At 71.6% G+C, this 114,201-nt stretch carries 104 protein-coding genes and 1 pseudogene (1 of these 105 only partly in view); 37 read left to right on the plus strand and 68 right to left on the minus strand.

Annotation, left to right across the window (positions count from 1 at the left end; all coding sequences use genetic code 11):
* Positions 1 to 195 precede the first annotated feature (195 nt).
* A complete protein-coding gene (locus ACTWPW_RS23880) occupies positions 196 to 546 on the plus strand; it encodes a nuclear transport factor 2 family protein (RefSeq protein ID WP_364116593.1) in 351 nt (116 codons plus the stop codon).
* A gap of 111 nt (positions 547 to 657) precedes the next feature.
* The gene (locus ACTWPW_RS23885; protein WP_375110150.1) at positions 658 to 1,944 is read left to right on the plus strand and encodes an MFS transporter; all 1,287 of its coding nucleotides are present in this window, start codon (positions 658 to 660) and stop codon (positions 1,942 to 1,944) included.
* Here the strand turns inward: ACTWPW_RS23885 and ACTWPW_RS23890 are convergent, their stop codons facing one another.
* Together ACTWPW_RS23890 and ACTWPW_RS23895 are read right to left on the minus strand one after the other, a co-directional pair.
* A complete protein-coding gene (locus ACTWPW_RS23890; RefSeq protein ID WP_443169950.1) occupies positions 1,945 to 2,586 on the minus strand; it encodes a metallophosphoesterase family protein in 642 nt (213 codons plus the stop codon).
* A complete protein-coding gene (locus tag ACTWPW_RS23895) occupies positions 2,583 to 2,816 on the minus strand; it encodes a hypothetical protein (RefSeq protein ID WP_364116587.1) in 234 nt (77 codons plus the stop codon). The genes ACTWPW_RS23890 and ACTWPW_RS23895 overlap by 4 nt, the downstream gene beginning before the upstream one ends.
* A gap of 75 nt (positions 2,817 to 2,891) precedes the next feature.
* Between ACTWPW_RS23895 and ACTWPW_RS23900 the strand changes: the two genes are divergently transcribed.
* The gene (locus ACTWPW_RS23900; protein WP_375110148.1) at positions 2,892 to 3,506 is read left to right on the plus strand and encodes a Uma2 family endonuclease; all 615 of its coding nucleotides are present in this window, start codon (positions 2,892 to 2,894) and stop codon (positions 3,504 to 3,506) included.
* A gap of 45 nt (positions 3,507 to 3,551) precedes the next feature.
* Here ACTWPW_RS23900 and ACTWPW_RS23905 read toward each other — a convergent pair whose 3' ends face one another.
* From ACTWPW_RS23905 to ACTWPW_RS23990, 18 genes are all read right to left on the minus strand, one after another.
* Complete coding sequence (locus ACTWPW_RS23905; protein WP_443169951.1) at positions 3,552 to 6,104, minus strand: phenylalanine--tRNA ligase subunit beta; 2,553 nt, start codon at positions 6,102 to 6,104, stop codon at positions 3,552 to 3,554.
* On the minus strand, positions 6,104 to 7,144 hold the full coding sequence (gene pheS / locus ACTWPW_RS23910) for a phenylalanine--tRNA ligase subunit alpha (RefSeq protein WP_375110222.1): 1,041 nt from the start codon (positions 7,142 to 7,144) through the stop codon (positions 6,104 to 6,106). The genes ACTWPW_RS23905 and pheS overlap by 1 nt, the downstream gene beginning before the upstream one ends.
* Before the next feature lie 129 nt (positions 7,145 to 7,273).
* Positions 7,274 to 8,365: an ATP-binding protein gene (locus ACTWPW_RS23915; protein ID WP_443169952.1), complete on the minus strand. Its 1,092-nt coding sequence runs from the start codon at positions 8,363 to 8,365 to the stop codon at positions 7,274 to 7,276.
* 50 nt (positions 8,366 to 8,415) lie between these two features.
* The gene (locus tag ACTWPW_RS23920) at positions 8,416 to 9,219 is read right to left on the minus strand and encodes a TrmH family RNA methyltransferase (RefSeq protein ID WP_375110146.1); all 804 of its coding nucleotides are present in this window, start codon (positions 9,217 to 9,219) and stop codon (positions 8,416 to 8,418) included.
* Between the two features lie 71 nt (positions 9,220 to 9,290).
* Entirely contained in the window at positions 9,291 to 9,674 is a 384-nt protein-coding gene (gene rplT, locus ACTWPW_RS23925; protein ID WP_364116579.1) for a 50S ribosomal protein L20, read from the minus strand.
* A gap of 24 nt (positions 9,675 to 9,698) precedes the next feature.
* Entirely contained in the window at positions 9,699 to 9,893 is a 195-nt protein-coding gene (rpmI, locus tag ACTWPW_RS23930; RefSeq protein ID WP_090761693.1) for a 50S ribosomal protein L35, read from the minus strand.
* Between the two features lie 120 nt (positions 9,894 to 10,013).
* Complete coding sequence (gene infC, locus ACTWPW_RS23935; RefSeq protein WP_443169998.1) at positions 10,014 to 10,622, minus strand: translation initiation factor IF-3; 609 nt, start codon at positions 10,620 to 10,622, stop codon at positions 10,014 to 10,016.
* Positions 10,623 to 10,930: 308 nt separating this feature from the next.
* The gene (locus ACTWPW_RS23940; protein WP_443169953.1) at positions 10,931 to 11,788 is read right to left on the minus strand and encodes a shikimate dehydrogenase; all 858 of its coding nucleotides are present in this window, start codon (positions 11,786 to 11,788) and stop codon (positions 10,931 to 10,933) included.
* 216 nt (positions 11,789 to 12,004) lie between these two features.
* A complete protein-coding gene (gene mltG, locus ACTWPW_RS23945; protein ID WP_375110144.1) occupies positions 12,005 to 13,033 on the minus strand; it encodes an endolytic transglycosylase MltG in 1,029 nt (342 codons plus the stop codon).
* A 346-nt stretch (positions 13,034 to 13,379) separates the two neighbouring features.
* Positions 13,380 to 14,804 carry an endolytic transglycosylase MltG gene (gene mltG, locus ACTWPW_RS23950; RefSeq protein WP_443169954.1) on the minus strand — a complete coding sequence of 475 codons (1,425 nt, stop codon included), beginning with the start codon at positions 14,802 to 14,804 and terminating at the stop codon, positions 13,380 to 13,382.
* Positions 14,805 to 14,850: 46 nt separating this feature from the next.
* On the minus strand, positions 14,851 to 15,330 hold the full coding sequence (ruvX, locus tag ACTWPW_RS23955; RefSeq protein WP_375110142.1) for a Holliday junction resolvase RuvX: 480 nt from the start codon (positions 15,328 to 15,330) through the stop codon (positions 14,851 to 14,853).
* A gap of 1 nt (position 15,331) precedes the next feature.
* Positions 15,332 to 18,004 (minus strand): alanine--tRNA ligase, encoded by a 2,673-nt coding sequence (gene alaS, locus ACTWPW_RS23960; protein ID WP_443169955.1) that lies wholly within the window; start codon positions 18,002 to 18,004, stop codon positions 15,332 to 15,334.
* Between the two features lie 148 nt (positions 18,005 to 18,152).
* Positions 18,153 to 18,371, minus strand: coding sequence for a hypothetical protein (locus tag ACTWPW_RS23965; protein WP_443169956.1), 219 nt, complete (start codon positions 18,369 to 18,371; stop codon positions 18,153 to 18,155).
* Entirely contained in the window at positions 18,368 to 18,760 is a 393-nt protein-coding gene (locus tag ACTWPW_RS23970; RefSeq protein WP_375110139.1) for a DUF948 domain-containing protein, read from the minus strand. Before ACTWPW_RS23970 ends, ACTWPW_RS23965 begins: the two co-directional genes overlap by 4 nt.
* An 85-nt stretch (positions 18,761 to 18,845) precedes the next feature.
* Positions 18,846 to 19,709: an oxygenase MpaB family protein gene (locus ACTWPW_RS23975; RefSeq protein ID WP_375110138.1), complete on the minus strand. Its 864-nt coding sequence runs from the start codon at positions 19,707 to 19,709 to the stop codon at positions 18,846 to 18,848.
* 80 nt (positions 19,710 to 19,789) lie between these two features.
* Positions 19,790 to 20,539 (minus strand): cyclase family protein, encoded by a 750-nt coding sequence (locus ACTWPW_RS23980; RefSeq protein ID WP_375110137.1) that lies wholly within the window; start codon positions 20,537 to 20,539, stop codon positions 19,790 to 19,792.
* A 51-nt stretch (positions 20,540 to 20,590) separates the two neighbouring features.
* Positions 20,591 to 21,892, minus strand: coding sequence for a replication-associated recombination protein A (locus ACTWPW_RS23985; protein WP_364116560.1), 1,302 nt, complete (start codon positions 21,890 to 21,892; stop codon positions 20,591 to 20,593).
* Positions 21,893 to 21,940: 48 nt separating this feature from the next.
* Positions 21,941 to 22,420 carry a DUF2231 domain-containing protein gene (locus ACTWPW_RS23990; protein ID WP_364116558.1) on the minus strand — a complete coding sequence of 160 codons (480 nt, stop codon included), beginning with the start codon at positions 22,418 to 22,420 and terminating at the stop codon, positions 21,941 to 21,943.
* 168 nt (positions 22,421 to 22,588) lie between these two features.
* Here ACTWPW_RS23990 and ACTWPW_RS23995 point away from each other — a divergent pair, with 168 nt between their 5' ends.
* The gene (locus tag ACTWPW_RS23995; RefSeq protein ID WP_443169957.1) at positions 22,589 to 23,506 is read left to right on the plus strand and encodes a peptidylprolyl isomerase; all 918 of its coding nucleotides are present in this window, start codon (positions 22,589 to 22,591) and stop codon (positions 23,504 to 23,506) included.
* Positions 23,507 to 23,568: 62 nt separating this feature from the next.
* Here the strand turns inward: ACTWPW_RS23995 and aspS are convergent, their stop codons facing one another.
* From aspS to ACTWPW_RS24010, 3 genes are all read right to left on the minus strand, one after another.
* Entirely contained in the window at positions 23,569 to 25,305 is a 1,737-nt protein-coding gene (gene aspS / locus ACTWPW_RS24000; protein WP_443169958.1) for an aspartate--tRNA ligase, read from the minus strand.
* A 67-nt stretch (positions 25,306 to 25,372) separates the two neighbouring features.
* Positions 25,373 to 26,629 (minus strand): histidine--tRNA ligase, encoded by a 1,257-nt coding sequence (hisS, locus tag ACTWPW_RS24005; protein ID WP_375110134.1) that lies wholly within the window; start codon positions 26,627 to 26,629, stop codon positions 25,373 to 25,375.
* Entirely contained in the window at positions 26,629 to 27,309 is a 681-nt protein-coding gene (locus ACTWPW_RS24010; RefSeq protein WP_364116551.1) for an MBL fold metallo-hydrolase, read from the minus strand. Before ACTWPW_RS24010 ends, hisS begins: the two co-directional genes overlap by 1 nt.
* A 138-nt stretch (positions 27,310 to 27,447) precedes the next feature.
* On the opposite strand from ACTWPW_RS24010, the gene ACTWPW_RS24015 reads away from it, so the two are divergent.
* The 3 genes from ACTWPW_RS24015 to ACTWPW_RS24025 all read left to right on the plus strand — a co-directional run bounded on the left by ACTWPW_RS24015 (position 27,448) and on the right by ACTWPW_RS24025 (position 30,865).
* Positions 27,448 to 28,329, plus strand: coding sequence for a peptidylprolyl isomerase (locus ACTWPW_RS24015; RefSeq protein ID WP_443169959.1), 882 nt, complete (start codon positions 27,448 to 27,450; stop codon positions 28,327 to 28,329).
* A gap of 62 nt (positions 28,330 to 28,391) precedes the next feature.
* Complete coding sequence (locus ACTWPW_RS24020) at positions 28,392 to 29,621, plus strand: DUF349 domain-containing protein (protein ID WP_375110132.1); 1,230 nt, start codon at positions 28,392 to 28,394, stop codon at positions 29,619 to 29,621.
* A 194-nt stretch (positions 29,622 to 29,815) separates the two neighbouring features.
* Entirely contained in the window at positions 29,816 to 30,865 is a 1,050-nt protein-coding gene (locus ACTWPW_RS24025; RefSeq protein ID WP_443169960.1) for a cupin domain-containing protein, read from the plus strand.
* Positions 30,866 to 30,950: 85 nt separating this feature from the next.
* Here the strand turns inward: ACTWPW_RS24025 and ACTWPW_RS24030 are convergent, their stop codons facing one another.
* The 24 genes and pseudogenes from ACTWPW_RS24030 to pgsA all read right to left on the minus strand — a co-directional run bounded on the left by ACTWPW_RS24030 (position 30,951) and on the right by pgsA (position 54,568).
* Positions 30,951 to 33,143: a RelA/SpoT family protein gene (locus tag ACTWPW_RS24030; protein ID WP_364116543.1), complete on the minus strand. Its 2,193-nt coding sequence runs from the start codon at positions 33,141 to 33,143 to the stop codon at positions 30,951 to 30,953.
* A gap of 188 nt (positions 33,144 to 33,331) precedes the next feature.
* Entirely contained in the window at positions 33,332 to 33,850 is a 519-nt protein-coding gene (locus tag ACTWPW_RS24035) for an adenine phosphoribosyltransferase (RefSeq protein ID WP_364116542.1), read from the minus strand.
* A 177-nt stretch (positions 33,851 to 34,027) separates the two neighbouring features.
* Positions 34,028 to 35,020, minus strand: a complete 993-nt coding sequence (gene secF / locus ACTWPW_RS24040; protein ID WP_364116540.1) for a protein translocase subunit SecF — start codon at positions 35,018 to 35,020, stop codon at positions 34,028 to 34,030.
* Between the two features lies 1 nt (position 35,021).
* Entirely contained in the window at positions 35,022 to 36,797 is a 1,776-nt protein-coding gene (secD, locus tag ACTWPW_RS24045) for a protein translocase subunit SecD (RefSeq protein WP_375110131.1), read from the minus strand.
* A gap of 92 nt (positions 36,798 to 36,889) precedes the next feature.
* Positions 36,890 to 37,276: a preprotein translocase subunit YajC gene (gene yajC / locus ACTWPW_RS24050; RefSeq protein WP_375110130.1), complete on the minus strand. Its 387-nt coding sequence runs from the start codon at positions 37,274 to 37,276 to the stop codon at positions 36,890 to 36,892.
* 217 nt (positions 37,277 to 37,493) lie between these two features.
* Positions 37,494 to 38,525, minus strand: coding sequence for a Holliday junction branch migration DNA helicase RuvB (ruvB, locus tag ACTWPW_RS24055; RefSeq protein WP_375110129.1), 1,032 nt, complete (start codon positions 38,523 to 38,525; stop codon positions 37,494 to 37,496).
* A 175-nt stretch (positions 38,526 to 38,700) separates the two neighbouring features.
* Complete coding sequence (gene ruvA, locus ACTWPW_RS24060) at positions 38,701 to 39,321, minus strand: Holliday junction branch migration protein RuvA (RefSeq protein ID WP_375110128.1); 621 nt, start codon at positions 39,319 to 39,321, stop codon at positions 38,701 to 38,703.
* A 526-nt stretch (positions 39,322 to 39,847) separates the two neighbouring features.
* On the minus strand, positions 39,848 to 40,378 hold the full coding sequence (ruvC, locus tag ACTWPW_RS24065) for a crossover junction endodeoxyribonuclease RuvC (protein WP_375110221.1): 531 nt from the start codon (positions 40,376 to 40,378) through the stop codon (positions 39,848 to 39,850).
* A gap of 84 nt (positions 40,379 to 40,462) precedes the next feature.
* Positions 40,463 to 41,605, minus strand: coding sequence for a GNAT family N-acetyltransferase (locus tag ACTWPW_RS24070; protein ID WP_443169961.1), 1,143 nt, complete (start codon positions 41,603 to 41,605; stop codon positions 40,463 to 40,465).
* 11 nt (positions 41,606 to 41,616) lie between these two features.
* Positions 41,617 to 43,266: a hypothetical protein gene (locus tag ACTWPW_RS24075; protein ID WP_443169962.1), complete on the minus strand. Its 1,650-nt coding sequence runs from the start codon at positions 43,264 to 43,266 to the stop codon at positions 41,617 to 41,619.
* 148 nt (positions 43,267 to 43,414) lie between these two features.
* Positions 43,415 to 44,164 carry a YebC/PmpR family DNA-binding transcriptional regulator gene (locus ACTWPW_RS24080; RefSeq protein ID WP_375110125.1) on the minus strand — a complete coding sequence of 250 codons (750 nt, stop codon included), beginning with the start codon at positions 44,162 to 44,164 and terminating at the stop codon, positions 43,415 to 43,417.
* 3 nt (positions 44,165 to 44,167) lie between these two features.
* A complete protein-coding gene (gene pdxT / locus ACTWPW_RS24085; protein WP_375110124.1) occupies positions 44,168 to 44,746 on the minus strand; it encodes a pyridoxal 5'-phosphate synthase glutaminase subunit PdxT in 579 nt (192 codons plus the stop codon).
* 97 nt (positions 44,747 to 44,843) lie between these two features.
* The gene (locus ACTWPW_RS24090; protein WP_443169963.1) at positions 44,844 to 45,698 is read right to left on the minus strand and encodes an endonuclease/exonuclease/phosphatase family protein; all 855 of its coding nucleotides are present in this window, start codon (positions 45,696 to 45,698) and stop codon (positions 44,844 to 44,846) included.
* Between the two features lie 9 nt (positions 45,699 to 45,707).
* Positions 45,708 to 45,902, minus strand: coding sequence for a hypothetical protein (locus ACTWPW_RS24095; protein ID WP_443169964.1), 195 nt, complete (start codon positions 45,900 to 45,902; stop codon positions 45,708 to 45,710).
* A gap of 24 nt (positions 45,903 to 45,926) precedes the next feature.
* Complete coding sequence (locus ACTWPW_RS24100; RefSeq protein WP_443169965.1) at positions 45,927 to 46,208, minus strand: hypothetical protein; 282 nt, start codon at positions 46,206 to 46,208, stop codon at positions 45,927 to 45,929.
* Positions 46,209 to 46,373: 165 nt separating this feature from the next.
* Positions 46,374 to 46,790, minus strand: coding sequence for an MFS transporter (locus ACTWPW_RS24105; protein ID WP_443169999.1), 417 nt, complete (start codon positions 46,788 to 46,790; stop codon positions 46,374 to 46,376).
* A gap of 19 nt (positions 46,791 to 46,809) precedes the next feature.
* Positions 46,810 to 47,232 carry a MarR family winged helix-turn-helix transcriptional regulator gene (locus ACTWPW_RS24110; protein WP_364116518.1) on the minus strand — a complete coding sequence of 141 codons (423 nt, stop codon included), beginning with the start codon at positions 47,230 to 47,232 and terminating at the stop codon, positions 46,810 to 46,812.
* A 93-nt stretch (positions 47,233 to 47,325) separates the two neighbouring features.
* A complete protein-coding gene (locus ACTWPW_RS24115) occupies positions 47,326 to 49,005 on the minus strand; it encodes an alkaline phosphatase D family protein (RefSeq protein ID WP_375110120.1) in 1,680 nt (559 codons plus the stop codon).
* Between the two features lie 227 nt (positions 49,006 to 49,232).
* Positions 49,233 to 50,147 (minus strand): pyridoxal 5'-phosphate synthase lyase subunit PdxS, encoded by a 915-nt coding sequence (pdxS, locus tag ACTWPW_RS24120; protein WP_375110219.1) that lies wholly within the window; start codon positions 50,145 to 50,147, stop codon positions 49,233 to 49,235.
* A gap of 118 nt (positions 50,148 to 50,265) precedes the next feature.
* Positions 50,266 to 51,279 carry a DUF3048 domain-containing protein gene (locus ACTWPW_RS24125; RefSeq protein ID WP_375110119.1) on the minus strand — a complete coding sequence of 338 codons (1,014 nt, stop codon included), beginning with the start codon at positions 51,277 to 51,279 and terminating at the stop codon, positions 50,266 to 50,268.
* A gap of 62 nt (positions 51,280 to 51,341) precedes the next feature.
* Positions 51,342 to 51,871 (minus strand): annotated as a pseudogene (locus ACTWPW_RS24130) (hypothetical protein).
* Between the two features lie 26 nt (positions 51,872 to 51,897).
* Entirely contained in the window at positions 51,898 to 53,028 is a 1,131-nt protein-coding gene (locus ACTWPW_RS24135; protein ID WP_364116510.1) for a glycosyltransferase family 4 protein, read from the minus strand.
* Complete coding sequence (locus ACTWPW_RS24140) at positions 53,025 to 53,948, minus strand: phosphatidylinositol mannoside acyltransferase (protein ID WP_375110118.1); 924 nt, start codon at positions 53,946 to 53,948, stop codon at positions 53,025 to 53,027. The genes ACTWPW_RS24135 and ACTWPW_RS24140 overlap by 4 nt, the downstream gene beginning before the upstream one ends.
* Complete coding sequence (pgsA, locus tag ACTWPW_RS24145) at positions 53,945 to 54,568, minus strand: phosphatidylinositol phosphate synthase (RefSeq protein WP_364116506.1); 624 nt, start codon at positions 54,566 to 54,568, stop codon at positions 53,945 to 53,947. The genes ACTWPW_RS24140 and pgsA overlap by 4 nt, the downstream gene beginning before the upstream one ends.
* A 145-nt stretch (positions 54,569 to 54,713) precedes the next feature.
* Between pgsA and ACTWPW_RS24150 the strand changes: the two genes are divergently transcribed.
* Together ACTWPW_RS24150 and ACTWPW_RS24155 are read left to right on the plus strand one after the other, a co-directional pair.
* Positions 54,714 to 56,852 carry an elongation factor G-like protein EF-G2 gene (locus tag ACTWPW_RS24150; protein ID WP_443169966.1) on the plus strand — a complete coding sequence of 713 codons (2,139 nt, stop codon included), beginning with the start codon at positions 54,714 to 54,716 and terminating at the stop codon, positions 56,850 to 56,852.
* Positions 56,853 to 57,027: 175 nt separating this feature from the next.
* Positions 57,028 to 58,542 (plus strand): glycoside hydrolase family 10 protein, encoded by a 1,515-nt coding sequence (locus ACTWPW_RS24155; RefSeq protein WP_375110116.1) that lies wholly within the window; start codon positions 57,028 to 57,030, stop codon positions 58,540 to 58,542.
* Between the two features lie 301 nt (positions 58,543 to 58,843).
* Here the strand turns inward: ACTWPW_RS24155 and ACTWPW_RS24160 are convergent, their stop codons facing one another.
* Positions 58,844 to 60,253 carry an aminotransferase-like domain-containing protein gene (locus tag ACTWPW_RS24160; RefSeq protein ID WP_443169967.1) on the minus strand — a complete coding sequence of 470 codons (1,410 nt, stop codon included), beginning with the start codon at positions 60,251 to 60,253 and terminating at the stop codon, positions 58,844 to 58,846.
* Positions 60,254 to 60,340: 87 nt separating this feature from the next.
* On the opposite strand from ACTWPW_RS24160, the gene ACTWPW_RS24165 reads away from it, so the two are divergent.
* Together ACTWPW_RS24165 and ACTWPW_RS24170 are read left to right on the plus strand one after the other, a co-directional pair.
* Positions 60,341 to 61,243, plus strand: a complete 903-nt coding sequence (locus ACTWPW_RS24165; protein WP_443169968.1) for a branched-chain amino acid transaminase — start codon at positions 60,341 to 60,343, stop codon at positions 61,241 to 61,243.
* 121 nt (positions 61,244 to 61,364) lie between these two features.
* Positions 61,365 to 63,470 carry a hypothetical protein gene (locus tag ACTWPW_RS24170; RefSeq protein WP_443169969.1) on the plus strand — a complete coding sequence of 702 codons (2,106 nt, stop codon included), beginning with the start codon at positions 61,365 to 61,367 and terminating at the stop codon, positions 63,468 to 63,470.
* Here the strand turns inward: ACTWPW_RS24170 and ACTWPW_RS24175 are convergent.
* Positions 63,426 to 63,956 carry an HIT family protein gene (locus ACTWPW_RS24175; protein WP_364116494.1) on the minus strand — a complete coding sequence of 177 codons (531 nt, stop codon included), beginning with the start codon at positions 63,954 to 63,956 and terminating at the stop codon, positions 63,426 to 63,428. The genes ACTWPW_RS24170 and ACTWPW_RS24175 overlap by 45 nt on opposite strands.
* A 76-nt stretch (positions 63,957 to 64,032) precedes the next feature.
* Here ACTWPW_RS24175 and ACTWPW_RS24180 point away from each other — a divergent pair, with 76 nt between their 5' ends.
* The gene (locus ACTWPW_RS24180; RefSeq protein WP_375110112.1) at positions 64,033 to 64,542 is read left to right on the plus strand and encodes an Asp23/Gls24 family envelope stress response protein; all 510 of its coding nucleotides are present in this window, start codon (positions 64,033 to 64,035) and stop codon (positions 64,540 to 64,542) included.
* A 2-nt stretch (positions 64,543 to 64,544) separates the two neighbouring features.
* On the opposite strand, the gene ACTWPW_RS24185 is transcribed toward ACTWPW_RS24180, so the two are convergent.
* Complete coding sequence (locus ACTWPW_RS24185) at positions 64,545 to 64,970, minus strand: hypothetical protein (protein ID WP_364116490.1); 426 nt, start codon at positions 64,968 to 64,970, stop codon at positions 64,545 to 64,547.
* An 86-nt stretch (positions 64,971 to 65,056) separates the two neighbouring features.
* The gene (locus ACTWPW_RS24190) at positions 65,057 to 66,157 is read right to left on the minus strand and encodes an RNA polymerase subunit sigma-70 (RefSeq protein WP_443169970.1); all 1,101 of its coding nucleotides are present in this window, start codon (positions 66,155 to 66,157) and stop codon (positions 65,057 to 65,059) included.
* A gap of 46 nt (positions 66,158 to 66,203) precedes the next feature.
* Here ACTWPW_RS24190 and ACTWPW_RS24195 point away from each other — a divergent pair, with 46 nt between their 5' ends.
* Complete coding sequence (locus tag ACTWPW_RS24195; RefSeq protein ID WP_443169971.1) at positions 66,204 to 66,926, plus strand: PIG-L deacetylase family protein; 723 nt, start codon at positions 66,204 to 66,206, stop codon at positions 66,924 to 66,926.
* A gap of 194 nt (positions 66,927 to 67,120) precedes the next feature.
* Complete coding sequence (locus ACTWPW_RS24200) at positions 67,121 to 67,324, plus strand: TM2 domain-containing protein (protein ID WP_375110109.1); 204 nt, start codon at positions 67,121 to 67,123, stop codon at positions 67,322 to 67,324.
* 188 nt (positions 67,325 to 67,512) lie between these two features.
* On the opposite strand, the gene thrS is transcribed toward ACTWPW_RS24200, so the two are convergent.
* The 3 genes from thrS to ACTWPW_RS24215 form a co-directional block, all read right to left on the minus strand.
* A complete protein-coding gene (thrS, locus tag ACTWPW_RS24205; protein WP_443169972.1) occupies positions 67,513 to 69,477 on the minus strand; it encodes a threonine--tRNA ligase in 1,965 nt (654 codons plus the stop codon).
* A gap of 66 nt (positions 69,478 to 69,543) precedes the next feature.
* Positions 69,544 to 70,149 carry a glycoside hydrolase family 25 protein gene (locus ACTWPW_RS24210; protein WP_375110107.1) on the minus strand — a complete coding sequence of 202 codons (606 nt, stop codon included), beginning with the start codon at positions 70,147 to 70,149 and terminating at the stop codon, positions 69,544 to 69,546.
* A gap of 30 nt (positions 70,150 to 70,179) precedes the next feature.
* Positions 70,180 to 71,079 carry a TIGR03564 family F420-dependent LLM class oxidoreductase gene (locus ACTWPW_RS24215; protein WP_375110106.1) on the minus strand — a complete coding sequence of 300 codons (900 nt, stop codon included), beginning with the start codon at positions 71,077 to 71,079 and terminating at the stop codon, positions 70,180 to 70,182.
* A gap of 97 nt (positions 71,080 to 71,176) precedes the next feature.
* Between ACTWPW_RS24215 and pgm the strand changes: the two genes are divergently transcribed.
* Positions 71,177 to 72,808 (plus strand): phosphoglucomutase (alpha-D-glucose-1,6-bisphosphate-dependent), encoded by a 1,632-nt coding sequence (pgm, locus tag ACTWPW_RS24220; RefSeq protein WP_443169973.1) that lies wholly within the window; start codon positions 71,177 to 71,179, stop codon positions 72,806 to 72,808.
* A 28-nt stretch (positions 72,809 to 72,836) separates the two neighbouring features.
* On the opposite strand, the gene ACTWPW_RS24225 is transcribed toward pgm, so the two are convergent.
* The 5 genes from ACTWPW_RS24225 to ACTWPW_RS24245 all read right to left on the minus strand — a co-directional run bounded on the left by ACTWPW_RS24225 (position 72,837) and on the right by ACTWPW_RS24245 (position 77,971).
* Positions 72,837 to 73,601, minus strand: a complete 765-nt coding sequence (locus tag ACTWPW_RS24225; RefSeq protein ID WP_443169974.1) for an SDR family NAD(P)-dependent oxidoreductase — start codon at positions 73,599 to 73,601, stop codon at positions 72,837 to 72,839.
* Positions 73,602 to 73,605: 4 nt separating this feature from the next.
* Positions 73,606 to 74,901: an MFS transporter gene (locus ACTWPW_RS24230; RefSeq protein ID WP_375110103.1), complete on the minus strand. Its 1,296-nt coding sequence runs from the start codon at positions 74,899 to 74,901 to the stop codon at positions 73,606 to 73,608.
* A complete protein-coding gene (locus ACTWPW_RS24235; protein ID WP_443169975.1) occupies positions 74,902 to 75,936 on the minus strand; it encodes an Ldh family oxidoreductase in 1,035 nt (344 codons plus the stop codon).
* Positions 75,937 to 76,024: 88 nt separating this feature from the next.
* Positions 76,025 to 76,717: a DUF2786 domain-containing protein gene (locus ACTWPW_RS24240; protein ID WP_375110101.1), complete on the minus strand. Its 693-nt coding sequence runs from the start codon at positions 76,715 to 76,717 to the stop codon at positions 76,025 to 76,027.
* A gap of 12 nt (positions 76,718 to 76,729) precedes the next feature.
* Positions 76,730 to 77,971: a hypothetical protein gene (locus tag ACTWPW_RS24245; RefSeq protein WP_375110100.1), complete on the minus strand. Its 1,242-nt coding sequence runs from the start codon at positions 77,969 to 77,971 to the stop codon at positions 76,730 to 76,732.
* Positions 77,972 to 78,170: 199 nt separating this feature from the next.
* Here ACTWPW_RS24245 and ACTWPW_RS24250 point away from each other — a divergent pair, with 199 nt between their 5' ends.
* The 5 genes from ACTWPW_RS24250 to ACTWPW_RS24270 all read left to right on the plus strand — a co-directional run bounded on the left by ACTWPW_RS24250 (position 78,171) and on the right by ACTWPW_RS24270 (position 81,411).
* Complete coding sequence (locus ACTWPW_RS24250; protein ID WP_443169976.1) at positions 78,171 to 78,602, plus strand: hypothetical protein; 432 nt, start codon at positions 78,171 to 78,173, stop codon at positions 78,600 to 78,602.
* A gap of 161 nt (positions 78,603 to 78,763) precedes the next feature.
* Positions 78,764 to 79,039: a hypothetical protein gene (locus tag ACTWPW_RS24255; RefSeq protein ID WP_375110098.1), complete on the plus strand. Its 276-nt coding sequence runs from the start codon at positions 78,764 to 78,766 to the stop codon at positions 79,037 to 79,039.
* 165 nt (positions 79,040 to 79,204) lie between these two features.
* Positions 79,205 to 80,386: a cytochrome P450 gene (locus tag ACTWPW_RS24260; protein WP_375110097.1), complete on the plus strand. Its 1,182-nt coding sequence runs from the start codon at positions 79,205 to 79,207 to the stop codon at positions 80,384 to 80,386.
* An 18-nt stretch (positions 80,387 to 80,404) separates the two neighbouring features.
* Positions 80,405 to 81,142, plus strand: coding sequence for an HAD family hydrolase (locus tag ACTWPW_RS24265; RefSeq protein WP_375110096.1), 738 nt, complete (start codon positions 80,405 to 80,407; stop codon positions 81,140 to 81,142).
* A complete protein-coding gene (locus ACTWPW_RS24270; protein ID WP_375110095.1) occupies positions 81,139 to 81,411 on the plus strand; it encodes a DUF4031 domain-containing protein in 273 nt (90 codons plus the stop codon). Before ACTWPW_RS24265 ends, ACTWPW_RS24270 begins: the two co-directional genes overlap by 4 nt.
* Positions 81,412 to 81,520: 109 nt before the next feature.
* Here the strand turns inward: ACTWPW_RS24270 and ACTWPW_RS24275 are convergent, their stop codons facing one another.
* A complete protein-coding gene (locus ACTWPW_RS24275; RefSeq protein WP_443169977.1) occupies positions 81,521 to 82,261 on the minus strand; it encodes an HD domain-containing protein in 741 nt (246 codons plus the stop codon).
* An 88-nt stretch (positions 82,262 to 82,349) separates the two neighbouring features.
* On the opposite strand from ACTWPW_RS24275, the gene ACTWPW_RS24280 reads away from it, so the two are divergent.
* A complete protein-coding gene (locus ACTWPW_RS24280) occupies positions 82,350 to 83,516 on the plus strand; it encodes an alpha-hydroxy acid oxidase (RefSeq protein ID WP_375110093.1) in 1,167 nt (388 codons plus the stop codon).
* Here ACTWPW_RS24280 and ACTWPW_RS24285 read toward each other — a convergent pair.
* Together ACTWPW_RS24285 and ACTWPW_RS24290 are read right to left on the minus strand one after the other, a co-directional pair.
* On the minus strand, positions 83,503 to 86,007 hold the full coding sequence (locus ACTWPW_RS24285) for a discoidin domain-containing protein (protein WP_443169978.1): 2,505 nt from the start codon (positions 86,005 to 86,007) through the stop codon (positions 83,503 to 83,505). The genes ACTWPW_RS24280 and ACTWPW_RS24285 overlap by 14 nt on opposite strands.
* 125 nt (positions 86,008 to 86,132) lie before the next feature.
* Entirely contained in the window at positions 86,133 to 87,323 is a 1,191-nt protein-coding gene (locus ACTWPW_RS24290; RefSeq protein WP_375110091.1) for an ROK family protein, read from the minus strand.
* 170 nt (positions 87,324 to 87,493) lie between these two features.
* Between ACTWPW_RS24290 and ACTWPW_RS24295 the strand changes: the two genes are divergently transcribed.
* From ACTWPW_RS24295 to ACTWPW_RS24320, 6 genes are all read left to right on the plus strand, one after another.
* The gene (locus ACTWPW_RS24295; RefSeq protein ID WP_375110090.1) at positions 87,494 to 88,711 is read left to right on the plus strand and encodes a sugar ABC transporter substrate-binding protein; all 1,218 of its coding nucleotides are present in this window, start codon (positions 87,494 to 87,496) and stop codon (positions 88,709 to 88,711) included.
* A gap of 1 nt (position 88,712) precedes the next feature.
* Positions 88,713 to 89,675 (plus strand): carbohydrate ABC transporter permease, encoded by a 963-nt coding sequence (locus ACTWPW_RS24300; protein WP_364116446.1) that lies wholly within the window; start codon positions 88,713 to 88,715, stop codon positions 89,673 to 89,675.
* The gene (locus tag ACTWPW_RS24305) at positions 89,672 to 90,505 is read left to right on the plus strand and encodes a carbohydrate ABC transporter permease (RefSeq protein ID WP_375110089.1); all 834 of its coding nucleotides are present in this window, start codon (positions 89,672 to 89,674) and stop codon (positions 90,503 to 90,505) included. The genes ACTWPW_RS24300 and ACTWPW_RS24305 overlap by 4 nt, the downstream gene beginning before the upstream one ends.
* A 10-nt stretch (positions 90,506 to 90,515) precedes the next feature.
* Entirely contained in the window at positions 90,516 to 92,477 is a 1,962-nt protein-coding gene (locus ACTWPW_RS24310) for a beta-galactosidase (RefSeq protein WP_443169979.1), read from the plus strand.
* Between the two features lie 102 nt (positions 92,478 to 92,579).
* A complete protein-coding gene (locus ACTWPW_RS24315; protein WP_375110087.1) occupies positions 92,580 to 92,999 on the plus strand; it encodes a hypothetical protein in 420 nt (139 codons plus the stop codon).
* A gap of 184 nt (positions 93,000 to 93,183) precedes the next feature.
* Positions 93,184 to 94,452 carry a flagellar basal body-associated FliL family protein gene (locus ACTWPW_RS24320; RefSeq protein ID WP_375110086.1) on the plus strand — a complete coding sequence of 423 codons (1,269 nt, stop codon included), beginning with the start codon at positions 93,184 to 93,186 and terminating at the stop codon, positions 94,450 to 94,452.
* A gap of 1 nt (position 94,453) precedes the next feature.
* Here the strand turns inward: ACTWPW_RS24320 and ACTWPW_RS24325 are convergent, their stop codons facing one another.
* Positions 94,454 to 95,026, minus strand: coding sequence for an RNA polymerase sigma factor (locus ACTWPW_RS24325; RefSeq protein ID WP_364116436.1), 573 nt, complete (start codon positions 95,024 to 95,026; stop codon positions 94,454 to 94,456).
* Positions 95,027 to 95,205: 179 nt separating this feature from the next.
* Here ACTWPW_RS24325 and ACTWPW_RS24330 point away from each other — a divergent pair, with 179 nt between their 5' ends.
* Genes ACTWPW_RS24330 through ACTWPW_RS24340 form a run of 3 tightly spaced genes read left to right on the plus strand, consistent with a single transcriptional unit; the run spans position 95,206 to position 100,450 of the window.
* Complete coding sequence (locus ACTWPW_RS24330) at positions 95,206 to 95,916, plus strand: Crp/Fnr family transcriptional regulator (RefSeq protein ID WP_364116435.1); 711 nt, start codon at positions 95,206 to 95,208, stop codon at positions 95,914 to 95,916.
* Positions 95,917 to 95,939: 23 nt separating this feature from the next.
* Positions 95,940 to 97,226, plus strand: a complete 1,287-nt coding sequence (locus ACTWPW_RS24335) for an oxygenase MpaB family protein (protein WP_443169980.1) — start codon at positions 95,940 to 95,942, stop codon at positions 97,224 to 97,226.
* On the plus strand, positions 97,223 to 100,450 hold the full coding sequence (locus tag ACTWPW_RS24340) for an ATP-binding protein (protein WP_443169981.1): 3,228 nt from the start codon (positions 97,223 to 97,225) through the stop codon (positions 100,448 to 100,450). Before ACTWPW_RS24335 ends, ACTWPW_RS24340 begins: the two co-directional genes overlap by 4 nt.
* 100 nt (positions 100,451 to 100,550) lie before the next feature.
* On the opposite strand, the gene ACTWPW_RS24345 is transcribed toward ACTWPW_RS24340, so the two are convergent.
* From ACTWPW_RS24345 to ACTWPW_RS24355, 3 genes are all read right to left on the minus strand, one after another.
* Positions 100,551 to 101,420, minus strand: coding sequence for a hypothetical protein (locus ACTWPW_RS24345; RefSeq protein WP_443169982.1), 870 nt, complete (start codon positions 101,418 to 101,420; stop codon positions 100,551 to 100,553).
* 73 nt (positions 101,421 to 101,493) lie between these two features.
* Positions 101,494 to 102,240, minus strand: a complete 747-nt coding sequence (locus ACTWPW_RS24350) for an SDR family NAD(P)-dependent oxidoreductase (RefSeq protein WP_443169983.1) — start codon at positions 102,238 to 102,240, stop codon at positions 101,494 to 101,496.
* A gap of 10 nt (positions 102,241 to 102,250) precedes the next feature.
* Positions 102,251 to 103,942: an amidase family protein gene (locus ACTWPW_RS24355; protein ID WP_443169984.1), complete on the minus strand. Its 1,692-nt coding sequence runs from the start codon at positions 103,940 to 103,942 to the stop codon at positions 102,251 to 102,253.
* A 71-nt stretch (positions 103,943 to 104,013) separates the two neighbouring features.
* On the opposite strand from ACTWPW_RS24355, the gene ACTWPW_RS24360 reads away from it, so the two are divergent.
* Entirely contained in the window at positions 104,014 to 105,000 is a 987-nt protein-coding gene (locus tag ACTWPW_RS24360; RefSeq protein ID WP_375110080.1) for a phosphotransferase enzyme family protein, read from the plus strand.
* 98 nt (positions 105,001 to 105,098) lie between these two features.
* Here ACTWPW_RS24360 and ACTWPW_RS24365 read toward each other — a convergent pair whose 3' ends face one another.
* Positions 105,099 to 106,157 (minus strand): aldo/keto reductase, encoded by a 1,059-nt coding sequence (locus ACTWPW_RS24365; protein WP_375110079.1) that lies wholly within the window; start codon positions 106,155 to 106,157, stop codon positions 105,099 to 105,101.
* Between the two features lie 584 nt (positions 106,158 to 106,741).
* Between ACTWPW_RS24365 and ACTWPW_RS24370 the strand changes: the two genes are divergently transcribed.
* Together ACTWPW_RS24370 and ACTWPW_RS24375 are read left to right on the plus strand one after the other, a co-directional pair.
* Positions 106,742 to 107,218, plus strand: a complete 477-nt coding sequence (locus ACTWPW_RS24370) for a hypothetical protein (RefSeq protein WP_443169985.1) — start codon at positions 106,742 to 106,744, stop codon at positions 107,216 to 107,218.
* Positions 107,219 to 107,531: 313 nt separating this feature from the next.
* Positions 107,532 to 108,458: a LysR substrate-binding domain-containing protein gene (locus ACTWPW_RS24375; protein WP_443169986.1), complete on the plus strand. Its 927-nt coding sequence runs from the start codon at positions 107,532 to 107,534 to the stop codon at positions 108,456 to 108,458.
* A gap of 41 nt (positions 108,459 to 108,499) precedes the next feature.
* Here the strand turns inward: ACTWPW_RS24375 and ACTWPW_RS24380 are convergent, their stop codons facing one another.
* Positions 108,500 to 109,189: a sulfotransferase family protein gene (locus ACTWPW_RS24380; RefSeq protein ID WP_443169987.1), complete on the minus strand. Its 690-nt coding sequence runs from the start codon at positions 109,187 to 109,189 to the stop codon at positions 108,500 to 108,502.
* A gap of 95 nt (positions 109,190 to 109,284) precedes the next feature.
* Here ACTWPW_RS24380 and ACTWPW_RS24385 point away from each other — a divergent pair, with 95 nt between their 5' ends.
* The 4 genes from ACTWPW_RS24385 to ACTWPW_RS24400 all read left to right on the plus strand — a co-directional run.
* Positions 109,285 to 110,787, plus strand: a complete 1,503-nt coding sequence (locus ACTWPW_RS24385; protein ID WP_443169988.1) for a class I adenylate-forming enzyme family protein — start codon at positions 109,285 to 109,287, stop codon at positions 110,785 to 110,787.
* Positions 110,788 to 110,857: 70 nt separating this feature from the next.
* On the plus strand, positions 110,858 to 112,426 hold the full coding sequence (locus tag ACTWPW_RS24390) for an NAD(P)-binding domain-containing protein (RefSeq protein ID WP_443169989.1): 1,569 nt from the start codon (positions 110,858 to 110,860) through the stop codon (positions 112,424 to 112,426).
* Positions 112,426 to 113,478, plus strand: coding sequence for an alpha-hydroxy acid oxidase (locus tag ACTWPW_RS24395; RefSeq protein WP_443169990.1), 1,053 nt, complete (start codon positions 112,426 to 112,428; stop codon positions 113,476 to 113,478). Before ACTWPW_RS24390 ends, ACTWPW_RS24395 begins: the two co-directional genes overlap by 1 nt.
* Positions 113,472 to 114,201: the 5' portion of a cytochrome P450 gene (locus ACTWPW_RS24400; RefSeq protein WP_443169991.1), read on the plus strand. It continues 662 nt past the right edge of the window; only the first 730 of its 1,392 coding nucleotides appear in the window; it begins with the start codon at positions 113,472 to 113,474; its stop codon lies off the right edge, out of view. The genes ACTWPW_RS24395 and ACTWPW_RS24400 overlap by 7 nt, the downstream gene beginning before the upstream one ends.

Below are 114,201 nucleotides of genomic sequence, written 5' to 3' on the forward strand. Positions count from 1 at the left end.
GCCCTGAACATCATCTGGACCCTGGGCAGCGTCGCCGCCGTCGTCACCGGAGCCGCGGAGTTCACCACGATCGGCGCCATCTGGGCCATCGCCCAGGCCCTGGTGGTGGCCGGCTTCGCCGAGCTGCAGATCACCGGCCTGCGCAAGAGCCGCGTCAAGTAACCCGCCGAACCACGTACCGAGAAGGAAACCACCGTGAACCTCATCGACCGTTACGTCGCCTGCTGGAACCAGACCGACCCCGAGGCCCGCGCCAAGGCCGTGGCCGAGCTGTGGACCGAGGACGCCACCTACACCGACCCCCTCGCGGACGTCGCCGGCCACGCCGGGATCGCCGCCGTGATCGAGGGCGCGCAGGGCATGTTCCCCGGCCTGGTCTTCGCCCCCGGCGAGGTGTACGACGCCCACCACCACACCGCCCGCTTCACCTGGCACCTGGGCCCGGCGGGCGGGGAGCCGGTCGCGGTCGGGTTCGACGTGGTGGAGCTGGCCGAGGACGGCAGGATCCGCAAGGCCCTCGGCTTCCTGGACAAGGTCCCGTCCTGACCTTCCCGCAGGCGGCCCCCGGAACGGATTCCGGGGGCCGCTTTCGTGCGCGGGAAATGATTTGCCCCAGACACTACGTCTGTCGGACAATTTCCACTCGTGCTGCCTGGAGTGAGACGCCTTCTTCGTCACCTTTCGCTGGACCTGAGCCCGCTGCGCGATTCGCGCGACTACCGGTTGCTCTTCGGGTCCGGGGTCATCACCATGTTCGGCACGATGATCTCCATGGTCGCGGTGCCGTACCAGATGAAGGAGCTGACGAACTCCTACCTGGCGGTCGGCCTGGTGAGCCTGGCGGAGTTCGTGCCGATGGTGGTGTGCGGGCTGTGGGGCGGCACCATCGCGGACGCGCTCGACCGCCGTAAGATCATCTTTCTGAGCGAGGTGGGCCTCCTGGTGACCTCCGCGGCCCTGATGATCAACGCGATGCTGCCCGAGCCGCAGATCTGGGTCCTGTACGTGATGGGCGCCCTCGCCACCGGCATGGGCTCCCTGCAACGGCCGAGCCTGGAGGCGGCGATCCAGCAGGTCGTCAAGCACGAGCAGCAGAGCGCCGCCGCGGTGCTGTCGAGCCTGCGCTGGAACTTCGGCGCCATCGTGGCCCCGGCCCTGGGCGGCCTCATGCTGACGGCGTGGGGCACGGCGTCCGCGTACGCCCTGGACACGCTGACCTTCGTGCTGTCGCTCGCGCTGCTGTGGCGGGTCAGGTCGATCCCGCCCGCCGCGGACGCCGCGCCCGCGTCGCTCAGCTCGCTGGTCGAGGGCGTGCGGTACGCGGTGGGGCGCCGCGACCTGATGGGCACGTACCTGGTGGACATCGCCGCGATGGTGTTCGCCATGGCGACGGCGCTGTATCCCTTCCTGGCCGACGAGCTGCGGGCGCCGGAGGCGCTCGGGCTGCTCTATTCGGCCGCCGCGGTCGGCGCCCTGATCGCCTCCGTCACCGGCCGCTGGACGGCGCGGGTGCAGCGCCAGGGCCTCGGCGTGATCATCGCGGCCGCGCTCTGGGGCGTGGCGGTGGCCCTGACCGCCCTGGCCCCGAACGTCTGGCTGGTCTTCGTCTGCATCGCGCTCGCGGGCGCCGCCGACATGGTCAGCGGCATCTTCCGCATGACGATGTGGAACCAGACGATCCCGCCGGAGCTGCGCGGCCGCCTGGCCGGCATCGAGCTCCTCTCCTACGCCAGCGGCCCCATGCTGGGCAACGCCCGGGCCGGCCTCATGGCCGACGTCGGCGGCACCCGCTTCTCGCTCGGCGCGGGCGGCCTGCTGTGCGTGGGCGCCGTCCTCGCGCTGGCCGCCGCCCTGCCGAAGTTCCGCCGGTACGACGCCAGGACCAGCGAGCACGCCCTGGCCGAGAAGGCCCGCCGGGAGGTGGCGGCCGAGGCCACCACCTGATCACCGCCGGTTCTCGGCCTCGGCGAACGCCGTGAGCGCGTCGGCGTCGGAATAGACGCTGGTCACGTATTCATCCACCCAGCCCTCGATCCCCTCGAACCCGCTCTCGGCGACCAGCCGCTCCCCCACCTCACGGGCATCGAGCGGGGTGCACCGCAACGTCACCGCCCCGCTCTCCCCATCCAGCAACGCCCACTGCGCCCCATACCGCCCATAAGGCATCCCCACGGACCCGGGATTCACCACCAGCACCCGGTCGGCCAGCCGCACGAACGGCATGTGCGTGTTCCCCACCACCACGGTGTCGGCACTCTCCCCCGCCAGCACCTCACCCCACCGCTCCAGCGAGCTGTCGACGAGGATCATCTCCTCGTCGCTGCGCGGCGTGGCATGCACGAACAACGTCTCGCCCAGCCGCCCCAGCTCCAGCACCTGCCGCTCCGGCAGCCCCGCCAGCAGCGCGACCTGATCCTCCCGCAACCGCCCGGCGGCCCACTGGGACGACGGATAGGGACTCGCCTTCCCTCCGGCCACCTCCACCAGCTCCCGATCGGCGTTCCCGCTCAACCACAGAGCCCGCTCCCCCAGCGAGACCAGCAGGTCGAGCGTCTCCACCGGCATGGGCCCCGGCGAACCCCTCACCCACCCTCCCGCCACCCGTCATACCGCTCCACCAGCTCATCCACCTTCCCCAGGGCCCCTTCGTCCAGCCCCTCCACGACCACCAGCCACTGAGCGTCCTCGGCATCGTCCTCCCCGGCCAGCGTCTCCCGCACCACCCGCGGCACCCCCAGACCCGGAAACCACTCCCCCAACGTCTCAGCGACCTCCTCGGCGTCATCCCTCTCACCGAAAACCAGCAGCAGCGCCATAGAAGCCCTTCTTTCTTCCCTACCGTGTCTTGATGTTTACCGAGTGTGAGCACAATAGATTGGTAGCGTTTAGCCATGACAGCCGAAGCGGTGATCGTTAGCATGACGCCTTCCTCGCTCCCCGACTGGGTCTTTCCGCCACCGGAGGGCTTCGTAGCAGAAGATCTCGATCACATTCCGGATTTGCCTGCGCACACAGAGTTGATTGATGGAAGCTTGGTCTTCGTGAGCCCCCAGCGACGCTTCCATTCAACGGTCATCCACCGGCTGCGCATCGCATTGGAAGAATTGACGCCCGAAGATCACGAAGTGCTCGGGAACATGACGGTCAAGCTGGGTCCACAGCAGCGCTCAGAGCCCGACCTCATCGTGGTGGGCCCCAACGCACCTGCGGGCCCCGAGGTCACCTGCTTCGATGCCGCGGACGTCGTGCTCGCCGTCGAGGTGGTCTCAAGGGCATCCGAGCTGCGAGACAGGGAGCGGAAGCCTGTCATCAACGCCGAGGCGGGAATCCCGCACTTCTGGCGCATCGAAGAGGTCAACGCCCAGCCCGCCGTCTTCGTCTACGAACTCGACCGGGCCACGAAGTCCTACGGCAGGACCGGCATCCATCATGACCGGCTGAAGCTCACGGTCCCGTTCGACATCGACATCGACCTCACCACGCTCTACAAGAGCCGCACCCGCTAGAAGGGGCCGGCACGGCATCCGCCGCACCGGCCCCCGGAAGACCCGTCAGCCGCGGAGCTGAGCCCCCACCCGATCGGCCGCCATCGCCACAGCCGCGTCCCGGGCCGCCGTGGTCTCCTCGACCGTCAGCGTACGATCCGCCGCCCGGAACCGCATCGAGTAGGCGAGCGACTTGTTCCCCTCGCCCACCTGCTCCCCGGCGTACACGTCGAACAGCCGGATCGACTCCAGCAGCTCCCCGGCCCCGTCGCGCAGCGCCGCCTCCACGTCGGCCACCGGCGTGAAGTCGGGCACGATCAGCGCGACGTCCTGCGTGGCCACCGGGTAGGCGGACACCGCCGGCGTCTCGACCGGCCCCGGCATCACCGCTTCCAGCCGCGACAGCTCCAGCTCCATCGCCGACGTGCGGGCCGGCAGCCCGTACGCCTCGATCGCCCGCGGATGCAGCTCCCCGGCGTGCCCCACCAGCGTGTCGCCCACGTAGAGGGCCGCGCACCGGCCGGGGTGCCAGGGCTCGTGCTGGTCGGCGCTGATGGACAGCTCCACCCCCGCCTCGGCCGCCACCAGCCGGGCGGCCTGCACCGCGTCGGCCCACGAGGCCGCGCGCCCGCCGCCCCACCAGCCGGACCGCTCGAACTCCCCGGCCAGCACCACCGCGACCCGCAGCGGCTGGTCGGGCAGCGCCGCCTCGATCGAGGCCAGCTCCTCGGCGGTCGGTCGCCGCTCTACCCCGAGCACCGGCGCCACCCCGGGCGCGTCCTCGCGCGGCCGGTAGACCGGGCCCGTCTCGAACAGCGCCACGTCCGTGAAGCCGCGCCCGACGTTGCGCACCAGGGTCTTGAGCAGCCCCGGCAGCAGCGTCGTGCGCATCAGCGGCTCGTCCTCGGACAGCGGGTTGGCCAGCCGCATGGCGTGGCGCCGCGCGTCCTCGGCGGGCAGCTGCAGCCGGTCGAAGTCGTCCGCGCTGATGAACGGGTAGCTGAGCACCTCGACGTGGCCGCCCTCGGCCAGCGCCCGGCCGACCCGGCGGCGCAGCCGCTGCGCCTCGGTGAGCCCCGCGCCGGCGGGGGCGGAGGGCAGCACCGACGGCAGGCTCTCGTAGCCCTCCAGCCGGATGACCTCCTCCGCCAGGTCGTTGGGGTCGGTGAGGTCGGGCCGCCAGGACGGCGGCGTCACCGTGATCATGTCGTCGCCGGTGACGGCCAGCCTGGCCGCCAGCGCGCCGCCGGTCACGACCCCGGTCGGGGCCACGCCGCCCTTGCGCACGGCCGGGTCGTCGCCGTCGGTCACGACGCAGCCGACCTGCTCCAGCCGCGCGACCACGGTGTCCTTGGAGTAGGCCACGCCGGCCACCCGGCCCGGGTGGCCCGCCGGGATCGCGATGCGCGCGGGCGACACCTCGACCTCGGCGTGGGTGACCCCGGGCTGCACGGTCGCGCCGCCCAGCTCGGCCAGCAGCTGCACCGCCCGCCACGAGGCGACGAGCGGCAGCTCCCGGTCCACGCCCCGCTCGAACCGCTTGGACGCCTCGGACACGAGCCCGTGCCGGCGCGACTCGCGCGAGATGCCGGTCGCGGAGAAGTGGGCGGCCTCGATGACGATGTCGGTCGAGCCGTCGGAGATCTCGGTCTCCAGGCCGCCCATCGTGCCGGCCATCGAGATCGGCCCCGACTGGTCGGTGATGAGGATGTCGTCGGGATCGAGCTCGCGCACCACGTGGTCGAGCGTCTCCAGGCGCTCGCCGGCCGCGGCCCGGCGTACGACGATCTCGCCGGTCAGCTTGGCCCGGTCGAACGCGTGCAGCGGCTGCCCGAGCTCCAGCATCAGGTAGTTGGTGATGTCCACGGCCAGGGACACGGGACGCATGCCGGCCCGGGCGAGGCGTACGCGCATCCACAGCGGGCTCTCGGCGGCCGGGTCGAAACCGCGTACCTCACGCAGCACGAAGCGGTCGCACGCCGTCGGGTCGGCGATGGAGGCCGGCCACGACGGGCCGGTCTCGGCGGGGAGCTCGACGTCGGCGGGGTCGCGGAAGTCCACCCCGAACGCCGTCGCCGCCTCGCGCGCCACGCCCCTGATCGACAGCGCGTAGCCGATGTCGGGCGTGATCTCCAGCTCGATCACGTCGTCGCGCAGGCCGAGCAGCTCGACCACGTCGGTGCCGATGGGCGTGCCGGCGGGCAGCACCATGATGCCGTTGTGGTCGTCGCCCAGCCCGAGCTCCCGCTCGGAGCAGATCATGCCCTCGGACATGCGCCCGTACGTCTTGCGCGCCCCGACCTCGAACCCGCCCGGCAGCACGCCCCCGGGCAGCACGACCGGCACCCGGTCACCGGCGGCGAAGTTCGTGGCGCCGCAGACGATCTCGCGCGGCGTCGCCTCCCCCACCTCGACCCTGCAGTGCCGGATCGGCTTCTTGAAGCCGGTCAGCTCCTCGATCTCGAGCACCTCGCCGACGACGACGTTCTTGACGTCGTGGCCGTGCGAGGTGATCGACTCGAGCTTCAGCCCGGCCGCGGTCAGCTTGTCGGCCACCTCGTGGGCGGTCACCGCCGGGAGATCGACATACTCCCGCAGCCAGGAAAGCGGGACCCTCATCAGATCTCCATTCCGAACGGGAGCGTGAAGCGCACGTCTCCCTCGACCATGTCACGCATGTCCTCGGCGTTGTGACGGAACATCAGCGTCCGCTCGATGCCCATCCCGAACGCGAACCCGGAGTAGCGCGAGGGGTCCACGCCGCACGCGACGAGCACGCGCGGGTTGACCATGCCGCAGCCGCCCCACTCGATCCAGCCCTCCGACTTGCAGGTGCGGCAGGGCGGGTTGCCGGGGATCGCCGAGGCGCCGCGGCAGACGAAGCACTTGAGGTCCATCTCGGCGGACGGCTCGGTGAACGGGAAGTAGTTGGGCCGGAACCGGGTCGTGATGCCCTTGCCGAACATCACCTCCGCGAACCGGTCGAGCGTGCCCTTGAGGTGGGCCATCGTCAGGCCCTCGTCCACGGCCAGGCCCTCGGTCTGGTGGAAGACCGGGGTATGGGTGGCGTCGAGCTCGTCGGTGCGGAACGTCTTGCCCGGCGAGATCACGTAGACCGGCAGCTCGCGCTGGAGCAGCGCGCGGATCTGCACCGGCGAGGTCTGGGTCCGCAGCACCATCCCGGAGTTCGTCGAGTCCACGAAGAACGTGTCGTGGTCGGAGCGGGCCGGGTGGTCCTTGGCGATGTTGAGCGCGTCGAAGTTGAACCACTCGCCTTCGAGCTCGGGCCCCTCCGCCACCTCGTAGCCCATCGCGACGAACGCGTCGGCGATGCGCTCCTGCAGCGTGGTGAGCGGGTGGCGGGCGCCGCGCGGCCGCCGGTCCCAGGGCAGGGTGACGTCGACGGCCTCCTCGACGAGCACCCGGGCGTCGCGCTCGGCCTCCAGCTCGGCCTGGCGGGCGGCCAGCGCCTCGTTGATCGCCTTGCGGGCGCCGCCGATGCGCTTGCCGGCCTCGGCGCGGGCGGCCGGGGGCAGGGCGCCGATCTCGCGGTTGGCCAGGGCGATGGGCGAGCGGTCACCCGCGTGCGCCAGCCTGGCCTGCTTGAGTGCGTCGAGGTCGGCGGCCGCCTTGATCGCCTCAATGGCGGCGGCCTCCATGCGGGACACCTCGTCGGCATGCAACGGTGTCACCTCGACGGGGTCGTAGTCAGACAAGAGTGAGCTCCGTATCCAGGGCTTGAGCGGAAAGAGTCTAGTGGGCCCCGCCCACCGGGCCCGAATTCCGCCTCAGACGGCGGCGAAGTCGGGCGTGCCGGTGGGCACGGTAAATCGGAACTCCGCCCCGCCTTCGGGCGCCCGCTGCACGGTGATCGTGCCACCGTGCGCCTCGACCAGACCCTTGACGATGAACAGGCCGAGCCCGGTGCCGCCGCGGCGGCGGCTGTTGCCGCCCCGCCAGAACTGCCTGAAGACGCGCGGAGCCAGCTCGGGCTCGATGCCCTCGCCCTCGTCGCGCACCGACACGGCAACTCCCCATCCGACGGACTCGATCTCGATTGTCACGGTTCCGCGCCCGTGACGCACCGCGTTTTCCACCAGGTTACCCAGGATCTGGTCGATCTTGTCCTGGTCAAGCCACATTTCCGGCAGATGGTCGCCCACGATGAGGCGGTAGCGGTCATCGGTGTCGCCGGCCGCCACCCGGCCCGCGATGAGCCGGCGCGCCCTGGCCGGCAGGTCGACCACCTGGCGGCGCACCTCCAGCCGGCCGGACTCGATGCGCGAGACGTCGAGCAGCTCGGTGATGAGCCGGGTCACGCGGTCGGCGTCGTTGTTGACGGTCTCGAGCATGACGCGCTTCTGCTCGTCGGTGAAGCGGGTCCACTTGGCCAGCAGCGTCGCGGTGAACCCTTTGACGCTGGTCAGCGGCGAGCGCAGCTCGTGGGCCACGGTGGAGACCAGGTCGGCGCGGCTGCGCTCCAGCCGGGCGCGGGCGCCGCCGTCGCGCAGGGTGATCGCGACGCGCTCGACCTCGCCGCCGCGCTCCGGCTCGCGTACGAGCCTGGCCGTGACGTAGAGCTCCTGGCCTCCCGGCAGGTGCAGCGGCCGCTCGGGAACCCGGCTCCTGGACCGCAGCCCGCCCTCGGGGTCGAGCGCCTTCCACCAGTCGCGCCCGTCGTGGTCGCGGAAGGGGAACACGTCATTCATGTGCCTGCCGACCGCGCGCTCCATCGCGACTCCGGTGAGCCGCGCGGCGGCCCGGTTGACGGCCGTCACACACCCATATCGGTCAGCCACGATAAGGCCGTCAGGAAGGTCGTCGATGGCTATCGTGCACGCGGCGGCCACTACTCGCCCGTCGGTGTCTGCGCCGTGCACGACCTCGCCTCCTCCGCCTACAACGCCGACAATAGCGGGTTTCCAGCCGCCTAGGACACTCGCTGCGCCCTGGCCGAGGAGTAAAGGCATACCGCCGCGGCGGTGGCCAGGTTCAGACTTTCAGCCTGTCCGTAGATGGGTACTCTGACCACATCATCCGCCTCAGCGAGTATCTCCTCCGGCAGTCCCCAGGCCTCGTTGCCGAAGATCCACGCGGTGGGTCCCGAGAGATCCACATCGTCGAGCGTGTGCTTGCCCGCGCCGTCGGCCGCCAGCACGCGCAGGCCCCGCTCCTTTAGTTGACGCACGGCGGCGCCGACCGGTGCACCGATGGTGACGGGCAAGTGGAACAGGCTGCCGGCGCTGGCGCGTACGCACTTGCCGTTGTACGGGTCCACGGAGGCGTCGGTGAAGACCACGGAGTCGGCGCCGGCGGCGTCGGCCGCCCGCATGACGGTCCCGGCGTTGCCCGGATCGCGCACGTGCGCCAGCACCGCGACCAGGCGCGGCGCACCGGCCAGCGCCTTCTCCAGCGGCACGTGCACGAGCCCGCAGACGGCCACCAGCCCCTGCGGGGTCACGGTCTGCGACAGCTCCGACATGACCTCACCGCTGGCGCGGTGCACGGGGATGCCCTTGAGCGCGGCGTCGCTGATGAGCTCGGGGTGACGCAGCTCGGCCTCCGCCGTGCTGAACAGCTCCAGCGTCACGCCGTCGAGCTTGAGCGCCTCGCGTACCGCCTGCGGCCCCTCGGCCAGGAACTTGCGGTCCTGGTCCCGGAAGGCCCGCTTGGTGAGCCGCCTGGCGGCCTTCACCCGCGGCGACCTCACGTTGGTCAGCTCGGACCCGCCCATCGTCGTCTTCCCCCACTCGTACGAACAGCAAAGGGCCCACCGTCATCGGTGGGCCCTGCAAATCAATCGCTTCAGCTCGCGGCCGGAGCGTTCACGTTGGCCGGGAGCGCCTTCCTGGCGGCCTCGACGAGCGTGGCGAAGGTCTGGCTGTCGTTGACCGCGAGGTCAGCGAGGATCTTGCGGTCAACCTCGATGTTGGCAAGACGCAGGCCCTGGATCAAACGGTTGTAGGTGATGCCGTTCTGCCGGGCGGCAGCGTTGATGCGCTGAATCCACAGACGACGGAAAGCGCCCTTGCGGTCCTTGCGGTCCCGGTAGGCGTACGTCATCGAGTGGAGCATCTGCTCCTTGGCCTTGCGGTAAAGACGCGACCGCTGACCACGGTAACCGCTCGCCCTTTCGAGGACGACCTTGCGCTTCTTCTTGGCGTTGAGCGCCCGCTTCACGCGTGCCATGTTTCTTCTCCCCGGGGGTTCGCGCTACTTGGCGAGCAGCTTCTTGATCTTCTTAGAGTCGGCGTCGGAAAGGACGACCTCGTTCTTGAGACGGCGCGTCAGCGTGGACGACTTCCACTCGTTGTAGTGCGCGCGGTTGGCACGGCGACGCTTGATCTTGCCGGTGCCGGTGACCCGGAACCGCTTCTTCGCACCGCTGTGCGTCTTCATCTTCGGCATGGCGCCGTCTCTCCTCGTTTCGGTCGTGCCACTGGCCGGGCCGGTGCTGGCCGGCCCGGTAGCGGCGTCTTCGTCTGCCGGTGGCTGCTGGGGTGCTGTAAGGCTAACCCCAACTGCGGGTCACGCTTCCGGTGGGGAAGGCTCCTCGCCGCCACGCTGCGCCTTGGCAGCGGCCTTTTCGGCCTTTGCCTCGGCCTTCTTCTTGTGCGGACCGATCACCATGATCATGTTACGGCCGTCCTGCTTGGCGTGGGACTCCACGAAGCCGAGCTCCTGGACGTCGTCCGCCAGCCGCTGCAGCAGCCGGAAGCCGAGCTCCGGCCGGGACTGCTCGCGTCCGCGGAACATGATCGTGACTTTGACCTTGTCCCCCGCCTTGAGGAACCGCACCACGTGACCCTTCTTGGTCTCGTAGTCGTGCGGGTCGATCTTCGGCCGGAGCTTGATCTCCTTGATGATCGTGTGCGCCTGATTCTTGCGCGCCTCGCGCGCCTTCATCGCGGACTCGTACTTGAACTTTCCGTAGTCCATGAGCTTGCACACGGGCGGTCGAGCCGTGGCCGCGACCTCAACAAGGTCGAGGTCGGCCTCCTGGGCGAGCTTGAGCGCGTCGTGAATGGACACGATGCCTACCTGCTCGCCGTTCGGGCCCACGAGGCGAACCTCGGGAACTCGGATACGCTCGTTGATGCGGGGCTCAGTGCTGATGGGGCCTCCTAGGTTTGCGATCCCTACGTGCTCGTCGTGCCGGGAGCCTTCCGCCGAGACGCGAAAAGCCCCGCACGTCGCGCATGCGGGGCCACTGAGCTCTTTGGCTTCGTGGCCTCGAGCTCCCCGGAGTAGTCCGGCGTGATCCTGGACCCGGCCACCTTTCGGTGACTCAGGTGGGAGGGAGACCTCCGCTTGCGCGTCCAGCAAGGCATGCCGGACCGATCAGAAAGCTACATTACCACAACGCCGGGACATCCTCGAATCTTCCCGCCAGGCCCCACGCTCGGCCCGCGTCAGGCCCGGCGTCAGGCCCGGCGTGAGGACGCTCAACCCGTTCGGCTGACCGATCGCCTGAGGATCTCGGCCTCCCCTGCTGCCCGCATGGCCTCCACCGGCACCTTCTTGACGCCGGTCATCAGCCGCACCTGCCGCACCGCCTGGTGCAGCAGCATCTCGAACCCCCCGACCACGGTGCCGCCCGCCGCGCGTACGGCCGTCGCCGCCCTGGTCGGCCAGGGCGAGTAGACCACGTCGAAGAGCGCGGGCACCCGCGCCAACCGGTCCGCGAACACGTCGGCCGCCCCGCCCGGCAGCGTGGACACCACCAGGTCCACCCCCGTGAGGGCGTCGAGCTTGTCGAACGTCTCCACCGCCAGGGCCACCCCCAGCCGCTCGGCCACCTCGGCCGTCTCCCCCGCCCGCGCGGGATCGCGCACCAGCAGCGTGGCCGAGAACAGGCCCAGGTTGCGCAGCGCCGCCAGCGTGGAGGCCGCCGTGGCCCCGCCGCCCAGCACGGTCGCCGATCGCGGCGCGGGCACGCCGGCCTCGGCCAGCGCCTGCTCGATGCCGTAGACGTCGGTGTTGTCGCCGTGTCGCCGCCCGTCGCGGAACACCACGGTGTTGGCCCCACCGACCTCGACGGCCGTCTCGGAGACGGTGTCGAGCAGGGGCAGCACGGCCCGCTTGAGCGGCATCGTCAGCGAGAGCCCCGCCCACGCGTCCGCATCGGCGCCGGCCTGCCCGCGCACGGGCGTCAGCTCGGTCAGCAGCCCCGGCAGGCGCGCCTCGTCGCACTCGAACGCCTCGTAGCTCCACCCGCCGAGCCCCATCGCGTGGTAGGCGGCCCTGTGCAGGTAGGGCGAGAGCGAATGGCCGATGGGAGACCCCATCACCGCAGCCCGCATCCCCACTCCTTCCGAACAGGACGACCCTATCGCCAAGCCGGCACAGGACCGCCCGGGGATCGCCGGGACACCGCACGGCCGCCCAAGCGTTCGCCGGAACACCGCACGGCCGCCCGAACGCTCGCCGGAACACCGCACGGCCGCCCGGACGCTCGCCGGGCGGCCGTGAGAGGTGGCCGTGAGAGGCGGCCGCGTGAAGCGGGCCGCGTGAAAGCGTCAGCCGCCGCCGTTCGCCTTGAACTCCGCCAGGAGCCGCTGGAACTCGGCGTCCGTGGTGGCGAACTTGGTGACGTTGCTCTTGGGGTCGGTGGCCACGAAGTAGAGCCAGCTCCCCTTCTCCGGGTTCAGCGCCGCCTCGATGGCGTCGTCACCCGGGTTGGTGATCGCGCCGGGCGGCAGGCCCAGATTCATGTACGTGTTGTACGGGTGCTTGGTCCGCGTCTCCGGGATGGTGGCGGTGGTGCGGAACTTGCCCAGCGCGTACATCACCGTGCTGTCCATCTGCAGCTTCATCGGCGGCTTGAGGTCGAGCCGGTTGTAGATGACACGGGCGATCTTCCCCATGTCCTCCTTCCGGCCGGCCTCGGCCTGCACGATGCTGGCGATGACGATGATCTCGTGCGGCGTGCGGTCCAGCGCCTTGGCGCCGCCTTCGAGGTCCAGCTGCTCGGCCGTCTGCTTGAACCGCTTGACCATCGCCGCCAGCATCTCCTTGGGCGTGGTCTTGGGCTGGAAGTCGTACGTGGCGGGGAAGGCGTACCCCTCGAGCCTGCCCTTGGCGTACGGCGGCAGGTCCAGGGCCTCGGCGTCCTTGGCCGCGGCGGCGAAGTCCTTGACCGGTTTGCCGGTCTTCGCGGCCAGCTCGGCGTACGTCTGCGACAGCCGCAGGCCTTCCTTGAGCCCCACCTTGGCGAGCAGCTGGTTCCCCGGGACGAGCAGCGCGACCGCGCTGGCGGCCGACATCTCCTTGCGCAGCTTGTACTCGCCGGGCTGCAGCTTGTCGCTCATGTTGGCGTTGGCGATCGCGTTGGTGAACGCCCTGGCGCTGGCGACGACCCCCTGCCGCTCCAGCTCCTGGGCCACCTCCGAGGCGCTCTGGCCCGGCTTGATCTCGATGACGACCTGGCCGGTGCCCTGACCGGTGTAGTCGTCGGGCACGAGCGCGTCGCTGAGCCACAGGTAGCCGAAGTAACCGCCGCCGCCGATGATGCCCGCCAGGACGACGAAGGCGAGCAGTGGCGCCATGAATCCGCCCCGGTTGCGACGCCGGCGCCGCCTGCGCCCGCCGCCGCGTTTACCGGAGCCCCGAGTGCGGCGCCGACTTGAGCCTTCGTCGTCCTCGGCGCCGAGCAAGGTGTTCAGATCGAGATCGTTCATAGGTGCGCTGGCCAATCTCCCGGTACCGCCCGCCGGGCGTCAAGCGGAACTGCCCAACCGGCTGGGGTCACCGAGCGAAACTGGGGGAGCCGCCGCGCGTGGCGCTGCCACGACAGGCGGAGATCACTCTGGGTAGCCATGCTAGAGGATGAAAAGAGGGCGCGTGCCCCACTTTGGGGCTTTTGCGCGGGGAGAGAGGGGGTCCCGTCGAACATCAGCTCGTCCCGAGGTTCTTGTTCAACTCTTCCCGGTATCTCACGAACTCGCTCTCTTTGTTGGTGAATTTGGTGATTCTATGCGCCGGATCCGTCGTCACAAACCAGTGCCAATCACCTTCTGCGGGGTTGAGGGCCGCCATCAGCGCCTTCTCTCCAGGATTGGCGATGGGGCCGGGCGGCAGTCCTTTGTGGCGATAGGTGTTGTAAGGAGAGTTCACCTTGGTATCGCTCTCCGTCACCTTCAGGGTCCTGCGGTTCTGCGCGTACAGCACGGTGCTGTCGATCTCCAGCGGCGTGCCCTTCGCCAGGCGGTTGTAGATCACTCTGGAGATCTTCGGGTAGTCCTCGTCGGTCCCGCCCTCGGCCTGGATCAGGCTGGCCACCGTGACGACCTGCAGCGGGGTCAGGTTCACCCGCGACGCCTGCTCCTCCAGGCCCACGTGCCGGGCCGCGACGGCGAAGCGCTCTGCCATGGCCGCCAGCACGTCCACGGCCGTGTCGCCGGGCTCGATCTCGTACGTGGCGGGGAACAGGAACCCCTCCAGCCCCTTGGCGTACGAGGGCAGCCCGACCAGGGCGTTGTCCACGTTCCGCAGCGCCTCGATCGGCAGGCCGGCCAGCTTGGCCACGCGGCTCAGCACCTCCCGCACCCGCATGCCCTCCGGCACCGTCACCCGCCGCACGATCCGTGAGGAGGGGGTGAGCAGCAGGTCGAGCGCCGCTCCCGCCGCCATGCCCTTGCGCAGCCGGTAGTGGCCGGGCCGCAGCCGGTCGCTCACGGCGCGGTCCTCCGTCACGTTCACGAACGACTGGACGCTGGCCACCACCCCGGCGTCGGCCAGCGCCGAGCCGATGGCCTGCGCGCTGGAGCCGGGCGCGATCCGCACGGTCACGGCGCCGCTGCCCGGCCCTTCGAAGTCGTCCGGGCTGAGGTACGGCTTGAGCACCGCGATCGCCCCACCGCCCAGGGCCAGCACCCCGGCGAGCAGGCCCAGCGAGAGCAGCCCGACCTTGCGCAGGGCCCGTTGCCGCCGCGCGGGCAGCGGGATGACGTCCGCCTCGGCATCCGCCGCCGCAGGCCGCTCCCCATCGACCTGCCGCTCACCGCCGACGGGCCACTCATCCCCAGCGGGTCGCTCACCGCCGGTCAGCCGGTCACCGCCGGACGGCCGCTCGTCGCCGGACGGCTGCTCGCCAGCGGTCGGCGACCCACCAACCGGCGAGTCACCGGCCCGCGAGCCACCGCTGGCAGAGCCACCGCTGGGCGAGTCACCACCACTCGGCGACCCACCGCTAAGCGAGCCACCGCTTACCGGCCGCTCATTGCCGGCCGACGGCTCGGTCTCGTCCTCCGCCGGCTCCCCGGACCGGAACGGGATCACATCGCCGATGTCGTCCTCGTCCTCGGGTGTCCCGTTCATGTGACCACCCCACCGGCGATGCCCCGGCACTCCTTCGCGGGCGCGCTCATGAGGCAGGTCCGTCGGCCGCTGGGGGCGGTTCGACGGGCCTGCCTGGTGGTCTCTCCGTGGCGCGCTCGGAGTCGAGCGCGTCCTGCAGCAGCACGACGGCCGCCGCCTGGTCGACGACGCCCCGCTGCTTCTTGGCGCGTACGCCGCTGGCCCGAAGGCCCTGCTGCGCCGTGACCGTGGTCAGCCGCTCGTCGAACAGTCGTACGGGCGTGGGCGCCAGCCGGGCCGCCAGCTTGACGGCGAACTCGCGCGCCAGCCCGGCCGCCGCTCCCTCACGCCCCGACAGCGACGTGGGCAACCCCACCACGACCTCGATCGCCTCGTGCTCGGCGACGATCGCGGCGATGCGGTTGAGGTCGCCCTTGCCCCGCCTGACAGTCTCGACCGGCGTGGCCAGCATCCCGGAAGGGTCGCTGCGGGCCACGCCGACACGTACGGAGCCGACGTCCACGCCGATCCGTGCACCGAACCTCATGTCAGCCGAGCTGCCCCGAAATCGCCTCTTCGACCAGGCGCAGCGCGTCGCCGATCGCCTCCGGTCGCGTGCCGCCGCCTTGTGCGACATCGTCCTTGCCGCCACCGCCACCCCCAAGAGCCTTGGCGGCGACGCCGACCAGCTGTCCGGCCTTGAGCCCCCGCTCGCGCCCCGCCTCGTTGACCGCGGCAACCACCACGGGCCGGTCGGAGGGGGCACCAGCGATCACGACGACCGCCGGCCGGTCGGCCGGGAACCTGCCACGCACATCAAGCGCGAGCTTACGCAGGTCATCGGCACCGGTTCCATCAGGCGCGCGGTGTGTCACGACGGAGACACCCTGCAGGTCACGCGCCTGCGACACCAGATCGCCGGCCACCTGGAGCACCTGGGCCGAGCGGACCTTCTCCAGCTCCTTCTCCGCCGTGCGCAGCCGGGTGACGATGCCCTCGATGCGCTCGGGCAGCTCCTCGCGGCGCGCCTTGAGCTGCTCGGTGAGCTGCGCGACCAGGACGCTCTCGCGCGCCAGGAAGCGGAAGGCGTCGATGCCGACGAGCGCCTCGACCCGGCGCACACCGGCGCCGACCGACTGCTCGCCCAGCACCTTGACCAGGCCGAGCTGGCCGGAGCTGTGGACGTGGGTGCCGCCGCAGAGCTCGCGCGAGTAGTCGCCGATCTCGACCACGCGGACCTCGTCGCCGTATTTCTCGCCGAACATCGCCAGCGCGCCCATCGCCCTGGCCTCCGCCTGCGAGGTGTAGAAGGCGTTGACCTTGAGGTCGTTGATGAGCACGGCGTTGACCTCGTCCTCGACGTCGCGCAGCACGCTCGGCGGCACCGCGCCCGCCGCGGTGAAGTCGAAGCGGAAGCGGCCGGGCGAGTTCTCCGAGCCGGCCTGCGCCGCCGTCTCGCCGAGCGCGTTCTTGAAGCCGCGGTGGACGAGGTGGGTGGCGCTGTGGCTGCGCGAGATCGCGCGGCGGCGCTCGATGTCGATCTCCGCCTGCGCCTCGTCGCCGACCTTGAGCTCACCGCTGCGGATCTTGCCGCGGTGCACGACGAGCCCCGTGAGGGGCGCCTGCACGTCGGTGATCTCGACCTCGGCGCCGCTGGTGCGGATCACGCCCTGGTCGGCGAGCTGGCCACCGCCCTCGGCGTAGAACGGGGTGCGCTGGAGCACGACCTCCACCGTGGTGCCCGCGCCCGCCGCCGGGACGGACACGCCGTCGACGAGGATGCCGACCACGCTGGTGTCGGCCTCGGTCTGGTCGTAGCCGAGGAACTCGACCCGGCCGCCCGCCTCCAGGAGCTGCCCGAACACGGAGATGTCGGCGTTGCCGGTCTTCTTCGCCGCCGCGTCGGCCTTGGCGGCCGCCCGCTGCTCCTTCATGAGGCGGCGGAAGCCCTCCTCGTCGACCTTGAGCCCGTGCTCGGCCGCCATCTCCAGCGTCAGGTCGATCGGGAAGCCGTAGGTGTCGTGCAGCTTGAACGCCTGGTCACCCGGGATCGTGGTGCCGGACTTGCGCTTGGTCTCCTCGACGGCCACGTCGAAGATCGCGGTGCCGGTGCGCAGCGTGCCCAGGAACGAGGCCTCCTCCGCGTCGATGACCCCGTGGATCTGCGGCGCGTCGGCCTTGAGCTGCTCGTACTGCTCGCCCATGACGTTGATCGCGACGTCGGTCAGCTCGTGCATGTAGCGCTCGTCGCCGGAGCCGAGCAGCCGCAGGTTGCGGATCGAGCGGCGCAGGATGCGGCGCAGCACGTAGCCGCGGCCCTCGTTGCCGGGCAGGACGCCGTCGGCGACCAGCATGGTGCCGGTGCGGACGTGGTCGGCGATGACGCGCAGGCTCACGTCGGAGCGGTGGTCACGGCCGTAGCGGGTCTTGGTGAGCTCGGCCGCCTTGTCGAGGATCTTGTACGTGGTGTCGATCTCGTAGATGTTGTCGACGCCCTGCAGGATCGCCGCCATGCGCTCCAGGCCCATGCCGGTGTCGATGTTCTTGCTCGGCAGCTCGCCCGAGATGTCGAAGTCGGTCTTGGAGCGGACCTGGCTCAGCTGGTACTGCATGAAGACGAGGTTCCACACCTCGAGGTAGCGGTCCTCGTCGGCGACCGGACCGCCCTCCTTGCCGTATTCGGCGCCGCGGTCGTAGTAGATCTCGGAGCAGGGGCCGCCGGGGCCCGGCACGCCCATGTGCCAGTAGTTGTCCTCGAGGTCGCGGCGCTGGATCCGGTGCTCGGGCAGGCCGACCTTGTTGCGCCAGATGTCGTAGGCCTCGTCGTCCTCGAGGTAGACCGTCGCCCACAGCTTGTCCTCGGGGAAGCCGAAGCCCCCGTCGGACTCGGACCTGGTCAGCAGCTCCCACGCGAAGGGGATCACTTCGGCCTTGAAGTAGTCGCCGAAGGAGAAGTTGCCCAGCATCTGGAAGAACGTCGCGTGCCGGGTGGTCTTGCCGACCTCTTCGATGTCGGGGGTGCGCACGCACTTCTGCGCGGTGGCCAGCCGTGACCCCGGAGGCCTGCGCTGCCCCAGGAAGTACGGCTTGAACGGCACCATACCCGCGTTGACCAGGAGAAGCGTCGGGTCCTCAGCGATCAGGCTGGCCGAGGGCACGACCTTGTGCCCACGCTCCTCGAAGAAGCGTAGGAAGCGGCGGGCGATCTCTGCCGACTCCATTTGTGGCCATCCTTTGCTGTTAGTCAGTCGTTGTCGTCTTCAGTTGTGTCTTCAGTTGTGTCTTCAGTTGTGTCTTCAGTTGTGTCTTCAGTTGTGTCTTCAGTTGTGTCTTCAGTTGTGTCTTCAGTTGTGTCTTCAGTTGTTGTCTTCAGTTGTTGTCGAGCCCGAAGCGTGCTCGCAACTCCGTTTCGCGCTCCGCGGCCTCGCCGAGGGCGTCGTGGGTAAAGTCTCTCACCCGCCGGACCATGCCCGCCGCGCCGTCGGCGGTCCTGCGGGCGATGTGGTCGGGGTGCAGCGCCTGCAGCCTGCGCATCACCCAGAAGGCGAGGAACGCGCCGAGCGACAGGTAGAACAGCCGTCTGATCATCGCGGACGCCCCTGCCGGACGCGCGGCCCCGGCCTGCTCGGCCGGCGGGCCTCGATGGCGCGGCGCACGCCGTGGCCGATGGCGGAGACCTTGATCAGCGGACCGGTGAAGATCGTCTGCGTCACCGCGCTCAGCTTGGCCGCGTGACCGCTGACCTGCTTGACGTCCTTGGCGATCGCCTCGACCGCGACCAGCTGCCGGTTGGTCTCGTTGACCGTGACGCTGACGTCGTCGAGCAGCGGCGCGAGGCGGTTGTTGAGGTCGGAGACCGCCTTGGTGGTCTCGGTGAGCAGCCTGGCGAGCTTGACGAGCACCATGACCATCACGCAGACCAGGACTATCCAGCCCGTGGCCGCGATCAGCCCGGCGACCTCTCCAGCGGTAAGCATCCGCGCATCTCCCTCGTACGCTGGGCCGGAACGGCAAGACCCTATCGCGTTCGAGTGACAACGTTAGTGCGGAAACCTCCCTCGATCAGGCAGCCACGTCGGCCCCCGGCGCTTCCGTGGCCGCCCGCATCAGGCCGCGCGCCGCTCTGATCTCGGGTGACACCAGCCGTTCCGGCAGCGCCATGGCCCCGGCGCGCAGCGCCCTGAGCGCCGCGTCGGCGGCGTATCCGGCCGCCCGGTAGCCGCGGCAGCCGTACATCTGCCTGGCCCACCCGGGCAGGGTCGCGAAGGCCAGCGCGCCGGCGGCGGGCAGCGAGCCGAGCGCGAGCGGCGGCGCGAGGAAGGCCAGCCGCAGCGACAGCTGGGGGCTCACGCTGCGGCGCAGCGCGTCGCGGGCCTCGACGGTGGCGGCCAGGTACGGGCGCATGCCGGTGAGGTAGTCGTCGAGCTCGGCCGTGTCGCAGGGGACGTCGCCGAGGCCGACGAGACGGGCGCTGCGCCGCTGCTCGGCCACGTACGCGTCCCGCTCCGCCGGGGTGAGCGGCACGCCGGAGCGCCCGGCCACCTCCAGGTGCGAGGACACCTCCACGCAGTGGGCCCAGCGCAGGTTCTCCTCCTCGTCCAGGCGGAACAGGGTGCCCGTGTCGGTGTCGAGACCGATGAGGCGGGCGTGCACGCGGCGGGCCCGCTCCCCGGCGTGCTCGGCCTGCTCGCGGGTGCCGAAGGTGCGTACGGCGACGAAGTCGAGCTGGCGCCGCAGCCGGGCGCGGGCCACCTCCGGGTCGTCGAGGAGGCAGTTCTGGGCGATGCCGCGGATGGTGCGGGGGTGCAGGGCCTGCAGCTGGAAGGCGCGTACGACGGCCGGCCAGCCGGGCGTCTCGGTGTGCACTCGCCAGGTGATCGACCGGGGCCCGAAAAGGCCGCCGCCGGGGGTAACAGTCGCCTTCACACGAAGGTGATTCCCCGAGATCGCGTGCTTAGTACAACTTTGCACGGTCCGGCGGCGAACGTTCTGCTGGGCCCCGCGGCTCAGTCGGGCACGCGGGCGTAGGCGCGCACCGGGACGCGTCCGACGCCCAGGAGGCGCGGGGGCGCGGCCGTGAACAGGGCGCCGGTCGGGGGCAGCCCCTCCAGGCCGGTCAGCCTCTCGACCACGGGGACGCCCGCGCCGAGCAGCGCCTCCCGCGCGGGACGCGCCTCATGCGCGCCGTCGTCGAGCAGGTCGGCGTCGGTGCCGACCAGCGCGGCGCCGCGCTCCACCAGCCAGGCGGCGGCCTCGGGGGCCAGGCAGTGGCCCTCGCGCACGCCGGTGTGCAGCAGGACGGCGTGGTCGCGTACGTCGAAGGGGGCCAGCGAGCCGACCCCGACGGGCCGCCGCTCGGCGCCCGCCACGCGTACGACCACGGCGGGCACGTCGACGGACCGCGCCAGCGGGACGGCGCCGAGGTCGCCGCGGGGCGCCTCGAAGTAGGTGCCTCCCTCGCGCGGGAGGTGGTTGAGCTCCACCAGCCTGCCCCGCTCCCGGGCGGCGCCGGCCGCCTCGCGGCCGCGGTCGGACGGCCCGCCCCTGGTGCCCTTGTGCGCCTCCGGGAAGATCCGCACGTTGGCCAGCTCGACGGTGTCGGTCATGAGCAGGCCCAGCGAGGCCACGAACAGCGCCGCGATCTCCGCTTCCGGGGTGTCGGGGCCGGGCAGGTCCACGCGGAACCCGTGCACGGTCAGATCGCCGCCGTTGCCGAAGGCGATGGCGGCGTCGAAGGAGGCCCGGTAGTCGGTCATGTCACGATCAACCTATCGCGACGATCAACGAGCTCCGGCTGTGGGGACCGGTCAGGATCCGCGCAGGAAGTCGCGGATCTTCGCCCACCGCTCGGCCACCGGCGCCTCCGCCCCGTGCCGCGTGGGCTCGTAGTAGCGCCGCTCGCGCACCTGCTCCGGCGCGTAGTCCTGGCGCACCAGCCCGTGGTCGAAGTCGTGCGGGTATTTGTAGCCGTCGCCGTGGCCGAGCTTGGCCGCCCCGGGGTAGTGGGCGTCGCGCAGGTGACCGGGCACCTGCCCGATCAGCCCCTTCCGCACGTCGCCGACGGCCGCCCCGATGGCCTTGACGACGGCGTTGGACTTGGGCGCCATGGCGCAGTGGATGACCGCGTGGGCCAGGTTGATCTGCCCCTCCGGCAGCCCGATGAGCTGCACCGCCTGCGCGGCGGCCACCGCGGTCTGCAGGCACGTCGGATCGGCCATGCCCACGTCCTCGGAGGCGAAGATGACGATGCGGCGGGCGATGAAGCGCGGGTCCTCGCCGGCCTCGATCATGCGGGCCAGGTAGTGGAGCGCGGCGTCGGCGTCGGATCCGCGCATCGACTTGATGAACGCGCTGATCACGTCGTAGTGCTGGTCGCCCTGCCGGTCATAGCGCACGGCGGCCTTGTCGACGGCCTTCTCCACCACCTCCACCGTGATGTCGTCGGCCAGCAGCGCCGCCGCCTCCAGGTAGGTCAGCGACCTGCGCGCGTCGCCGCCCGCCAGGCGTACGAGATGCTCCAGGGCCTGCGGGGCGAGCGTGTTGCGCCCGCCCAGGCCGCGCGGGTCGGACACGGCCCGCTCCAGCACCGTGCGCACGTCGTCGTCGGACAGCGACTCCAGCGTGAGCAGCAGCGAGCGCGACAGCAGCGGCGAGATGACCGAGAAGAACGGGTTTTCCGTGGTGGCGCCGATGAAGGTGACCCAGCGGTTCTCCACGGCGGGCAGCAGGGCGTCCTGCTGGGCCTTGTTGAAGCGGTGCACCTCGTCCACGAACAGCACCGTCTGGCGGCCCGTCATGCCCAGCTCGCGGCGGGCGGTGTCGATGGCCGCCCGCACGTCCTTGACCCCGGCCGACACGGCGGAGACCTCGACGAAGCGGCGCTTGGTGACGTTGGAGACCACGTAGGCCAGCGTGGTCTTGCCGGTGCCCGGCGGCCCCCACAGGAAGAGCGACATGGGAGCCTCGCTCTCGACCAGGCGCCGCAGCGGGGTGCCCGGGCCGAGGAGGTGCCGCTGGCCGATCACCTCGTCGAGCGAGCGCGGGCGCATGCGCACCGCGAGAGGCTGCGGGGTGGCCTCCTCAGCCGCCGAGTCGAACAGGCTGTCCACAACGAGAGATTACACGCTGAGCCGCCCTCGCCGGCCCACGTCCGGGGCTCACGACCACACGGCCCGCGCGCCCGAGTCCCCGGCCCGGAAGACGAAATAGCCGGCCACGGCCGCCAGCACCACGGTGAGCGCCGAGAGGATCATCGAGACGGGCCGGCCGAACCGGTCGCGGCCGACGGAGTCGCGGGAGGGGCGGGTGGCGTACACGAGCAGCAGGGCGGCCACGCCGAGCCCGAGCACCGACAGCAGCAGCGGGGTGGCGAAGCTCTGGTGGGTGGAGATGCGGGCCGCGATCTCGCCCTCCGCCGTGCCGAACCGGGCGGCCTTGAGGTTCTCGCCGCTCTGCCTGGCCGCGAAGACCGCCACGGGCGCGGCGAGCGAGAGCAGCACCACCGCCCATGCCACGTAGGTACGCAGGCGCGGGAGCAGCGCGTACGCGACGGCGACGGCGACGAGCAGCGGGGTCAGCACCACGGCGAAGTGGATGATCAGGGGATGGGCCGGCAAGCCCATGATCTCGTCGAACATGGCGGGCTCCTTAGTTCTCATTTCAACTACGAATGCCAGCACCATATGGTTCGCGACCTCAGCCGTCGCACATGCGGCTTTCGCCACTTACGTCCGTCACATATCGAGGGCCGGTAGCATGCGCGGAGTTGTTTGGTCATACCTTGGCAAAGACGAGAGGACATAGCGGTGAGCGGCGACGACCGCCAGAACGAAGAGGACCGCCAGGCAGAGCTGGCGCGGGAGCACAAGGAACGGCAGGCGAAGCGCGCGGCCGAGCAGAGCGCCAAGGCGAGGCGGAACACCTTCATCGGCGCGGCTGTGGCCGTCGTCGTGGTCGCCGGCGGCATCTTCGCCGCGACCACTCTGGTCGGCAACGACGGCGCCGGTACGGCCTCGGCCCAGAGCACGCCGTCCGCCTCCGCCTCGGCGTCCGCCTCCGCCTCGGCGCCCACGGAGCTGCCGACCACCACGCCGCCGAAGAAGGCGACGGACGTCTCGTGCACGTACAAGCGTGACGACTCGGTCCCGCACAAGTACGTGGGCCTGCCGGGCAAGAAGCCCAACATGAAGCTGTCAACGATGACCGTCAGCACCAACCACGGCGACATCGTCATCGAGGTGGACCCCAACGCCACCCCGTGCTCGGTCAACTCGATGGCCTTCCTGGCGAAGAAGGGCTTCTACGAGGGCAACAAGTGCCACCGCCTGGCCCTGCCCGAGACCTCCGGCCTGTTCCTGCTGCAGTGCGGCGACCCGCAGGCCAAGGCCGACGGCAAGAACCCCACGGACGGCCAGGGCAACGCCGGGTACGTCTTCCGGGACGAGGCCGTGGGCGCCATCCCCTACACCAGGGGCGTGGTCTTCCTGACGCAGCCGCTGGACGCGGCTGGGCAGAACAGCAGCCAGTTCGCCATCTCGCTCTCGGACGAGAACTCCCAGCTGGAGCCGCAGTACTCGGTCCTGGGCATGGTCAAGTCCGGCCTGGAGATCATCGAGAAGGTCGCCAAGGACGGCGTGATCGTCAACCCCGACGACATCACCGGCGACGGCGGCTCCACCGCGCCGAAGAACCCGATCATCATCAAGAAGGTCACCCTCAAGTAGGGGACCAACGCGAAGCGGCGGGCACCGGACGGTGCCAGCCGCTTTCGTCTGTGGCCTGGTGTCTACGCCTCGACCTTGGGCTTGGCGTCGACGCCCGCCTCCTTGCGCTGCTCGGCCGTGATCGGCGTGGGCGCGCCCGTGAGCGGGTCGAAGCCGGAGGCCGTCTTCGGGAACGCGATCACGTCACGGATCGAGTCGCCGCCGGACAGCAGCATGCAGATCCGGTCCCAGCCGTAGGCGATGCCGCCGTGCGGGGGCGGGCCGTACTTGAACGCCTCCAGCAGGAAGCCGAACTTGCTCTCCGCCTCCTCCTTGGAGATGCCCAGCACGTCGAACACGCGCTGCTGCATCTCGGCCCGGTGGATACGGATGGAGCCGCCGCCGATCTCCATGCCGTTGCAGACCATGTCGTACGCGTAGGCGAGCGCCTCGCCCGGGTAGTCCTGGAAGTTGTCGGCCCACTCCGGCTTCGGCCCGGTGAACGGGTGGTGCACGGCCGTCCAGCCGCCCTCACCGTCCTCCTCGAACATGGGCGCGTCGACGACCCACAGGAACGACCACTGCGACTCGTCGATCAGGTCGCAGCGCCGGCCGATCTCCAGCCGGGCCGCGCCCAGCAGGTCGCGGGAGGAGCTCCTGGCCCCGGCGGCGAAGAAGATCGCGTCGCCCGGCTCGGCCCCGACCTTGGCGGCCAGCCCGGACAGCTCCTCCTCCGACAGGTTCTTGGCGACCGGGCCGCCGAGCGTGCCGTCCTCCTGGACGAGCACGTAGGCCAGACCCTTGGCGCCGCGCGAGCGGGCCCACTCCTGCCAGCCGTCGAGCTCCTTGCGGGTCTGCGAGGCCCCGCCGGGCATGACGACCGCGCCCACGTAGTCGGCCTGGAAGACGCGGAAGGAGGTGTTGGCGAAGTAGCCGGTCATCTCGACCAGCTCCTGGCCGAAGCGCAGGTCCGGCTTGTCGGAGCCGAAGCGGGACATGGCGTCGGCGTACGTCATGCGCGGCAGCGGCGTCGCCAGCTCGTAGCCGACGATCTCCTTCCACAGCCGGCTGATCAGCTTCTCGCCGACCTCGATGACGTCCTCCTGGTCCACGAAGGACATCTCGACGTCGATCTGCGTGAACTCCGGCTGCCGGTCGGCCCGCAGGTCCTCGTCGCGGTAGCACTTGGCCAGCTGGTAGTAGCGCTCGAGCCCGGCCACCTGCAGGAGCTGCTTGAACAGCTGCGGCGACTGCGGCAGCGCGTACCAGTTGGCGGGCTGCAGGCGCACCGGCACCAGGAAGTCGCGCGCGCCCTCGGGCGTGGAGCGGGTCAGCGTGGGCGTCTCGACGTAGACGAAGCCGAGCTCGTGCATCACCTCGTTGGCCAGGTAGGTGGCCTTGGAGCGGGTGCGCATCGCGCTGGCCACCTGCTGGCGGCGGATGTCGAGGTAGCGGTATTTGAGCCGCGCCTCCTCCGACACCCCCACGTTGCCCTCGATCGGGAACGGCAGCGGCGCGGACTCGCTCAGCACCTCGACCCGCTCGGCCACCACTTCGATCGCGCCGGTGGGCAGGTCGGGGTTCTCGTTGCCCTCGGGGCGCACCCTGACCTGGCCGACGACCTGCACGCAGTATTCGGCGCGCAGGTCGTGGGCGTGGTCCTCCTCGCGGAAGACCACCTGCGCCGAGCCGGAGGCGTCACGCAGGTCGATGAAGACGACGCCGCCGTGGTCACGGCGGCGCGCCACCCATCCTGCGAGCGTCACCTGCTGCCCGGCGTGCTCCTCGCGGAGCGACCCGGCGGTATGCGTGCGGATCACTGCACTTTCCCTTCATGCGGATAGGAGGAGAAGGGCGGCGGCGATCCGGCACGCGCTGACCTGCGGATCACTGCATCTTTCCCTTCAAGACTTTGACGACCTGGACCAGCGGCACCTCGGTCTGCTCGGCGGTGACCAGGTCCTTCACCTGCACGGCCGCGGCCGCGAGGTCACGCTCGCCGAGGATCAGCGCGAAGCGGGCGCCGGAACGGTCGGCCCCCTTCATCGCGCCCTTGAGCCCCTTGCCGCCGAAGGCCATGTCGGCGGCGACACCGGCCGCGCGCAACTCGCTCAGAAGCCTGAACATCGCGCGCGCCGCCTCGTCGCCCAGCGCCACACCGTACACCTCGCAACGGGCCGGGACGTCGAGAGCGACGCCTTCCCGCTCCAGGGCGATGACGGTGCGGTCGAGGCCGAGGCCGAAGCCGATGCCGGGCAGGCGCGGCCCGCCGATGGCCTCGGAGAGCCCGTCGTAGCGGCCGCCGCCGCCGATGCCCGACTGCGCGCCGAGCAGCGGGTGGTCGAACTCGAACGTGGTGCGGGTGTAGTAGTCGAGCCCGCGCACCAGCCGGGGCGCGTCCTCCCACGGGATGTCCAGGTCGGCCAGGAGCTGCTTGACCCGGTCGTGGTAGGCCTGGCAGTCGGCGCAGAGGTGGTCGCCGATGAGGGGCGCCTCCTCGAGCTGCGCGCGGACCTCGGGACGCCGGTCGTCGAGCACCCGCAACGGATTGATCTCGATGCGCGCCCTGGTGGCCTCGTCGAGATCGAGCTTGCGCAGGAACTCCTGCAGCCGGGCCCGGTAGACCGGACGGCACTCCGAGCAGCCCAGCGAGTTGAGCAGCAGCCGCACCTGGGTGAGACCGAGCGAGGTGTACCACTGCCAGGCCAGCGCCACGGTCTCGGCGTCCACCGCCGGGTCCTCGCTGCCGATCGCCTCCAGGTCGAGCTGGTAGAACTGGCGGTAGCGGCCCTCCTGGGGCGCCTCGGCACGGAACACCGGCCCGTCGGTCCAGACCTTGACCGGGAGCTGGCCGCGGTGCAGGCCATATTCCAGGACCGCGCGCAGCACGCCCGCGGTGAACTCCGGGCGCAGCGTCAGCGACCTGCCGCCGCGGTCGGTGAAGGTGTACATCTCCTTGCTCACGACGTCGGTGGACTCACCGACCCCGCGCGCGAACAGCTGCGTGTCCTCGAAGACCGCGGTCTCCAGGTAGGCGTAGCCCGCACGCCTCGCCGTCTCCGCGAACGCCCCGCGGATCGCGTAGAACGTAGAAGCCTGCGGTGGAACGTATTCCTTGACGCCTTTGGGTGCTTGGAAAGTCATTAGATCCCTCGTGTGGGACCGGCGTGCGGCGCTGCTTCCTTCAGGTATGGATTCGTCGCGCGCTCGCGGCCGATCGTCGTCTGTGGTCCGTGGCCCGGCAGGACGACCGTATCGTCAGGCAGCGGCAGACACTTGGTAGCCAGGCTGCGCAGGATGGTCGTGTAGTCGCCACCGGGAAGGTCGGAGCGGCCGATGGAGCCGGCGAACAGCAGGTCGCCCGAGAACATGATCTCGTCACCGGGCAGCCGGAAGCTCACCGACCCCCTGGTATGGCCGGGAGTGTGGTCGACCACGAGCTCGAGGCCGGCGAGCTTCAGCACGGCGCCGTCGGACAGCTCGCGCACGTCGTCGGGCTCGCTCAGGGTGATCCCGCCGAACAGCGAGGCGCTCGTGTCGGACCAGCCGGCGGCCGGATCGCTCAGCAGGTGACGGTCGTCCGGGTGGATCCACGCGGGGACGTCACGCGCGCCGCAGACCGGGGCCACCGACCAGACGTGGTCGAGGTGGCCGTGGGTGAGCAGGACCGCGACGGGCTTGAGCCGGTGCTCGCGCAGCAGCTCGTCGACTCCCTCGGTCGCGTCCTGACCTGGATCGACGATCACGCACTCCTCGCCGGCGGCAGGCGCGACGACGTAACAATTGGTCTGGAAGGCCCCTGCGGGGAAGCCGGCGATGAGCATCTGCCTCAGGTGATCTCGTCGAAAAGCCAATGGGAATGTAACCGAAGGGTACCGGTGCGGGTCGCCGGGCTGCGAATCATTACCCGTTGGCCGATACGATTCGCCCACCTCAGTTGATTGACTATGGGAGGCAAAGCGGTGGCCACGGGGAAGGACCGGCAGAAGCAGCTGGCGCGCGAGCACTACGAGCGGCAGATGCAGCGCCGCATCGAGCGCGAGCAGAAGGCCAAGCGCACGGCGATCATCGGCTCCACCGTGGGCGTGGTGATCGTGGTCGGAGGCATCGTGGCCGCGGTCGCGCTGCTGGGGGGCAACGACCCGGGAACGGAGGCGGCGGCCTCGCCCTCGGCGACGCCCGCCGACACCGCGTCGGCATCGGCGTCGGCGTCGGCTCCGGCGGGGCCGAAGCCGTACAACGCGGCGACGGGCACCTGCGACTACGTCAAGGACGCCTCCGGGGGTCAGGTCAAGGACGTCGGCATGCCGCCGACGAAGGTGAAGACCAAGCCCGCCACGAAGACGATGACGTTCAAGACGAACCTGGGCGACATCGTGGTCGAGCTGAACAACGCCAAGGCGCCCTGCACGACGAACTCGCTGGAGTTCCTGGCGGGCAAGAAGTACTACGACGGCAGCAAGTGCCACCGGCTCGGCAGCGACAAGTTCCCGATGCTGCAGTGCGGCGACCCGGCCGCCAAGGCCGACGGCAAGAGCCAGGACGGCTCGGGCGGCCCCGGCTACGTGATGGCCGAGGAGAACCTCCAGGGCGCCCAGTACAAGCGCGGCGTGATGGCCATGGCCAAGACCCAGGCTCCGGGTAGCACGGGCAGCCAGTTCTTCCTCGTTTACGGGGACATCGGGCTCACCCCGGATTACACGCCGGTGGGTACGATCACCAAGGGGCTCGACATCCTGGACAAGGTGAACAAAGCAGGCGTCATCACCGACATGGGAGATGGGACTGGAGCACCAAAGCAAACCGTCGAAATCAAAGACGTGACAATCGCCGGCAAGAGCTGACGTAATACAAACTAGGGACGAAGTAGTCCCGAAGGGTCTGATGGATAGTGCGGGAGGACACGGTGAGCACCGACCCGTGGGGCCGGGTAGACGACGACGGCACCGTCTACGTGCGTACGGCTGAGGGAGAGCGGGCCGTCGGCTCCTGGCAGGCCGGTGAACCCGAAGAGGCACTGGCCTACTTCCATCGCAAGTACGACGAGCTGGCCGGTCAGGTGCAGCTGCTGGAGCAGCGCGTCAGGGGCACCGACCTGGCTCCGGCCCAGGCGGAGGCGAACATCGCCAAGCTGCGCGAGGCCGTCGCCGACGCCCACGCCATCGGGGACCTGGCCGCGCTGACGGCCCGGCTCGACGGCCTGACCGAGCTCGTCGCCCAGCGCCGCGAGGAGGTCAAGGCCGCTCGCGAGCACGCCAGGGCCGAGGCCAGGACGGTCAAGGAGCGCATCGTCGGCGAGGCCGAGCGCATCGCGGACGAGACGACCCACTGGAAGTCGGGTGGCGAGCGGCTGCGCCAGCTGGTCGAGGAGTGGAAGGCCGCCGACCGCATCGACCGGGTCACCGAGGCGGCGCTGTGGAAGCGGCTGTCGGCCGCGCGCACGGCGTTCGCCAAGCGGCGCAAGCAGTACTTCGCGGGGCTCGACGAGCAGCGCGAGGGCGTGCGGGCGGCCAAGGAGCGCATCGTCGCCGAGGCCGAGGCGATCGCCGACTCGACCGACTGGGGCGCGACCGCGGCGATCTACCGCGAGCTGATGCAGCAGTGGAAGAGCGCGGGGCGCGCCTCGCGCGAGGCCGAGGACGAGCTGTGGGCCCGCTTCAAGGGCGCCCAGGACCAGTTCTTCCAGGCCCGTTCGGCGGTCTTCGCCGAGCGTGACGCCTCGCTGGCCGCCAACGCGGAGGTCAAGGAGGTGCTGCTCGCCGAGGCCGAGAAGATCCTGCCGGTCACCGACGTACGCACGGCCAGGGCGGCCCTGCGGCACATCCTGGAGCGGTGGGAGGCCGCCGGCCCCGTGCCGCGCGAGCAGCGCGACCGGCTGGAGGGCGGGCTGCGCAAGGTCGACGAGGCCGTGCGCAAGGCCGAGGACGCGGAGTGGAAGCGCTCCAACCCCGAGGCCAGGGCCCGTGCCCAGAGCACGGTCGAGCAGCTGCGCACCTCGATCGAGCAGCTGGAGAAGCGGCTGTCCAAGGCGCAGGCCGCCGGGCGCGCCAAGGACGTCAAGGAGGCCGAGGAGGCCCTGACCGCCCGCCGTTCGTGGCTGGCGGAGGCCGAGCGCACGCTGACCGAGTTCAGCTAGTCCGGCGCGGGGCCGCCGCCAGGCCCCACGCCGGACCGTCGGGGCGACTCCGCCCGGCCGGCCCCATGCCGGGCCATCCGGGAGCGGTCGCCACCTTCCGGGAGCCGTCGCCGAATCGGGCGGCGAGCGACGGCGCCTGATCTAGGCTGTCCGGCATGGACCCCGTCGCCGCCGCGCGTGCCCTCGTCGAGTAGATGTTCCCCGGCGCCCTGTACGCCTTCGTCGGCGGCAGCGTGCTCACCGAACGCCGCACCGACACCTCCGACCTCGACATCGTGGTGGTGCTCGACGGTCTCGACCGCCCCTATCGCGAGACGCTGCGCTGGCACGGGTGGCCGGTCGAGCTGTTCGCGCACAGCGAGACCAGCCTGGCCGCCTACATCGAGCGCGGCTTCGAGCAGCGGCTGCCGATCCTCGCGCGCATCTGCTCCGAGGGCGCGGTGCTGGCCGACCGCACGGGCGGCCGGGCCAGCGACCTGCAGAGCGCGCTGGGCGAGCGCGTGTCGGCCGGTCCCGGCGGGCAGACGCCCGGCCAGGCCGACCGGGCGAGATACGTGCTGTCCGACCTGCTGGACGACCTGGCGGGCGCGTCGGATCCGGGTGAGCAGGCGTTCATCGGCTGGGAGGTCGTGCAGGCCGCCGCCAGGACGGCGCTGGGCCTGGGACGCAGGTGGCAGGGCAGCGGCAAGTGGCTGCTGCGCGAGCTGCGCGCGCACGATCCTGCCCTGGCCGATGAGCTGCTGACCGCCCACGACGACCCCGCCCGGCTGGCCGCGGTGGCCACGGAGGTGCTGGAACGGGCCGGAGGGCGCCTCTGGGAGGGTTACCGGAGCGAGGGGGATCCCTTCCACCAGATCCTGCGTCACGTCGCCTCAGGAGAGCTCTCGGGCGACACGGCGCAGAGCTCGGGCATGCGGCGGCTGGCCGCCGTCAGCGGCGCCACGACCGGGTCGGCGCGCCTGTGGATGGGCCAGACCCACGTCGCCCCCGCCACCCGCTCGTCGGACCACCACCACGGGGCCTCGGAGACGGCGATCTACGTGGTCAGCGGCACGCCGTCGTTCGTCTTCCTGGAGGAGGGCGAGGAGACCCGCATCGACGCGGGGCCCGGCGACTACGTGTTCGTGCCGCCGTACGTGCCGCACCGGGAGGAGAACCCGGACCCGTCGCGCGAGGCCGTCGTGGTGATCGCGCGCAGCACCCAGGAGGCCATCGTGGTCAACCTGCCCAGCCTGTCCGGCTAGACCCGCCTGCTGATCGCAGGGCGGGCCCGCGCCCGCCTGCCAGGCCCGAAGTGCGTCGGCTCGGAGAGCGCAGGTCGGGGGGGCCTCAGCCGCCGGCGCCGCTCACGCGGTAGACGTCGAAGACGCCCTGGATGCTGCGCACGGCCTTCAGCACGTGGCCCAGGTGCTTGGGATCGCCCATCTCGAAGGTGAACTTGCTGATCGCCACCCGGTCACGCGAGGTCGTGACCGAGGCGCTGAGGATGTTGACGTGCTGGTCGGACAGCGTGCGGGTGACGTCGGACAGCAGGCGCGGCCGGTCGAGCGCCTCGACCTGGATGGCCACCAGGAACACGCTGTCGTCGCTCGGCGACCAGCTCACCTCCACCAGGCGGTCCGGCTGCGCCTTGAGCTGCTGCACGTTGGTGCAGTCGGCCCGGTGCACCGAGACGCCGTGGCCCCGGGTGACGAAACCGACGATCTCGTCGCCGGGCACCGGGGTGCAGCACTTCGACAGGCGTACCCACACGTCGGCGTCGCCCGCCACGACCACGCCCGCGCCGCCACCCCCACGGGGACGGCCGCGCAGCCGGGTGGGCAGCGAGGTCTCGGCGATGTCCTCCTCGGCGCTGTCGACCCCGCCGATCGAGGCCACCAGCTTCTGCACCACGGACTGGGCCGCGATGTGCCCCTCGCCCACGGCCGCGTAGAGCGCGGAGACGTCGGGGTAGCGCAGGTCGCGGGCCAGCGCCAGCAGCGCCTCGCCGGACATCAGCCGCTGCAGCGGCAGGCCCTGCTTGCGCATGGCCCGCCCGATGGCCTCCTTGCCCGCCTCGATCGCGGTCTCGCGGCGCTCCTTGGAGAACCACTGACGGATCTTGTTGCGGGCACGGCCCGACTTGACGAACTTCAGCCAGTCGCGCGACGGCCCGGCGTCCGGCGACTTGGAGGTGAAGATCTCGACCGTGTCGCCGTTGCCGAGCCGCGACTCCAGCGGCACCAGCCGCCCGTTGACCCGCGCGCCGATGCAGCGGTGGCCCACCTCGGTGTGCACCGCGTAGGCGAAGTCGACCGGCGTGGCCCCCTCGGGCAGGGCGATGACCTGGCCCTTCGGGGTGAACACGTAGACCTCGGAGACCGACAGGTCGAACCGCAGCGACTCCAGGAACTCGCCCGGGTCGGAGGTCTCCTTCTGCCAGTCGAGGAGCTGGCGCAGCCAGGCCATGTCGCTGCCCGGCTTGACCTTGCCCGTGGGGCCGGGGGCGCCGACCTCCTCTTTGTACTTCCAGTGCGCGGCCACGCCGTATTCGGCCCTGTGGTGCATCGCGTGGGTGCGGATCTGCAGCTCCACCGGCTTGCCCTCGGGACCGATCACCGTGGTGTGCAGCGACTGGTACATGTTGAACTTGGGCATCGCTATGTAGTCTTTGAACCGCCCGGGCACCGGGTTCCACCGGGCGTGGATGGTGCCGAGCGCGGCATAGCAGTCGCGCACGCTGTCGACCAGCACGCGGATGCCCACGAGGTCGTAGATGTCGTCGAACGCGACGTCCCTGGCGATCATCTTCTGGTAGACCGAGTAGTAGTGCTTCGGCCGGCCCTTGACCACCGCGCGGATCTTCGCCTCGCGCAGGTCGCCGGAGACCTTCTCGATGACCTCCTGCAGGAACAGGTCGCGGCGCGGCGCCCGCTCCGACACCATGCGCGCGATCTCGTCGTAGCGCTTGGGGTAGAGCATGGCGAAGGCGAGGTCTTCCAGCTCCCACTTGATCGTGTTCATGCCCAGGCGGTGGGCCAGCGGGGCGAAGATCTCCAGCGTCTCGCGCGACTTCTGGTGGCGCTTGTGCTCCGGCAGGTAGCGCATGGTGCGCATGTTGTGCAGGCGGTCGGCCAGCTTGATGATCAGCACGCGGATGTCGCGCGACATGGCGACGACCATCTTGCGGACCGTCTCGGCCTGCGCGGCGTCGCCGAACTTGACCTTGTCCAGCTTGGTGACGCCGTCGACCAGTGACCCGATCGTGTCGCCGAAGTCGCCGCGCAGCTCGTCGAGGCTGTAGGCGGTGTCCTCCACCGTGTCGTGCAGCAGGGCCGCGCAGAGGGTCTCGTCGTCGGTGCCCAGCTCGGCCAGGATCGTCGCCACGGCCAGCGGATGGGTGATGTACGGGTCGCCGGACTTCCGCTTCTGGTCACGGTGGTGATAGGCGGCGACGTCGTAGGCACGCTCGATCACCCGCAGGTCGGCCTTGGGATGGGTGGCGCGCACCGTCCGGAACAACGGCTCCAGCACCGGATTCATGGCCCCACCCCCAAACCGCCTTCGACGCACCGCTGGAACGCCGGGCGCCTCGGCGTTGCCAGAGTCGGTCACGTCGGGCGCGACCACATCACGGGGCACACAGACTCCTCACGCAGTGGCTCCTCACGTTCGAGTCCAGATCCCCCCAGTGTATCCAGGTGGCAAACCTGGCCTGCCGTGGGCCGGACTCAGACGATCACGAGGGAGTGCAGCTCCACACCCCGCAGTCGCTCACGCCCGTTGAGGAAAGCCAGTTCCATCAGCACGGCGATGCCGACGACCTCGGCTCCGGCCCTCTCCACCAGGTCAACGGTGGCCCTCGCGGTGCCTCCCGTGGCCAGCACGTCGTCGACGATCAGAACCCGGTCGCCGGGCGCGAAGGCGTCACGGTGGACCTCGATGGTGGCGGAGCCGTACTCCAGATCGTAGGACTCTTCCAGGGTCGCGGCGGGCAGTTTCCCCTTCTTGCGCACGGGCACGAACCCGGCGGCCGCCCGGTAGGCCACCGGCGCGGCGAGGATGAACCCGCGCGCCTCGATCCCCACGATCTTGTCCACCTGGTGGAGGTCGGCCAGCGCGTCCACCACGGCCGCCATCGCGACCGGGTCGGCCAGGAGCGGGGTGATGTCCTTGAACATGACTCCCGGCTTGGGATAGTCGGGCACGTCCCTGATCCGGTCCAGGATCGTCGTGCTCAGCTCGGTCATGGCTTTCCTCGCATCTCTCCACCGGCCCTCTGCCGGGCTCCATGATGGTGCATCGCGCGCCCGCTCCGTACGGGAGGCTCTCAGACGCCCGCTGGGCGCCGCACATCGCCGGGGCGGACACGGACGACGCCCCCGCCCCGGTGAGGGGCGAGGGCGTCGTACGGAGCCCGCGGGCGGCTATCCCTTGGCTACGGCCGCGCTTTTGGAACCCTTCGATCCCTTGCCGCCTCCCGTGGAGGCCAGCCTCCTGGCGATGGCCTGGTATTTCGGCTCGCGCTCCTTCAGCGTCACCAGCAGCGGCGTGGCGACGCACAGCGACGAGTACGTGCCGACGATCATGCCGACGAACAGCGCCAGCGACAGGTCCTTCAGCGTGCCGGCGCCGAGCAGCGTGGTGCCGATGAACAGGATCGCCGCCACCGGCAGGATGGCGACCAGCGAGGTGTTCAGCGACCGGATCAGCGTGTGGTTGAGCGCATTGTTGGCCGCCATCGAGTAGGTCTGCTTCGACGTGTGGCCGAGCTTGGCCGTGACCTCCTTGATCATGTCGAACACCACGACCGCGTCGTAGAGCGAATAACCGAGGATGGTCAGGAAGCCCAGCAGCGTCGCGGGCGTGACCTCGAAGCCCGACCAGGCGTAGATGCCGGCCGTGATGACGAGGTCGTGGATGAGCGCGACGATGGCGGCCAGCGCCATCTTCGGCTCGAACGCCATCGACAGGTACAGGATGATCGCCAGCATGAACACGCCCAGGCCGATCCAGGCCTTCTGGGAGACCTCACCGCCCCAGGACGCGCCGATCGACTGGATGTCCACCTGGTTCGTCGGGACGCTGTAGTCCTTGGAGATGGCGGACTGCACCTCGTTCATGGTGCCTTCCGAGAGCGTCTCGGTCGTGACCCGCCAGCGGTCGCCGGCGGTCTGCACGATCGGCTGGTGCACGCCCTCTTCCTGGAAGGTCTCCCGGACCTGCTCGATGCTGGCGCTCGGCGCCTTGAACGAGAAGACCGATCCGCCCCTGAACTCGACACCCAGGTTGAGCCCGTTGATCAGCAGGCCGGCCAGCGAGACGACGAGCAGCAGGCCGGACAGGCTGTACCAGAGCCTCCACTTGCCGACGAAGTCGACGTCGATCTCGCCGCGATAGAGGCGACGCCCCAGTCCCATCTCAGGCCTCCTGCGGAGTGGTCGTGCGGCCGGGGGCCGTCGCCTCGCTCATGCGCTCGGCGTCGAGACCCGACAGCGGGTGCCCCTTGGCGAAGAACTTCATCTTCGCCAGCAGGGCGATGAACGGCTTGGTGAACAGGAACACCACCACGATGTCGATCAGCGTGGTCAGGCCCATCGCGAACGCGAACCCGGCCACACCGCCCACCGCCAGGAAGTAGAGCACGATCGCGGCGATGAACATGACGGCGTCGGCGATCAGGATCGTGCGTCGCGCACGGACCCAGGCCACCTCGACGGCCGCGCGGAGCGTCCGCCGCCCTTCCTTCATCTCATCACGTATGCGTTCGAAGTACACGATGAAGGAGTCGGCGGTGATGCCGATCGAGACCACCAAGCCGATGATGTGCGGCAGCGAGAGCCGGAAGTTGGCGTTGTGGCCGAGCACGACCACCGACGTGTACGTGATGACCGTGGCCACCACGAGGCTCAGCACCGCCACGATGCCCAGGCCCCGGTAGTAGAGCAGGCAGTAGAGGACCACGAGCGCCAGGCCGATGAGGCCCGCGACCAGGCCGCCCTCCAGCTGGTCCTGGCCCAGCGTCGACGACACCGTGTCGATCGAGCTGCGGTTGAACTTCAGCGGCAGCGCGCCGTACTTGAGCTGGTCGGCCAGGTTGGTGGCGCTGGCCTGGTCGAACCCGCCGGTGATCTCGGCCCGGCCGCCGGGGATCGGGCTGATGATGTTGGGCGCGGTGATGACGACGCCGTCGAGCACGACCGCGACCTTGTTGCGCGGCTCGGGCGAGTTGTAGGCGGTGGTGGTGAGCTTGCTCCACTCGCCCGCGCCCTTGCTCTTGAAGTCGAGCTGGACGATCCACTCGGTGGTGCCCTGGCGCACGCCGGCCGAGGCCGTGTCGATGTCGGTGCCGACCACCTTGGCGACGTCGAGGACGTACTTGAAGCTGCCGTCGGTCTCGCAGCCCGCGTACTGCTTGTTCGGGTCGTCCTGGACGCCCTGGCCGCGGTTGGCCGGGTCGGCGCAGTCGAGCTTGTTGAACTGGGCCAGCACCGCCGGGTCGATGCCCGAGGTGTCGATGCCGGCGTTGGGGTCCTGCAGGGGCGGCGTGCTGGCCTGGGCCGTCGGGCTGCCCGACGGCGACGTCTTGGCCTCCTGGCCCTTCTTGGAGTCCTGCTTCTGCCCGTTCTGCCGGCCGTCGGACGGCTGCGCGGACGGCTCAGCGGACGCCTGCGTGGACGCCTGCGCGGACGGCGCGGGCGTCGGGGCGGTCAGCGCGGACGAAAGCGCCTTGCCCGTCGGGGAGGCGCTCGGCTGTGGTGTGCCGGCCGACTGCGAGGTCGTCGGCTTGGCCGAGGGGTTGGCGGAGCCGGTGGGGCTGGCGGACGGCGTCGGCGCGTTGGTGGCCAGGTCCTGAGGTATCTGCGTGGCCGCCATGGCGAGCACCTGGCGGAAGCGCAGCTCCGCGGTGGTGGCGACCAGCTTGATGGCCTCGCTCTGTCCGACGCCCGGGATGGAGATGATGATGTTGTCGCCGGACTTGGCGACCTCCGCGTCGGAGATTCCGGTGCCGTTGACCCGATCGCGGATGATGTTGACCGCCCGGTCGAGGATCTCCTCGGGGGGCGCCGCGTTGTTCTGGGTCACGGGAGACAGAGTCACCGTCGTGCCGCCGGCGAGGTCGAGCCCCAGCTTGGGCGTGAACGCCCTCTGCAGGAGCATCGTCCCGCCCAGGGCGAGGATGAGCGCCAGAAGCACCAGGAGCGTACGCCCCGGGCGGCTGTGGCGGCTGGTCGATCGGGCCACTGGTCGTCAGTTCTTTCAGATTAGGGGTTTGTCGCAGAGCTTAGTCAGGACTTCTTGCTACTGGAGCCCTGGTCGCCGTTGCGCTCCACGGTGGCCTCGGACTCCGTCTTGCCCTCCTCGCCGAGCTCGGCCTCGTGAGCGACCGGCTCGTCATCGCTCGCCGGGGCGTCGCCCGGCGTGACGACGCGGCCGATGGCGGCCTTCACCCAGCGGGTCTCGATCCCCGGCGCGACCTCGAGGACGACGTCCTCGTTGTCCACCGCGACGACGGTGCCGAACAGGCCGGTCGTGGTCATGACCCGCGCGCCCGGGGTCAGGGAGTTCTGCATCTGGATCGCCTCTTGCTGGCGCTTGCGCTGAGGGCGGATCAGCAGGAAGTAGAACACCACCACCAGAAGGATCAGCGGCAGGATGCTTCCGAGTTGTCCCATGTCCATAAGGGGCGACCTTCCATTGTCGTACAAGAAGTTGACACCGGCCTCGCGCCGGAAATTCCGTGCGTTGCTTCGGGCCGCGCCGCTCAGCCCGTCAGCCTACACAGCCAGCCAAGCCACGGAGTGTAGGCGCTTGTTGCGAAACGCGGCAACGAGGCAGCGTTTCGGCGCGCGGGGAAGTTCCCATTTTGAAATGGTTGCAACCGTTCTGTGATCAGTCGAAAAGTGACGCTCCGAACGCGTCGGGTGGCGGCGTCATGCCGAGGTGGGTCCAGGCGGCCGCGGTGGCGACCCGGCCGCGCGGGGTCCTGGCCAGCAGCCCCTGGCGTACGAGGAACGGCTCGGCCACCACCTCGACCGTCTCCGGCTCCTCCCCCACGGCCACCGCCAGCGTGGACAGGCCGACCGGCCCGCCGCCGAACTTCCTCAGCAGCGCCCCGAGCACCGCCCGGTCGAGCCGGTCGAGCCCTTCGGCGTCGACCTCGTAGAGATTGAGCGCGGCCGAGGCGATGTCGCGGTCGATCATGCCGTCGGCCCGCACGTCGGCGAAGTCGCGCACGCGCCTGAGCAGGCGGTTCGCGATGCGCGGCGTGCCCCGGGAACGCCGGGCGATCTCGTGGGCGGCCTCCCCCGGCAGCGTGACGCCCAGCAGCCTGGCCGAGCGGTAGAGCACCTGCTCCAGCTCGCCGACCTCGTAGAAGTCCATGTGGGCGGTGAAGCCGAACCGGTCGCGCAGCGGCGCGGGCAGCAGCCCGGCGCGGGTGGTGGCGCCGACCAGCGTGAACGGGGCGATGTCGAGCGGGATGGCGGTGGCGCCCGGGCCCTTGCCGACGACGATGTCGACCCGGAAGTCCTCCATGGCGAGGTAGAGCATCTCCTCGGCGGGCCTGGCCATCCGGTGGATCTCGTCGATGAACAGCACCTCGCCCTCGGCCAGCGTGGACAGGATGGCCGCGAGGTCGCCCGCGCGCTCCAGGGCGGGGCCCGAGGTGATCCGGAGCGGCGCGTTCAGCTCGGCCGCGATGATCATGGCCAGGGTGGTCTTGCCGAGGCCCGGGGAGCCGCTCATGAGCACGTGGTCGGGCGGGCGTTGCCGGCGCAGGGCGCTCTCGAGGACCAGGGACAGCTGCTCGCGCACGCGCCCCTGGCCGATGAACTCGCCGAGGCGCTTGGGCCGGAGCGCGGCCTCGATCTGCAGCTCGTCGCCCCCGGCGTCGGGTGACAGGATCTCCCTCTCAAAGCCCACGCCGGCACCTCCTCTCCCCGCCCGGCACCTGGGTGTCGGCTCTTCCGACTTGCCTATCACGCATCACCGACGTTCCCCCGGCCTTTTTCCGACGCCGTCCCGGCGGGCGCCCCCAGCGCCGCGATCACCGGCGTTCCTCTCGACGTCCGCGCTCTTGGAGGGCGGGAGGCGTTGGTCATCGGACGCTCAGGGAGCGGAGTGCGGCCTTCAGGAGGGCGGCGACCTGGGGCTGACGGCCGGCGGCGACTTCGGCGTCGGCGTCCGGCTCCACCACGGCGATGGCCTCGTCGGCGTCCTTGCTGGAGTAGCCCAGCCCGACCAGGCCCGAGTGGACCTGCTCCCGCCACACCGCCACCCGGCGCTCGCCGTTGAGGGCGGCGTTGACGGCCTCCTCGGGCGTGCCGAGCCGGTCCTTGAGCTCCAGCACGATCCGCTGTGCCCCCTTCTGCCCGATCCCCGGCACCTGCGTGAGCGCCTTGAGGTCGGCACTGGCCACGGCCACGCGCAGCGCGTTGGGGGTGTGCACGGCGAGCATCGCCAGCGCCAGCTTGGGGCCCACGCCGCTGGCCGTCTGGAGCAGCTCGAACACGGCACGCTCATCGTCGGTGGCGAAGCCGTACAGGGTGAGTGATTCCTCGCGCACCACCAGCGACGTGGACAGGCGCGCTGCCTCGCCCATGCGCAGTGTCGCCAGGGTGCCGGGGGTGCAGTGGGTGAGGATGCCGACGCCGCCGACCTCGATCACCGCCCCGTCGGGCGCTATCGCCGTCACCTTGCCCGCCACTGACGCGATCACGCCCGTCCTCCTGCCGTCCCTGGCCCCGCCGTTGCGCGGCTCACCTCACCGGTTCTCATCACCGGCTCCTGTCATAGCGCACATCCGGGCGCTCGGAGCCCGCTTTCCGCTCTGCCCATGCTGTGCCAATGCCGTGCCCATGCTGTCTTCGCGGCGCTCCACCTCTGCCGTCTCCGGGCCGCTGGGGGCCACGACGCGTTGCGGGCGCGCCGCCTCCGCAGGCTCGGCCCAACCGTCGAACCGCCTCCGGTGGCGTTCCGCGTCCCCGCATCCGGCGACGGGCCACGAGGCGGCTGCCGGTCCGTGGCGTGCCGCGAGACGGCATCCCGGCCGGCGGAGCACCGCGAGGCGGACTCCCCTCCGAGGGCATGCCGTTGAGCGGAGCATGGGCAGGCGGTGTCCCGGCCGACAGCGCCCCGCGAGGAGGCGTCCCGGCAGGCGGCATGGCGTGGGGTGGAGGGCCGGGCGGCGGCGTCAGGTTCGGTGGTGCCCTGCGCGGCGGGGAGCCGCGTGGGGTGGTCAGGGGTCATCGCCTGGGGCTCGGGCGGGTGGCTCGGGCCAGGGCCTCGGCCAGGCGGTGCTGGGCGCCGCCGCGCCAGATGTGGCAGATGGCCAGGGCCAGCGCGTCGGCGGCGTCGGCGGGCTTGGGCATCTCCGTGAGCCGCAACAGGCGGGTGACCATGGCGCCGATCTGCTTCTTGTCGGCCGTGCCGCTGCCCGTGATGGCGGCCTTGACCTCGGAGGGCGTGTGCAGGGCCACCGGCAGCCCGCGCCTGGCCGCGCACAGCACCGCGATGCCCGCCGCCTGGGCGGTGCCCATCACGGTGCGCACGTTGTGCTGGCTGAAGACGCGCTCCACCGCGACCGCGTCGGGGCGCACGTCGTCGAGCCACTGCTCGATGCCGGCCTCGATGCCGACGAGCCGGGCGCCGAGCTCCTCGTCGGAGCCCGTGCGCACCACCCCGACGGAAACCAGCGTCAGCGGCGCGCCCGGGCGCCCCTCGACAGCACCCAGGCCGCACCGGGTCAGCCCCGGGTCGACGCCCATCACGCGCACCGGCATGCCCTCCCGCCCGGCCGAACATCTGTTCGGCACGAGACTTTACCCCGGTTGAGGTGGCCGTGCATCGGGAAACGGCCGCTAGAAGTAGTCGAGCATGTACGGCTTCGCCGCGAAGGCCGCCTCGAGCGCCTGGTCGTACCGGTCATCTCCGGACATGAGACCCGCGAGCCGCAGCGTGTACGGCGGGATCCCGGCGTACAGGGCGGAGAAGCCGTTCACCGAGAGCGTGACGCCGCCCTCGGCGGCCGGCGTGGCGGTGCCCGATCCGCCCGAGATCTCCAGGCGCCACGTGCCCCCGCCCCTGACCGGGTCGTCCACGGTGACGACGGCGTCGCAGGCCACGTTCGCCGGATAGCCGCGCCGCTCCACCGCCGCCGCCACGTCCAGCACCCTGAACATCCACCGCGCCTGCTTGACCTGCTCCTCCGAGCGCTCGCCGAGCAACCACAGCACCGGGTCGTCCGGCGCCACGGAGGCGACGACCTCGCGGGCGATCGAGGACGCGCTGCCGACCAGCGACCACAGCGCCCGCAGGGTCTCCGGGGAGGTGGCGACGAGATTCTCGACCTGCATGTCGTCGCCCTTCCACCGGTAGATGACGTAGCCGTCGTCGGCGAGGTAGAGGAAGTCGTCCTCGTTGCCGAGCCACAGGTTCCAGGTGGCCTCGTCCCAGGAGACGGGCCCGCTCGACCGGGCGGCGGTGTGTACGCGGTGCAGCACCGAGACGAGCTCCGCGGCGTCGCCCGGCCCCATCCTGCGCAGCTTGACCTGCCCGGACGGCCGGATCCTGCGCAGCGACTCGGCGGGCAGCCGGACGGTGTGCCGGGCTCCGGCGTGCTCGTAGCCGACCCTGCGGTAGATGGGCGTGGTGGCCGGATAGAGCGCCGAGACCGCGTCGCCCAGCTCCGCCGCGCGGCCGATGACGGCCCGCATGAGGGTGGTGCCGACGCCGCGCCCGCGGTCCTCCGGGTTGACGGTGACCCCCGCGATCCCGGCCATCGGCTGCGGCGTGCCGTGCCACCACTGCGTGAACCGGCGCACCCGGGCCGCCGCCGCCAGCCGGGTGCCGTCGAACACCCCCAGGTAACGGCCCTCACCCAGCACGGGGAGCACCGCCTGGCGCCACCTGTCCCGGTCGGCCGCGGGGATCGGGCCGAACGAGCGCTTGCGCAGGTCGAGGACGTCGTCGAGGTCTTCGGGAGTCAGGTCACGTATGTCCACAGGCAGCAAACCTACGCAGCGCGCGTGCGGACCCGCGAGTCATTTGTCGCGATGGCGAGCCTGTCGAGGTAGAGCAGCTGGGCGGCCACGAGGGCGGCCAGCGCGACGGCGACGACGAGCAGCGGGGTGGCGGCGCCGATGTCGGGGACGGAGGTGTTGAAGCCGCTGAGCTGGTTCACCTGGGCGACGGGGGCGGTGAACAGGGCGGGGTTCTGGACCACCAGCATCGGCCAGAGCAGGTCGTGCGCGTTAACGAGGGTGACGGCGCCGGTGAGGACGCCCGCCATGGGGAGCGACGGCAGGAACACGCCGCCGAAGAAGTCCCGGTCGGTGCGCTCGGCCAGCCCCTTGCACAGCAGCGTGAGCACGAACAGGGCGGGCACGCTCACGAGGAGGGGCGGGATCAGGGCGGGCAGGGAGTCGATGAGGCCCAGGTTGCGGATGTTCTGCCAGTTGGCGACGCCGAGGGGGCCGGGGCCGACGAACAGCCAGGGGGCGAAGGCCAGGAGCAGCCACTCGCTGCCCCGCCCGAGCGGGCGCAGGCCGCCGATGCCGAGTGCCGCCAGGTAGGCCACGCCGACCGAGACCAGGGCCCCCGCCAGGGCGGGGACCCAGGTGTTGACCTGCGCGCGCAGGTCGCCGGCCGGGGTGTCCGGGGAGGCCAGCACGCCGTCGGCCCAGGGCCAGGCGCACAGGAGCGCGACGGCCACGACGACGACCAGCGCCACGACCCCGACGGCCACCCCCGCCACCCCGGGGGTACCGCGGTGCGGCGGCCCCGACCCGTCGTGCGCGGCCGGGGGACCCAAGGGGCCGGTGGGCGTGGCGGTGCGCGGGGTGACGGAGAGGCGGAGGCGGGTGGCGACCGCGATGACCGTGGCGACGATGCCCAGCACGCCGAGGATCACCCCCGTGAGGGCCGCGACGGCCGCACCAGGACCGAACTCGGCCAGCCGGAAGGCGTAGTGGTACTGCAGGCCCGCGAGCGTCTCTGTGGAGCGCTGAGGGCCTCCCCTGGTGAGCACCAGGCCGATGGAGAACGCCTGGAGCCCGACGGCGACCGTGGCGAGCGCGACGAGCGCCCCGACGGCGAACGTCGCGGGACCGGCGGTGCCCCCGCGCAGGGCGGGCAGGAACGTGATCACGGCCAGCGCGCACACGACCCCGAACGTGGCGGCGGCGACGACGAGCCGGAGCGTTCCAGGCGCCGTCGCGGGCTCGCGCAGCCCCTCGGCCAGGGCGACCAGGCCGGACGCGTCCTGTCTCAGCCCCTGCATCCAGGCCCCCGCGACCGCGACGGGCGAGAAGGTGACGACGGCCAGCGAGAGCACGACCCGCCCGGCGCGCCTGGGCCACGTGCCCGCCCGGTCGAGCGCCAGGGCCAGCAGCGGCCCCACCACCACGGCCACCAGCAGCGGGATCACGGTCAGCGAGAGCGTGAAGCCCAGAGCCCGCCAGAAGTCGCCCTCACCCAGCAACTCGGTGTAGTTGGACATCCCCACGTAGGAACTCTCACGCATGACGCCGCCGCTCTGGAGGCTGAGCCAGATCGTCTGGACGGTCGGCAGCACCAGGGAGATGAGGGTGCCGAGCAGCGCCGGTACGGCGAGCAGCCAGCCGAGCGCGGGTGAGTAGGCCGGAGGAGGGGTGGGGGAAGTCACGTCGCCAGACCCTACGCTGCCCCGGCCCCTCGCGCACGCGAAGAAACGCGCGCGTCCCGGGCGGCGCCGGGTGCGCACGACCGAGCCCGGCGGGTACGCGCGAACGAGGGCCCGGCGGGCGAACCGGACCCTCCAGGTGGCGGAGCCGCTAGTCCAGCGCCGCCAGCACGTCGTCGGAGACGTCGAAGTTGGCGAAGACGTTCTGCACGTCGTCGCTGTCCTCCAGCGCGTCGATGAGGCGGAACACCTTCTTGGCGCCCTCCTCGTCGAGCGGCACGCTCATCGTCGGCAGGAAGCTGGACTCGGCCGAGTCGTAGTCGATCCCGGCCTCCTGCAGCGCCTTGCGCACCGGCACCAGGTCGCCCGCCTCGGAGACGACCTCGAAGGACTCGCCGAGGTCGTTGACCTCCTCGGCGCCGGCGTCGAGCACGGCCATCAGCACGGTGTCCTCGTCGAGCCCGTTCTTGGGCACGATCACGACGCCCTTGCGGTTGAACATGTAGGACACGGAGCCGGGGTCGGCCAGCGAGCCGCCGTTGCGGGTCAGCGCCACGCGCACCTCGGAGGCCGCGCGGTTGCGGTTGTCGGTGAGGCACTCGATGAGCACCGCGACGCCGCCGGGCGCGTAGCCCTCGTACATGATCGTCTGCCAGTCGGCGCCGCCGGCCTCCAGGCCGCCGCCGCGCTTGCGCGCCCGCTCGATGTTGTCGTTGGGCACGGAGTTCTTCTTCGCCTTGAAGATGGCGTCGAAGAGGGTGGGGTTGGCGTCCGGGTCAGGGCCACCGGTCCGGGCCGCCACCTCGATGTTCTTGATGAGCTTGGCGAAAAGCTTGCCGCGCTTGGCGTCGAGCGCGGCCTTCTTGTGCTTCGTCGTCGCCCATTTGGAGTGGCCGGACATTACCTAGAGCTCCCTCACCATGTCTACGAAGTAACGGTGCACGCGTACGTCCCCGGTGAGCTCGGGGTGGAACGACGTAGCGAGCAACGGCCCTTGACGGACCGCGACGATCCTATCCCCAGGCTCGGCCCTGCCCAGCACTTCGACGTCCGCGCCCACGGATTCGACCCAGGGCGCGCGGATGAAGACGGCGTGCACCTGCTCCCCGGCGAAGCGCAGGTCGGACTCGAAGGAGTCCACCTGGCGGCCGAACGCGTTGCGCCTGACCACCATGTCGATGCCGCCGATGGTCTGCTGGCCGGCGATGCCGTCCTCGATCCGGTCGGCCAGCATGATCATGCCGGCGCAGGAGCCGTAGGCGGGCATGCCCTCCTTGATCCGCATCCGCAGCGGCTGCAGCATGTCGAAGGTCTCGGCCAGCTTCCACATCGTGGTCGACTCGCCGCCGGGGATGACCAGGCCGTCGACCGCGTCCAGCTCGGCGGGGCGGCGTACGGCGGTGGCCGTCGCGCCCGCCTCCTGAAGCATGCGCGCATGCTCGCGCACGTCTCCCTGGAGGGCGAGTACACCGATCTTGGGCACAGCCGATCCTTTCGTCCGGGTACGGATTCCGCCAATTCAACACCAGGATGCGCCGACATCTTCCGCCTGGGGGCCGCGTCCGGCGAACTCGCGCAGGTCAGGGCCGCAAGGCCACTTCCATGTGGACGGGCTTGTGGTCCGACAGGGTCACCTCGCGCGCCACGTGGCAGCTCCGCACGCTGCCCTTGGGGGCGAACAGGTAGTCGAGCTTCTTGTCCTCGCGGGTCCGGCCTCCGGTGCGCCGCGCGCCGCGCTGGTCGCACTCCTGGTACGCGCGGTAGAACGGGGCGACGGCCCGGCGGCCGGCGGCGCTGCCGTAACCGCCGTCGGGCGGCGAGACGTTGAGGTCGCCGCCGACGATCGTCCGGTAGCCGGGCCTGGCGGCCACCTCCAGCAGGCGTTGGAGCTGCCGGGTGCGGTAGGGGGCGCCCGGTTGGCGGTCGTCGTACTGGGCGCCGGAGGACAGGTGGGTGCCGCAGGCGCGGACCTTGGGGGCGGCCACGGTGGCGCAGAGGGCGGCGCGCCGGACGTACCAGGGCGGGGCGGGCAGCGGGTGGGTCTCGAACGTGGCCTCGCCGGCCACCGCGACCGCGATGCTCTGCGCGCCGCGCGGGCGGCCGAGGCGGTCGGGGTGGCAGGCGTACGGCTTGCCGTCGTGAGTGGTCAGGCCCCAGGAGCCGACGGTCCAGCTACGGCCGGTGCGCCGCTCGAGCCAGAGTTCGAGGGTGCCCGTCGCTCCGGTGCAGAACTCCTGCAGGAAGATGACGCCGGGCCGGGCGGTCCGGGAGAGCGCCTGCCGGCCGATGTTCTCGGCCAGCTCGACGGCGCCGGCGCGGTAGAGGCGGCAGTCGGAGTTGGTGCCGGTGCAGACGTTCCACGTCATGACGGATAACTCCGTGCGTACGGGCGCCGCGAGCAGCCCCGCCACGAGCAGCAGCACGTGTCCCACCATGGTGGGACATCAAACCACAGCGGGCGCGGTGTCGTGCGTGGCGTGGCCGGCGTCCACGCGGGCCAGGGAGCGCAGGTGGTGGCGCCGGGTGTACAGGATGGCCATGCCGATGGCGCAGCAGACCGCCCCGAGCGCGTACGGCACGGCGACGCCGACCTCCTCGCCGAGCTTGGTGGCGACGAACGGGGCGAGCGCGCCGCCCATCCAGCGCACGAAGTTGTAGCCCGCCTAGGCGACCGGCCTGGGGGCGTCGGAGACCTCCATGGCCGACTCGGTGAAGACGGTGTTGCCGAGGCCGATGGGGATGCCGGACAGGACGGTGAACACGACGATGCCCGCGTGCCCGGACAGCGCGATGCCGATCTGGAGGACGGCGAGCAGGGCCAGCGACAGGTGCAGCACGTTGACCGAGCCGATCCTGCGCCGCAGCGGCGGCGCGCCGAAGACCGAGGCCAGCGCCACGCAGACGCCCCAGCCGAAGAAGACGGCGCCGATGCCGTACGGGGACATGTGCAGGATGAACGGGGGTGAAGGCGAGGATCGTGAAGAAGGCGAAGTTGTAGAACAGCGCGGTGAAGGCGGTCGTGGACAGGCCGCCGTGGGCCAGGGCCCTGATGGGGGCGCTCAGCCTGGTCGGCACCGCGGGCCTGGCGGGGGCCTTGAGCAGGGTGACGATCAGCACGAAGCCGACGGCCATGAGCTGGCGGCGCCGAAGAACGGGGCTCGCCAGTTCCAGTCGCCGAGCAGCGCGCCGACGAGGGGGCCGGCGGAGATGCCCAGGCCGAGCGCGGCCTCGTACAGGATGATGGCCGACTCCGCGCCGCCGCCGGCGGCGCCGACGATGACGGCCAGCGCCGTGGCCACGAACAGCGCGTTGCCCAGGCCCCAGCCGGCGCGGAAGCCGACGAGCTCGGCGACGCTGGTGGAGGTGCCGGCCAGCGCGGCGAACACGATCACCAGCGCCAGCCCGGCCAGCAGCGTCCGCTTGCCGCCGATGCGGCTGGAGACCCAGCCGGTGATGAGCATGGCCACGGCCGTCACCAGGAAGTAGCTGGTGAACAGCAGGGAGACCTGGCTGGGGGTGGCGTCCAGGTTTGCATGCCGTTCCTTTCTACGAGCGGCCGAGCTTGGCCAGCACGGGCAGGGCGGCCGCGAGCGTGGCGCGCTCCTCCTCGGTGAGCGCGGCCAGCTCCCGGGTGAGGTGGCCGATCCTGGCCTGGCGTACGGCGCGCAGCCTGTCGCGCCCCTCGCCGGTTAGCTCGACCGTCCTGACCCGCGCGTCGGCGGGGTCGGACCCGCGGGTCACCAGGCCCGCGTCCTCCAGGCGGTTGATCTGGACGGTCATGGTGGGGAGCTGTACGGCGTGCTCCTCGGCCAGCGCGGTCATCCGGCGGGGGCCGTGCTCGAGCGAGCCGAGGACGCCGTACTGCTGGCTGGTGACGGGTTGGCCGGCGACGGTGCGCCTGAGCAGGAGGACCAGGTGCCGCAGCACCGCGGAGACCTGCTCGGCCAGGTGGGTGGGATCGTCCCTCATGGTTGGCCAAACTAACTTAGCCTGGCTAATATTCCGGCCCAGGGAAACGCAAGGACCCGGCCTCCCGAGGAGACCGGGTCCTTCGACGAGGGGTTACGGACGCTCGGTCTCCAGGCGGACCGTCTCCTCCACCGTCATCTGCTGGCCGATGCGCATCGCCGGGTCGAGCGGGCGCAGGTACGTCTGCTTGACCCCGGGCGCGCGGTCCTCGATGACGAACGTGGCCTTGGTGTACACCTCGGACCCGGGCGTCTGGACCTGCGGCACGACCTTGAAGTCGGCCGTCATCAGGTCCCGCTCGATCTTCGTCAGCACGTAGCCGCGCTGGTTGTTGTAGAACTTCAGGTGCGGGTTGATCGCCAGGAACGGGTGCTGCGCCGGGTCCGAGTCGGCCCCGTTGCCGCCCGTCGAGATCGACGTGGCCACCAGCTCCGACCCCACCGTGGGCCCGGTCGGGTCGTCGTAGTCGAGCTTGAGGTCGCTGGCCCAGTGCGCGTGCACGTCGCCGGTCAGCACCACCGGGTTGCGCACCTCGGCGTCGATCCAGCCCTGGGTGATGCGCTGCCGGGAGGCGACGTAGCCGTCCCAGGCGTCCTGCGAGGTGATCTTGGCGGGCCCGGCGTTGTTGTCGCGCTGGGCGAAGAAGACCTGCTGGCCCAGGATGTCCCACTGCGCCCGCGAGTGGCGGAAGCCGTTCAGCAGCCACTCCTCCTGCGCGGCACCGGTGATCGAGCGGGCCGGGTCCACCGCGGCCGGGCAGTCGCGGTAGCCGTCGCCGCAGCCCTGGTCGTCGCGGTACTGGCGGGTGTCGAGCATGTGGAAAGTGGCCATCCGGCCCCACCGGATGCGCCGGTAGAGCTGCATGTCGATGCCGCGCGGGATCGAGGTGCGGCGCAGCGGCATGTTCTCGTAGTACGCGCGGAAGGCGGCCTCGCGCCTGGTCAGGAAGTTCGGCTGGGGGGTCTCGGGGCGCTCGGGCACCTCGTCGGCCCAGTTGTTGTCCAGCTCGTGGTCGTCCCACACCACCAGCCACGGCGCGGCGGCGTGCGCGGCCTGGAGGTCGGGGTCGGCCTTGTACTGGGCGTGCCGCTGGCGGTAGTTGGCCAGGGTCTCGGTCTCGGGGCCCTCGTGGTGGCGGACGTTGCCGCCGGGGATGGTGTAGGTGTCCCTGGTGTACTCGTACTGGTAGTCGCCCAGGTGCAGGACCAGGTCGGGGTGCTCCTCGGCGAGGCGGCGGTAGGAGGTGAAGTAGCCGTGCTCGTACTGGGCGCACGAGACGAAGGCCATGGCCAGGGCGCCGCCGTACGACAGGGGGTGCGGGGCGGTGCGGGCGCGGCCGACCGGCGAGACGTACGGGCCGACGCGGAAGCGGTACCAGTACTCGCGGTCGGAGCTCAGCCCCTGGACCTCGACGTGGACGCTGTGACCCCACTCGGGGGCGGCGACGGTGACGCCCGTGCGGACGACCCGGCGCCCCCGCTCGTCGCCGTAGATCTGCCACTGCACGGGGAAGGGCCGCTGCGGCATGCCGCCGAGCCCGTCCTCGGCCATGGGCTCCTGGGCGAGCCTGGTCCACAGGACGAAGCCCTCGTGGTCGGGGTCGCCGGAGGCGACGCCGAGGGTGAAGGGGTCGGTGCGCAGACCGCGCGAGGCCAGGCTCTGGGCCGTCTCGGCGGCGGGGTCGGGCTCGGCGTGCGCGGCGGTGGCGGGGATGGCCGCGGCGGCGCCTGCCGCTAACCCGGTGACGAGGAAATGCCTGCGGTTGAGGGACATGCGGCGCTCCTGGACGATCAAGGGTGAGGGACGCCCCGTAGCCTGACTGAGAATCATGACTACGTGGTGAACACCACACAACACGAAAAAGGCGACATCCTTCGCGGATGTCGCCTTCTCCGGCAATTTCCACCGTCACATTGTGGCGCCCCCGCCAGGCCGTCACCGGCCTGCCAGAGGTGATCGTCTCACGCCGGCAAGTCTGTGACCTGCAACGACGCGCCGCCTTACCAGCCGCGCTCGGCCAGGCGGTGCGGCTGCGGGATCTCGTCGACGTTGATGCCGACCATGGCCTCGCCCAGGCCGCGCGAGACCTTGGCGATGACGTCGGGGTCGTCGTAGAAGGTCGTGGCCTTGACAATGGCCGCGGCGCGCTTGGCCGGGTCGCCCGACTTGAAGATGCCCGAGCCCACGAACACGCCCTCGGCGCCGAGCTGCATCATCATCGCCGCGTCGGCCGGGGTGGCGATGCCGCCCGCGGTGAACAGCACGACCGGCAGCTTGCCGGTCTTGGCGACCTCGACGACCAGCTCGTAGGGGGCCTGCAGCTCCTTGGCGGCGACGTACAGCTCGTCCTCGGGCAGCGAGGTGAGCCGCTTGATCTCGGCGCGGATCGTGCGCATGTGGGTGACGGCGTTGGAGACGTCGCCGGTGCCGGCCTCGCCCTTGGAGCGGATCATGGCCGCGCCCTCGGTGATGCGGCGCATGGCCTCGCCCAGGTTGGTGGCCCCGCACACGAACGGCACGGTGAACTGCCACTTGTCGATGTGGTTGGCGTAGTCGGCCGGGGTCAGCACCTCCGACTCGTCCACGTAGTCGACGCCGAGCGCCTGCAGCACCCTGGCCTCGACGAAGTGGCCGATGCGGGCCTTGGCCATGACGGGGATCGAGACGGCGTCGACGATGCCGTCGATCATGTCGGGGTCGCTCATCCGGGACACGCCACCCTGCGCGCGGATGTCGGCGGGCACGCGCTCCAGGGCCATGACGGCCACCGCGCCGGCGTCCTCAGCGATCTTGGCCTGGTCCGGCGTGACGACGTCCATGATGACGCCGCCCTTGAGCATCTCGGCCATGCCGCGCTTGACGCGGGCGGTTCCGGTGACGGGGGTGCTTTCTGGCGTGCTGCTGGACACGGTCATCCTCACGGGCTCTCAACGGCGGATCGGTAAGTTATCAAGCCCATCGTAGGTCCTGGAGGACCCCTCCCCCGACATGCCAGGATGTCAGGTTTTACCGCCATACCGATACAGGTAGGCGCTACGGGATGACGGGCTTGCGGCTGGCGAGGGCCACCCAGACCTGGCCGGGGGCGAAGTTCATCGGCTCGCCGCTCTCAGTGGTGAACGTCGTGCCGGACTCCTCCGATTCCCGTTCCCACCGCGCCTTGAAAGCTTTACCGTCGCGCAGCACGATGGCCGAGCCCTTGCCCGTGGTGTGCACCAGCGGTGTGTAGCTGTCGTTCTTGTCGTGGAACTCCGAACGCTCGGTCTTGGTGTACTGGACGACGATCGTCGGCGCGCCGAGCTGGCCGCCCTCGGCGGCCATGTCCTTCTTGCCGTCCTGCCAGATCATCCACTGCTTGCGCTCCTCCGACCAGGCGAAGGTGAAGCGCGCGGCGGGCCACTTGACGGTGTACGACTTGCGCTCGACCCCGCCCTCGGCCGGGGCCTCGCCGAACGTGAAGCCGATGTCCTTGGCCTTGGTCGCCTTGGGCGCCTTGGCCAGGAGCTGCTTGGTGTTGGCGAACAGGTTGTAGGGGGCGAAGCGGCCGGGCTGGCGGAAGTACGCGCCGGGGTTGCGCGTGTCGCCCACGTCGAACAGCGACGCCTCGGCGATGAACGGCAGCATCTTGGTCTGCGCGCCCGAGTAGGAGAAGGCCGGCTTGCCGAACTGCGGCGCGATGTGCAGATCGGAGATGCGGGCGCTGCGCACGGGGCCCACCTTGGGCGGCAGCTTGGAGGAGAAGATCGCCATGAGCCGGGTCAGCCCGGCCTCGACCTGCTCGACGTAGACGATGTCCGCGCTCTTGAGCCCGAGCTGCGGCTTGCCGGCCGCGGTGTTCTCGATCTTCACGGCCAGCACCGGCTTGAGGCTCTGGTACGGCTTGCCGGTGAACGGGTGCGCGTTGACCTCCTCCGGCTCCTCGCTGGGCGCGGCCGTGGCGGCCTGGGGCGCCTTGCCGGGGGCCGGTTCTTCCGACGAGCAGGCGGCGACGGGCAGCAGCACGGCCGCTCCGGCCAGCCAGAGCGTGATCATCCGGGGTAGCCGCACGTGTAACTCTCCTCGCTTCAGCCCGAAAACGGGATGAAGCTTACTGGCTTCCCCAAATCAGGTCATTCAGTTGCCATAGCCGCAGGCGGATTGTCATCAATCTCGAAGAATTGCGGGTATTCGGTGTGCCCGGCCAGGCGCAGGTCCTGGCCAGCCAGCGGCGCTGGGCCGTACGCGTGACGCCGACGGAGTTGTTGTAGAACCGCCGCGAGTAGACGACCTTGGCCACCGCCGTGTCGAGCTCCTCCAGCAGCGCGCGGCCGCCGGGCGACTCCGACAGCTTCTCCCTGAACCGCTCCTGGTCCACCACCGCCCGCAGCGCCCGCGACAGGTCGCTCTCGGCGTGCTCGCGCTCCTCCGGCCCGGCCGACCTGGCCTCGTGCGCCGCCGCGGCCAGCACCAGCGACGTGGCGGGGTCGAGCAGGCGCGAGCCGGCCAGCTCCAGCACCACCGCGCGGCGCCGCATGAGCGCGGCGTCCAGCGACTCCTGGGCCAGCTCCAGCCGGATGTGCAGCCGGTCGAGCCGGCCGGCGCGCCAGGAGATGTACACGGCCGTGAGCACCACGACGATGCCCACGATCAGCACGATCATGGTGGATGTCACAGGCCCTACCTACCTCACAGGTCCTCTTCGACGCGCCCCGCGCCGCTCGTGGTGACGGTCTCGTAGACGCGTACGACGTCGCGCGCCACCGTGGACCAGTCGTACTTCCGGACCGCCACCAGCGCCTCGGCCGCCAGCTTGGCCCTGCGTTCCGGCGCGTCGAGCAGCGCGCCGGCCTCGCGCGCCAGCGAGCCGGGGTCGCCGTTGGCGAACAGCGCGCCCGCCTGCCCCTCGCCCAGCACCTTGCGGAAGGCGGGGATGTCGCTGGCCAGCACGGTCGCGCCGGAGGCCATGGCCTCGGCCAGCACGATGCCGAAGCTCTCCCCGCGCGTGTTCGGCGCGCAGAACACGTCCACCGAGTGGTAGGCGCGGATCTTGTCGGCCTCGCTCACCATGCCCAGCACCGTCACCCGGTCGCGGAACTGCTTGCGCACCCGCTCGTAGACGTCCTTGGCGTCGCCGGGCCCGGCGATCAGCAGCTTCACCTCCGGCCGCTCGGCGGCCAGGGTGTTGAACGCGTCGAGCAGGATCGGCAGGCCCTTGCGCTCCTCGTCCATGCGGCCGAGGAAGCCGAGCGTGGCCCCGTCGGGCCCCCAGCCGTCGAGCGGCTCGGCCTCGGTGTAGCGGGCGACGGTGACGCCGTTCGGGATGAGGACCGTGTCGCCGCCGAACTGCTCGACCAGGCTCTTGCGGGCCGCGTCGGAGACCGCGATGCGGCCGCTCAGCTTCTCCAGCGCGCTGCGCAGCAGCGGCTCGGCCACCGCGATCGCCCGCGAGCGCGAGAACGAGGCGTGGAAGGTGGCCACGATCGGCCCCTTGGCCGCCCAGCAGGCCAGCACGCCCAGGCTCGGGATCAGCGGCTCGTGGATGTGCAGTACGTCGAACCCGCCCGTACGGACCCAGCGCCGCACCCGCGCGGCCGACAGGAACCCGAACGACATCCTGGCCACCGACCCGTTGTACGGCACCGGCACCGCCCTGCCCGCGCCCGTCACATAGGGGGGCAGCTCGTCGTCGTCGGCCGCCGGCGCGATCACCGACACGTCGTGCCCCTGTGCCACGAGCGCCTGGGCCAGGTCGTCGATGTGCTGCTTGACCCCGCCCGGCATGTCCCAGGAGTAGGGGCAGACGATGCCGACCCTCATCGAGGTTCCCGGCCGGGTGGCAGGTCGTCCAGCCAGAGCCGCTGCAACATGTGCCAGTCCTCCGGGTGCTCGGAGATGCCCTTCTCGAACACGTCGGCCAGGTGCTGCGCCACCGCGGCGACCTTCTCCTGCCTGGTGCCCTCCTCGGGGACGGGGACCTCCTCGTGGATGTGGATGCCCCAGTCGTCGCCCTCGAAGTAGACGGTGGCGGGCAGCAGCGCGGCCCCGGTCTGCACGGCCAGCAGCGGCGGCCCGGCCGGCACCTTGGTGGCCGCGCCGAAGAAGCGCACCTCGATGCCGCTCTTGGTCAGGTCGCGCTCGGCGGGCAGGCACACCACGCCGCCCTTGCGCACCCGCATGGCCAGCGTGCCGAAGTTGTGCCCGTCGCCGCCGGTGAGCGGCAGCACCTCCATGCCGAGCCCCTCGCGGAAGGCGACGTAGCGCCGGAACAGCGACTCGGGCTTGAGCCGCTCGGCCACGGTGGTGAACGGATGGCCCACGCCCACCAGCCACGCCCCGGCCTGGTCCCAGTTGCCCATGTGCGGCAGCGCCAGCACCACGCCCCGGCCGGCCGCCACGTTGGTGTGGATGTGCTCGGCCCCGATGACGTGGGTGCGGCGCACGACCTCCTCGGTGCGCATCGACGGGAGCCGGAAGATCTCGTGGAAGTAGCGGAAGTAGGAGCGCATCCCGGCCCTGCCCAGCTCGCGCACCTCGCGGCTGCCGGGGTCGAGACCGGTCACCCTGGCGAGGTTGGACTCCAGCCTGAGCACGGACTTGCCCCGCCGGCTCCAGACCCGGTCGGCCAGGAAGCGGAAGACCGCGGCCGTCGGGCGCTCGGGCAGCAGCGGCACGAGCTTCCACCCGGCCGCGAACCCGGCGGCCACGATCCGGTCGCCGAACGACACCTTCTCGCTCATCTCTCCCTCGTCTGCTGGTAGACGGCCACCACGCGCTGCCCCACGGTGATCACGCTGGCCACCGCCAGCAGCCACATGCCCACAGGCAGGATGTACGGAACTCCGAGCCCCGAGAAACAGGCCGCGACCAGGGCCACCACCAGCCGCTCCGGCCGCTCGGCCAGCCCGACGTCGGCCGTGAGCCCGAGCCCCTCGGCCCTGGCCTTGGCGTAGGAGACGAGGGTGCCCGCTATCAGGCACACCAGCGTCACCGCGGCCATCAGAGTGTCGTCCACGGAGATGAAATACAGGATCAGGCCGGCGAAGATGGCGGCGTCGGCGACCCGGTCGAGCGTGGAGTCGAGGAAGGCCCCCCAGGTGCTGCCCCCCTTCCCGCCGAGCCGGGCCACCACGCCGTCGAGCAGGTCGAACAGCACGAAGACAGTGATCACGAGGGCACCCCAGGTGAGGTGCCCCAGGGGGAAGAAGAGCAGGGCGGACACGACGGTGCCGAGGGTGCCGACCGCCGTGACGGCGTTCGGGCCGATCCCGCGGCCGACGAGGGCCCTGCCCAGCGGGGTGAGTATCCGGGTCATGGCCGGGCGCAGGAGTTTGAGCATCGCGGTCCGATCGTAGGCCATGACGAGCCTGACAACTTTCTTTGCCCCTCCCCTCTTGTGATATCCGCCACAGGGGTATTTGGTGAACACACCGCGTCCATGCGGTTTCCATCACCCTCCGCGCGGGCGCGGCGTTGGCAAACAGACCGACGACGCGGGAGGCGATGTGGCGGAAAGACATTCGGGAGGCGCCGTGGGAGCCGCGGGCAGGGCACCCGCGGCCGACAGGGCGGATGCGATACGCAATGTCGTGCTGGTCGGCCACTCAGGAGCGGGTAAGACGACCCTCGTCGAGCAGCTGCTGGCCGCGACGGGCACCATTCAGCGCCCGGGACGGGTGGAGGACGGCAACACGGTCAGCGACTACGACGAGGTCGAGGTCCGGCAACAACGGTCCGTCAACCTCGCCGTGGCGCCCCTGGTGCACAACGGCATCAAGATCAACCTTCTGGACACCCCCGGCTACGCCGACTTCGTGGGCGACCTGCGCGCGGGGCTGCGCGCGGCCGACGCCGCGCTGTTCGTCGTGTCGGCGTCCGACGGGGTCGACGGGCTCACCCAGATGCTCTGGGAGGAGTGCTCCCAGGTCGGCATGCCGCGGGCGGTCGTGATCACCAAGATCGACCACCAGCGGGCCGACTTCGACGAGGTGCTCGCCACCTGCCAGGACATCTTCGGTGACGGCGTCGCGCCGCTCTATCTTCCGGTGATCACCAATGGTCACGTGAACGGCCTGATCGGGCTGCTGTCGCAGAAGTTCTACAACTACGCCACGGGCACCCGTACGGAGAAGGAGCCGGGCGCGGAGTACGAAGCGCAGATCGAGGAGCACCGCGGGGTGCTGATCGAGGGCATCATCCAGGAGAGCGAGGACGAGTCGCTCATGGAGCGATACCTCGAGGGCGAGCCCATCGACACCAAGGTGCTCATCGACGACCTGGAGAAGGCCGTCGCCCGCGGCAGCTTCTACCCGGTGCTGTGCAGCGGCATCGGGGTGGGCGCGCAGGAGATCCTGGAGCTGGTGACGCAGGGCTTCCCGTCGCCCCTCGAACACCCGATGCCGGAGATCACCGACCTGTCCGGCAAGCCGGTCAAGGGCATCACGTGCGACCCGAACGGGCCGCTCGTGGCCGAGATCGTCAAGACCACCAGCGACCCGTACGTGGGCCGCATCAGCCTCGTACGCGTCTTCTCCGGCAGCCTGCGGCCCGACATGACCGTGCACGTGTCCGGGCACGGCCTAGCCGACCGCGGGCACGAGGACCACGACGTGGACGAGCGCATCGGCACCCTGACCTGCCCGCTGGGCAAGCAGCAGCGCGGCGCGGCCAAGGGCATGGCCGGCGACATCGTGGCCGTGGCCAAGCTGTCGCGCGCCGAGACCGGCGACACGCTGTCGGACGTGGACCACCCGCTGCTGATGACGGCCTGGGACATGCCCGACCCGCTGCTGCCCGTGGCGATCACGGCCAAGTCCAAGGCCGACGAGGACAAGCTGTCGCAGGCGCTCGGCCGGCTGGTGGCCGAGGACCCGACGCTGCGCCTGGAGAACAACGCCGAGACCCGGCAGCTCGTCCTGTGGTGCATGGGAGAGGCGCACACCGACGTGCTGCTCGACCGCCTGGCCAAGCGCCACGGCGTCGAGGTCGAGCGGATCGAGCTGCGGGTGCCGCTGCGCGAGACGTTCGGCGGCAAGTGCAAGGCGATGGGCCGCAACGTCAAGCAGACCGGCGGCCACGGCCAGTACGCGATCTGCCACCTCGAGGTCGAGCCGCTGCCGTCCGGCGGGGGCTTCGAGTTCGTGGACAAGATCGTGGGCGGCGTGGTGCCGCGGCAGTTCATCCCGTCGGTGGAGAAGGGCGTGCGGGCCCAGATGGAGCGGGGCGTGGTCGCCGGCTACCCGATCGTGGACGTACGCGTCACGCTGTACGACGGCAAGGCCCACTCCGTCGACTCCTCCGACATGGCCTTCCAGATCGCGGGGCAGCTCGCGCTCAAGGAGGCTGCGTCGAAGGTCTCGACGCTGCTGCTCGAGCCCGTGGACGAGCTGTCGGTGCTGGTGGCCGACGACTACGTCGGGTCGGTGATGTCCGACCTGTCGTCGCGGCGCGGGCGGGTGCTCGGCACCGAGCCGGTCGGCACCGGCCGCACGCTGGTCAAGGCGGAGGTGCCCGAGCTGGAGATAACGAGGTACGCCATCGACCTGAGATCTATGTCACACGGAACGGGAACTTTCCACCGGACGTTCCTGCGCTACGAACCGCTGCCGCCGAACCTCGTGAACAAGGTGACAGCCGCGGATTGAGGCCTCGGAGGAGCCGGGAGGGATATGTCCCTCCCGGCCCAGCAATGTGCTTTTGTCACAAAGGAATCACGACTCGATTTCGATTTTTCGTACCGAGCACGCCGGAGCAGCTGTCACACTGGGTGGCATTATGCGAACTGGACGCCCACTCCTAGCCGCTGCTGCTCTCGCTGTCGTGACCACCACGGCCGCCTACGTCTTCGGCCCCGGCGCCGGGGAGAGCCCCGCAGCGAGCGAGAAGAAGACGACCGTCGCCGCACCCCCCGCGGCCTGCAAGGCTGACGCCCGCTATCCCAAGCGAGAGCTGCGCGGGGTGTGGATTGCCACCACCCAGAACATCGACTGGCCCTCCAAGGCCGGCCTCGGCGCGGACAGGCAGAAGGCCGAATACGTCAAGATCCTGGACAGCGCCGCCAAGCGCAACCTCAACGCGGTCTTCGTCCAGGTGCGGCCCGCCTCCGACGCGCTCTACAAGTCCTCGCTCGAGCCCTGGTCGCAATACCTGACCGGCACGCCGGGCAAGGACCCCGGTTGGGACCCGCTGCCCTTCCTCGTCGAGGAGGCGCACAAGCGCGGCATGGAGTTCCACGCCTGGTTCAACCCCTACCGCGCCTCCTACGGCGACAGCACCGCCAAGCTGCCCGCCGGCCACCCGGCGCGCAAGCACCCGGACTGGACGATCAAATACGGCGGCCGCCTCTACTACAACCCGGGCCTGCCCGCCGTGCGCGACCACGTGACCAAGGTCATCACCGACGTGGTCGACCGTTACGACGTCGACGGGATCCACTTCGACGACTACTTCTACCCCTACCCCGTGGCGGGGGCGAAGTTCGACGACACCGCGGCCTTCCGCAAATACGGCAAGGGCCAGAGCCTGGCCGAGTGGCGGCGCGGCAACGTCAACACGCTCGTGGCCGGCGTCGACAAGGCCGTCCACCAGGCCAAGAACCACGTGAAGTTCGGCATCAGCCCGTTCGGCATCTGGCGTAACAAGTCCAACGACCCGACCGGGTCGAACACATCGGGCATGTCGGCGTACGACTCGATCTACGCCGACGCGCGGGCCTGGATCAAGGCCGGCACGGTCGACTACGTGCTGCCGCAGCTCTACTGGCCGCGCGGGCACAAGCTGGCCGACTACAACACGCTGGTCCGCTGGTGGTCCAACGAGGTCAAGGGCAGCGACGTGCAGCTCTACATCGGCGAGGGCCTCTACCGGGTCGGCACCACGGACGACCGGACCTGGACCAAGCCGGGCGAGCTCGCCGGGCAGATCGGCGTCAACCGCGCCAGCAAGCAGGTCGACGGCGCCGTCTACTTCAGCGCCAAGCAGCTCCTGACCAACCCGCTGGGCGCGATGGACCGGGTCGCCAAGACCTACTACAGCCGTCCGGCGCTGCTGCCGCTGGCCGAGGACCGCGGCGGCCAGGCCCCGGCGGCGCCCGCCGGCGTCAAGGCGGCCGGGTCGCAGCTGTCCTGGACGCCCTCCTCGGGGGCGCGGGCCTACGCGGTGTACCAGCTGCCCAAGTCGGGCAAGGACTGCCACACCACCGACGCCCGGAACCTGGTGGCGGTGGTGAGCGATCCGTCCTACGCGGCGAAGTCGGCGGGCACCTACCTGGTGACCTCGCTCGACCGGCTGCACCACGAGAGCAAGGCGGTCAAGGTGAAGGTGGACGCGGTCTGACCCCCGCCCGCCACCGGGGCCGGTCCCACCTGGGGCCGGCCCTTCGTCGTCTCCGCACGCACGCCGGCTGGGCCGGCAGCCGGGGCCCAGCGGACCACGCCCTGGCCAGGACGCCTGGGATGCCCGGACCCGTCGCCACGCCAGGGCCGGAGCGGGCCGCTGAGGGCACCGCCCCACAGGGCCGCTAATGGCACCGCGCCACCGGCCGCTGATGGCTCCGCGCCACAAGGGCCGCTGATGGCGCCGCCTCACGAGGGCCGCCCGACGGCGACGTCGTGTCACTGGCAGGGGCGTCGGGGTGTCAGTGGTGGTAGGACCGCCAGGCCTGGGTCAGGCCTGCCACCGCCTGGTCCGTCAGGGCGGGTGGGAGGGCGAAGCTGAGCCGGAGGCGGTCGCGGTGGCGGCCGTCCGGGGAGAACAGGGAGCCGGGCGCGACCGCGACCCCGTGCTCCCGGGCCGCGGCGGCGAACCGGTCCGTGTCCGTGCCGGGCAGGCGCGCCCACACCGACAGCCCGCCGGCCGGCCGGGTCCAGGTCCATTCGGGGAGGTACGCGGCGAGGGCGGCCAGGCAGTGGTCCCGGCGCCGGGCCAGCTCGGCGCGCCAGGGCTCCACCGGGTTGCGTTCCAGCAGGTCGGCCGCCAGGCGCTGCGACACCGCGCTGGTCGCCAGGTCGGCGTCCAGCTTGGCCTCCACCAGCCGGGCCAGCAGCGGCTCCGCCGCCGTCACCCAGCCCACCCGGAGCCCGCCCCACAGCACCTTCGACAGCGACCCGACGGTCACCGTCCCGTACGGGTGCAGCCGGGCCAGCGGCTCGGGCGGCGGCGTGCCGTCGTACACCAGCGCCGCCAGCGTACGGTCCTCGACCACCGGCACGTCGGCGCCCGCGGCCAGCTCGGCGACGTGCCGCAGCGGCGGGACCGAGCCGGTGGGGTTGTCCACGCTGACCACGTAGACGGCGGCGGGGCGGTGCCGGGCGAGCGCCTCCTCGACGGCGGCCGGCGAGGTGAGGTCCGCAGCCACCACGTGCGCCCCCGCCCGCCGGAACACGCTCAGCGCGCCCCCGTAGGCCGGATCACCCACCAGGACCCGGTCGCCCGGCCGCACCAGCGCCCGCGCGGCCAGGTCGATGCCCTGCTGCGCCCCCGCGGTGACCAGGATCTCCCCAGGCAGCACGCCCGCCCCCTCATAGCCGTGTCCCGCCTCGCCGCCCCTGGGCCGAACACCCGCCACTCCCGTCGTGCCGGTCTCGGAGTCGAGGGCCGCCGGGGTCGCCAGGAGGGCTCTCAGGCGGGGGTCGCCCATCGCGTCGTAGCCGTGCCCGCTGGGTACCCGCAGGAGGTCGGCCGGGTCCAGGGGCGGGAGGACCAGGTGTGACGGGTCGGGGACGACCGACGTGGACAGGTCCGCACGCACCGCCCCCGCCTGCAGCAGGCCGCCGAACGAGGGCGTGCCGAGCACGTACGTGCCGCTCCCGTGGCGCCGCTCGCACAACCCCTCCTCGCACAGCGCGTTGAAGGCCGCCGCCACGGTCCCCCTGCTGACCCCCACGGCCTGCGCGAGGTCGCGTTCCGACGGGAGCCGGGTGCCGGGGGTGATGAGGCCCGCCTGGGTGAGGTCGGCGAGCGCGCCGGCCAGGCGGCGGCTGGGCGTGCCCTGCTGGAGGCGGAGGCGGTCCCGGACGAGCGTGACGAGGTTGTCTTCCCTTCCCATGCCACCATTATCTCGATAATGTGCCACTCATCGTGAAATTGGCCCAGCAATCTTGATCGAACAGGGCCACCGAGGAGAGGAGCGCGGGTGGAGGAGGCCACGTACATCTGGATGAACGGGGCACTGGTGCCGTGGGGCGAGGCCCGGGTGCACGTGCTTTCGCATGCCCTGCACTACGGCACCGCCGTCCTCGAGGGCACCAGGGCGTTCGGGACGCCGGAGGGGCCGGCCGTGTTCCGGCTCGACGATCACCTGGAGCGGCTGGTGCGCAGTGCCCGGATGATCGGGCTGGCGCTGCCGTACACGCTGGACGAGCTCCGGACGGCCACGCTGCGGACGGTGGCCGCCAACGGGCACCCGGCGTGCTACATCCGCCACCTCGTCTCCCGCGGTTACGGCGAGATGGGCATCGCGGCGCGCGGCTGCCCCACCGACGTGTCCATCGCGTCCTGGAGCTGGGGCGCGCTGCTCGGCGCCGGCGTGCGGCTGATGACCAGCTCGTGGCGGCGCAACGACCACATGGTGGTGCCCACCGCGGCCAAGGCCACCGGCCCCTACCTCAACTCCGTCCTGGCCAAGGACGAGGCCCTGCGGGCCGGCTACGACGAGGCCGTGCTGCTGAACGCCGCCGGTCATGTCAGCGAGTGCACCGGCGCCAACCTCTTCGTGGTCCGCGACGGGCTGCTGGCCACGCCGCCCTCCAGTGCGGGCGCGCTGGAGGGCATCACCCAGGACACGGTCGAGCGGCTGGCCGCCGACCTGGGCCTGCGGGCGGTCAGGCAGGAGCTGATGCGTTCGGACCTGTACGCGGCCGACGAGATCTTCGTCTGCGGCACCGGGGCCGGGATCGCGCACGTCGCCTCCATCGACGGACGCGAGCTAGGCGGCGGCCCGGGACCGGTGACCGCCAAGCTGACCGACGCCTACGACGACGCGGTGCACGGCCGGGACGAGCGTTACCGGCACTGGCTCACGCCGGTGGCGGCCTGATGATCCGAGTCGGCCCGACGCACACTCGGCGCATGAGAGGGTAGTCGGGATCTGGTGGCGCCGGGGCACGACCTTGCTCTGCCGTGCCACGGAAAATCGGCGACCACAGGAGGTCATCGGGGTGAGGCGCGCGCTGATCGTGCTGGCCGTGCTGGTCGGACAGATGATGCTGGGCCAGGGCCTGCTCGCCGGGCCCGCCGGGGCGGATCGAGGCGTCGATCAGGCCCCCGGGCGGGTGGCGCTCATCGGGGTGCCCGGCCTGCACTGGAACGACCTGACCCCGTCCGACACGCCCAACCTGTGGGAGCTGGCCGAGGCCAGCGCGGTCGGGTCGCTGTCGGTCCGCACGGTCGGCAACGTGACCTGCCCCTACGACGGGTGGCTGACCGTGTCGGCGGGCACCAGGTCGGCCGTCGGCTACGGTTGCGGCGCGCCGCCCAGGCCCGAGGCCGCGGGCACGGGCGCCGTCATCCCCGACTACCGCTACCTCATCGACGTGGCCGGGCAGCGCAACGCGGGCACGCTGGGCGAGTCGCTCAAGGCGGCCGGCCGCTGCTCGATCGCGATCGGCCCGGGCGCCGCGCTGGCGCTGGCCGACCGGCAGGGGGCGGTGGCCGGCTACCACGCCTCGCCGCTCCAGGTCACGACCGCCGACCTGGAGAAGTGCCCGATGGTCGCCATGGACGTGGACGACCTCGTCCTGCCCTACCTGACCGGCGACCGGCTGCCCAAGGTGCCCGACCAGCTCGCCCCGGCCGAGCGCCGCGACGCGCTGCGGCTGGCCGACGCCAAGGCGGGCGCGCTGCTGTCGGTCCTCCCGGCCGGCACCACGGTGCTGCTGGCGGGGCTGTCCGACCACGGCTCCGTGCCGCACCTGCGGGTGGCCGCGCTGCGCGAGCCGGGCGCCGAGGGGCGCCTGCTCGGCGCGGCCTCGACCCGCCGCGAGGACATCTCGATCCTGCCCGACGTGACCTCCACCGTGCTGACCGAGCTGGGCGTGCCGGTGCCGAGCACGGTGGTGGGCGTGCCGATGCGGATCGGCGAGCCGCTGCGGGTGGGCGAGCAGGGCGCGACGTTCGAGCGGCTCGCGCGCGCCGACGCCACCGCCCAGACCATGCGCTCGGCGAAGGGCCCCTACTTCACCGCCCTGGCCGTGCTCCAGGTCGGGTTCTACGTGGCGGCCTTCCTGCTGCTGCGCCGCCGCAAGACCCTGTCCTGGGTACGCGGCGCCGCCGTGGCCCTGGCGGCCCTGCCGGTCACCTCGTTCCTGGTGAACCTCCTGCCGTGGTCCACCCACCTGGAGCTGTTCGGCGGCATGCTGGCCTGGTGGGCCGCGATCACCACCCTGGCGCTCGCCGGGCCGTGGCGGCGCAGGCCGCTCGGCCCGCTGGCCGTGGTCGCCGGCGTCACCGCGCTGACGCTCGCCGGTGACCTGCTCACCGGCACCACGCTCCAGCTCAACAGCTTCATGGGTTACAGCGCCGAGCAGGGGGCCCGCTACTTCGGCCTGGGCAACATCCCCTTCGCGCTGCTGGCCACCGGCACGCTGCTGGTCACCACGGTCATCGCGCACCGGTGGCCGGGCAAGGTGGGGCTGGCGGCGATCGTGGGGCTGGGCACGTTCGCGATGGTGCTGGGCGGATCCGGGATGGGCAGCGACTTCGGCGGCGTGATCGCGTTCGTGCCGGGCATCGCGGTAACCGCGCTGATCCTGTCGGGCAAGCGGGTCTCGCTGCTGAAGCTGGGCGCGTTCTGCGTGGCCGGCGGCGTGATCGTGATGGGCTTCGCGTGGCTCAACTACCTGCGGCCGCCCGCCGAGCAGACGCACCTGGGCAGGTTCGTGGGGCAGGTGCTGACCGGGGAGGCGTTCGACGTCATCTGGCGCAAGCTGCAGGCCATGCTCGGCACCCTGCTCAACCCCAACCTGATGCCGATCGTGATCGCGGCCGTGGCGTTCCTGGTCTACGCGATCCTGCGGCCCGAGCAGGCCTCGGCGGGCGTGGTGCCGGCCGCGTTCGAGCACTCCCCCGCGCTGCGGGCCGGGCTGATCGGCACGCTGGTCAGCGGCGTGGTCGGCATGCTGGTCAACGACTCCGGCGCGGCCGTGCTGTCCATGGCGCTGGCGCTGGCCGTGCCGCTGCTGCTGGCCACGGGCATCGGCGCGATGTCGCGCGCCCCCGAGTCAGTTCCAGGCGTCGGCGAGAAGCTGGCGGGTGTCACGAAGTAGCTGCGGCAGCACCTTGGTCTGGGCGACGACCGGCATGAAGTTCGTGTCGCCGCCCCACCGGGGCACCACGTGCTGGTGCAGGTGCGCGGCGATGCCCGCGCCGGCGACGTGGCCCAGGTTCATGCCGACGTTGAAGCCCTGCGCGCCGCTGGCCCTGCGCAGCGCCCGCAGCGACTTCTGGGTGAACTCCCCCAGCTCGGCCACCTCGGCCGCGTCGAGCTCGTCGTATTCGGACACGTGCCGGTAGGGCACGACCATCAGGTGGCCCGAGTTGTACGGGTAGAGGTTGAGCACGGTGTAGACCGCCTCGCCCCGCGCCACGATCAGGCCGTCCTCGTCGCTCATCTTGGGGATCGCGTCGAACGGGCACCCGTCGCCGGGACCGGTGCCGGTCGGCTTGTTCTCGCCCTTGATGTAGGCCATGCGATGCGGGGTCCACAGACGCTGGAAGTTGTCCGGGGCCCCGGCCCCTGCCTGATCGTGCATAACTAGCAGCATAGGACCCCGGACAAACCGGGTGCTCTTCCGGCACAATCCTGAGCACCGCCAACAGGAGGCCGCGATGAGTGAAGCGTTAGCCGAGCAGCACACCCCGCCCGCCGACTCCGCCGGAGACCCGCCGGCCGAACCCGCCACGCCCTCGTACATCGAGGCGCCCACCGCCGACGCGGCGGTCAAGGGCCGGATCAAGGTCGCCGACGAGGTGGTCGAGAAGGTCGCGGCGCTGGCCGCGCTCGAGGTGGCCGGGGTCGCCGACATGGGCGGCGACCTGGCGCGGGCCTTCGAGTCCGTACGCGACCGCATCGGCATCGGCTCCCGGCGCGGCACCCAGGGCGTCAGCGCGCAGATCCAGGACCGCCAGGTGGCGGTGAGCCTGACGATCGTGGTCGAGTACGGCCACGTCGTCATGGAGGTCGCCTCCGAGGTCAAGACGAACGTGGCCCAGACCGTCAGCCGCATGCTGGGCATGCGCGTCATGGAGGTCAACGTGACCGTCGACGACGTCCGGCTCCCCGGCGAGGGCCGCACGGCGACCCGCGACCCCGCCGAGGACGACGGCGAGCCCTCCTGAGCTCAGGCCACCCTGGTCATGTCGGAGCGGTAGCCGCCGCCCCCCGGGTAGACCCAGGCGCCGGTGACGCTGGTCCCGTCAGCGTTGAACGTGCCGCGGTAGTAGGCCCCCGAGTCCCTCTTGTGGGCCCAGATCGTCAGCGTGTCGCCGTCGACCTCGTACACGTAGGCCAGGGTGGCGCCCTGGTTGTCGAAGTACCAGGAGTGGATGTCCTGGCTCGGCCCCTCGGCGCCGTACGGCCGCTTCCTGCCGATGAACTCCGTGCCCCTGGTCCGGCTGCCCTCGCTGAGGATGTCCACCTCCTGGATGAGGAAATGCCCGCCCTCCATCCAGCGGTAGGTCACCGTGCCCCCGACGTCGCCGCTGAGCTTCCAGGTGCCGACGAGCCGGTCCAGGGCCTTGAGCTGGGTGTCGACGTGCTCGGTCATGATCGCTCCTCTGTCTCGGTGAGTCGGTTACGCCTGTATGACGGGACGGTGCCGGGAAAGGAATCGGTCCTGGGCGAGATTTCTCATCAGATTTCGGCGGGCAGGCCGAAGGCGGCGTTCAGCTCGGGGCCGAACGTGGTGATCTCGGCGATCAGGCCGTTCTCGACGCGGAGCACGTCGAGGTTGACGGCCGTGTAGCGGCTCTCGCCGGGGCGGCGTACGTAGTTGGCGACGGCCGGGCGGCGGTTGGCGTACGTCGCCAGGGCCTTCCAGGTGCCCCACGCCTCGGGTCCGGCCATGACGGGGCCCCACATGTCCAGGATGGCCGTGCGCCCGTCGTACACCAGGGACGCCGGCGGCATCGTCTGCCGCGCGTCCTCGCGCAACAGGGCGGCCAGCGCCGACAGGTCGCCCTCCACGGAGGCGTCCATGTAGCGGCGCAGCACGGCGCGTTCCTCCTCGCTCGGGGCGGTGACGGGGCCCCACTGCGCGCGCTGCGCCGGCAGGTGCATGCGCAGCGTGGCGCGGGCCCGCTGCAGCGCGCTCTTGACGGCCGGCACGCTCAGCTCCAGCGCCCCCGAGGTCTCCTCGGCGGACCAGCCCGCCACGTCGCGCAGGATCAGCACCGCGCGCTGGCGCGGCGGCAGGTGCTGGATGGCGGCCAGGTAGGCCAGCTCCACCGTCTCGCGCTCGACCGTCACCGCGTCCGGCCGGCCGGCGTCGGGAGCGGCCAGGTCGAGCAGGCGGTCGGGGTACGGCTGCAGCCACGGCACCTCGGCGAACGGCGAGCGTGACCCGCTCTCCATCCCGACCGCGATCTCGCGCGCGCGGGCGGGCCCGGACAACAGGTCGAGGCAGGCGTTGGTGGCGATGCGGTAGAGCCAGGCCCGCAGCGTCGAGCGCCCCTCGAACGTCTCCCGCCGGCGCCAGGCACGCAGCATCGTCTCCTGGACCATGTCCTCGGCGTCGGTGAACGAGCCCAGCATCCGGTAGCAGTGCACCTGCAACTCGTGCCGGTGAGCCTCGGCCAGCTCGGCGAACCCGCCCCGCTCACCGTCTCCCCGGCCCCGAGCGTCGGCAGCCCGCTCACCGTCTCCCAGGCCACGCGCCTTGGCGGCCGGCCCGCCGTTGTCCCCGGCGCGGCCACCGGCCCGCGCGCCGCCCGCGACGTCGTCCCCAGTGCCCATCCACCGCACCTCTCCCCGTCCGGTCGCGCCTGCCAGGATGATAGCCATGACAGATCAGCTTGAGCCCATGCCGGACGACTGGCAGCGCGCGCTGGCCGTCGTCGCCCACCCCGACGACCTCGAGTACGGCTGCGCGGCGGCGGTGGCCGTCTGGACGGACGCCGGGCGCGAGGTCTCCTACCTGATCGCCACCAGGGGCGAGGCGGGCATCGACACCCTCGACCCCGGCGCGGCCGGGCCGCTGCGCGAGCGCGAGGAGCGAGCCAGCGCGGCCGTCGTCGGGGTGACGAGCGTGGAGTTCCTCGACCACGCCGACGGGGTCATCGAGTACGGCACCGCGCTGCGGAGAGACCTGGCCGCCGCCATCCGCAGGCACCGCCCCGAGCTCCTCATCACCCTGAACTTCGACGACACCTGGGCGGGCACGCACTGGAACACCCCCGACCACCGCGCCGTGGGACGGGCCGTGATGGACGCTGCCGGGGACGCCGGAAACCGATGGATATTTCCGGACACTGAGGCCGAGCCCTGGAGCGGCGTCCGCTGGGTCGCCGTCGCCGGCGTCGACTCCCCCACCCACGCCGTGGACGTCACGGACGGCCTGGAGCGCGGGGTGCGCTCGCTCATGGAGCACCGCGCCTACATCGAGGCCCTGACCACGGAGGACCCGGAGGCGTACGCCCGGAACCTGATCGAGGGCTTCGCCGGGGAGGAGGCGAAGCGCTTCGGCGGCCGCCCCGCAGTCACCTTCCGACTATTCCCCCTTTAATTCACCAATCGCGGATATATCAGCATCTTCCACCCATTGCCGGATATTAGACGCATCGTCAGGAAAGCGTCTGCGACAGCCCGAGGGCCTTGCTAGGGTTCGGTGCCCTGCGGTGATCCTTCCCGCAGAGCCTGCCGGTCGGGCGCGCCATGCCCTGCGCCCGGCCGATCCCCTGAACCGAAAGGCGAATCCTCATGGCCAAGTCATGGCTCGTGGCTGTCTTACTCTGCTTCTTCCTCGGCGCGCTGGGCGTGCACCGCTTCTACGTCGGGAAGATCGGGACGGGCATCCTCATGATCGTCACCCTCGGCGGCCTCGGCGTGTGGGTGCTGATCGACTTCATCATGATCCTCATCGGGAAGTTCACCGACAAGCAGGGTCAGCCGCTGGCCAAGTAGCGGTAGCGGGCAGCGGAGGAACGGCGGAGCCGGCCATCACGAGGCCGCTCCGCCGTACTCACGAGACGGCCCTGCGCTGGGCGGCCCTGCCGCGCTGGGCGGGCCTGAGTTGGGCGGGGCGGCACTGGGCGGGGCGTGCGCACGGCGGGGCCTGTGCCCGGCGAAGGCGCCGGCCCCGCCGCGTTGACTCACACCTGGACGCGCCGCTCCACGGCGTTGACGATCTCGGCGATCGCCTCCTCGACCGGGACGCCGTTCTTCTGCTCACCGCTGCGGTAGCGGAACGACACCGCGCCGTTGGCGATGTCGTCGTCACCGGCCAGCAGCATGAAGGGCACCTTGGCCTTCTGCGCGTTGCGGATCTTCTTCTGCATCCGGTCGTCGGCCGCGTCGACCTCGATCCGGATCCCGCTCGCGCGCAGCTTCTTCGCGACGTCCTGCAGGTAGGCCACGTGCGCCTCGGCGATCGGGATGCCCACCACCTGCACCGGGGCCAGCCAGGGCGGGAAGGCGCCGGCGTAGTGCTCGGTGAGCACGCCGAGGAAGCGCTCGACCGAGCCGAACAGCGCCCGGTGGATCATGACCGGGGTCTGCCGCGAGCCGTCGGCCGCCTGGTATTCCAGGCCGAAGCGCTTGGGCTGGTTGAGGTCGAGCTGGATGGTGGACAGCTGCCAGGTGCGGCCGATGGCGTCCTTGGCCTGCACCGAGATCTTCGGCCCGTAGAAGGCCGCGCCGCCCGGGTCGTCCACCAGCTTCAGCCCCGACTCGGTGGCGACCTGGCGCAGCGCCGCGGTCGCCTCCTCCCACTCGGCGGGGTCGCCGATGAACTTCTCGGACTCGTCGCGGGTCGACAGCTCCAGGTAGAAGTCCGGCAGGCCGAAGTCGCGCAGCACGCTGAGCACGAACCGCAGCAGCGACTTGATCTCGTCGGCCATCTGCTCGCGGGTGGTGTAGATGTGCGCGTCGTCCTGCGTCATGCCGCGCACGCGGGTGAGCCCGTGCACCACGCCCGACTTCTCGTAGCGGTAGACCGAGCCGAACTCGCACAGCCGCAGCGGCAGCTCGCGGTAGGACCGCCCGCGCGCCCTGAAGATCAGGTTGTGCATCGGGCAGTTCATCGGCTTGACGCGGTATTCGATGCCCTCCAGCTCGAAGGCCGGGAACATGTCGTCGGCGTACCACGGAAGGTGGCCCGAGGTCTCGAAGAGCGAGGACTTGGTGATGTGCGGGGTGTTGACGAACTCGTAGCCCGCCTCGGCCTGCCGCCGCCGCATGTAGTCTTCCATCTCCTTGCGGATGATCCCGCCCTTGGGATGGAAGATCGGCAGGCCGCTGCCCAGCTCCGGCGGGAAGCTGAACAGGTCGAGCTCCGCGCCCAGCTTGCGGTGGTCGCGCTTCTCGGCCTCCTCCAGCAGCTTGAGATATTCGTCCTGCTTGTCGCGGGACTCCCACGCGGTGCCGTAGATGCGCTGGAGCTGCGGGTTCTTCTCGCTGCCCCGCCAGTAGGCGCCGCCGGAGCGCATGAGCTTGAACGCCGGGATGGACCGGGTGGAGGGCACGTGCGGCCCCCGGCACAGGTCCTTCCACCGCAGCTCACCGGACTTGGGGTCGAGGTTGTCGTAGATGGTGAGCTGCCCGGCCCCCACCTCGACGGACTCCTCTTCCGCGGCCCCGCCCTTGAGGCCGATCAGCTCCAGCTTGTACGGCTCCGCCGCCAGCTCCTCGCGGGCCTCGTCGTCGGAGACGGGCCGGCGGGAGAAGAGCTGCCCCTGCTTGACGATCTCCCGCATCCGCTTCTCGATGCGCTTGAGGTCGTCGGGGTGGAACGCCTGCTCGACGTCGAAGTCGTAGTAGAACCCGTTTTCCACGGGCGGCCCGATGCCCAGCTTGGCCTCGGGGAACAGCTCCTGCACCGCCTGCGCCATGACGTGGGCGGTGGAGTGGCGCACGATCGCCCGGCCGTCCTCGCTGGAGACCTCGATCGGCTCGACCGTGTCGTCCTGCTCCAGCGGGTGGGCCAGGTCGCGCGGCACGCCGTTGACCCTGGCGGCGATGACGGTGCGGCCGTCCGCCTCGAGCGCCTCCCCGGCCGTCGTGCCGGCCGCGACCACACGCTCGGCTCCGGCGAGGGTGATGCGTAGCTCGGCTGACACGGTGACTCCTCGTGGATCGCGCTCGATGCCCGGCACCGAGGCAAGGTTCGATGGTGAACCCCGATGCTATCGCGGGTGAAACCCCAGCTTTGTCAGCTCCTGCCGGGTCCCGTGGAAGACGTTGCGGTCGACCGGGCTGTTGGCGTACTGGTGGATGGTCCAGTCGCGCCAGGGTCTGGGCACCGGGGGGCGCCCGCGCGGGGACTCCGGGCTGGCGAGCCAGAGCGGATATTCGGCCAGCCCGGCGCAGTGCCCGCCGCGGGCGAACGCGTGGAAGGTGTAGATGAAGGGCCGCACGCCCGCGTGCCGCTCGACGTGGTGGCACCAGCGGCGGGCGTAGCGGGCGACCTGCTCGGGCCGCAGGCCGTCGTTGGTCTCCAGGTCGAGCGCGATCAGGTCGCCGCGGCGCAGCCCGCCCGCCGACCTGATCACGCCCAGGAAGTGGCGTGCCTGCTCGATGGGGTCGCCCTTGGGCCTGGCGAAATGGTAGGCGCCGCAGACGATCCAGCTCTCGCGCATGCCGTTCCAGTTGCGCGCGAACCATTTGTCGGTGTAGTCGCCACCCTCCGTCGCCTTGGCGAACGCGAAGGCCACCCCGGCCTCGGCGTGGTCGGCCCAGTCGACGGTGCCCTGCCAGTTCGACACATCAATGCCCTGTAGCACGCGCTTCACCTTGTCGGATTTTATTGAGATGTCTCCGGATCAGCCCTTCGCCGCGCCGATCAGCAGGTTGCGGGTGCGTTCCCGGTTGGCGAACGGGGATCCCACGAAGTCGGTCACGCCGGCCTGCTTCAGCTCGTCGAGCTTGGCCAGCACCGTGTCCTCGTCGCCGACGATGGCCACGTTGCCCGGCCCGGCCGCGCCCTCCCTGTCGAGCATCGCACGGTAGGAGGGCAGTTGCCCGTACACCGAGAAGATCTCGTTGGCGCGCTCGACCGCGCCGGCGGGGTCGTCGGTGACGCTGATGGGCAGCGCGCAGACGATCCTGGGCGCCTCGCGGCCCGCCTCGGCCGCGGCCGCCTTGATGGTGGGCGCGATGTGCTCGGCGACCGTCTTGGGGCCGGTCATCCACAGCACGGTGCCGTCGGCCACGGTGCCGGCCAGCTTGAGCATGCGCGGGCCGAGCGCGGCCACCAGGACGGGGAAGCCCGCCCCCGGCGTGCTGAGGCGCACGTTGGCCTTGAGCGTCTCGCCCGTGTATTCGACCTGCTCGCCCCGCGAGGCCGGGATGAGGATGTCGAGGTATTCCTTCATGTGCCGGCCGGGGCGGTCGAAGCTGTAGCCGAACATGTTCTCGATGACGACCTGGTGCGACAGGCCGATGCCCAGCGCGAACCGCCCTCCGAGCGCGGCGCTGGCCGTCATGGCCTGCTGGGCGAGCGCGGCCGGGTGGCGCGGGTAGGTCGGCACGACCGCGGTGCCGAGCTCCAGGGGCGGTGCCTGCGCGCCGGCCACCGCCAGGGCGGTGATGGCGTCGAGGCCGAAGATGTGGGAGAGCCAGGCGGAGGAGAAACCGTCCTCGGCCGCCTGGGCGATCTGGTCGCGCAGGCCGCCGATGGGGTCATCCCCTTGGGGCTCGGCGAGGAAGTATCCGTAGCGCATGGAACAGAACTCCATTCTGGTGACTGACGCGAATGTATCTCCCCGCGCCGCCACGCGCTCACCCGCCGGGCCGGAGGTGATTTGTAAAGTGGCCTACATGACGCACGAACGCGCAGGACAGCCCGCTCAGCCTTCCGATCTGGTCGACGTCGCCAGGCTCGTGACGTCCTACTACGCCCTCAGTCCGGACGTCGGCGAGGTGGCGCAGCGGGTGGCGTTCGGCACGTCGGGGCACCGGGGGTCGTCGCTGAGGACGGCCTTCAACGAGGACCACATCCTGGCCACGAGCCAGGCCATCTGCGAATACCGGCAGCTGCAGGGCACGGACGGGCCGCTGTTCCTGGGCATCGACACGCATGCGCTGTCGGAGCCCGCGCGGGTCTCGGCGCTGGAGGTGCTGGCGGCCAACGGGGTCGAGGTGCTCATCGACTCGCGCGACGGCTACACGCCCACCCCGGCCGTCTCCCACGCCATCCTGCGGCACAACCGGGGCCGCACGACCGGGCTGGCCGACGGCGTCGTGGTCACGCCGTCGCACAACCCGCCGGGCGACGGCGGTTTCAAGTACAACCCGCCGCACGGCGGTCCCGCCGACACCGACGCGACCACGTGGATCCAGGACCGCGCCAACCGGCTGCTGCACGACGGGCTCAAGAGCGTGCGGCGGGTGCCGTACGCGAGGGCGCTGGGCGGGGCGGGGCGCTACGACTTCCTGGGGACCTACGTCGACGACCTGCCGTCCGTGGTGGACCTCGACGCGATCCGGGCGGCCGGGGTGCGGATCGGGGCCGACCCGCTGGGCGGGGCGAGCGTGGCCTACTGGGGGGAGATCGCCGAGCGGCACCGGCTGGAGCTGACCGTGGTCAACCCCCTCGTCGATCCGACGTGGCGGTTCATGACGCTCGACTGGGACGGCAAGATCCGGATGGACTGCTCGTCGCCGTACGCGATGGCCTCGCTCATCGCCAACCGCGACAAGTACGACATCTCCACGGGCAACGACGCCGACGCCGACCGGCACGGCGTCGTCACGCCCGACGGCGGCCTGATGAACCCCAACCACTACCTCGCCGTGGCCATCTCCTACCTCTGCACGCACCGCGACGGCTGGCCCTCCGACGCCGGGGTGGGCAAGACCATGGTCAGCAGTGGGATCATCGACCGGGTGGCCAAGTCCCTGGGCCGGCGGCTCTACGAGGTGCCGGTGGGCTTCAAGTGGTTCGTGCCGGGGCTGCTGGACGGGTCGCTGGGGTTCGGCGGCGAGGAGAGCGCGGGCGCGTCCTTCCTGCGGCGCGACGGCTCGGTCTGGTCGACCGACAAGGACGGCATCATCCTGGCCCTGCTGGCCTCGGAGATTTTGGCCGTCACCGGAGAGTCCCCCAGCGCCCGCTACCGGGACCTGGTCCGGCGCTTCGGCGAGCCCGCGTACGCGCGGGTGGACGCGCCGGCCACCCGCGAGGAGAAGGCCGTGCTCGGCAAGCTGTCGGCCGAGCAGGTGACGGCCTCCTCGCTGGCGGGCGAGCCGATCACGGCGGTGCAGACGTCGGCCCCCGGCAACGGGGCCTCGCTGGGCGGGGTGAAGGTCTCGACGGAGAGCGCCTGGTTCGCGGCCCGGCCGTCCGGCACCGAGGACGTCTACAAGATCTACGCCGAGTCCTTCAAGGGCCCCGACCACCTGGCCAAGGTGCAGGAGGAGGCCCGCTCGCTGGTGTCGGCCGCCCTGGGGTGAGCGAGCGGGCCGGGCCGGCGACCGGGGCTCAGTAGCCGAGGTGGCGGCCGCCGTCGCCGACCAGGACCTCCCCCGTCACCAGGTCCGACTCCAGCAGCGCGGTCACCATCTGCGCGATGTGCTCCGGCCGCGCCGTGCGCCGCAGCGGCGCCTTCATCTCCTCCTTCGCCGCCATCTCAGAGAACACCTGCTCCCCCACCCGGTCGATGTGCCACCGGGTGGCCACGATGCCGGGGGCGACCGCGTTCACCCTGACCTCGGGCCCGAGCGCCACGGCCAGGTCGCGGGTGAGGTGGAGCAGGGCGGCCTTGCTCACCCCGTACGCGATCGAGGAGCCCGTGGCCAGCAGCCCGGCCACGGAGGCCACGTTGACGATCGCGCCGCGCGCCGCCCGCAGGTCGGGGGCGAACGCGCGGGCGCAGTAGAAGGCGCCCATGAGGTTGACGCCCATGATCTGCCGCCACACGTCGTCGGTGAGCCCCTCCAGGTCGGGGAACGGCACCCACCTGGTCGTGCCCGCGTTGCACACCAGCGCGTCCACCCGGCCGTAGGTGGCCCGCACGCGCTCGGCCATCCTGCGTACGGCGGCGTCGTCCGACACGTCGGCGGCCACGGCCTCGGCCTTGCAGCCCAGGCTCTCCAGCCGCGCCACCGTGGCCTGGGCCTCGGCGGCCGAGCGCGAGTAGTTGAGCACCACGGCCGCCGCGCCCTTCCTGGCCAGGCCCTCCGCGACGGCCGCGCCGATTCCGGTGCCGCCGCCGGTGATCACGGTGACCGTGCCGTTGATGTCCATGCCCTTACTCCTTCAGCGGGTCGAAGGCCGCGATGTCGATGTCCTTGCTCTCACGCGAGGCGTAGAAGGCCGCGAACGAGATCACCGCCGTGCCGACCAGGAACGCCGCCACCAGCCACGGCGCCCCGCCCAGCCGCGCCGCCAGCGCCGCGCCGATCAGCGGCGAGAAGCCGGCCAGGGCCGCCCCCAGCTCCCGCGAGGCGGCGAACCCGGTGTAGCGCACGCGCGCCCCGAACAGCTCGGCGTAGAACACCGGCTGCACGGCCACCTGCGGGGCGAAGCCGAAGGCGCCCATGATCATCATCGCCAGCCACACCAGCCAGGTGACCCCGGTGTTGACCAGCAGGAAGTACGGATAGACGTACGCCGCCACGAACACCACGCTGAACAGGTTGAGCGGCCGCCGCCCGATCCGGTCCGACAGGTTGCCGTAGATGGGCTGGAGCACGATGACGGTCAGCCCGAACAGGATCACCCCCAGCAGCGCCGCCCGGTTGGTCAGGCCGAGCTGGTTCGTGGCGTAGGCGACGCTGAAGGTGGCCAGCGTGTAGACCACGGCGGTGTCGCAGATGTGCGCGCCGACGCCGACGAGGAAGTTGCGCGGGTAGCGGGCCAGCGCGTCCCTGATCGGCAGCTTGACGATCTCCCGGGTTCGCGCCATCTCGCGGAACACCGGCGACTCGGCGACCCGCAGCCGCACGTACAGCGCCACCCCGATCAGCGCGAAGCTCACCAGGAACGGCACCCGCCAGCCCCACGCCACGAAGTCCTCCTCCGGCAGGAGCTGGACCAGCAGGAACGCCGAGGTGCCCAGCACCAGCCCGATCTGCACGCCGGTCTGGGCGTAGGAGGCGTAGTAGCCGCGCCGGCCGGGCGGCGCGTGCTCGGCCAGCAGCGTCGCCGCGCCGCCGAACTCGGCGCCCGCGCCGAGCCCCTGGCAGACGCGCAGCAGCGTGAGCAGGATCGGCGCCCAGACGCCGATGGCGGGGTAGGTGGGCAGCAGGCCGATCAGCCCGGTGGACACGCCCATGATCACGGTGGTGATGATCAGGGTGGAGCGGCGGCCGATCTTGTCGCCCAGGTGGCCGAACAGGACGCCGCCGAACGGCCGGACCACGAACCCCACGCCGAACGTGGCGAACGCGACGATCGTGCCCGTGGCCGGGTCGGACTCGGTGAAGAACAGGCGGTTGAAGACGAGGGCGGCGGCGGTGCCGTAGATGAAGAAGTCGTACCACTCCAGGGCGGTGCCGACGAGGGCACCCAGGACGACGCGCCGTAATTCGGGTGTGGCGGGCATCTAACCTCCAGGGGGCGTGTGAGGCCGCGGAACGCCGAGCCGCGCGGCGAGCCCGCCCAGCTCCTCCCACACCGGCACGGACACCGGGACGCCCTCCCTCAGGTGCTCCGCGCGCGTGCCGGCCTCGGGCTCCCCCGGCACGACCACGCCGGGGCCGGAGGCGCGCAGGGCCTCGCAGAAGGATTCGACCTGGGCGACATAGGTCTCCAGCGGGACGAAGGCGGAGATGTCGATCGCGGTGATCACCGTGCCGAACGTGCCGTCGTACTCGGGCGAGCAGGCGGTGCCGGTGCCCGTGAGCAGGCCGCCGACGAGCTCGATGAGGACGCTCAGGCCGTACCCCTTGTGGCCGCCGAACGGCAGCAGCGCCCCGCCCCGGTAGAAGTCGGCCGGGTCGGTGGACGGGCGGCCGTCCGGGTCGACCAGCACCCCTTCGGGGGCCGGCGCCCCGGCGGCGTTCAGGAGGCCCAGCTTGCCCTCGGCCATCGCGGCGGTCGCCCAGTCCATGACGACGGCCGCACCGCCGGCGCGCGGCACGGCCCAGGCCATGGGGTTGGTGCCGAGCATCCTGCGGTGCCCGGCGTACGGCGCCACGGTGGGGTCGGCGTTGCCGACGACCTGCGCGATCAGGCCCCGGCCCGCCAGCTTCTCCGCGTACTCGCCGAGCCGGCCGACGTGGTTGCACTCGCTGATGGCGACCACGCCGACGCCGTGCCCGGCGGCCAGTTCGGCCGCCTCCTCGGTGGCCAGGCGGGCGGCGACCTGCCCGAAGCCGCGCCGCCCCGACACGACGGCGCTCGCGCCACGGCGCGAGACCACCTCGGGGCGGGCGGCGGGCACGATGACGCCCGCCTCGATCCGGTCGAGGTACGGCTTGATCCGCCGTACGCCGTGCGAGCCGTGCCCGGCGAGGTCGGCCTCCACCAGGGACTCGGCGACCGTGGCCGCCGTGCCGGAGGGCACGCCGGCGGCGGTCAGGAGGTCTCGGGCGAGTACGTGGAGGTCGGCGGCGAGGACACGTACGGCTGCGTTCACGGTGACCTGTCTCGCTTCGGCAGGACTGCGTTCCGTGTGCGCGCTTATGCCCGTTTCCGGCCCCGCCAAACAGGTCTCGGGAAAGGGCTTACCGCGCCAGTTCCGGCGCCGTGGCGGTGGTCATCCCGGTACGGCCCAGGTCGGCCCGGCGGCCCGCCGCGACGCCGTCGCGGTAGCCGGTGCCGCTGGTCCGGGGCACGCTCATGCGGATGTCGGGGTAGTGGGCGGCGACCGCCCGCTCGACCTCGGCCCGCCGGTCGGCCAGGACCACGGCGGACCCCGTGCCGGCTGATTCGGTCTCGGCGCGGGACTCGGCCGCGCACAGCAGCCGGTAGACCTCGTCGGTGAACCCCAGCAGCCACGACCTCCGGTACGCCCGCACCGCCGTGACGTGCTCGGGCGGCCGCACCCGGGCCAGCCCCGAGGCCATCTGCAGCAGCAGCGAGGTGGCCAGCAGGTCGGCGCGCTCCAGGTCGGCCGCGAACCCGAACACGTGCACGCGCTGCCCGCCGTCGCCGCGCCCGATCAGCAGCGGCCGGCACCGCACCGCCTGCGCCACCAGGCTGACCAGGCGCGCCTTCTCCCTGGCCCAGGGGGCGGGGAGGGTGACGACGCGGTCGCCGGGGGTCTGGCGGGTGCCGGCGGGCGGCAGCGAGTCGATGCCGTGCTTGGCCATCAGCGCCGACGCGGCGGCCATGAACGTGGCCCGCTCGTGCTCGTTGTCGGTGCGTTCGGCCTTGGCCAGCAGTTTCCTGACGCGATCGAGCGTCCGCTCCCGCAACGGCACTCTCCCCTAAGACTTGGTCGTCAGCACCCGCCCGTCGTCGGCGATGATCGGGAAGGCGCCGGTGTCCACGATGCCGTGCTGCTGGTACAGCGCCTCGATGAGGGCGTGCGCCTGCGGCTCCAGCTTCCACAGGGCACGATACTCGCGCGCCGTGGCCAGCGAGATGCCGATCTCCTGGGCGATGTCCACCGTACGCGGCACGATGCCCTTGGCGATCTGCCGGTCCCAGTACTCGCGGGCGGACCGCATCCGCGCCGCGCGCTCGGCCGTGCTGATGACCTGCGGGGTGGTGTCGAGCACCTCGGCGTCCTCGTCCTCGTCGTCGACCAGCTCGGCCAGCGCGGGCGGCAGCGCCGGGCGGGCCGGCACCGGGTGGTGGTCGGCCTCGGGCTCCCACGGCACGCGGGGGTCGGCGTCGATGAGCGCCGAGGTGTTGTACAGGGCGGCGATCTGGGCCAGCAGCGCCTCCTGGCGGGACTGGTCCACGGCCAGGCCGGTGTGCTCGACGGCCTGGTCCATGGCCTTGTCGAGCTTGGCCAGCGCGGCGCGCATCTTCCGCTCCGACGCGCCGCCCTCGCGCAGCGCCTTGGCCCGCTTGGCCGCCAGGGCGACCCTGGTCAGCCTGCGGTGGGCGTCGACCTCACTCGCCGTACGGTCGCTGACCTCGGCCAGCCCCATCCTGACCAGCAGCCGCTCGGGGGTCAGCCGCCAGTTGATGCGGCCGGTGCCGCGGATGCGGTGGCGCTCGATGGCCATGCCGCGCTCCCACAGCCAGGCGGCCACCAGCGGGGCGGCCAGCCTGAACACCGCTTCGGGCAGGCTGCGCGCGTCCATGCTGGACAGGACGGCGGTCAGGCACGTCAGCGCCCACACGGCGATGCCGTCGATGCCGGCGGAGAAGTTCTCGCGCATGTTGCGGCGGGCGCGTACGGCGGAGGTGATGATCGCGACCTCGATGAACGCGAACAGCAGTAACCTGAGCGGCCCGTCGAGGCCCAGCACGTCCCCGGAGAAACGCCACATGCCCTGCGCGGACACGCCCGTGGCGATGGAGGCGGCCACGACGGTCAGCACGTCCTCGACGGGACGCGGGGCGACGTACCTGGTGAACACCCAGGAGACGACGCGCCAGGCGATCCTGAGCACCAGGAACGCGAGCACCAGCCCGGCAAGGCTCAGCAGCGCGATGACAGCGGTGGCGAGCGGCTTCTCCGTGACGAAGGCTGTTATTTCCTCAAATGTCGGCATCAGTCACTATCCGTGAGGCTCAAACTCCGGCTCTATGCGACGAGATCATCGCAGAATGTCGCCATCTTGTACGCCAAACGCCGTCTGCTGCACCATTTTGCCCACGTTTCACTACTGTTCGAGGCTCTTGACGGAGGGTGTATCAGGCGCGGCGGAGCGTGCTCTGCGGTCACAGGGGGTTCGACTCAGGGAGGGGCTCATGAAGATCTTCGGCGGTGAGCCGGCGCTCGTCCTCGGACTGGCGAGCGCTGGCGTGCAGATGGTGACGGCGACGTTCCTGCCGCTGACCAGCACGCAGGTGGCGGCGATCAACGCGATAGCGGCCGCGGGACTGGGCGTCTGGACGGCGTTCGCCACGCGGAACCTGGACGGGGGCAGGTCCATCAAGGCGGCGGCGCTGGGGTTCGCGCAGGCGGCGGTCACGCTGGGGCTGGTGTTCGGGGTGGAGCTGACGGAGCAGCAGACGGCGTCCATCATGGCCTTCGTGGCGGTGGTGGGGGCGGCGTTCGTCCGCCAGGTCTCGAGACCGGCGGGCACGGCCACACCCCAGGCGCCCACCGACCCGCACCCGCAGGCCACGGCGACGGGCGACCCCACACCGGCGGCCAACCAGGGCACGCAGTCCGGCTGAGCCCAGGAGCGGGGCTTACGGCACGGGGGCCGCGCGGGCAACCGGCCGGGTGGGCGTCGGTCGGGTGGGTGCCGGTTGGGTGGGTGCCGTGGTGGTGACAGGGGTGATACGGGGTGGTCGGTCATGGGCGGCGGGCGCACAATGGGACGCGAGGAGGGACTGTGAGCAAGCGATCGCGCAGACGCCGTGCTCTACCCAGCGGCGCGCCCGCCTGGCCCCCCGGCTTCGGCCCCGGGGAGCCCCACTGGACCGAAGGCGACGACTTCCCGTTCGACGATCCGCAAGGAGGCGAGGGCGGCGTGCGCGAGCCGCGCAGGCCCAAGCCCGCCCCGCCCGCCCTGTCGGCCGAGGCTCCGCTGCCCGAGCCGCTCATCCGCGCCCGCGACCGCACCCAGCCGCCGCCCGACGAGGTGACCAGGGCGTTGGCCGGCAGGTGAGGCCGTCCCCGGGTCGAGTCCAACTGCACCCACCGGCTGGGAGGGCGGCAGGGGTGAGATGTAAATTCGTCCTTTCGGAGGGCACCATTCACCAATCCGGATGGGACCATCTACGTAGGGATTTATCCCAACATGGTGTGATGTATCCCAGCAGGACGGATATCGATGTCAGATACAGAAGAGTTCCCGCTCGTCCAGTTCATGCGTGACGGGTTCGACCCCGTGGGCGAGCTCGGGCGCATCCGGACCGAGCACCCGGTCTTCCCCATGGAGATCCCGGGCGGTCAGACCGTGTACCTCGTCACCCGCTGGGATGACGTACGCGGTGTGCTCGGCGACCACGAGCGTTTCAGCAACGACTTCGCCGGCGTGATCGGGCTCGGCTCCAACCAGGAGGACCCCGGCGGCCTGGGGTTCCGCGACCCGCCCGAGCACACTCGGCTGCGCAAGTACCTGACGCCCGAGTTCACCATGCGCCGTCTGCGCCGGCTGGAGCCGCGCATCGAGGCCATGGTCGAGGAGTACCTCGACCGCATCGAGGCCAAGGGCGCCGAGGGCATGCCGGTGGACCTGGTGGAGGAGTTCGCGCTGCCGATCCCGTCGCTGGTCGTGTGCGAGCTGCTCGGCGTCCCGTTCGAGGAGCGCGCCGACTTCGTGAAGATCAGCAAGGACCGGTTCGACTTCACCGCCGGGCCCGAGGCGTCCCTGCAGGCCATCAACGACGCGATGACGTACCTGACGGACCTCGTGGCCAGGGAGCGGCAGAATCCGGGTGACGGGCTGCTCGGGCAGTTGCTGCGCGAGCACGGCGACGAGCTCGACGACCGTACGCTCGCCAGCATGGCCGACGGACTGCTGACCGGCGGGCACGACACCAGCACCAGCATGCTCGCGCTCGGCTCCCTGTGGCTGCTGCGCAACCCCGAGCAGGCCGCCAAGGTGCGCGAGGTGGACGGCTACGTCGTGGACGTGGTCGAGGAACTGCTGCGGTACATGACGGTCGTGCAGGTCGCCTTCCCGCGCTTCGCCCGCGACGACCTGGAGCTGCACGGCGTACCGATCAAGAAGGGCGAGATGGTGCTGTGCTCGCTGACCGGCGCCAACCGCGACCCCGCCCTGGGCGAGAACATGGACGAGGTACGGCCGGGCCGGGCGACGGCGGGCTCGCACATGGCGTTCGGCCACGGCATCCACCGCTGCATCGGCGCGCCGCTGGCCCAGATGGAGATGCGCATCGCCTTCCCCGCGCTGCTGCGCCGCTTCCCCGGCCTGCACGTCGCGGGCGAGGTGCCGTTCCGGGAACTCGCCATCGTCTACGGGGTCAAAGAACTACCCGTCGCCTGGTAGAGCGGTTACGTTCGCAATGTGAACGAGCCTGTCATCGACCTGACCGCGATCAGCGCCGTCGTGTTCGACACCGACGGCGTGGTCACCGACACCGCTCGGGGGCACGCGGCCGCCTGGAAGCACGTCTTCGACGCGTTCCTGCGCGGCCGCTCGGCACCGTTCGACATCCGCGACGACTATCTGCGGCACGTGGACGGGCGCCCGCGCCTCGACGGCATCCGTACGTTCCTGACCGCTCGCGGCATCACGGTGCCCGAGGGATCGCCCGACGACGAGCCCGGCGCGCCGACCGTACACGGGCTCGGCCTGGCCAAGGACCGCCTGTTCATGGAGCAGGTGGACAAGTACGGGGTGGCCGCGTTCCCGTCCACGGTGGCGCTGCTGCACGAGCTGCGGCAGCGCGGCGCCCGTACGGCGGCCGTCTCCGCCAGCCTGCACGGCCGCAAGCTGGTCGGCTCGGCCGGGGTCATGCACCTGTTCGACCTGCTGGTGGACGGCAACGACGCCGCGCTGATGAACCTGCCGGGCACGCCCGACCCCGCGCTCTACCTGGAGGCGGCCCGGCGGCTGAACCTGCCCGCGGCCAAGGTCGCGGTGGTGGTGTCCGCGCTGCCGGGGATCGAGGCGGGCAAGAAGGGCGGGTTCGGGCTGGTCGCCGCGGTGGCCCGGGACGGCGACGGGACCGGTGCGGACGTCGTGGTGCCCGATCTGGGGGATCTGGGGGTGCTGGGAAGGGTTCTACCCTTGAGGGCGTGACCGTTCTGATCGATCCGCCCAACTGGCCGGGGCCGCGTGGCCTGATGTGGTCGCATCTCGTCAGCGACAGCTCGCTGGAGGAGTTGCACGCCTTCGCCGTGCGGTTGGGGGTGCCGGAGCGGGCGTTCGACCGGGACCACTATGACGTGCCGGAGACCGTGCATGCGCGGGCCGTGGAGCTGGGGGCCGAGGCGGTCGGTTCTCGGGAGCTGCTGCGGCGGCTGATCGCGGGCGGGCTGCGCCGCCGCAAGCGGCACCGGGTCGGTTAGGGCCAGTCAGGGCTGGTTCTCGGCTCCGATCCCCCGGCTCCTCGCTCTCCCACCGCACTACGTCTGGTGTCCTTGGGGGGAGGGAGAAGGCGGGGTCGTGCCGGGGTGGTCAGTCGGTGGTCAGGGTGGCGAGTTCGGCGGTCATGTTGGTTCTGGCGGGGGCCTCCCACAGCTCCCTGGCTCGTGGGGTGCGGTAGAGAGACGGGGTGGCGAGCAGGCGGCGCAGCACCTGCGAGCGGCCCCGGGCGAACGCGGGGTCGGGGACGTGGGCGTATTCCTGGCGGATGGCGTGCGCGTAGGCCGGGTAGGCGGGGCTGGCGAGGATGGCGAGGTCGGCGTCGCACAGGACGGCGCCGTCATGGTCGCCGGGTCCGAGCGTGTCGTGGGCGGCCGTGAGGCGTACCAGCCGGGCGACCGTGGCGACCCGGCCGGCGGGGACGCCGCATCCGGGGAGGCGGGACTGGGCGAGCTGGGCGCTGCGTTCCTCGTCCCAGCCGGGGCGGCCGTCGTAGACGGCGTCGTGGAACCAGGCCGCGAGCCGTACGGCCGTCGCGTCCTCGGCCTCGGTGGCGAGCGGTTCGACGGCGGCCAGGACGGCGGCCAGGTGGGTGCGGGTGTGGTATCTGCGGTGCGGCTCGGACCAGCGGGCGAGGAGCTCCGCGCGGACCGCCAGGGAGGCGGGCGAGCCGTCCGCGAGCTCCGCCCAGCGTTCGCGTGAGGTCCAGTCCTCAGCCACCCCGCCGACGCCCGAGACCCCGGTCTCGAAAGGCCCGCCGACGCCCGAGGCCTCGCTCTGGGGAGGGGCGGCGGTGGGGGTGTCGTTGTCCGGTGCGGGCCAGTCGTCGATCACGGTTCCACCGTAGTGGTAACTTCTGGGCATCGGGACGACAGGCAAGGAGCCGCGGCGCCTGCCCCGCTGGCGGGAGCTGCGGGCCGTCATGCCCGGGCGGCCCCGGTGGGCGCGGGCGGCGAGGGTGGCGGCGGCGGCCGATGTGGCGGATCTGCGGCTGCTGGCCAGGAAGCGCGCCCCGCGCATGGTGTTCGACTACGTGGACGGCGCGGCCGAGGGTGAGCGGTCGATGGCCAGGGCGGTGGCGGCGTTCGAGCGGGTGGAGTTCGCCCCGCGCGTGTTGCGGGACGTCGCCGAGGCTCCGACGGCGGTCGAGGTCCTGGGGCGGCGGATCGGGATGCCGGTGGTGCTCGGCCCGACCGGGTTCACCCGGATGATGCACCGCGAGGGCGAGCGGGCGGTGGCGCGGGCGGCGGAAGGGGCGTCGATCCCGTACACGCTGTCCACCATGGGCACCACGACGGCGCGGGACGTGGCCGCGGCGGCGCCCGGCGGGTGGAACTGGTTCCAGCTGTACGTGGTCCGCGACCGCGCCCGCAACCTGGAGTCGCTGGCCATGGCCGCCGATGCGGGCATGGACGTGCTGGTGGTGACCGTGGACGTGCCGGTGGCCGGGGCGCGGCTGCGGGACGTGCGGCACGGGCTGACGATCCCGCCCGCCCTGCGCTGGCGCGGCGCGCTGGAGGTGCTGCGGCACCCGGCGTGGTGGTTCGACTTCCTCACCAGCGAGCCGCTCAGGTTCGCCACCGTGGAGGGGGCGCCCGCCGACCTCGCGGGCCTGACGAACCTGATGTTCGACCCGTCCGTGACGATCCGCGACCTTGAGTGGATCAGGTCCGCGTGGCAGGGCCGGCTGCTGGTCAAGGGGGTGCAGCGGGTGGACGACGCGAAGGACCTGGCCGCCGTCGGGGTGGACGGGATCGTGGTGTCCAACCACGGCGGGCGCCAGCTCGACCGCTCCCCCACGCCGCTGGAGCTGCTGCCCGAGGTGGTGGCGGCCGTGGGGGACCGCACGGAGGTGTTCCTCGACGGAGGGGTGCGGAGCGGGGCCGACGTCGCCGCCGCGGTCGCGCTGGGCGCCCGGGCGTGCTTCGTCGGCCGCGCCTACCTGTACGGCCTGATGGCCGGCGGCGAGCCCGGCGTGCGGCGGGTGCTGGACCTGCTGCACGCCGAGCTCGTCCGTACCCTGCAACTGCTGGGCGTGGGCGGCGTCGAGGGCCTGGGCCCCGACGTCGTACGGCTCAGGGGAAGGTGACGACCTTCACCGGGATCGTGTCCGTGCCCTGAGCGGGGCCTCCCGTGTTGTTGACGACGTGGGCGATCGTGCCGTTGCCCCCGAGGGAGACGGTGAGCAGGTCGTGGAAGCGCACGTTCGGGTTGACCGGCGTCTCGAAGCCGCGTTCGGCCACGATGCTCGGGTCGACGTTGAAGTAGCAGTACGCCCCCAGCCCCCACGCCTCGTGCGAGGTGACGGAGTCGGCGACCTTGTAGGCGGCGTAGCCGCGGGTGGAGCCGTTCATCCAGGCGGCCTGGTTCGGCGGGTCGTAGGGCATCTCGTTCTGGAAGAAGATCGTCCGGCCGCGTTGCCCGTTCCAGATGACCTGGTACTTCTGGTAGTGCTCGACGAACAGCCCGTACGCGGTGACGTCGTCGCCGTTGACGATCAGCCCGGTGTCGGCGGTGTTGACGGTCCAGCCGATGCCGGTGCCGTGGTCGCCGCGCCAGGCCCAGATGTGGTCGATGATCGTGTGGTCGCTGTTGATGACGAGGCTGGTCGTGGCCTTGCCCGCGTGGCTGCCGCCGATGCGGAAGAACACGTCCTGGATTGAGATGGGGTTGGCGGCGTGCGAGGCCGAGGAGCCGGACGGGCCGACCTCCATGAGGATGGGCGAGTTGACCGGCCCGGCGTCGAAGAGCAGCCCGGCCACCTTGACGCCGTCCACGTCGGCGACCCGCATCGGCACCACGCCGTTGTCGGGGATGATCGTGGCGTAGCCGAGGCCGAGCACGACCGTGTCGGGCCTGGTCACGTTGATGGTCTGGCCGACGTGATAGATGCCGGGCGTGAAGAGCAGGTTCAGGCCGGCGGCGAGGGCGGCGTTGATCGTGGCGGCGGTGTCGGCCGGCTTGGCGACGTAGAAGCGGTTCAGCGGGATGGAGGTGCCGGTGCCGGGCCAGCTCGCGCCGCGCGAGTTCTGCCGCAGGGCGGGCACGAACACCTGGTAGGCGCCCGCGGAGTCCACGTACAGGTAGGGCTTCTCCCTGGTCACGGGGCTGGTGTCGAGCGTCGTGTACGGCGGCTCGGGGAAGGACTGGGCGGGGGCACCGGCGACGCCGGAGAAGACCATGTTCCACACGCCGTTGAGCCAGCCGCCGATGGTGCTGTCGCGGGTGAACCACTGCTGCTGCGAGTACGGCTGCACGGTCCCGTCGATCCGGCTGTCGGCGATGTAGCCGCCGCTGGCCCACCCGTACCCGCTGGGCGCCAGGTTGAGGTTGCCCCTGACGTGCATCCGCCGGAACGGCGCCGCCTGCGAGACCGCCCACTGGTTGGTGCCGCCGGTCGGCGTGATCGACAGGTTCTCGGCCGAGCGCCAGAAGTTCTGCGTGGCGTTGCCGCCGAACCAGCCCGCGTCCACCCTGACCTGGCCGTTGATGGTGACGTCGTCGGGGTTGCGGCCCAGGCCCATGATCGAGGTGTAGAAGCCGATGTTCGCGTTGACGTTGTAGCTGCCGGGCTTGAACAGCAGGGCGTGCCGCTGCAGCCCGAACTGGTTGGACTCCATCTGGGTGAACACCGAGTCCAGCGTGGACTGGATGGTGGAGGCCGGCATCGACGGGTCGAAGACGTGCACGTTGGGGCCGAGGTCGCCGCCGGGCTGCGGGTCGGCCGTGCCGGTGGTGCGCACGGTGAGCTCCCAGAGCGAGTAGCCGTACGCGGTGGCCCTGACCGTGCCGTGCACGCGGAGGTAGCGGCCGGCGCCTGAGACGTTCAAAGTCTGCGTGCCGCCCGTGCCGGTCGTGGTGGAGTGGATGTCGGTCCAGGTCGAGGCGTTGTCGGAGACCTGGACGCGGAAGGACCTGGCGTAGGCGGCCTCCCACTGGAGCACGACCTGGCAGATCTGCCGGACCGAGCCGAGGTCGACCTGGAGCCACTGCGGGTCGGCGAACAGGCTGGACCAGCGGGTCCCGGTGTCGCCGTCCACGGCGGCCGGGGCGGAGGTGGCGGCGCCCTCGGACGAGGAGGCGGTGGCCGGGCGGTTGAGCGCGGCGTTGGCGGTGCCGCAGGCCGCAGACCCCGTGGTGCCGTAGACCTGGAGCTCCCACAGCGAGTAGCCGTACGCGGTGGCGCGGGCGGTGCCGTACAGGCGGAGGTAGCGGCCGGTGCCGGACACGGTGAGCGTCTGCGTGCCGCCGGTTCCGGTGGTGGTCGAGTAGATGTCGGTCCAGGTGGCGGCGTCGGCGGAGACCTGGAGGCGGAACGCGGTGGCGTACGCGGCCTCCCACCGCAGCACCACGCCGGACACGGTGGCGGTGGCGCCCAGGTCCACCTGGAGCCACTGCGGATCGCCGAACGCGCTGGACCAGCGGGTCCCGGTGTCGCCGTCCACGGCGGCCGAGGCGGGGGTGCCGGCGCTCTCGGAGGACGAGGCGGTCACGGTCCGGCCCTGCGACAGGAGCGGGTCGGCCGCCCGCGCGGGCCCGGCGACCAGGAAGGACAGGATCAGGGCGGCGAGTGACGCCACGACGAGGGCGGTACTTCGGGGCGGGTGCACTGCGAACTCCTCACGAACAGGGGGGTAGTGAGAGAGCGCTCTATCGAGCAGAGCGTGCCTGCGCCCGGCACTTCTGTCAATGCTTGATTTAACGCCTACGCAATAGTGGTGACCACTTCCGGAAACGCGGCGTCACCGAAGAATGGCTCGATCACCAGCGTGGCCGCGCCCAGCGCGACCGCGTCGGGCCCGAGGCGGCCGAGCACGACCATCTCCGGCTGGAACGGCTGCGCCTGCGTGTTGGCCGCGGTGGCGGCGCGGATGTCGGCCAGCAGCCGGCCGCCCAGCATGAGGCCCGCCCACCCCCCGATCACGATGCGCTCGGGGTTGAACAGGTGCACCAGGCTCGACAGGCCCACGCCGAGCAGCTCGACGCTCTCCCCGATCACCGGCGAGCCCTCCTCCAGCAGCCTGGCCAGCGCCGCCTCCTCGTCGGCGGAGTCGGCCACCACGCCGGCCCGGTCGAGGATGGCCTCGGCCCCCAGGTACGCCTCCAGGCACCCGCGCGCCCCGCACCGGCAGACCCGCCCCCCGGCGACGATCTTCAGGTGCCCCACCTCGCCCGCGGCCTTGCCCGCGCCGCGGTAGATCCGCCCGTCACTCACCACGGTCCCGCCCACGCCGGACCCCACGAGCAGGATGATCGCGTCGCGGGTGCCCCGGCCGGACCCGAACCACAGCTCGGCCTGCCCCATGGTCTTGGCGCCGTTGTCCACGAACAGCGGCAGCGCGGTGCCGGCCCGCAGCAGCGCGCCCAGCGGCACCGCCTCCCAGCCGAACGTCTTGGCCCGCACCAGCGCGTCCGGCCCCGGCTCGACGATGCCGGGCACGCCGACGCCCACGCCGAGCACCTGCCCGGCGGCCACCTCGCCCTCGGCGATGACCGCGTCCACGCCGGTCAGGATGTGGCGGGCGACCAGCTCGGGGTCGTGCTTGGCCGACCGGACCGCGTAGTGGGCCCTGGCCCGCACGTTCATCTCCAGGTCGAACAGCTCGACCTTGACCTGGGTCTCGCCCACGTCCACGCCCACCGCGTAGCCGAAGGCCGGGTTGACCTTGAGCAGGACGCGGGGCCGGCCGCCGTCGGAGTCGACCTGGCCCGCCTCGACGATGACATTGTCGGCCAGCAGGTCGCCGGTCATCGTGCTGACCGTGGCCGCGCTGAGGCCGGTCTCGGCGGACAGCTCGTTGCGGCTGGCGGGGCCGCCGAAGTAGAGCGCGCGCAGCAGCATCGCCCGGTTGCCCCGGCGAAGATCTCGTACGGTCCTGCGCCCTGACGTGCCCATCCTCGTCCCCGTTCCTCTCCCGAAACCCGCCGCCATGTTAGTTCACGGCCCGAAGGGTGAGCGCGGGCCGCCCGGATGTCCACGGCGTTACCGAAGCGTTTCCCGGCAACTCCTGACTTCTTTCGGACCTTAGATTATGGTCTGGCCATCCCCCCGATGAGGAGACGACAATGAGCCGAGGACTTGTGCGAGGCGCCGTCGTGGCGATGCTGGCGAGCGGCCTGGCCGCGTGCGGCGGCGGTGGCGGCGGCGGTGGCCAGGGCGACGCCAAGGAGTTGACCTTCTGGATGTACCAGGACCGCACCCCGCAGGCGGGCCAGGTCATCGAGAAGGTCCGCCAGGACTTCGAGAAGGCCAACCCCGGTGTCACCGTCAAGCTCGTCAAGATCCCGAAGGACGACTACAACACCAAGCTCGGCAGCGCCGTGGCCAGCAAGAGCGCCCCCGACGCGGGCATCCTCGACCAGCCGCTGGTCTCCAAGTACGCCCTCGACGGCACGATCAAGGAGGTGCCCGCCGGGCTCATCACCGAGGCCGACTACTACAAGGGCGCGCTGGACACCAACCGCGCCGGCGGCAAGCTCTACGGCCTGCCCCAGGACCAGACGACCGTCGCGCTCTTCTACAACAAGAAGCTGGTCCCGACCCCGCCCAAGACGTGGGACGAGCTGAAGCAGACCGCGGACCGGGTGCACGCCGCCGACGCGAACGTGGCCGGCATGAACGTGCCCAAGGGCGACGGCTACGGCGCCTGGATGTTCCCCGGCATCGTGCACGGCGCGGGCGGCGAGATGGTGGACGACGCCGGCAAGAAGGTGCTGTTCGACCAGCCGCCCGCCGTGGAGGCGCTGCAGCTCTGGGTGGACCTGCAGAAGTCGTCGCCGCGCAAGATCACCGACTCGGACAAGCCCTTCGAGAACGGCCTGGCCGCCATGACGATCTCCGGCCCGTGGGACGTGCCGACGATCCGCGAGCAGTTCCCCGACCTCGACTTCGGCGTGGCGCCGCTGCCGTACAAGAGCGAGCCGGCCGGCAACATCGGCGGCGAGGACTCGGTCGTCTTCTCCACCAGCAAGAACCCGGACCTGGCGTGGAAGTGGCTGGCCTTCCTCGGCAACGCGGACAACAACGGCGTCGTCGCCGACGCGCTCGGCGGGTTCCCCGTCCACCTCAAGGCGAAGGTCGTCGCGGGCGGCCCGGAGCAGGCGGCGTTCCTGGAGCAGCTCAAGGTGGCGCACGCGCGCCCCGCGGTGCCGCAGTGGATCCAGGTCAACGACGAGATCATCGCCCCGGCGATCGAGTCGGCGCTGACCGGCAAGGTCACGGCCCAGCAGGCGCTGGCGGACGCGGCGGCCAAGACCCGCTCCCTGCTCGGCTGGAACAGCTGACGTGACGGCACCCGTACTGGCGGACCGGCGGGTGGCGGCGGGGCCTGGGAGACGTGCCCGCCGCCGCCCGCCACGCCGCCGCGACCACGTGATCGGCTGGCTCCTGGTCACCCCGGCGCTCGTCTACTTCCTGGTCTTCCTGCTGTACCCGGCCCTGTCGGCGCTCTACTACAGCTTCACCGACTGGAACCTGCGCACCGACGCGAACTGGGTGGGCCTGGCCAACTACACGGACCTGCTGTTCGACGACGTCAAATACCCGCACTTCTGGAAGTCGGTGCAGGTCACCCTGCAGTACACGCTGATCGCCGTGCCGCTGACCCTGGTGGCCGCGCTGGTGCAGGCGCTGCTGGTGAACGCGATCAGGCGCGGGGCGAACCTGTTCAGGCTGCTGCTGTTCCTACCGGTCGTCACGGCGGAGGCGGCGGTCGGCGCGATCTGGCGCTGGCTCTACGATCCGCAGTACGGCCTGATCAACACGCTGCTCGGCCTGGTCGGCATCCCGGGGCAGAACTGGCTCAACACCCCCGAGCTGGTCATCCCGGCGCTGGCGTTCATCGCGGCCTGGCAGTGCGGCATCTCGATGATCATCTACCTGGCGGGCCTGAAGGGCATCCCCGGCGCCATCCAGGAGGCGGCGATCATCGACGGGGCCGGGCCGTGGCAGCGGTTCTGGCGGGTGACGTTCCCGATGCTCCGGCCGACCACGTTCTACCTGCTGGTGACCGGGGTGATCGCGGCGCTGCAGGTGTTCGGCCTGGTCTATGTGATCTTCTCCGGCAACGGGCGCAGCGTCACCGGCGGGCCCGAGCAGTCGGGGCTGACGTACGTGCTGCACCTCTACCTGTTCGCCTTCCGCTACGACGCGATGGGGGCGGCCTGCGCGATGTCGTTCATCCTGCTCGTCTTCATCATGATCGTCACCGCGCTGCAGTTCAGGTTCGTCAAGCAGGAGGCGTCATGAGGAAGGCGTCCATGTACGTGGCGCTGGTGCTGCTGGCGGCCGTGTCGGTGGTGCCGTTCCTGTGGATGCTGGCCACCTCGGTCAAGCACGGCCAGGACATCTACAGCAAGGTGCCCAACCTGCTGCCGCTGGACAGGAAGACCGGCGAGTGGGCGGCGACGCTGGACAACTACGACTACGTGCTGGGCGTCGGCGGGCTGGGCAACGCGTTCGTGAACAGCGTGTGGGTCTGCGCGATCCTGGTGCCGGCGAAGCTGCTGGTGGACGCGCTGGCCGCGTACGCGTTCGCGCGGATCCCGTTCCCCGGCCGCGACAAGCTGTTCGTGATCATGCTGGGCGGCATGATGGTGCCCGCGATCACGCTGCTGGTGCCGCGCATCCACGTCACCCAGTCGCTGGGCATGTTCGACACCGGGTGGGGGCTGATCGTCCCGAACATCGCCTCGGTGCTCGACATCTTCCTGCTGCGGCAGTTCTTCCTGTCGCTGCCCGGCGAGCTGGAGGAGGCCGCGCTGATCGACGGGGCCGGCCGGATGCAGATCTTCTGGCGGATCGTGCTGCCGCTGTCGAAGCCCGTGCTCGCGGTCGTCACCATCACCAGCTTCCTGTTCCACTGGAACGACCTGGTGTGGCCGCTGCTGGTCACCAACGACCCCGAGCTCTACACCCTGCCGCTGGCGTTGCAGCAGCTCGTGGCCAGCCCCGACGGCGGGCGCGCGTACTACATCATGGCGGGCGCCACGCTCGCCGTCCTGCCCGTGATCGCCGTGCTGCTGGTCTTCCAGCGCCGCATCCTGCAGGGCATCGCATTCACCGGTCTGAAAGCTTAGGAGGACAAGCGTGGTCATCGAGGTCCGCGACGGGGTCGCCGTCGTCGACGGCGTGCCGCGGGTGCTCGTCACCGCCGACTATCCGTACTACCGCGACGATCCGGCCGTGTGGGCCGACCGGCTGCGGGCCGTACGGGACGAGCTCGGGATCGAGGTGGTCACCTGCTACCTGCCCTGGCGGCACCACCAGCCCGAGGCGGGCACGGCCCCCGACTTCACCGGCGTCACCCATCCCGCCAGGGACGTCACCGGCTTCCTGGCGCTCTGCCACGAGCTCGGGCTGCGGGTGGTCGCCAAGCCGGGGCCGTTCATCCACGCCGAGGTCAGCTACGGCGGCCTGCCGGACTGGGTGTGCCCGGACGCCGACCCGTCGATCGAGCCGCTGCTCGACGCCGCCGGCGCGCCCTCGCGCTGGGGTGACGGCGCCGCGACCCGCACGCTGCCGGCGCCGCTCGGGCCCGCGTTCCTGACCAGGGCGACGCAGTGGCTCTCGGCGGTCGGCAAGGAGGTGCTGGCCGGCGCGGAGGCGGTGATCGCGGTGCAGATCGCGAACGAGGGCATCTACACCAGCGGGGCGCTGCCGCTGACGGCCTACGACTACAGCGCCTCCGGGGTGGCGTTCTACCGGGACCGGCTGCGGGCCTGGTACGGGACGCCGCAGGCGTACAACGAGGTGCACGGCACCGCGTTCGGCGACTGGGCGGAGGTCGGGCCCCCGGTCACCGGCCTGCTCGCCCTCGCCGACTGGGGGCGCTTCCACGCCGACTACCTGGCCGAGGTGTACCGCGTCTGGACCCAGGCCGTCGGCTCCGACCTGCCGGTCGTCGTCAACCTGAACCCGCCGACCGTGCCGGAGCTGGACGACTGGCTGGCCAGGGTCAGGCCGGAGCTGTGGGACGGCATCTCCTACGGGTTCACCAACTGGATGGGCGTCGTGTCGGCCGACCCCGGCGCGCAGGCCCGCTACGTGATCGCCGCCAAGCGCGCGCCCGGCCCCAACCTGGAGGAGAACTGGGGCTTCTCCGAGCTCTACGACCCGGCCTACATCGACGGGGCGACCAGCTTCCACCAGTCGCTGCTGGCGATGGCGGCGGGCGCGACCGGCTTCAACGTCTACACCGGGGTGGCCACCTCGGGCTGGGCGCCGGAGCTGGACGCGGCGCACGCGGGGCCGTACCCGGACTGCGCGCCCATCGACGCGGGCGGCGCGGCCACCGGGAAGGCGCCGGTGGTGCGGGCGCTGGCGGACTTCTTCGCCGCGCACGGCGCCGAGTTCCTGGAGTGCGCCGGGGTGCGGCGGGACGCGTTCGGGCTGTACCTCCCCTACGCCGGGATCGCCGCGCTGTCCGGTCCCGGCGGCCCCGGCTGCGGCCGGGCGCTGCTGGCCTTCCACGAGCGGATGCGGGCGCGGGGCCTGGACTACGGGCTGGTCGAGCTGGAGAGCGTGACGCCGGAGGAGCTGGCCGCGTACCGGACGGTCACCGTGCCCGGCGGGCCGTTCATGCACCGGCGCGTTCAGGAGCTGCTGGCCGCCTACGCCGCGGCGGGCGGCCGGGTGCTGGTGGACGGGCCCGTGCCCGAGCTCGACGAGCGGCTGAGGCCGTGCGCGCTGCTCGCCCCCTCCCCCGCTCCCCCGCCGGAGGCCGGCGAGGGCCTCGTCCTGTACGGGGAGGCCGACGCGTTCCTGCGCAGCCACCCCGGCCGGGACGTCCACTACCTCACGGTGCTCGTCCAGACGGGCAACGAGGGCCCGATCGGCCTGCGGACCCCGTACGGGACCGTCGAGGTCGTCGCCGCGGAAGGCGGCGGCGCGGTGCTGCGCCTGGCCGGCGGGCGGCTCGGCGACATGGTGGTCAAGGGGCTCAACGCCTACCTCGACTGCGCCGTGGAGGCCAGCGTGCGGTTGAACGGCGTACGCGTCGGCGCCACGGGCCCCGGGGACCTCGTCAGGATCGGCGGTCCAGGAAACTAGAAAAAATCACCTATTCATCATCAGAAAGGACGCGTATTTCGCCACCGGTGTCGTCGCTCTGCTCCTTCACACGGGGACCTGTCCCGCGGAGAGGAGATCGAAATGGCAACCGGAGAATTTCAACTGATGAAAGTGCCGGCCGAGCAGTTGACCGGCATTCTGCACGGTCAGGTTGTCGATCCCGGAGCTCATCCCACGAACGTCGTTCATCAGGGCGAGGGTTGGACCGTGGACGTGAGCTGGGAGGTCACCGGTGAGCTCGTCGACTGGCTGGCGGGCCGCTGGCAATTGGAGATCATCGCCGATCTGCTGGGGGGTGGCGAGACAAGGCATCCATCACCCCCGGTGGAGATGACCTTCACACCCGGCTCCGGCAGATATACCGCTTCCGTCCCCATGCGCGGCCAGCTCGTCCCCGGCACATATGACCTGGTGGTCAATCTCACCACGACGACGGCCGCCGGCACCGCGGGGGCGCTCGGCGGATTCGTCGTGATCAGCAAGATTATGGTCAAGGAATGAGGACCGCCGCCCCGGGCCGGCCGCCCGGGGCGGCGCGCTGCAAGCCCGTCGCAAGTGACGGCTCCTACGCTCCAGCCCTGGCGGTCACGGGGCAATGCGGCCGCCGGACTGTATCTGACGCCGCTGGAGGCTCTCTTTACTCGTGAGCATTCCTCGAGGCGACGGGACCACAACGGGAGAACCCATGTCCGACACTCCGATGACCGCGGACGACGTGCTGCGCATCGCGGCCTACAAGGACCGGAGCGCGGCGCTGGAAGCCATGGTCATCGCCTACAGCTACCATCGCGTGGCCGCCGACCTCGCCACCCGGCTGGGCCGGGAGGCGAACAACTGGTACTGCTACGCCACCTGGACGTCCAAGGCCGTCGGCGAGAGCCTCGACCTCGGCCCGGACTCCCCGTTCATCGAGGACTTCGGCCGCCGCCTGCGGGTGCCGCAGCGCTTCAAGCGGGTGTTCAGGGCCGCGTTGCTCACGCTGCTCGGGCCCAGCTACCAGCTCGGGCTGGCGCTGGCCAACCGCGCCATCTTCCTGGAGACCGCCAGCCTGGCGGTCAACCTGTGGAACGACAGCCCTGACCGCTTCCTCCGGGTGAGCCCGGAGTCCGACCTGACGCCGACGCCGCCGGAGTTCCTGACCAACCTGCTGTCGCCGGCCGACGCGCGCTATCTGAAGGACGCCGCCCAGCTCATGGTCGAGGCCGCCGCGGCCGACGACCCCGAGGTGCGGGCCGAGCTGATGCTGGGCGCGAACATCGCGCTGTCGGCGTACGAGCAGGCTCGCGCGCAGGCTGCGCTCGAGCTGGTGCTCTACCGGCCGGTCCGGTGGCTGACCCGGGTGTCCTGGCGGTCGCTGCGCTCGCTGGTCACCCGCAGGCGCTTCGCCCGCTTCCGCCTCTACGCCGCCGCGCACGCGGACCAGCCGTGGCTGACCCGCAAGCTGGAGGACCTGTGGTCCTCGCTCTACACCCGCCACCTGTTCGCCGTGCGGACGCCGCTCAGCGACATCAAGGTCGGCCGGCCGCTGACGCCGCCGGCGGGCGTGGACATGGCGAAGGCGTGGGCGCCGATCCAGAACGAGAAGGTACGCAAGCTCGCCGAGGAGTTCATCACCGAGGACCAGGAGGCCTCCACGGCCGGGGTGACCGACTGGGTGTCCTACCGGGACCGGATGCGGTTCATCGTCAGCTATTTCCGGGTCTACCAGCGGGTGGACGCGCTCTACCGGGTGCCGTTCGACCAGCAGGTCGCCGAAGGGCTCGCCGAGGAGATGCGCCGGGGGTTCGTCCCCGACGCCATCAGCGGCATGTTCGGCAGCAGGCCGGGGCTGCGCGAGCGGCGCACGAGGTTCTACGCCTATCCCGCGGAGACCGACCCGGACGCCCACGAGATGGCGCACTTCGACTTCGAGCCGTTCCTGGAGGCGATCCAGCTTGACCCGGCCACGAAGTAGATCAGTCCAGGAAGTCGCGCGTGATCTCGCGGGCCTGGAGAAGCCCGCGTAGCTTCGCGAAACAGCGGGCTCGGGTGGGCCCGATGCTCCCGACCGGCCTGCCCAGCCTGCGCGCCACGTCCACGTAGTGCGGCTCGGAGGTTTCCGTGAGCGCCCTGAACAGGACCCGCTGCGCTGCCGGCAGCTTCTCGACCAGCTCCTCCAGCGTGCCGGCCAGCCAGATCCTGGCAAGTTCCCTGTCCACGTCGTCCGTGCTGCCCAGCGAGTCGAGGTCCGGTGTGCAGATCTCCTTCGTCCGCCTGGTGAGCTTCAGGCACTCGCGGAAGGCGATCGTGGCCAGCCAGCCCGCCATGCGCTGGCCGTCCTCCACGCTGCGCAGGTTCTGCCAGGCCAGCAGCCAGGTCGTCTGGAGCACGTCCTGGGCGTCCTCGTGGCTGAGCCGGAAGCGGCGGATGCGGGCCCTGAGCATCGGGCTGAACTCCTCGACCAGCCGCTCCCACGCCATGGCGTCGCCGTCCTGCGCGGCGGACACCAGGGCGGCGGTGTCAGGGCGTTCGATGGTCTCCAACTGCATGTCGTTCTCCCCGCCGGCCCGGGCACTCGGGGGGTCATTTCCGGCCGGCTCCCTCACGGTGCGCCCAGTGATCCGAAAAGGCTGTCTCGAACGTGACAGTCCAGGTGTGTTCCGCATCACATTTCGGAGATCGGTAACCACAGGCTGTCGGCCCGCGGAATGCGGCCTAGAGTTCTTGCATGAACGCTCGCAGCGGGCTTCCACACGACGTCGAGCCGGTCGCCGCCGTGCTGGCGGAGATCCCGTTGTTCCGCGTACTCGGAGAGAGCGGCATCCAGAGCACGGCACGGGCCGGGCTGGCGCGCAGATACCGGTCCGGGCAGATCATCTTCCACCAGGGGGACCCGGGAGAGTCGCTGTACGTGCTGCTGGACGGGCTGGTGAAGGTGGTGTTCACCACCGAGCACGGCGACGAGATCGTCCTCAACATGCTGGGCCGCGGCGACACCTTCGGCGAGATGGCACTGCTCGACGGCTCGCCCCGCTCGGCCTCCATCGTGACCGTGCGGCCCGCCTGGGTGTTCGTGCTGCCCAGGGCGCGGCTGCTGGAGCTGATGCGGGAGCACCCGGGGCTGGCCGACGAGTTCCTGCGCCTGCTCGGCCGGATGGTGCGCAGGCTCACCGACCAGGCGGCCGACCTGGCCTTCCTCGATCTCGGGGGCCGCCTGGCCAAGCTGCTGCTGCAGCTGGCCGACAAGCACGGCCAGGACGCCGGGGTGGTGGACCTGCCGGGGCTGACCCAGTCCGACCTCGCCGCGCTGATCGGCGCGTCGCGGCCGGCGGTCAACCGGGCGCTGCAGTCACTCGTGGCGAGGAACCTCATCGCCGTCAAAGGCCGAACGATCACGCTGCTGGATGTCGCCGCCCTCCGGAAACGGGGCGGCCTCTGAACGAACTGGAGAGTACGGGGTAGATGAACGTTCATGACGAGCGCTGGCCGGAGGAGAGGTTCCGGCAGCTGCGGCAGCAGGCCGACCCGGACATCGACAAGGTGGTGGCCGAGTACCTCCAGGCGCAGCCCGCGGGGACGGGCGCGCTGGAGCTGGTCAAGGCCGTGGTCGCCGAGCTGGCGGCGGCCAAGCGGGAGGCCAGGGCCCCCTCGGGCGAGCCGCCGGCCTCCGAGATCTTCGACGCGCTCGACTTCGTGAGGGACCTGCCGGAGTGGGGGGACGACCGGGAGCTGCTGGCCCGGGGGCAGGCCGTCTTCGCCGACCACGGGCTGTACCAGTCGGCCGCGCTGTTCTTCGCCTGCCTGCCGATGGCGTACGCGGAGATGTCCAGCGCCAAGGTGCTGGGCGGCGTCTCCAAGCTGGCCACGCACAGCCTCACCCGCCGGGTGGCGGAGACCGGGCAGATGCTGGTGGACGTGATGGGGCTGAAGGCCGCCGACAGCCTGCAGCCGGGCCGTCCCGGGCACACGACGGCGATCGGGCTGCGGATCCTGCACTCGTTCGTGCGCGCCCTGGTCGACGAGAAGTACGCCGACCGCTGGGACACCGAGCGGTACGGCCCGCCGGTCAACCAGGAGCTGCTGCTGGCCACGCTCTTCGACTTCTCCGTGGTGACGTGGGAGGCGATGGAGACCATGGGCGTGCTGCTGAGCGACGAGGAGCGCACCGCCAACCTCTACACCTGGAGCGTCTTCGGCCACCTCATGGGCATCGAGGTCTGCCGCGACGGCCCCCTCACGCTCGACGACGTCGAGCCGATCAGCGCGCGCCTGGGCCGCCTGCTCGAGCCCAGCGACGAGGGCCGCCGCCTGATGGCCATGCTGCTGCAGGAGATGGAGGCCTTCATGCCGCTGGGCTGGCGCAAGATGCCGCGCAGCCTGGTGCACTGGATCTTCCGGCACGCCGAGCACGGCGCCGACCGGGTGCCCGAGCTGCTCGGAGTGCCGAAGCCGGCCTGGTGGTTCACCGCGATCTTCGCGGCGGCGCGTTCCGCCCACCGGCATTCGTGGCTGGCCGGGCCGGTGGACGGTGTGGTTCGCTGGCTGGTACGCAAGGCCGGGCGGCACATCGTGGTCGCCCTGATCGACCGCCACTCCGACGGGCAGGCGGCGTTCAGGATCCCCGGGGAGCTGGCCCACGCGTGGCGGATCAAGCAGTCGAACCCCGCGGTGAAGACCCGCGAGATCCGCCGCACAGTCCGCAGCAAGCTACGAGCGCCCGCGCGGGCGCTGAAAGGGCCGCGCCAGTGACTGCCCCCCAAGAGCCCCCGCACGAGCCGGGCACGCTCACCACGGCGACCATCCTGTTCACCGACGTGGTGAGCTCCACCGCCCTGCGGATCAGACTCGGCGAGGAGCGGGCCAACGTCGTCTTCCGCCGCCTCTACCAGCTCCTGCGCTCGGTGGTGACGGCCAGCGGCTCGTCGTTCACCAAGAGCCTGGGCGACGGGCTGATGGCCGTGTTCGACTCCGCCACGGCCGGGCTGGACGCGATCATCGCGGTGCAGCAGGCGGTGGCCGACGAGAACGAGCGCGCCCTGGAGAAGATCTCCATCAGGGCCGCGCTGGCGGCCGGCGACGTGTGCTGGGGGCACGACGACGTGAGCGGGCTGCCCACGGTGGAGGCGGCCCGCCTGGTGGCGGTGGCCGAGGGCGGGCAGGTGCTCTGCACCGATCTGGTGCGGCGGCTGGCGCAGGGGCGCAGCAGGCACGAGTTCAAGGACCTCGGGCGGCTGCCGGGCAAGGGGCTGCGCGAGCCGCTGCACACGTACGAGCTGCACTGGCAGAGCGCCGACCACCACCTCGCCGGCGGGCTGGCGCCGTGGCTGGACGACGGCCCGCTGCTGCCGTTCGTGGGCAGGCAGGAGGAGCTGCGGGCGCTGGACCAGGAGCTGGCGGCGGCCGAGTTCGGCAGCGGGCTGGTGATCCTGGAGGGCGAGTCCGGGGTGGGCAAGACCCGGCTGGCCTCCGAGGTGGCCCGGCGGGCGCTCAAGCGGCAGTTCACGGTGCTGGCGGGGCGGTGCACGGATCCGGCGCGGCAGGCGTACGAGCCGATCGCCGGCGCCGTGGAGCGGCTGGCCCGCACCTCGCCCGCGCTGCTGCTGCGGGCCGGGGTGGACCAGCAGTGCGGCCAGCTCGTACGCCTGGCGCCGTCGCTGGCCGCGCCGCCGCTGTCGCTGGAGGTGCCGCCGGCCACCGAACCGGTGTCCGAGCGCTACCACCTGATGGCCGCGGCCCGCACGCTGATCGAGCGCCTGGCCACCGTGCGGCCCGTGCTGCTGGTCGTCGACGACCTGCAGTGGGCCACGCTGGAGTCGCTGCAGATGCTCAACGCGCTCATGTGGGACGCCGACGCGCTGCCGCTGCTCGTCCTGGCCCTGTCGCGTCCCGTGCCGGTCGAGTCGGCCATGCCGGAGCTGCACAAGCTCACCGCCGACGGCCGGGTCATCCAGGTGCCGTCGTTCGGGCTGGACGAGGTCTCGCACGCGCTGGCGGAGGCGCGCGCGAGCGGCGACCCCCAGCTGCTGCACCGGATCACGGGCGGCAACGCGTTCCTGATCAGCGAGGTGATCAGGGAGCTGGCCGCGGGCAAGGACCTCGACTCGCTGGCCGTGCCCGACTCGGTCACCCGGATGGTCATGGCCCGCCTGGCCCAGCTCCACCCCGACGCCAGAGACCTGGTCAGCCTGCTGGCCGTCGGCGAGCGGATGGACTCCGCCGCGCTGCGGCGCGGCCTCGGCCACGAGCAGGGCCTCGACGAGGCCCGGTTCGTGGCCGCGGTGGAGGAGGCGATGGGCGCGGGCCTGGTGACCATGCTGGACGACGGGTCCTGCCAGTTCTCCCACGAGCTCACCAGGAACGCCCTCTACGGCATGCTCTCCGCGCCGCGCGCCGCGCTGCTGCACGGGCGGGTGGCCGACGCGCTGTGCGAGACGGACCCGAAGGCGATGGAGTCGCGGCCGTACGTCGTGGCCACCCACCTGCTGGCCGCCGCCGAGCACGGCCGCGACCCGGTCCGGGTGAGCGCGGCGGCCGACGCGGCGGTGCACGCGGCCCAGCACGCGCTGGCCGGGCTGGCCCACCGCGAGGCCGTCACCTGGTACCAGCGGGTGCTCGACCTGCTGCGCGACCACCCCCACAGCACGCTGGAGCGGCGCGCCGAGCTGCTGGTGGAGTGCGGCCGGGCGATGTGGCTGGCCGGGCACCCGGAGGCCCGGCGGACCCTGCTGGACGCCGCCGACCTGGCCCGGGAGTGCGAGCGGCACGACCTGATCGTCACCGCGGCGCTCGGCGGCGACCGCGGCAGCATCTCGGTGACGCCCGACCTTGAGCGCATCGCGCTGCTGACCGAGGCGCGCAGGGTGGTCGACTCCACCGACGTCAGCACCCGGGCGCTGCTGGCCGCCCAGCTAGCCTCGGAGCTCATCTGGGCGCCCGACGGGGAGCGGCGCTTCGCGCTGAGCGACGAGGCGGTGGCGCTGGCCCGCAAGTCCGGCGACCCCCGCACGCTGGCCGGCGTGCTGGGCATGCGCAGCCTGACCATCGTCCCCGCCGACCCGCTGCACCAGCGACACCGCGACGGCGACGAGATGCTGGAGGCGGCCCGCCGCACGGGCGACGACCTGGTGCTGTTCCACGCGTACGTGCAGCGCACTCCCCCGGTGCTGGACAGCGGCGACGCCACCAGGGCCGCCATGCTGCTCGACCAGGCCGACGAGCTGGCCCGCCGGCTCGGGCAGCCGCACCTCAACTGGCTGATCGGCTACTCCAAGGCCGGGCTGACCCTCATGCAGGGCGACCTGGCGCAGGCCGAGGCGGAGGCGGAGGCGGCCCTGCGGCTGGGCTCGGAGATCGGCCGCCGCCTGGAGGCCGTGGCCATCTACGCCGAGCAGATCGCCGAGATCCGGCGCCTGCAGGGGCGGCTGTGGGAGCTGCGCGACCGGCTGCGCCGCGCCGGTCAGGCTCCCCGCGTGGACCCGGTGCACGCGGTGCTGCGCTATCTGTGCGAGCTGGCCGACGAGGAGGCCGCTCCCCTGCTCGACCGCATCCTGGCGTACGGGGGCGCCGCGCCGCCGCGCAACATGGCGCACCGGTCCGCCCTCGACAACCTCGCCCTGGCCGCCGCGCGGCTGGGGCGGGCCGAGCTGGCCGGGCGGTTGTACGACTCGTTGTCCACCGGCGGGGAGACCTTCGGCCACGGCGCCGTGGCCCACCACTGCGGGCACCACTACCTGGCCCACCTGTGCGTGGCGATGGGCGACCGGGGACGGGCCGCGGAGCACTTTGAGGCCGCGGCCGAGGTGCACGAGCGGCGCGCGGTGCCGCTCATGCTCGCCGAGTCCCTGCTCGACTGGGCCGACCTGCTGGACGCGGGCGGCGTCGGCGGGCCCAAGCCGGCGGATCTGCGCGAGTGGTGCCGGTCATTGCTGGCCGGTCGGGGAGCGCTGCTGCTGGACCGGCGGCTGCCTGCTTAGCCTGGCAGGGCACCGGGCGACCCGGCTCGGCCTCGGCGCGGCCGCGCTGCGTCACCCACCGGCCGCGCTGCCCGGACACGGCGCGGCCCGGTGGGTGACGTCAGTGGGCGGGGCGCAGGCTCAGGGTCTGGCCCGCCTCGATGGCCTCGCGCACGCTCCTGGCCAGCGTCTCCCGCAGCGCCTCGCCGCGGGTCTCGAGGTCGCGCAGGCCGTCGGTGTCGTCGGTGTGCGCCAGCAGCGCCCGGTACTTCTCGTTGTTGCCCAGCGCCTCCTGCGCCCGCAGCGCGGCGTCGGCCTCCTGGACGCGGCGGGCGTACCCCTCCAGCCCCTCAACCCTGGCCGTCACGCCCGCCACGGAGCGGCGCAGGGCCTCCTGCTGCGGCTCCAGCACGGCCATCAGCTCGGCGGTCACGACGCCCCGCATGGCGCGGGCCTGCTCCTGCTGCAGGTGCGTCTGGACCCGCAGCAGCAGCGCGATCTCCCAGATCTGCCGGGGCAGCAGCACCTCGTTGGCCAGCCCGTCCAGCAGGCGTTTCTGCATGACCTGCGAGGTGTAGACGGACATGACGGCCGTCCTGGCGCGTTCCAGCAGGGCCCGGGCGGGCGGGGAGAGCTCGGGCACCAGCACGAACCGGTCCCTGCTCGGCCGGCTCGAACCGCGCAGCCTCGGGATGAAGGAGTCGATGACGGCCAGGCGCTCCTGCTCGGTCAGGTCCGGGTCCGCGACGAAGTCCACCGTACGCCTGACGTGGTCGCGCTCGTGGGCGAGCAGGTGCCGCTCGGCGGTGACCAGGTCCCGGCGGCGGAACACGTCGTGCGCGACCACGAACGCGCACAGGCCGACCGGGACGAGCAGCAGGGCGAACAGGATGCCCGAGAGCCCCGCCGTCCCGTACAGGACGAGGCCGGCCAGCAGGACCGCCGCGCAGATCGCGACCGATAAGAACGCGTAGGCACGGACCTTGGCCACACCGTCCCCCTCTGAGCGAGTCCCGAAGTGCCCGAGAGTTCACAATAGCCCGGAGAGGCGGGAAGATCACGGGTCAGCGGAGGTAGGAAGCTCCGTTCAGATCGAGCACGGCACCGCTGGCCCATTCGGCGGCCGGCGAGGCCAGGTACACGACGGCCGCGGCGATCTCCTCCGGCCGCGCCACCCGGCCGAACGGGCTCTGCGCGCGGATCGCGTCGCCGCGCGGGGCCTTGAGGTGCTCGTTCGTCATGTCCGTCTCGACGAAGCCCGGCGCCACGCTGGCCACCGCGACGCCGCGCGGGGCCAGGGCGATGGCCAGCGACTGGCCCAGCGCGTTCAGCGCCGCCTTGCTCGCGCCGTAGGCCGGGCTGTCGGGCTCGCCGCGGAAGGCGCCGCGCGAGGTGACGTTGATGACGCGGCCGCCGGCGGGCATGTGGCGCAGGGCGCACCAGGTGGCGTTGGCCGGGCCCACCAGGTTGACGTCGAGCGTGCGGCGCCAGGCGTCCTGCCACTCCTCGTACGACGTCTCGGCGATGGGGTGGTGCAGGAACACGCCCGCGTTGTTCACCAGGACGTCGATCGCCCCGCCGAGCGCCCCGGCCGCCGCGTCCACCATGCTCCTGACGTCCGCGGGGTCGGCCAGGTCGGCCTGGACGACGGCGTGTCCCTCACCCGGCAGCTCGCCGAGCAGGCTCTCGGCCTCCTTGGCGGAGTCGCGGTGATGGATCGCGACCCGGTCCCCCTGCGCGGCGAAGGCCGCCGCTATCGCCCGTCCGATGCCTCTCGACGCGCCGGTGACAAGAACTCCACGTCCGCTCATCCACCGCACCCTAGGGGATCGGCTCCGCCCGGGTCCCGGTGGGGTGCCCCCGCTCGATCAGCAGCGCGGCGGCCAGGGCCACGTGGTCCTCCCAGGGGCGGGCGACGACCTGGACCGCGCCGGGCCGGCCGCCGGCCGTGCCCGACGGGACGACGACCACGGGGGCGCCCGTAAGGCTCCAGGGCAGGGTCCAGACGTAGTCGGACTCGGTCGATTCGCGCCAGGGCGGTGGAGGCGACGGGGCGGCCGGGGTGATGAGCAGGTCCAGGTGGGCGGTGGCGGCGAGCATACGCCTGCGGAAGCGGTCCCAGTCCCACAGCAGCCATGCGTGCTCCGCGCCCGACAGCCCGGCCCGTCCCCAGTGGCGGCGGGTCAGCTCCAGCGCCTCTTCGCGGACGTCCGGCACCGGCTCCTCCACGACCACGGCCCCCGCCTCGGCCAGCACCTCCACCGCCGCCCGCACCGGATCCTCCGCCCGATCCGGCCCCACCCGCGCGAGGTTCCCCGCTTCATTCCCGACCCGCACGAGGTCCCCCGCCCCCGTCCTCATCCGCGCGAGGTCCCCCGCCTCCTTCACCTCCCGCATGAGGTCGCCCGCCTCCTTCCGCGCCGCCGCCCGTCCCGCCGTCTCTCCCTCCACCGCCCGTCCTGACGTCGCCCCCTCCACCGCCTGTCCCGGCGCCATCCGTCCGCGCCCTTCCCGTTCCACCGGCCAGGCCTCCGGCACAGCGCCTCCCGCGTCCGGCCGCTCCGCCGCCATGGGCCCGGCCTGCTCGGCTCCCACCGGCCTCTCGGGAGCGGAGCGGTCGGCTCGCGGCGCCGTCCGCTCTGCGGGCGGGCCGGACGGGGCGGGCGCGTGGCCGGGGTCGGACGGTGAGCGACCGGGGGCGGGCAGGCGCACAGGCGGCGGGGACCAGTCGGAGGCCGGGGTCATGACGCCCACGCGGAGCCCGGCCAGGGACACCGTGTCCGGGTCGCCCAAGGGGACGGGGGCGACGCCGGCGTCCAGGCCGTCCGGGCCGGCGATCACCGCGAGCGCGAGGGCCAGGTCGCGGACGCAGGTGGCCAGCGGGCCGATGGCGGTCCTGCCGTCCTCCAGGGCGCCGCAGCGCGGGAAGTGGCCCGTCAGGGGCACCCGTCCGAAGGTCGGCTTGAGCCCCGCGATCCCGCACCACGCGGCGGGCAGGCGTACGCTGCCGCCCGAGTCGCTGCCCAGCCCCAGCGGCACGGCTCCGGCCGCCACCAGGGCCGCCGTGCCGGACGAGGAGCCGCCGGGCGCGCGGCTGGGGTCGAGCGGGTTCCTGGTGGGACCGTACACGGCGTTGTCCGCCATGGCCGCGCTGATCGCCACCACGATCGCCCCCGCCTCCCGGAGCCGGGCGACCGCCGTGGCGTCGGCGGCCGGGCGCCGTCCGGGGTTGCCGCGCGAGGTGCCCGTGGCCCCCGTGACGGGCCAGCCGGCCACGTCGATCCAGTCCTTGACCGTGATCGGCACGCCCTCCAGGAGCCGGCCCGCGCCCGCACGCAACCGCCGGTCGGCCCGGGCCGCCTCGGTCAGGCTCCGCCCGGGGTCGATCGCGGCCACCGCGCCGATCCGGGCGTGCAGGCCCTCCAGCCGCTCCAGCACGTCCCGGACCGTCTCGGTGACGGTGGTCTCGCCGGTCTTGTGGCGGTGGACGAGATCGAGGACGTTCCGGCTCATCGGCCCTCCTCTGGGTCCGGCAGCCCTCGTCACCCTACGATGGTCGACGCCCTCGCTACCAGGAGCCGACCTTGACCGAGTTCCCCGCCGGCCTGACCGCGGAAGTGGCGCGGGCGTACGAGCTGGGCGAGCCGCTCCGACCCCCGGTGTACGCGGCTCGCGGCGAGCTGGGCCGGGTCTGGCGGCTCGACACCGACCGCGGCTCGTGGGCGGTCAAGGAGTCGCTCGTACCCGTCGAGGAGGGCGACGTGCGGGCGGACCACGCGTACCAGCTGGCCGCCGCGGACGCGGGCATCCGGCTGCCACGGCCGCGGCTGACCTCGGCCGGGGCGGTGCTGTTCGGGGTGTGCCGGGTCTACGAGTGGGTGGATCTGGTGGACGGCGAGATGGTCACGGCGGCGGAGCTGGGTGCTGTGACGGCGCGGTTGCACCGGCTCGGACATCCGCCCGGCGGTCCGGCGATCCCGTGGTTCTCCGAGCCGATCGGCCGGGACCGGTGGGAGGCGCTGGCAGAGGCCGACACGGGGGCGGGCACAGCGGCAGGCACAGCGGCGGGCACAGCGGCGGGCACAGGGGCGGGCGGGGCGTGGGGGCCCGCGCTGGCGCGGCTGCTGCCCGAGCTGGTCGCGCTCGACGCCCTGGTGGTGCCGCCCGATCCCGGGTCCCTCGCCACGTGCCACCGCGACGTCAACGTGGAGAACGTACGGCGGGCGCGCGACGGCGGTGTGGTGGTGCTGGACTGGGAGAACTGCGGCACGGGCCAGCCGGCGTACGAGCTGGCCTCGATCCTGACCGACCTCTCGCTCCAGGGCGCAGTGGTGGCCTACCGGGCTTACCGGGCCGAGGGCGGGCCCGGGGTGATCGCGGAGCGGGCCGATTTCTCGATGGCCATCGCCGTGCAGGGGCACCTGCTGGAGTTCTACGCCCGGCGGGCGCTGTCGCCGCTGGAGTCGGCGGAGAACCGGTCCCGGGCCCGGGCCCGGCTCGGCACGATGCTCGACCAGCCGCTGACACTCGCCCGGATCGACGCCCTACGCTCCGCCTGCTCGGGCGGTTGAGGCGGGGCTCGCGGGCCGAGACCGGCGGACTGGCCGGGCAGGGCGGCGGGCCGGGCAGGGCGGCGGGCCGGGCAGGGCGGCGGGCCGGGCAGGGCGGGTTATGAGGGCCACCAGGGGCTGCGTTCGCGGATGGCGGCCTGGGCGCGGGAGACGAGGCCCGGGTAGCGCTTGCCGGGATACCACGGCATCGTGGCGATCCGGTCGAAGCCGGGGATGGTCTCCATGTGCTGGACCATGCGCCGGCGCGTGGCGGTGTCGGGGAGCGGGCCGCGCATGGCGGCGACGTTCTCGGCCACGTGGGCGGGGTTCGAGGTGGCGGGCAGGGCGCAGGTGACGGCGGGGTTGGAGATCACCCATTTCAGGAAATATTGCGACCAGGTGCTGATGCCCAGTTCTCTGGCGAAGCCGGGCAGCGGGCGGCCCGCCACGATCTGGTGCAGGCGCGCCTTCTCCAGCGGCATGTTCACGAGCACCGCCGTGCCGTTCGCCGCCGCCGCCGGGATGAGCCGCTCCTCGGCCGCGCGGGTGTGGATCGAGTAGTGCACCTGTACGAAGTCCGGCGCGGCCCGCTCGACCCAGCTCTCCACCAGCGGGAAGTACGCGGGCTCGTGGTGGGTCACGCCGAGGTGCCGGATGCGGCCCTCCTTCTTCCACGCGTGCAGGAGGGGGACGATCACGTCCACGTTGACCAGGCTGTGGCACTGCATCAGGTCCACCGGCCGGTCGAGTGACATGCGCTCGACCGTACGCCGCCGGCTGGCCTCGGCATGGCTGTCGTCCCAGAGATGCTCGCCGGTCGACCAGATCTTGCCGGCCAGGAACATGCGGTCGCCGATGCGCAGGTCGGCGGCGACCTCGCCCAGGTTCACCTCCGACCTGCCGTACAGCGGCGAGCAGTCGAACACCCTGCCGCCCGCCCGCCAGTGCCGCCTGACCACCTCCCGGACGCGCTGCCGGTCGGAGAGGGTGTCGAAGGTCATGAACGTGCCGAGCCCGATCGCGGGCAGCCGCTCGTTCGTGCCGGGCACCGTACGGGTGATCAGGTCGTCGTCCGGCTCGGCCACGGCGGCGCCCGCCGTCCCCACCGGGAGCGCGCCGAGCCCGCCCGCCTGCATCAGCTGCCGCCGCGTGGGCGTCCACGAGAGATTGTTCTGCATATCGGGATGGTTGCTCGGGAAACGCCCGGAAGGCCAAGTCCGGTTCGGACCGGTGGCATACCGCGCGGGTATCCGGGGGCGGGCCTCGCAGGTGGGGGTCCGGAATCCGGTACGTGATCAAGGTCAACCGGATGGGGGTATGGAACGTCCCAATACTCCCGTCCCCTAACTGGAGTCACGCCATGGGATACCCGCCCCAGCCGCAAGGGCCGTACGGCCGGCCGCACCAGCCACAGCCCTACGGCCCCGGCGGGCACCCGCACCATTCCGCGCCCCACCCCGGCGCACAACGCTCCGCACCCCCATACCCGGCACAGCATCCCGCGCCCCAGCACGGGGCACAGCGTCCCGCGCCCCAGCACGGGGCACAGCGTCCCGCGCCCCAGCACGGGGCACAGCATCCCGGGCCGCCGCACGGCCCTGCGCGCCAGCCCGTGCCACCAGGTCGCGCACCTCAGCACGGTCCACAGGGCCCCGCGCCCCGGCACGCTCCACACGCTCCTCCGCCGACGCAGCACACCGCCCAGAGCCCCTGGCCCACGCAGCGCATGCCGCCGCCGCACGATCCCTGGCCCACCCAGCCCATGCCACCGATCCCGTGGTCCGCGCAGGGCATGCCGCAGAGCCCATGGCCCACCCAGCCCATGCCGCAGGACCCGTGGCGCACCCAGCCCATGACCCAGGGCCCTCCGTCTGTCCAGGGCATGCGGCAGGGGGCGGCGGCCCAGCAGGGTCCGCAGGGACACCAGTCGCCCCCGCCCCAAGCGTGGTCGTCCCGGGAGAACCTCGGGCTGATCGTCCTGCTCGCGGTCGGCCTTCCCCTGATCCTCCTGGGCGGTGGCGCGGCGGTGGTCATGGTCCTGACGGACACCGGCCAGGGCACGGTGGCCACCGAGGCCGGGGCGCCGAACATGGTCATGCCGTCCCGCGAGCCCGTGCCGAACCAGCAGCCGGCGGAAGGCGTGGCCAGCGAGCCGCCCGGCGGCCTGGCGGGTCAGCCCACCGACGCGGCCGGGCAGCCCACCGGCGCGGCCGGGCAGCCTACAGGCGTGGGCGGGTAGCCGACCGGACGTGGGCAAGTAGCCGACCAGTCGTGGGCGAGTGGCCGACCAGTCGTGGGCGAGTGGCCGACCAGCGGGGGCGGGTAGCCGGCTCCCGGCCGGCGGGGGCCGCAGGCGGGGGCGGGGCAGCGCCGTCCAACGGCGGGGTGGCGCCGTCCAACAGCGGGGGTGGCGCCGTCCAACGGCGGGGTGGGGCGGCAGGATGGGGCAGGCGGTGACCCTGGCCGGGTTCCCGGTCGCGTTGAGCGCCGGGATCGCCGGGCAGGAGGGCGAACGGACGCTCTCCTGACGCCCGGCGACATACCTTTCCTGTATGCCGGTTGATCTGCGCATGATGCGCTACGTGATCGCGGTGGCGGAGGCGGGCAGCTTCGAGGCCGTGGCCGAGCGACTGCACATGACCCAGCCGCCGCTCAGCCGCCAGATCCGCGACCTGGAGCGCGAGCTGGGCGTCAACCTCTTCCACCGGCGGCCCACCCGGCTCACCGAGGCGGGCCGGGTGTTCGTGGAGGCGGCGCGGGAGGTGCTGGCGGGGGCGGAGCAGGCCGTCGAGCGGACCCGGCGGGCGGCCGGGGTCGATCACGGGGCGGCCCGGGTCGGGTACACGGTGACGACGGCGTTCGACGAGATGCCGAAGGTGTTCGCGGCGATGCGCGCCCGCCATCCCGGGATCCGGGTCGAGGCCCGCGAGGCGTGGGACGCCGAGCTGACCGGCGCCGCGGCGGACGGCGAGCTGGACGTGCTGCTGGGCAGGCATCTGGCCGTGCCGGCGGAGTGGTTGTCGGCGGTGCTGCGCTCGGAGGAGTTCGTCGTGGTCGTGGGGGCCGGTCACCGGCTGGCGGGGCGGGCCGGGGTGAGCCTGCGCGACTTGCGCGGGGAGACGTTGCGCTTCTTCCCGCGCCGCTTCGCGCCCCTCTACTACGACCGGGTGCTGGCGGGGCTGCGGAGTACGGGCGAGGAGTTCGACGTCTGGGAGAACCCGCTGCCGGGCCTGCGCAACCTCAACGTCAGCCTGAGCGACAGCGGGTACATGCTGCTGCCCCGCTCCCTGTGCGGCCAGCTCCCCGGCGGGATCGCCTGCCTGCGGCTCAAGGACCGGCTGCCGCCGATCGAGCTGCGGGTGTCCTGGCAGCGCAACCCCTCCCCCGCCGTGATGACCCTGGTCAGGACGGCGCGCAGGGTCGCCAGGCGGGAAGGCTGGCTCACCGCCGCACCGGGAACCGCTCGGGAGCAGCCCTGACGAACCCACGAGGCCCCGGCCGGGAGCGGCCCTGACGGATCTCAGCGGCCGCGCAGGATGAGGCGGGTCAGCCGGCGCGGGCGCTTGCGCCGGAACGCCGCCCGCTCGTTGACCTGCGGGTACGCCACCTCCGGCACCGGCACCCCGAGGAACGCGCACAGCGGCTCCCACCCGTCCCCCGGCTCGAACACCAGCAGCCGCTCGACCGGGATCGCCGCCCGCACCTCGGCGACGTGCCGTTGGAAGACGTCGATGACGTGGTCGCGGTCGTCGATGCGGCCGTCGAAGACCGGGTCGATGAAGGTCGCCCTGGCCATGCGCGGGTAGAGGGCGAAGTCCGGGGCCCGCCGCGCCACCAGCCAGCGGATCAGCCGGCGGTGCGGCGGCAACCCGCGCCGCTGCTCCAGCGCGCTGCGGAAGATGGTCTCGCTGACGCTGTCGTACCAGCGCCCGGGGTCGCGGACGGTGAGGATGACCTTGGCGTCGGGATAGTGCGCGGCCAGCTCCCGCCAGTACGCCGAGGCGGGCCAGTCGAGCGCGGACCCGAATCCGGCGAACAGCGCGTCCCAGTCCCGGGAGCCCCCTTCGCCGACGTCAAGCCACTGCCGCACCCGGTACGGCTCGGCGATGACCGACGACATGTGGTAGCAGGGCCCGAAGCCCAGCTGTTCGAGCGCGGCCTTGAGCGATCTCGTACCCGTGCGGCCGAATCCGGCGCCGATGACCTTCACGTCATGCCCGTCTCTGATCCGTCTCTGATGTGAATCCCGTTATATGACGGCAAATCGCAATCGGGAACGGCCACTAACACGCAGAGGAGCCGACCATGCTCTTCCCGACCCCTCTTCTCGACGCGCTGCGCGCAACCCCGGCGAGCCCGGCCTTCGAGCACGGCGACAGGACCGTCTCGCGCGGCGAGTTGCTGGAGCTGATCCGGCGGCTGGCGGGCGCCCTGCGCGACGCCGGCCTGGGCCCCGGCCGGGCGGTCGCCGTCCGTACGGAGGTCACGGCGGAGGCGTTCGCCGCGCACATGGCCGCGCACACGCTGGGCTGCCGCGTCGTCGGCATCCGGCCCGGGTACCCGCCGGCCCAGCTCGACCACGTGCTCGGCATGGGCGTGGACGCCGTGCTCGTGGACCCGGCGACGGCCACGCCGCGGCTGCTGGGCGCGGGCACGCCGCTCTCGCTCGGTCCCGTGAGCGGCGCGGCCGACCTGCTGGCCCACCCGGACGGCGGCCGGCCGCTCACCGTGACCGCCCGGCCCGGCGACGTGGCCGCCCTGACCTTCACCAGCGGCAGCACCGGGCGGCCCAAGGGCTGCGCGATCACGTACGGGGCGCTGGGCGAGCACTGGACGTGGCAGCCGCGCGTGTGGTCGCCGGTCGCGACCGCCCTCGCCCGGGGCTTCGAGCGCTACCTGCTGTTCGGCACGCTGGCGAGCATGGTGGTGCTGGAGTTCCTGGCGCCGTGCCTGCTGGGCGGGGGCACCGCGGTGATCCCGGAGGACGACGGGCGGCCGCTGTTCCCGTACGCGATCGAGCGCTACCGGATCACCGGGACGATCATCACCGTGCCCCGGCTGTTCCAGCTCCTGGAGCTGGCGGACACGGCCGACCTGTCCAGCCTGCGGGCGCTGATGGTGTCGGGCTCGCCGATCGGCCCGCGGCGGCTGGCGGCGGCGGCCGCGCGGCTCGGCCCGGTCGTCTACCAGGGGTACGGCCAGACCGAGGCGGGCAACATCGCCATGCTCACCCCCGAGCACATCGCCGCGGGCGTCGTGGCCCCGGTCGGCCGGCCGCATCCCGGGGTCGAGCTCAGCGTGCGCGACGAGGACGGCACCGAGCTGCCCGCCGGGCGGACGGGCGAGCTCCACGTGCGCAGCCCGTACGTCATGGCGGGTTACTGGGACGACGAGGAGGAGACCCGCGACACCCTGCGGGACGGCTGGCTGCGCACCCGCGACCTCGGCCACGTCGACGAGGACGGGTTCCTGCACCTGGAGGGCCGCACCCGGGACGTGGTCATGGTCAACGCGATGGTGGTGTACGCGGGCCCGATCGAGCGCGTGCTGACCGGCCACCCCGACGTCGACGAGGCGTACGTGGCCGGCACGCCGGACGAGGGCACCGGGGAGGCCGTGCACGCGTTCGTGGTGCCCGCGCCGGGCCGCGTCCCCGACCCCGCCGCCCTGTCCGCGCTGGTACGCGCCGAGCTGGGCGCGGACAGCGTGCCCAAGACGATCACGATGGTGCCCGGCGTCCCGGTCGCCACCAGCGGCAAGCCCGACAAGCGCGCCCTCCTCGCCCTGCACGGCGGCGGGGCGTTCTGAGCAATCTCTGAGAATTGCCCGCCAACACTGATGTTGTCATTTCAACCACTTCGCTGTGACGGAGGCGTCAGTGCCGGACAACACCCTGGACTACCTGGTGATCGGCGCCGGGCCCGCGGGCCTGCAGCTCGGCTACTTCCTGCACCGGGCGGGCCGGACGTACCGGATCCTGGAGGCGGGTCCGGAACCGGGCCAGTTCTTCCGCACCTTCCCGCGCCATCGCACGCTCATCTCGATCAACAAGAAGCACACCGGCTGGGACGATCCCGAGCTCAACCTGCGCATGGACTGGAACTCGCTGCTGTCGGACGATCCCGGCCTGCTGTTCACGCGCTACAGCGACCGGTACTTCCCGCACGCCGACGACATGGTCCGCTACCTCGGCGACTTCGCCGGGAAGTGCGGGCTGCGGATCTCCTACGACTCGCCGGTGGTCCGGGTGGACCGGCCCGGCCCGCCGACCGGGCCGTTCCGGGTGACCGACGACCACGGCCGCACGTACGAGGCCCACCGGCTCGTCGTGGCGACCGGTGTGACCAGGCCCAACATCCCGCCCATCCCGGGCATCGAGACGGCCGACACGTACGGCACCGCCTCCACCGACCCGGCCCACTACGTCAACCAGCGGGTGCTCATCATCGGCAAGGGCAACTCGGGGTTCGAGACGGCCGACAACCTGATCGAGACGGCCGCGGTCATCCACGTGTCCGGCCCGCACTCGCTGCGCATGGCCTGGCGCACGCACTACGTGGGGCACCTGCGGGCGGTCAACAACGGCCTGCTCGACACCTACCAGCTCAAGTCCCAGAACGCGCTGCTCGACGGCGACGTCAGGCGGATCGAGCGGCAGCCGGACGGCACGTACCTGGTGACGGTGGCCTTCGCCCGGGTCAACGAGGTCACCAAGGACATCCCGTACGACCGCGTGATCGTCTGCACCGGGTTCCGCTTCGACGCCTCGATCTTCGCCGACGAGTGCCGGCCCGACCTGGTGATCAACGGCAGGTTCCCGGCGCTCACGCCCGCGTACGAGTCGGTCAACGTGCCGGACCTGTACTTCGCCGGCACCATCACCCAGTCGCGCGACTTCCGGCACGGCACCAGCGGCTTCATCCACGGCTTCCGCTACGGCGCCCGCGCCCTGCACCGCGTCCTGGAGTCCCGCCACCACGACGTCCCCTGGCCCGCGCGGGTGCTCCCGGCGAACCCGGCGGCGCTCGCGGAGGCGGTCATCGGGCGGGTCAACCGGACCTCGGCCCTGTGGCAGCAGTTCGGTCTGCTGGCCGACGTGATCGTCGTCGACGGCGACACCGCCCGTTACCTGGAGGAGCTGCCGCACGACCTCCAGGGCCCGCCGATCGGCGACCGCGGCCACTTCACGATCACCCTGGAGTACGGGCCCGAGCACGACCAGGTCGACCCGTTCGACATCGAGGTCGGCCGCATCAGCCAGAGCGACTCGGCCCGCGCGCACGAGGGCCACTACCTGCATCCCGTCGTACGCCACCACCTCCCCGGCGAGCCCCCCGTGGCCCACCACATCACGGAGAACCTGGAGAACGAGTGGGACTCCCCGGAGGTCCACGTGGAGCCGCTCCGGGCCTTCTTCGCCGACCGTACGTCCTCCGTGCCGGCCTGATGGACCGGCGGAACCTGCGCGAGTTCGAGGCCGCCGCCCGCGAGCGCCTCGACCCCGCGCACTACGACTACTTCGCGGGCGGCGCCGGTGACGAGGTCACCGTGCGGGCCAACGAGGCCGCGTTCGGGCGGCTCGGGCTGGTGCCCCGGGTGCTGCGCGGCACCGGCAAGCTCCAGACCGACCTGACCCTGCTGGAGAGCCGCGCGGCGGCTCCCGTGCTGGTGGCGCCGACGGCGTTCCACCGCCTCGCCGACACCGAGGGCGAGCGGGCCACCGCGCGGGCCGCGGCCGCCACCGAGACGATCATGATCGTGAGCATGGCCGCCACGGTCGCGATCGGGGACGTGGCGGCCGCGGCGCCCGGCGCCGAGCTGTGGTTCCAGCTCTACGTGCAGCCGGACCTGGCCTTCACCGAGCGGCTCGTCCGCCGCGCCGAGGCGGCCGGCTGCAGGGCGCTGGTGGTCACCGTGGACTCGCCGGTCCTCGGCCGGCGGGAGCGGGACCTGCGCAACGGCTTCCACGACCTGCCCGACCACCTGTGCTGCGAGAACCTGCGTGACGGGGCTCGCGGGGACCGGGTGCGCCCGATCGTCATGTGGCCGGAGCTGTCCTGGGAGCACCTCGGCGCGCTGAGGCGCATGACGGATCTGCCGATCGTGCTCAAGGGCATCACGCACCCGGCCGACGCGCGGCTCGCGCTCGATCACGGCGCCTCGGCGATCATGGTGTCGAACCACGGCGGGCGGCAGCTCGACGGCGTCGCGGCCACGATCGACCTGCTGCCGGACATCGTGGCGGAGGTCGGCGGGGCCGTGCCCGTGCTGCTGGACGGCGGCGTGCGGCGCGGCACCGACGTGCTGAAGGCGCTGGCGCTCGGCGCCGCCGCCGTCGCGGTCGGCCGCCCGGTGGTCTGGGGTCTGGCGGCGGACGGCGAGCGGGGCGTGACGGCCGTGCTGGAGCTGCTGCGCGCGGAGGTCGAGCACGCCCTCACGCTGTGCGGCTGCGCCTCGATCCACGACCTCGAGCCGGGCATGGTGCGACGGCCGTGCTGACCACGCTGATCGTGCTGGGCACGCCGGCCCTGCTCGTCGTCGTGGTGAGCCTGCCGTGGTGGCTGCCGGACCGGATCGTGGCGCTGCGGGCGCGGGTGTTCGCCCGGATCAACGGCGACGAGGGCATCCCCGTGCCCGGCGACCTGGTCGGGGTGGACCGGTTCAGGGAGGTCTACTCGCACCCGGCCGCCGGCGGGCGCAGCGAGGGGGCCGCGCTGTCGGACCTGTTCTGGTACTGGCTGTCGCCCGGCCCCGAGATGCACCAGGAGCACCTGGAGGCGGGCGAGCGCTACGACGCCGTGGCCCGCGTCACCCGCGCCCTGCTCGCCGTGCCACGGGCCGAGGCCGAGGAGCTCGCCCGCCGCTGCGCGGCCCGGACGCTCGACGGCGTGCGCGGCCTGGTGCGGCTGCGGGACCTGATGATGCCGCTGTGGGCGGAGTTCTCGTACGAGCTGGTCTTCGCCGAGCCCTGCCCGCGCGCGGCCCGCGACCTGATCGCCGCCAACGCGAACGACGTCGTCACCTCGCTCAAGTGCACGGGCCTGCGGCACATGGACCGCCGGGAGCGCCTGACCCGGTATCTCCTCGGCCGGCTGTCCCGGGTGCGCGTGCCGCTCCCGCCCGGCCTGACGCCCCTGCAGCAGGCGCACTACCTGCAGGGCGCCTTCTTCAACACCGCCGTCGTGCAGATGTCGGAGGCGATGGCCCACCTGCTGCTGGTCC

This window comes from Nonomuraea sp. KM90, from assembly GCF_052246675.1.
Classification (GTDB): Bacteria; Actinomycetota; Actinomycetes; order Streptosporangiales; family Streptosporangiaceae; genus Nonomuraea.

Coding starts and splice junctions, on each gene's coding strand:
- ACTWPW_RS23895 (WP_364116587.1), bottom strand. CDS start 2,816: ATGGCGCTGCTGCTGGTTTTCGGTGAGAGGGATGACGCCGAGGAGGTC.
- ACTWPW_RS23900 (WP_375110148.1), top strand. CDS start 2,892: ATGACAGCCGAAGCGGTGATCGTTAGCATGACGCCTTCCTCGCTCCCC.
- ACTWPW_RS23905 (WP_443169951.1), bottom strand. CDS start 6,104: ATGAGGGTCCCGCTTTCCTGGCTGCGGGAGTATGTCGATCTCCCGGCG.
- pheS (WP_375110222.1), bottom strand. CDS start 7,144: ATGGAGGCCGCCGCCATTGAGGCGATCAAGGCGGCCGCCGACCTCGAC.
- ACTWPW_RS23920 (WP_375110146.1), bottom strand. CDS start 9,219: ATGGGCGGGTCCGAGCTGACCAACGTGAGGTCGCCGCGGGTGAAGGCC.
- rplT (WP_364116579.1), bottom strand. CDS start 9,674: ATGGCACGCGTGAAGCGGGCGCTCAACGCCAAGAAGAAGCGCAAGGTC.
- rpmI (WP_090761693.1), bottom strand. CDS start 9,893: ATGCCGAAGATGAAGACGCACAGCGGTGCGAAGAAGCGGTTCCGGGTC.
- ACTWPW_RS23940 (WP_443169953.1), bottom strand. CDS start 11,788: ATGCGGGCTGCGGTGATGGGGTCTCCCATCGGCCATTCGCTCTCGCCC.
- mltG (WP_375110144.1), bottom strand. CDS start 13,033: ATGGCGCCACTGCTCGCCTTCGTCGTCCTGGCGGGCATCATCGGCGGC.
- mltG (WP_443169954.1), bottom strand. CDS start 14,804: ATGAACGGGACACCCGAGGACGAGGACGACATCGGCGATGTGATCCCG.
- ruvX (WP_375110142.1), bottom strand. CDS start 15,330: ATGAGGTTCGGTGCACGGATCGGCGTGGACGTCGGCTCCGTACGTGTC.
- alaS (WP_443169955.1), bottom strand. CDS start 18,004: ATGGAGTCGGCAGAGATCGCCCGCCGCTTCCTACGCTTCTTCGAGGAG.
- ACTWPW_RS23965 (WP_443169956.1), bottom strand. CDS start 18,371: ATGATCAGACGGCTGTTCTACCTGTCGCTCGGCGCGTTCCTCGCCTTC.
- ACTWPW_RS23970 (WP_375110139.1), bottom strand. CDS start 18,760: ATGCTTACCGCTGGAGAGGTCGCCGGGCTGATCGCGGCCACGGGCTGG.
- ACTWPW_RS23980 (WP_375110137.1), bottom strand. CDS start 20,539: ATGACCGACTACCGGGCCTCCTTCGACGCCGCCATCGCCTTCGGCAAC.
- ACTWPW_RS23990 (WP_364116558.1), bottom strand. CDS start 22,420: ATGTTCGACGAGATCATGGGCTTGCCGGCCCATCCCCTGATCATCCAC.
- hisS (WP_375110134.1), bottom strand. CDS start 26,629: ATGACTTTCCAAGCACCCAAAGGCGTCAAGGAATACGTTCCACCGCAG.
- ACTWPW_RS24010 (WP_364116551.1), bottom strand. CDS start 27,309: ATGCTCATCGCCGGCTTCCCCGCAGGGGCCTTCCAGACCAATTGTTAC.
- ACTWPW_RS24025 (WP_443169960.1), top strand. CDS start 29,816: ATGTTCCCCGGCGCCCTGTACGCCTTCGTCGGCGGCAGCGTGCTCACC.
- ACTWPW_RS24030 (WP_364116543.1), bottom strand. CDS start 33,143: ATGAATCCGGTGCTGGAGCCGTTGTTCCGGACGGTGCGCGCCACCCAT.
- ACTWPW_RS24035 (WP_364116542.1), bottom strand. CDS start 33,850: ATGACCGAGCTGAGCACGACGATCCTGGACCGGATCAGGGACGTGCCC.
- secF (WP_364116540.1), bottom strand. CDS start 35,020: ATGGGACTGGGGCGTCGCCTCTATCGCGGCGAGATCGACGTCGACTTC.
- yajC (WP_375110130.1), bottom strand. CDS start 37,276: ATGGGACAACTCGGAAGCATCCTGCCGCTGATCCTTCTGGTGGTGGTG.
- ACTWPW_RS24080 (WP_375110125.1), bottom strand. CDS start 44,164: ATGTCCGGCCACTCCAAATGGGCGACGACGAAGCACAAGAAGGCCGCG.
- ACTWPW_RS24090 (WP_443169963.1), bottom strand. CDS start 45,698: ATGGTGGGACACGTGCTGCTGCTCGTGGCGGGGCTGCTCGCGGCGCCC.
- ACTWPW_RS24095 (WP_443169964.1), bottom strand. CDS start 45,902: ATGGGCGGCGCGCTCGCCCCGTTCGTCGCCACCAAGCTCGGCGAGGAG.
- ACTWPW_RS24100 (WP_443169965.1), bottom strand. CDS start 46,208: ATGTCCCCGTACGGCATCGGCGCCGTCTTCTTCGGCTGGGGCGTCTGC.
- ACTWPW_RS24110 (WP_364116518.1), bottom strand. CDS start 47,232: ATGAGGGACGATCCCACCCACCTGGCCGAGCAGGTCTCCGCGGTGCTG.
- ACTWPW_RS24115 (WP_375110120.1), bottom strand. CDS start 49,005: ATGTCCCTCAACCGCAGGCATTTCCTCGTCACCGGGTTAGCGGCAGGC.
- pdxS (WP_375110219.1), bottom strand. CDS start 50,147: ATGACCGTGTCCAGCAGCACGCCAGAAAGCACCCCCGTCACCGGAACC.
- ACTWPW_RS24135 (WP_364116510.1), bottom strand. CDS start 53,028: ATGAGGGTCGGCATCGTCTGCCCCTACTCCTGGGACATGCCGGGCGGG.
- ACTWPW_RS24140 (WP_375110118.1), bottom strand. CDS start 53,948: ATGAGCGAGAAGGTGTCGTTCGGCGACCGGATCGTGGCCGCCGGGTTC.
- pgsA (WP_364116506.1), bottom strand. CDS start 54,568: ATGGCCTACGATCGGACCGCGATGCTCAAACTCCTGCGCCCGGCCATG.
- ACTWPW_RS24160 (WP_443169967.1), bottom strand. CDS start 60,253: ATGGGAAGGGAAGACAACCTCGTCACGCTCGTCCGGGACCGCCTCCGC.
- ACTWPW_RS24175 (WP_364116494.1), bottom strand. CDS start 63,956: ATGCACGATCAGGCAGGGGCCGGGGCCCCGGACAACTTCCAGCGTCTG.
- ACTWPW_RS24180 (WP_375110112.1), top strand. CDS start 64,033: ATGAGTGAAGCGTTAGCCGAGCAGCACACCCCGCCCGCCGACTCCGCC.
- ACTWPW_RS24185 (WP_364116490.1), bottom strand. CDS start 64,970: ATGACCGAGCACGTCGACACCCAGCTCAAGGCCCTGGACCGGCTCGTC.
- ACTWPW_RS24190 (WP_443169970.1), bottom strand. CDS start 66,157: ATGGGCACTGGGGACGACGTCGCGGGCGGCGCGCGGGCCGGTGGCCGC.
- ACTWPW_RS24195 (WP_443169971.1), top strand. CDS start 66,204: ATGACAGATCAGCTTGAGCCCATGCCGGACGACTGGCAGCGCGCGCTG.
- ACTWPW_RS24200 (WP_375110109.1), top strand. CDS start 67,121: ATGGCCAAGTCATGGCTCGTGGCTGTCTTACTCTGCTTCTTCCTCGGC.
- ACTWPW_RS24215 (WP_375110106.1), bottom strand. CDS start 71,079: ATGCGCTACGGATACTTCCTCGCCGAGCCCCAAGGGGATGACCCCATC.
- pgm (WP_443169973.1), top strand. CDS start 71,177: ATGACGCACGAACGCGCAGGACAGCCCGCTCAGCCTTCCGATCTGGTC.
- ACTWPW_RS24225 (WP_443169974.1), bottom strand. CDS start 73,601: ATGGACATCAACGGCACGGTCACCGTGATCACCGGCGGCGGCACCGGA.
- ACTWPW_RS24230 (WP_375110103.1), bottom strand. CDS start 74,901: ATGCCCGCCACACCCGAATTACGGCGCGTCGTCCTGGGTGCCCTCGTC.
- ACTWPW_RS24245 (WP_375110100.1), bottom strand. CDS start 77,971: ATGCCGACATTTGAGGAAATAACAGCCTTCGTCACGGAGAAGCCGCTC.
- ACTWPW_RS24250 (WP_443169976.1), top strand. CDS start 78,171: ATGAAGATCTTCGGCGGTGAGCCGGCGCTCGTCCTCGGACTGGCGAGC.
- ACTWPW_RS24260 (WP_375110097.1), top strand. CDS start 79,205: ATGTCAGATACAGAAGAGTTCCCGCTCGTCCAGTTCATGCGTGACGGG.
- ACTWPW_RS24280 (WP_375110093.1), top strand. CDS start 82,350: ATGCCCGGGCGGCCCCGGTGGGCGCGGGCGGCGAGGGTGGCGGCGGCG.
- ACTWPW_RS24290 (WP_375110091.1), bottom strand. CDS start 87,323: ATGGGCACGTCAGGGCGCAGGACCGTACGAGATCTTCGCCGGGGCAAC.
- ACTWPW_RS24295 (WP_375110090.1), top strand. CDS start 87,494: ATGAGCCGAGGACTTGTGCGAGGCGCCGTCGTGGCGATGCTGGCGAGC.
- ACTWPW_RS24305 (WP_375110089.1), top strand. CDS start 89,672: ATGAGGAAGGCGTCCATGTACGTGGCGCTGGTGCTGCTGGCGGCCGTG.
- ACTWPW_RS24315 (WP_375110087.1), top strand. CDS start 92,580: ATGGCAACCGGAGAATTTCAACTGATGAAAGTGCCGGCCGAGCAGTTG.
- ACTWPW_RS24320 (WP_375110086.1), top strand. CDS start 93,184: ATGTCCGACACTCCGATGACCGCGGACGACGTGCTGCGCATCGCGGCC.
- ACTWPW_RS24325 (WP_364116436.1), bottom strand. CDS start 95,026: ATGCAGTTGGAGACCATCGAACGCCCTGACACCGCCGCCCTGGTGTCC.
- ACTWPW_RS24330 (WP_364116435.1), top strand. CDS start 95,206: ATGAACGCTCGCAGCGGGCTTCCACACGACGTCGAGCCGGTCGCCGCC.
- ACTWPW_RS24335 (WP_443169980.1), top strand. CDS start 95,940: ATGAACGTTCATGACGAGCGCTGGCCGGAGGAGAGGTTCCGGCAGCTG.
- ACTWPW_RS24350 (WP_443169983.1), bottom strand. CDS start 102,240: ATGAGCGGACGTGGAGTTCTTGTCACCGGCGCGTCGAGAGGCATCGGA.
- ACTWPW_RS24355 (WP_443169984.1), bottom strand. CDS start 103,942: ATGAGCCGGAACGTCCTCGATCTCGTCCACCGCCACAAGACCGGCGAG.
- ACTWPW_RS24365 (WP_375110079.1), bottom strand. CDS start 106,157: ATGCAGAACAATCTCTCGTGGACGCCCACGCGGCGGCAGCTGATGCAG.
- ACTWPW_RS24370 (WP_443169985.1), top strand. CDS start 106,742: ATGCCACCGATCCCGTGGTCCGCGCAGGGCATGCCGCAGAGCCCATGG.
- ACTWPW_RS24375 (WP_443169986.1), top strand. CDS start 107,532: ATGCCGGTTGATCTGCGCATGATGCGCTACGTGATCGCGGTGGCGGAG.
- ACTWPW_RS24385 (WP_443169988.1), top strand. CDS start 109,285: ATGCTCTTCCCGACCCCTCTTCTCGACGCGCTGCGCGCAACCCCGGCG.
- ACTWPW_RS24395 (WP_443169990.1), top strand. CDS start 112,426: ATGGACCGGCGGAACCTGCGCGAGTTCGAGGCCGCCGCCCGCGAGCGC.